The sequence below is a fragment of the Aeromonas rivuli genome, assembly GCF_000820045.1.
GTDB classification, from domain to species: Bacteria; Pseudomonadota; Gammaproteobacteria; order Enterobacterales; family Aeromonadaceae; genus Aeromonas; species Aeromonas rivuli.
The window spans coordinates 1-83475 of the sequence record NZ_CDBJ01000007.1 but is presented as its reverse complement, the minus strand read 5'-3'; the positions used below and the strand labels follow the sequence as shown (position 1 = coordinate 83475).

At 61.0% G+C, this 83475-nt stretch carries 70 protein-coding genes and 1 tRNA gene; 35 read left to right on the top strand and 36 right to left on the bottom strand.

Going from position 1 to position 83475, the window contains the following annotated elements:
• Positions 1–190: 190 nt before the first annotated feature.
• From nagC to nagB, 3 genes are read right to left on the bottom strand one after another with little or no spacing between them, the layout of a single operon-like run.
• Positions 191–1405: a DNA-binding transcriptional regulator NagC gene (nagC, locus tag BN1130_RS01080; RefSeq protein WP_042039727.1), complete on the bottom strand. Its 1215-nt coding sequence runs from the start codon at positions 1403–1405 to the stop codon at positions 191–193.
• A 4-nt stretch (positions 1406–1409) separates the two neighbouring features.
• Complete coding sequence (gene nagA, locus BN1130_RS01075; RefSeq protein ID WP_042039726.1) at positions 1410–2555, bottom strand: N-acetylglucosamine-6-phosphate deacetylase; 1146 nt, start codon at positions 2553–2555, stop codon at positions 1410–1412.
• Between the two features lie 10 nt (positions 2556–2565).
• The gene (gene nagB, locus BN1130_RS01070) at positions 2566–3366 is read right to left on the bottom strand and encodes a glucosamine-6-phosphate deaminase (RefSeq protein WP_042039725.1); all 801 of its coding nucleotides are present in this window, start codon (positions 3364–3366) and stop codon (positions 2566–2568) included.
• Positions 3367–3658: 292 nt separating this feature from the next.
• On the opposite strand from nagB, the gene nagE reads away from it, so the two are divergent.
• Entirely contained in the window at positions 3659–5113 is a 1455-nt protein-coding gene (gene nagE / locus BN1130_RS01065) for an N-acetylglucosamine-specific PTS transporter subunit IIBC (protein ID WP_042039724.1), read from the top strand.
• Positions 5114–5254: 141 nt separating this feature from the next.
• Positions 5255–7918 (top strand): beta-N-acetylhexosaminidase, encoded by a 2664-nt coding sequence (locus BN1130_RS01060; protein ID WP_042039723.1) that lies wholly within the window; start codon positions 5255–5257, stop codon positions 7916–7918.
• Between the two features lie 248 nt (positions 7919–8166).
• Here the strand turns inward: BN1130_RS01060 and BN1130_RS01055 are convergent, their stop codons facing one another.
• Genes BN1130_RS01055 through BN1130_RS01035 form a run of 5 tightly spaced genes read right to left on the bottom strand, consistent with a single transcriptional unit; the run spans position 8167 to position 14268 of the window.
• Complete coding sequence (locus tag BN1130_RS01055; protein ID WP_042039722.1) at positions 8167–8733, bottom strand: nucleotidyltransferase family protein; 567 nt, start codon at positions 8731–8733, stop codon at positions 8167–8169.
• Complete coding sequence (locus BN1130_RS01050; protein WP_042039720.1) at positions 8723–9706, bottom strand: XdhC family protein; 984 nt, start codon at positions 9704–9706, stop codon at positions 8723–8725. The genes BN1130_RS01055 and BN1130_RS01050 overlap by 11 nt, the downstream gene beginning before the upstream one ends.
• A complete protein-coding gene (locus tag BN1130_RS01045) occupies positions 9699–10913 on the bottom strand; it encodes a cytochrome c (RefSeq protein ID WP_042039717.1) in 1215 nt (404 codons plus the stop codon). The genes BN1130_RS01050 and BN1130_RS01045 overlap by 8 nt, the downstream gene beginning before the upstream one ends.
• A complete protein-coding gene (locus BN1130_RS01040; protein WP_042039715.1) occupies positions 10910–11440 on the bottom strand; it encodes a (2Fe-2S)-binding protein in 531 nt (176 codons plus the stop codon). Before BN1130_RS01040 ends, BN1130_RS01045 begins: the two co-directional genes overlap by 4 nt.
• Positions 11437–14268: a xanthine dehydrogenase family protein molybdopterin-binding subunit gene (locus BN1130_RS01035; RefSeq protein WP_042039714.1), complete on the bottom strand. Its 2832-nt coding sequence runs from the start codon at positions 14266–14268 to the stop codon at positions 11437–11439. Before BN1130_RS01035 ends, BN1130_RS01040 begins: the two co-directional genes overlap by 4 nt.
• A 510-nt stretch (positions 14269–14778) precedes the next feature.
• Between BN1130_RS01035 and glnS the strand changes: the two genes are divergently transcribed.
• Positions 14779–16440, top strand: coding sequence for a glutamine--tRNA ligase (glnS, locus tag BN1130_RS01030; protein WP_042039713.1), 1662 nt, complete (start codon positions 14779–14781; stop codon positions 16438–16440).
• Positions 16441–16557: 117 nt separating this feature from the next.
• On the opposite strand, the gene fur is transcribed toward glnS, so the two are convergent.
• On the bottom strand, positions 16558–16986 hold the full coding sequence (gene fur / locus BN1130_RS01025; protein WP_005894855.1) for a ferric iron uptake transcriptional regulator: 429 nt from the start codon (positions 16984–16986) through the stop codon (positions 16558–16560).
• A gap of 241 nt (positions 16987–17227) precedes the next feature.
• Here fur and BN1130_RS01020 point away from each other — a divergent pair, with 241 nt between their 5' ends.
• On the top strand, positions 17228–17716 hold the full coding sequence (locus BN1130_RS01020) for a DUF4442 domain-containing protein (protein WP_042039712.1): 489 nt from the start codon (positions 17228–17230) through the stop codon (positions 17714–17716).
• A 72-nt stretch (positions 17717–17788) separates the two neighbouring features.
• Here BN1130_RS01020 and fldA read toward each other — a convergent pair whose 3' ends face one another.
• The 4 genes from fldA to BN1130_RS01000 are packed head-to-tail and all read right to left on the bottom strand — an operon-like array spanning position 17789 to position 19739.
• Positions 17789–18313, bottom strand: coding sequence for a flavodoxin FldA (fldA, locus tag BN1130_RS01015; protein WP_005894859.1), 525 nt, complete (start codon positions 18311–18313; stop codon positions 17789–17791).
• Positions 18314–18352: 39 nt separating this feature from the next.
• Positions 18353–18649, bottom strand: a complete 297-nt coding sequence (gene ybfE / locus BN1130_RS01010; RefSeq protein ID WP_005894861.1) for a LexA regulated protein — start codon at positions 18647–18649, stop codon at positions 18353–18355.
• A 17-nt stretch (positions 18650–18666) separates the two neighbouring features.
• Positions 18667–18888 carry a DUF2788 domain-containing protein gene (locus BN1130_RS01005; RefSeq protein ID WP_005894863.1) on the bottom strand — a complete coding sequence of 74 codons (222 nt, stop codon included), beginning with the start codon at positions 18886–18888 and terminating at the stop codon, positions 18667–18669.
• Between the two features lie 56 nt (positions 18889–18944).
• A complete protein-coding gene (locus BN1130_RS01000) occupies positions 18945–19739 on the bottom strand; it encodes an alpha/beta fold hydrolase (protein ID WP_198135206.1) in 795 nt (264 codons plus the stop codon).
• A 223-nt stretch (positions 19740–19962) separates the two neighbouring features.
• Here BN1130_RS01000 and seqA point away from each other — a divergent pair, with 223 nt between their 5' ends.
• Positions 19963–20496 carry a replication initiation negative regulator SeqA gene (gene seqA / locus BN1130_RS00995; protein WP_042039711.1) on the top strand — a complete coding sequence of 178 codons (534 nt, stop codon included), beginning with the start codon at positions 19963–19965 and terminating at the stop codon, positions 20494–20496.
• A 103-nt stretch (positions 20497–20599) separates the two neighbouring features.
• Positions 20600–22249, top strand: coding sequence for a phosphoglucomutase (alpha-D-glucose-1,6-bisphosphate-dependent) (gene pgm, locus BN1130_RS00990; protein ID WP_042039709.1), 1650 nt, complete (start codon positions 20600–20602; stop codon positions 22247–22249).
• Positions 22250–22329: 80 nt separating this feature from the next.
• On the opposite strand, the gene BN1130_RS00985 is transcribed toward pgm, so the two are convergent.
• Positions 22330–23214 carry a DMT family transporter gene (locus BN1130_RS00985; protein WP_042039708.1) on the bottom strand — a complete coding sequence of 295 codons (885 nt, stop codon included), beginning with the start codon at positions 23212–23214 and terminating at the stop codon, positions 22330–22332.
• A 96-nt stretch (positions 23215–23310) separates the two neighbouring features.
• Here BN1130_RS00985 and BN1130_RS00980 point away from each other — a divergent pair, with 96 nt between their 5' ends.
• Complete coding sequence (locus tag BN1130_RS00980) at positions 23311–23793, top strand: MarR family winged helix-turn-helix transcriptional regulator (RefSeq protein WP_042039707.1); 483 nt, start codon at positions 23311–23313, stop codon at positions 23791–23793.
• Positions 23794–23851: 58 nt separating this feature from the next.
• Here BN1130_RS00980 and mltB read toward each other — a convergent pair whose 3' ends face one another.
• The 10 genes from mltB to BN1130_RS00930 all read right to left on the bottom strand — a co-directional run bounded on the left by mltB (position 23852) and on the right by BN1130_RS00930 (position 33507).
• A complete protein-coding gene (gene mltB / locus BN1130_RS00975) occupies positions 23852–24931 on the bottom strand; it encodes a lytic murein transglycosylase B (protein WP_042039706.1) in 1080 nt (359 codons plus the stop codon).
• A 93-nt stretch (positions 24932–25024) separates the two neighbouring features.
• Positions 25025–25630 carry a CDP-alcohol phosphatidyltransferase family protein gene (locus BN1130_RS00970; RefSeq protein WP_042039705.1) on the bottom strand — a complete coding sequence of 202 codons (606 nt, stop codon included), beginning with the start codon at positions 25628–25630 and terminating at the stop codon, positions 25025–25027.
• Entirely contained in the window at positions 25623–26303 is a 681-nt protein-coding gene (locus tag BN1130_RS00965) for an ATP-binding cassette domain-containing protein (protein WP_042039704.1), read from the bottom strand. The genes BN1130_RS00970 and BN1130_RS00965 overlap by 8 nt, the downstream gene beginning before the upstream one ends.
• The gene (locus tag BN1130_RS00960; RefSeq protein WP_042039703.1) at positions 26300–27925 is read right to left on the bottom strand and encodes an ABC transporter permease; all 1626 of its coding nucleotides are present in this window, start codon (positions 27923–27925) and stop codon (positions 26300–26302) included. The genes BN1130_RS00965 and BN1130_RS00960 overlap by 4 nt, the downstream gene beginning before the upstream one ends.
• 1 nt (position 27926) lies before the next feature.
• Positions 27927–29087 (bottom strand): ABC transporter substrate-binding protein, encoded by a 1161-nt coding sequence (locus BN1130_RS00955; protein WP_232301904.1) that lies wholly within the window; start codon positions 29085–29087, stop codon positions 27927–27929.
• Positions 29087–31315: a dihydrolipoyl dehydrogenase family protein gene (locus BN1130_RS00950; RefSeq protein ID WP_084218092.1), complete on the bottom strand. Its 2229-nt coding sequence runs from the start codon at positions 31313–31315 to the stop codon at positions 29087–29089. Before BN1130_RS00950 ends, BN1130_RS00955 begins: the two co-directional genes overlap by 1 nt.
• Positions 31312–31908, bottom strand: a complete 597-nt coding sequence (locus BN1130_RS00945; RefSeq protein WP_042039701.1) for a carboxymuconolactone decarboxylase family protein — start codon at positions 31906–31908, stop codon at positions 31312–31314. Before BN1130_RS00945 ends, BN1130_RS00950 begins: the two co-directional genes overlap by 4 nt.
• Before the next feature lie 47 nt (positions 31909–31955).
• Entirely contained in the window at positions 31956–32630 is a 675-nt protein-coding gene (locus BN1130_RS00940; RefSeq protein ID WP_157013835.1) for a DUF1499 domain-containing protein, read from the bottom strand.
• 137 nt (positions 32631–32767) lie between these two features.
• Positions 32768–33046 carry a peptidylprolyl isomerase gene (locus BN1130_RS00935; protein ID WP_005907794.1) on the bottom strand — a complete coding sequence of 93 codons (279 nt, stop codon included), beginning with the start codon at positions 33044–33046 and terminating at the stop codon, positions 32768–32770.
• Positions 33047–33120: 74 nt separating this feature from the next.
• Positions 33121–33507 (bottom strand): hypothetical protein, encoded by a 387-nt coding sequence (locus BN1130_RS00930; protein WP_042039698.1) that lies wholly within the window; start codon positions 33505–33507, stop codon positions 33121–33123.
• Positions 33508–34034: 527 nt separating this feature from the next.
• On the opposite strand from BN1130_RS00930, the gene tamA reads away from it, so the two are divergent.
• The 3 genes from tamA to BN1130_RS00915 all read left to right on the top strand — a co-directional run bounded on the left by tamA (position 34035) and on the right by BN1130_RS00915 (position 40350).
• Positions 34035–35807: an autotransporter assembly complex protein TamA gene (tamA, locus tag BN1130_RS00925; RefSeq protein ID WP_042039696.1), complete on the top strand. Its 1773-nt coding sequence runs from the start codon at positions 34035–34037 to the stop codon at positions 35805–35807.
• A complete protein-coding gene (tamB, locus tag BN1130_RS00920) occupies positions 35804–39568 on the top strand; it encodes an autotransporter assembly complex protein TamB (RefSeq protein ID WP_042039695.1) in 3765 nt (1254 codons plus the stop codon). The genes tamA and tamB overlap by 4 nt, the downstream gene beginning before the upstream one ends.
• A gap of 269 nt (positions 39569–39837) precedes the next feature.
• The gene (locus BN1130_RS00915; protein WP_042039694.1) at positions 39838–40350 is read left to right on the top strand and encodes a VC2046/SO_2500 family protein; all 513 of its coding nucleotides are present in this window, start codon (positions 39838–39840) and stop codon (positions 40348–40350) included.
• 122 nt (positions 40351–40472) lie between these two features.
• On the opposite strand, the gene hpf is transcribed toward BN1130_RS00915, so the two are convergent.
• The gene (hpf, locus tag BN1130_RS00910) at positions 40473–40823 is read right to left on the bottom strand and encodes a ribosome hibernation-promoting factor, HPF/YfiA family (RefSeq protein WP_042039693.1); all 351 of its coding nucleotides are present in this window, start codon (positions 40821–40823) and stop codon (positions 40473–40475) included.
• Between the two features lie 351 nt (positions 40824–41174).
• Here hpf and BN1130_RS00905 point away from each other — a divergent pair, with 351 nt between their 5' ends.
• The 5 genes from BN1130_RS00905 (at position 41175) to yciA (ending at position 48584) form a co-directional block, all read left to right on the top strand.
• On the top strand, positions 41175–43685 hold the full coding sequence (locus BN1130_RS00905; protein ID WP_042039691.1) for a putative bifunctional diguanylate cyclase/phosphodiesterase: 2511 nt from the start codon (positions 41175–41177) through the stop codon (positions 43683–43685).
• 74 nt (positions 43686–43759) lie between these two features.
• A complete protein-coding gene (locus BN1130_RS00900; protein ID WP_042039689.1) occupies positions 43760–45655 on the top strand; it encodes a transglycosylase SLT domain-containing protein in 1896 nt (631 codons plus the stop codon).
• A gap of 169 nt (positions 45656–45824) precedes the next feature.
• On the top strand, positions 45825–46832 hold the full coding sequence (locus BN1130_RS00895) for a LacI family DNA-binding transcriptional regulator (protein WP_042039688.1): 1008 nt from the start codon (positions 45825–45827) through the stop codon (positions 46830–46832).
• Between the two features lie 305 nt (positions 46833–47137).
• On the top strand, positions 47138–47989 hold the full coding sequence (locus BN1130_RS00890) for an NAD-dependent epimerase/dehydratase family protein (protein ID WP_084218091.1): 852 nt from the start codon (positions 47138–47140) through the stop codon (positions 47987–47989).
• Between the two features lie 181 nt (positions 47990–48170).
• On the top strand, positions 48171–48584 hold the full coding sequence (gene yciA, locus BN1130_RS00885; RefSeq protein ID WP_042039684.1) for an acyl-CoA thioester hydrolase YciA: 414 nt from the start codon (positions 48171–48173) through the stop codon (positions 48582–48584).
• 7 nt (positions 48585–48591) lie between these two features.
• Here yciA and BN1130_RS23090 read toward each other — a convergent pair whose 3' ends face one another.
• Entirely contained in the window at positions 48592–48816 is a 225-nt protein-coding gene (locus BN1130_RS23090; RefSeq protein ID WP_005893866.1) for a hypothetical protein, read from the bottom strand.
• A 108-nt stretch (positions 48817–48924) separates the two neighbouring features.
• Between BN1130_RS23090 and BN1130_RS00875 the strand changes: the two genes are divergently transcribed.
• Positions 48925–49770 carry an endonuclease/exonuclease/phosphatase family protein gene (locus BN1130_RS00875; protein WP_042039681.1) on the top strand — a complete coding sequence of 282 codons (846 nt, stop codon included), beginning with the start codon at positions 48925–48927 and terminating at the stop codon, positions 49768–49770.
• A gap of 188 nt (positions 49771–49958) precedes the next feature.
• Here the strand turns inward: BN1130_RS00875 and BN1130_RS00870 are convergent, their stop codons facing one another.
• Positions 49959–51518 (bottom strand): lytic transglycosylase, encoded by a 1560-nt coding sequence (locus tag BN1130_RS00870; RefSeq protein ID WP_042039680.1) that lies wholly within the window; start codon positions 51516–51518, stop codon positions 49959–49961.
• 71 nt (positions 51519–51589) lie between these two features.
• Positions 51590–52354, bottom strand: coding sequence for a hydroxyacylglutathione hydrolase (gene gloB, locus BN1130_RS00865; RefSeq protein ID WP_042039679.1), 765 nt, complete (start codon positions 52352–52354; stop codon positions 51590–51592).
• Positions 52355–52443: 89 nt separating this feature from the next.
• Here gloB and BN1130_RS00860 point away from each other — a divergent pair, with 89 nt between their 5' ends.
• Complete coding sequence (locus BN1130_RS00860; protein WP_042039676.1) at positions 52444–53166, top strand: class I SAM-dependent methyltransferase; 723 nt, start codon at positions 52444–52446, stop codon at positions 53164–53166.
• Between the two features lie 25 nt (positions 53167–53191).
• On the opposite strand, the gene rnhA is transcribed toward BN1130_RS00860, so the two are convergent.
• A complete protein-coding gene (gene rnhA, locus BN1130_RS00855; protein WP_042039675.1) occupies positions 53192–53656 on the bottom strand; it encodes a ribonuclease HI in 465 nt (154 codons plus the stop codon).
• A gap of 52 nt (positions 53657–53708) precedes the next feature.
• On the opposite strand from rnhA, the gene dnaQ reads away from it, so the two are divergent.
• The gene (gene dnaQ / locus BN1130_RS00850; RefSeq protein WP_042039674.1) at positions 53709–54440 is read left to right on the top strand and encodes a DNA polymerase III subunit epsilon; all 732 of its coding nucleotides are present in this window, start codon (positions 53709–53711) and stop codon (positions 54438–54440) included.
• A complete protein-coding gene (locus BN1130_RS00845; RefSeq protein WP_084218090.1) occupies positions 54437–55741 on the top strand; it encodes a TIGR03503 family protein in 1305 nt (434 codons plus the stop codon). Before dnaQ ends, BN1130_RS00845 begins: the two co-directional genes overlap by 4 nt.
• 111 nt (positions 55742–55852) lie before the next feature.
• On the opposite strand, the gene BN1130_RS00840 is transcribed toward BN1130_RS00845, so the two are convergent.
• Both BN1130_RS00840 and fadE read right to left on the bottom strand, forming a co-directional pair.
• Entirely contained in the window at positions 55853–57370 is a 1518-nt protein-coding gene (locus BN1130_RS00840) for an HD domain-containing phosphohydrolase (protein WP_042039673.1), read from the bottom strand.
• Between the two features lie 226 nt (positions 57371–57596).
• Entirely contained in the window at positions 57597–60053 is a 2457-nt protein-coding gene (gene fadE, locus BN1130_RS00835; protein WP_042039672.1) for an acyl-CoA dehydrogenase FadE, read from the bottom strand.
• A 235-nt stretch (positions 60054–60288) separates the two neighbouring features.
• On the opposite strand from fadE, the gene lpcA reads away from it, so the two are divergent.
• On the top strand, positions 60289–60867 hold the full coding sequence (gene lpcA, locus BN1130_RS00830) for a D-sedoheptulose 7-phosphate isomerase (protein WP_042039670.1): 579 nt from the start codon (positions 60289–60291) through the stop codon (positions 60865–60867).
• A 62-nt stretch (positions 60868–60929) separates the two neighbouring features.
• Positions 60930–61721: a class II glutamine amidotransferase gene (locus BN1130_RS00825; protein ID WP_042039744.1), complete on the top strand. Its 792-nt coding sequence runs from the start codon at positions 60930–60932 to the stop codon at positions 61719–61721.
• 112 nt (positions 61722–61833) lie between these two features.
• Here the strand turns inward: BN1130_RS00825 and purN are convergent, their stop codons facing one another.
• Positions 61834–62472: a phosphoribosylglycinamide formyltransferase gene (gene purN, locus BN1130_RS00820; RefSeq protein ID WP_042039669.1), complete on the bottom strand. Its 639-nt coding sequence runs from the start codon at positions 62470–62472 to the stop codon at positions 61834–61836.
• On the bottom strand, positions 62469–63506 hold the full coding sequence (gene purM, locus BN1130_RS00815; RefSeq protein ID WP_084218089.1) for a phosphoribosylformylglycinamidine cyclo-ligase: 1038 nt from the start codon (positions 63504–63506) through the stop codon (positions 62469–62471). The genes purN and purM overlap by 4 nt, the downstream gene beginning before the upstream one ends.
• 178 nt (positions 63507–63684) lie before the next feature.
• On the opposite strand from purM, the gene upp reads away from it, so the two are divergent.
• From upp to hda, 3 genes are all read left to right on the top strand, one after another.
• Entirely contained in the window at positions 63685–64311 is a 627-nt protein-coding gene (gene upp, locus BN1130_RS00810; RefSeq protein WP_005893847.1) for a uracil phosphoribosyltransferase, read from the top strand.
• Between the two features lie 232 nt (positions 64312–64543).
• Entirely contained in the window at positions 64544–65557 is a 1014-nt protein-coding gene (locus BN1130_RS00805; RefSeq protein WP_042039665.1) for a DUF2066 domain-containing protein, read from the top strand.
• Between the two features lie 92 nt (positions 65558–65649).
• On the top strand, positions 65650–66351 hold the full coding sequence (gene hda, locus BN1130_RS00800) for a DnaA inactivator Hda (protein ID WP_042039664.1): 702 nt from the start codon (positions 65650–65652) through the stop codon (positions 66349–66351).
• A 104-nt stretch (positions 66352–66455) separates the two neighbouring features.
• On the opposite strand, the gene aceA is transcribed toward hda, so the two are convergent.
• The 3 genes from aceA to BN1130_RS00785 form a co-directional block, all read right to left on the bottom strand.
• Positions 66456–67769, bottom strand: coding sequence for an isocitrate lyase (aceA, locus tag BN1130_RS00795; RefSeq protein ID WP_042039663.1), 1314 nt, complete (start codon positions 67767–67769; stop codon positions 66456–66458).
• Positions 67770–67841: 72 nt separating this feature from the next.
• On the bottom strand, positions 67842–69449 hold the full coding sequence (gene aceB, locus BN1130_RS00790) for a malate synthase A (protein WP_042039662.1): 1608 nt from the start codon (positions 69447–69449) through the stop codon (positions 67842–67844).
• A 1099-nt stretch (positions 69450–70548) separates the two neighbouring features.
• Positions 70549–70625 (bottom strand) — tRNA-Pro (locus BN1130_RS00785).
• A 208-nt stretch (positions 70626–70833) separates the two neighbouring features.
• Here BN1130_RS00785 and tadA point away from each other — a divergent pair.
• The 11 genes from tadA to BN1130_RS00725 all read left to right on the top strand — a co-directional run bounded on the left by tadA (position 70834) and on the right by BN1130_RS00725 (position 83377).
• Positions 70834–71334: a tRNA adenosine(34) deaminase TadA gene (gene tadA, locus BN1130_RS00780; RefSeq protein WP_042039743.1), complete on the top strand. Its 501-nt coding sequence runs from the start codon at positions 70834–70836 to the stop codon at positions 71332–71334.
• Between the two features lie 254 nt (positions 71335–71588).
• Positions 71589–73826 (top strand): ABC transporter permease subunit, encoded by a 2238-nt coding sequence (locus tag BN1130_RS00775; RefSeq protein WP_042039661.1) that lies wholly within the window; start codon positions 71589–71591, stop codon positions 73824–73826.
• Between the two features lie 14 nt (positions 73827–73840).
• Positions 73841–75490 carry a phosphate ABC transporter permease PstA gene (gene pstA, locus BN1130_RS00770; RefSeq protein ID WP_042039660.1) on the top strand — a complete coding sequence of 550 codons (1650 nt, stop codon included), beginning with the start codon at positions 73841–73843 and terminating at the stop codon, positions 75488–75490.
• 361 nt (positions 75491–75851) lie between these two features.
• Entirely contained in the window at positions 75852–76670 is an 819-nt protein-coding gene (gene pstB / locus BN1130_RS00765) for a phosphate ABC transporter ATP-binding protein PstB (protein ID WP_042039658.1), read from the top strand.
• A gap of 68 nt (positions 76671–76738) precedes the next feature.
• On the top strand, positions 76739–77449 hold the full coding sequence (phoU, locus tag BN1130_RS00760; protein WP_042039656.1) for a phosphate signaling complex protein PhoU: 711 nt from the start codon (positions 76739–76741) through the stop codon (positions 77447–77449).
• Positions 77450–77560: 111 nt separating this feature from the next.
• The gene (locus tag BN1130_RS00755) at positions 77561–78292 is read left to right on the top strand and encodes an AraC family transcriptional regulator (RefSeq protein WP_052448154.1); all 732 of its coding nucleotides are present in this window, start codon (positions 77561–77563) and stop codon (positions 78290–78292) included.
• A 117-nt stretch (positions 78293–78409) separates the two neighbouring features.
• Complete coding sequence (locus BN1130_RS00750; protein ID WP_042039742.1) at positions 78410–78748, top strand: tRNA-binding protein; 339 nt, start codon at positions 78410–78412, stop codon at positions 78746–78748.
• Positions 78749–78874: 126 nt separating this feature from the next.
• Entirely contained in the window at positions 78875–80194 is a 1320-nt protein-coding gene (paeA, locus tag BN1130_RS00745; protein ID WP_042039654.1) for a polyamine export protein PaeA, read from the top strand.
• Positions 80191–80733, top strand: coding sequence for a hypothetical protein (locus BN1130_RS00740; RefSeq protein WP_042039653.1), 543 nt, complete (start codon positions 80191–80193; stop codon positions 80731–80733). The genes paeA and BN1130_RS00740 overlap by 4 nt, the downstream gene beginning before the upstream one ends.
• 327 nt (positions 80734–81060) lie before the next feature.
• Complete coding sequence (locus BN1130_RS00730; protein ID WP_042039651.1) at positions 81061–81963, top strand: homocysteine S-methyltransferase family protein; 903 nt, start codon at positions 81061–81063, stop codon at positions 81961–81963.
• Positions 81964–81973: 10 nt separating this feature from the next.
• Positions 81974–83377: a basic amino acid/polyamine antiporter gene (locus BN1130_RS00725; RefSeq protein WP_042039650.1), complete on the top strand. Its 1404-nt coding sequence runs from the start codon at positions 81974–81976 to the stop codon at positions 83375–83377.
• Positions 83378–83475: the final 98 nt, after the last annotated feature.

The following is an 83475-nucleotide window of genomic DNA, read 5'->3' as shown; positions in this document are numbered from 1 at the left end:
TATTCTCAGCTGTTCCCCCATGCAGTGCTGGGCATCATGAACGTCAAGACCCGCGCCTATGATAATGCTCTGGACTTGTTCAAGTCCTGCCGGGCAGGATAGCGGCGAAGGGGAGTGACAACGCACAAATGACAACGGCAGCCATTGGCTGCCGTTGTGGTATCTGACCTGCCGCCTCAGCGGCGCGCCGTCACTTCTGTTCCATGATGATCTGCAGCAGATCCCCTTCCAGCAGACCGCGCTTGACCAGGGCGAAGCCGCCGATGGTGGGCTGGTTCTGGAAGCGGGCTTTCACGATGGGCAGGCCACGGTGGAAGCTTGGCAGGGACTGATGCTCGACGCAGCGACGGATGGCCGGGAACAGGATCTCCTCGGCTTCGGTGATCTCGCCTGCGATCAGCACCTTCTGCGGGTTGAACAGGTTGACCGTGATGGCCACGGCCCGGCCCAGATGCTCGCCCACATTCTCAATCACGCTGCGCGCCAGTTCATCGCCAGCCAGGGCAGCCTTGCAGACCTCATGGATGCTGATGTACTTGTCCTGCAGGCTGCTCTGGTGGCCGCGGCTGATCAGCTCCTTGACCTTGTCGACGATGGCCTCGTTGGAGGCGATGGTCTCCAGGCAACCGAAGTTGCCGCAGTGGCAGCGCTTGCCGAGGGGCTCGACCTGAATGTGGCCTATCTCGCCGACGTTGCGGTTCTGGCCGAGGAACACCTTGCCCTTGGTGATGATGCCCGACCCCGCACCCTGGTGAACACTGACCAGGATGGAGTCCATGCAGTCGCGGGACTCGCCGAAGAAGTGTTCGGCCAGTGCCAGGGAGCGCGTGTCGTTGCCGACGTAGCAGGGCAGGTTGAAGTGGTTCTCCAGCAACTTGGCCAGGGCCAGGTTGCGGATCTGGTATTTGGGGGTATAGATGACCATACCCGATTCCGGATTGACCAGACCCGGCATGGTGAGCGCGATGCTGATGAGATTGCGGCTGCGCTCCTGATTGGCGTCGATGAAGGCGCCAATTTCGCGCAGCAGCATGTCGACCACGGGTTGCTGGTCTATCTCGGTCACTTCGGTGATGTGCTGGTCGAGCTCCTTGCCATCGAGATCATAGAGACTCAGTTGCAGGTAGCCTCGACCCAACTTGGCGGACACAAACTGGAACCGATTCTTGATGGTGGTGAGGGAGATGGCACGCCGCCCGCCGGTTGAGGCTTGCGGTGAGGTCTCCTTGATCAGACCATGCTCGATCAGTTGCCGGGTTATTTTGGTCACGCTGGCCGGGGCCAGGTGACTCAACTCGGCAATCTTGACCCGGGAGATGGGGCCTTGCAGGTCGATGAGCCGATACACGGCTGCACAATTGACCTGCTTGATAAGGTCTACGTTTGCTATTTGTCCGCCAGTCATGATGTCACTGTTGTGTGTAGTGTCCGTTAACCACGGTCCCGAGGACCTTGAAGGCCTGATCGAAGACGGTGAGGTTGGCTATCTTGCCGACCTGGATACTACCGAGACGTGAGTCCCATCCAATGGCGCGTGCAGGGTATAGGGTGGCCATTCTCAGCGCTTCGGCGAGGGGTAACCCCACCTGTTTGACCAGATTTTCCACCCCTTCAATCATGGTGAGGGCAGAGCCGCCGAGTGTACCATTCTCATCGACGCACTGACCATCACGGAAATAGACGGTGGCGCCACAAAAATCAAATTTCTCAAAGCCTTCCGGCGCACCGGCCGGGGCGGTTGCATCGGTGACCAGCACCAGTCGCTCCCCCAGCACCTTGTGGGCGAGACGCACGTTGGCCCAGTGCACATGATGGCCATCGACGATGACACCCGTGTAGACATCATCCCTGTCGTAGATGGCACCGACTACACCTGGCTCGCGGCCGTTCACGGTCGGGGTCATGGCGTTATAGAGGTGAGTGGCAAAGCGCATGCCGCTCTCAAAACCGGCCATGGCCTGTTCGTAACTGGCCGCGGTGTGACCCGCTGAGACCAGAATGCCAGCCTCGACCAGGCGACGAATGTGCTCAGGGCTGTTGCGCTCCGGGGCCAGGGTAATCTTGGCGATGGCATCCGCGTTGGCGCAGAAGAAGTCGATCATCTCGTCCGCGGGCTGGCGGATCTGATCCGCCGGGTGTATGCCCTTGCGCTTGAGGTTGGTATAGGGCCCTTCCAGATGGACGCCCAGCACCTCATTGGCGCGCGCCTGCATGTAACTGCGGGTGACCGCGACCGCCTGTTTCATGTCCGCATCCGGACTGGTGATCAGGGTCGGCAGGTAGCTGGTGGTGCCGGATTTGAGGTTGGCCGCCTGCATGGTGGCCAGGGTCTCGGCGGTGATATCGGTGTTGAACATGACACCGCCGCAGCCATTGAGCTGCAAGTCGATAAAGCCGGCACTCAGGTTGGCGCCGTCCAGATCGTGGCGAGCCACGTCCGCAGGCAGCGCCGCCAGGGGCTTGATGGCGACAATCTGGTTGCCATCGATGATCACCCCATGGCCGGTCAGCACTTCGCTGCCGGTGTAGAGGGTGCAGTTGGTCAATGCGTACATGGCGTTACCCTCACAGACGACCGATGTTGTCCGCTTCCAGCTGCTGGAAATAGCGGACAGTCTTGACTTTCAACTCCATGGTGGAGGGCTCGTCGCACACCATCATGCCCTTGGGATGCAGTTGCAGGGTGGAGATGGTCCACATGTGGTTGACGCAACCTTCGACGGCCGCTTGCAGGGCCAGGGCCTTGCCGTGACCTATCACCAGGATCAGGATCTCCTCGGCATCCATCAGGGTACCCACGCCCACGGTCAGGGCCAGTTTGGGCACCTGCTCCATGTCGCCACCGAAGAAGCGGGAGTTGGCGATGCGGGTATCTTCGGTCAGGGTCTTGACCCGGGTGCGGGACGCCAGAGAAGAAGCCGGTTCGTTGAAGGCGATGTGACCATCGTTGCCGACCCCCCCCATGAACAGATGAATGCGGCCGTAGGACTTGATTTTGTCTTCGTAGCGTTTGCACTCGGCCACCAGATCCGCGGCATTGCCATTGAGGATGTTGATGTTTTCCGGGCGAATGTTGACGTGACTGAAGAAGTTGTTGTGCATGAAGCTGTGGTAGGACTCGGGATGCTCCTCGGCCAGGCCAACGTACTCGTCCATGTTGAAGGTCACCACGTGCTCGAAGCTGACCTCACCCGCTTTATGCAACTCAATCAGACGCTTGTAGGTATTGAGCGGCGTGCCGCCCGTGGGCAGACCCAGTACGAAGGGGCGCTCGGCGGTCGGCTGGAAAGCGTTGATGCGATCGACAATGTAACGGGCAGACCACAGACCGACTTGGCTGGCTGACTTGAGTGGGATCAGACGCATTTCGAGTACCTCTAGTTTGTTGTCACCGGCATGGGCACGATGGTAAGACGTAATGGCAAATCTTAGTTGTTTCATAGCGTAAATAAAGATTGGAAACTAAGCCACATCTATCCGCTAACTTTATGTCGTTTGGGTGATAATGATCACGATTATGGCTTTATTAATTTGCGAAGCGAAATAAAAGACCTAGACTGCCAATCAAGCCTTGATGGCTTATGCGTTGAACGTAATAAGCACTTAATTTATAGAAAAACATTAACTCATAGAAAAACACTTACTAAGGAGAGGAGCCGTGAACATTCTCGGTTATTTACAGAAGATCGGCCGTGCCCTGATGGTGCCGGTAGCGGTATTGCCTGCCGCAGCGATCCTGATGGGCATAGGTTACTGGATTGACCCGAATGGTTGGGGTGGCGGCAGCCCTCTGGCCGCGTTCCTGATCAAGGCCGGTGCCGCCATCATCGACAGCATGCCGATCCTGTTTGCGGTTGGTGTCGCTTACGGTATGTCCAAGGATAAAGATGGTTCCGCCGCCCTGGCCGGCCTGGTCGGTTTCCTGGTGGTCACCACCTTGCTGAGCCCGGGCGCTGTTGCCCAGCTGCAAGGTATCCCGCTCGAGCAGGTTCCTGCTGCCTTTGGCAAGATCAGCAACCAGTTCATCGGTATCCTGACCGGTGTCATCGCGGCTGAGCTGTACAACCGCTTCAGCAGCGTCGAGCTGCACAAGGCGCTGGCCTTCTTCTCCGGCCGTCGCCTGGTTCCCATCATCACCTCCGTGGTCATGATGGCGGTCTCCTTCGTGCTGATGGCTGTCTGGCCTGTCATCTACGGTGGTCTGGTTCACTTCGGCGAGTCCATCGTCGGCATGGGCTCTACCGGTGCCGGTATCTACGCCTTCTTCAACCGTCTGCTGATCCCGATCGGTCTGCACCACGCCCTGAACTCCGTATTCTGGTTCGACGTGGCTGGCATCAACGACATCCCGAACTTCCTGGGCGGTCAGAGCTCCATCGATGCCGGTAAAGCGGTTGCCGGTGTGACTGGTATGTACCAGGCTGGCTTCTTCCCCATCATGATGTTCGGTCTGCCGGGCGCCGCCCTGGCCATCTACCACACCGCCAAGAAAGAGAACAAAGAGAAGGTCGCCTCCATCATGATCGCAGCCGCCTTCGCTGCCTTCTTCACCGGTGTGACCGAGCCCCTCGAATTCTCCTTCATGTTCGTGGCCCCCGTGCTCTACGTGATCCACGCCGTACTGACTGGTATCTCCGTGTTCATCGCGGCCAGCATGCACTGGATTGCCGGTTTCGGTTTCAGTGCCGGTCTGGTGGACATGGTGCTCTCCAGCCGTAACCCGCTGGCCGTCAACTGGTACATGTTGCTGCTGCAAGGTCTGGTGTTCTTCGGCATCTACTACAGCGTGTTCCGTCTGGTCATCGTCAAGCTGAACTTGAAGACCCCGGGCCGTGAAGACGACGAAGCCATCCCGGCCAGAGCCGAGATAACTGACCGTACCGAGCTGGCCAAGCAGTATCTGGAAGTGCTGGGTGGTCATGACAACCTGGTCACTATCGATGCCTGCATCACCCGTCTGCGCCTGACCCTGAAAGACCGCAGCATCGTCGATGAGCGTCAGCTCAAGGCCCTCGGCGCCGCCGGTGTGGTCAAGCTGGGTGAACAGAACCTGCAAGTGATTCTGGGCCCCTTGGCCGAGATCATTGCCGGTGAGATGAAGTCCCTGCGTTAAGTGTTACCCGGACGGGCGCCTCCTCCTGCCCGTCCGCTCAAGCCTAAGTCCATTGTTGACATAAATAGGGCCCCGCCTATGGGGCCCACCATAAAAAAAGCCAAGCAATTCCAATCTTTACTTCAACCAAGAGCAGCAGTTATGACACTCAAAATCTCTCTCTTAGCCCTCGCTATGTCTGGCGTTTTTGCCGCGCCTGCCATGGCCGTCGATGCCGCCAACCAGGCCCTGGTCGATTCCCTCGCCAGCAACCTCGTCGTCAAGTACGAAGTCGTCACCAATGATGGTGCCGGAGCCGGTCTGGATTGCCAGGCGCTAGGTTCTGAATGGGCCAGCTGTGGCGTGGCCAAACTGCACCTGACCAATCAGGGCGCAGACGTTAATTCCAAGGATTGGGAGATCTACGTCTCCTCCATCCGTCGCATTCAACGGGTCGACAACGATCAGTTTGCCATCGAGCATCTGACCGGCGACCTCTATCGCCTGACCCCCACCGACAAGTTCCAGGGTTTTGCCAAGGATGTCACTGTCGAAGTGCCTTTGGTGGTGGAGTATTGGGTACTGTTCGAATCTGACATCATGCCGAGCTGGTATGTCTCCGCCGAGGGTGCCGAACCCAAGGTGATCGCCAGCATGAGCAACATCGATGATGCCACCAGCTATGAGAAGCCGATGCCGGCCGATGGCTGGAAGCGCACCAAGGATGACAACAACGTTCTGATGAATGCGCAGACCCGTTATGAGGCCAACCGCACCAGCACGCTGCTCTCTGCACAGCAGATCGATAACCAGATACTGCCGACCCCGGCAAAACAGCTCATCAAGGTGGGTCCGCAGGTGGATCTCGCCAGCATCAAGCTCGATACCCTGGACCTGCCGACCGATCGCGCTGATGCCATCAAGGCGCAACTGACCAAGCTGGGTGTCACCCTCTCCGACACCGGCTATCCCGTGACCATCAAGCTCGGCAGCAAGGTCAAACAGGCCGAAGGCTATCAGCTCGACATCGGCAAGGATGGCGCCATCATCCGTGGTCACGACGTCAATGGCGCCTTCTGGGGAGCCCAGTCCCTCATCTCCCTGATAGGGGTCGATGACAAGCGGGTCAGCCAGATGAGCGTCGAGGATGCACCGCGCTTCGAATACCGCGGCATGCAGACCGACGTGGCCCGCCACTTCAGAACCCCGCAGACCCTGCACAAGCTGATCGATCAGATGTCGGCCACCAAGCTCAACGTGCTGCATCTGGGATTGACCAACGATGAGGGCTGGCGCCTCGAGATCCCCGGTTTGCCGGAGCTGACCGAGGTCGGTGCCGAGCGTTGCCACGACTTGTCCGAAACCAAGTGTCTGCTGCCGCAGCTGGGCTCGGGTCCGGCTGCGGACAACCAGGGTTCCGGCTTCTACAGCAAGGCGGATTACATCGAGCTGGTGCGCTACGCCAAGGCGCGCGGCGTGACCGTGGTGCCGGAGATCAACATGCCGGCCCATGCCCGTGCCGCCGTGGTATCCATGGAAGCGCGCTACCAGCGGCTGATGGCCGAGGGTAAAGAAACCGAAGCGAACCAGTATCGCCTGACCGATCCGGCCGATAGCTCCAACATCACCTCGGTGCAGTTCTACGACAAGATGTCCTTCATCAACCCCTGCCAGCCAGGTGCCGCCACCTTCGTCGCCAAGGTGATGGATGAAGTGGCCCAGATGCACCAGGCCGCCGGCCAGCCGCTGACCGCCTGGCACTATGGCGGTGACGAGGCGAAAAACATCATGCTGGGCGGGGGTTATCAGGATCCGGCCACCACCAAGCCCGCCGATCTGGTGGCCTGGAAGGGCAATACCGACTGGAGCAAGCAGGACAAGCCGTTTGGCAAGTCCCCCCTGTGCCAGAAGATGATCGCCGACGGCAAGATTGCCGATGTGCAGGAGCTGCCTGTCTATTTCGCCAAGGAAGTGAGCGAGATGGTCAAGGGCCACGGCTTCTCCACCCTGCAGGCGTGGGAAGATGGTCTGAAGTACGCGAACAGCGCCAAGGATTTCGCCACCGAGAAGACCCGGGTCAACTTCTGGGAAACCCTCTACTGGGGCGGCTTCAACGAGGCGATGAAGTGGGCGCACAAGGGCTATGAGGTGGTGCTCTCCAACCCGGACTACCTCTACTTCGACTTCCCGAACGAGGTACACCCGGCCGAGCGCGGCTACTACTGGGCGACCCGCTTCAACGACACCCGCAAGGTGTTCGCCTTCGCCCCGGAAAACTTGCCGCAGAACGCCGAGACCTCGGTCGACCGGGATGGCAATGCCTTCGTCGCCAAGGGCGATCAGGATGCGGTCAAGTTCAAGGGCATGTCCGGCCAGCTGTGGAGCGAGACGGTCCGCACCGATGCCCAGTATGAGTACATGGTCTATCCGCGCATCTTCTCGGTGGCCGAGCGTGCCTGGCACAAAGGTGGTTTCGAGCTGCCCTACGTGAAGGGCCGCGAGTTCTCCGGCGAGACCCAGTTCGTCAACAAGGCGACCCTGGCCAAGGAGTGGAACCGCTTTGCCAACCTGCTGGGCCAGCGCCAGTTGCCGAAACTGGATCTCCAGGGCGTCGAATATCGTCTCTCTGTGCCGGGCGCCAGGGTCGTTGACGGCGTGCTCAATGCGAACGTGGACTTGCCGGGTCTGCCCATCCAGTACAGCCTGGATGGCAAGCACTGGAACGCCTATGACGCGGCGGCCAAGCCGACCGTGACTGGCAAGGTCTGGCTGCGCACCACCAGTTTCGATGGCAAGCGCACTGGCCGCGTCACCGAACTGAACTGATGGTTGCTGACCGTTGACACCGGGTGGGTCGCAAGACCCACCTTTCCCAAGGTCGATCTGCCATCGGCTTTGGGAAAGGTTGACTGTGCGTGTGAACCTTTGTTGTGTGTGAGTCTGTTTTGATTTTTCATCTTGAAACCCCGCCTGGTGCGGGGTCTTTTTTTATCTGTCGTGCAGGGGGCGCCGGACGGAGTCTGGCGGGGATGGAGTGAAAGGTGCGGGAAATGTTGCCCCAGAGGATTGGCCGGTCAGAGCGGGTCGTCTGGCCAGTCGATATCCTGCACACAGCCGGGATCGTTGAGTGTCAGACAGATCAGCCGGTCGATGTGGCGATCCAGCACCTGCTTGGCGCCTCGATCGCCAGAGAGGCGGGCCAGTTCGGCCAGCAGATCGGCGGGGAAGCTGACGGGGTGGCCCTGCTCCCCCAGGTAAACGGGGCGAACCAGCGAGCAGCCATCCTGGGCGACCTGCAAGGCCTGGAGGCTAGCGGGGGAGAGGTGTGGCATGTCGGCCAGTACCACCAGCAGGCTGTGGATGGGCCCATCCTGGCTGAGCAGGGTACGGACACCATGGGCCAGGCTGTCCCCCAGGCCGCCGTCGATCGGTACCTGGGTCAACGCTGCCCCGGAGTCCGCCAGCAGGCGGCGCAGCACCTCGTCTTCGCGGCGCAGCACCACCAGTACGCGATCATGGCTGGGGAGCAGGGTCGCCAGGGTGCGCAGGATCAGCGGAGGCGAACCCGCCAGACGTTTGTCACTGCCGTAGCGACGGGAGAAACCGGCGGCCAGCAGCAGGGCGACTCGTTCAGGTTGCATCTTGCCTGAGCCTCATGCGGATGCCATGGCGGACGGCGATCACCTCGGCCAGGGTGGCAATGGCGATTTCGATCGGGGACTTGCTGCCGATGGGCAGTCCGATGGGGGCATGGATCCGCGCCAGCTGCGCCTGGCTGCTATCCCCTATCCGTTGCAATCGCTCCAGTCGGCGCTCGCTGGTGCGTACCGAGCCCATGGCGCCCAGGTAGAAGGCGTCGGATTCGAGCCCCGCCATCAACCCGGCGTCATCGATGCGGGGGTCGTGGGCCAGGGCGAGCACGGCGCTCTGGGCTGTGGCGTGACGCTCGACGAAACGTTCGGGATCGCACCACTGCACCGCTATGCCCCCCTGCTCGGGTCCCCAGTGCCAGTCGGATCGGTAAGCTTCGCGGGTATCGCAGAGCAAGACCTCGAAGCCGGCGGCCTGTCCGAGCCTGGCCACCTGCTCGCTCACCTGACTGATCCCCAGCAGCAGCAGGCGCCAGCGCTGGGCATAGGCGAGGCGGACTACCCCTGGCTCGTCCCCGCAAAGGCGTTCGCCGCTCAGGTAGGTCCTCTCCCTTTGCGCAATGCGAACCTCTCGCACGAAGGAGGTGGCGCCTTGCTGCAAGGCCAGCCACCTATTCAAGTCTTGGGTGGCCTCATCCCCTGGCATCAGGTGCTCGACCAATAGCTGGATACTGCCTCCGCAAGGCAACTCGAACTGGCTGCCATCCGGGGTCAGGTGGGAGCCATAGTCGAGCAGGCTCAGGGGGGCGTCATGTTCTCCTCTGGCCAGCTTCTCGACGAAGGCATCCTCGATGCAGCCACCGGAGATGGAGCCGCTGCGACAGAGACCATCGGTGGCAAACAGTGCCCCCCTGGGACGAGGGGCCGAGCCATAGGTGGCCACTATGCTGCACAGCCAGACGCTTTTGCCCTGGGCCAGCCACGTCAAGCTCTGGCGCAGTACTTCGACGTGATGGTCACTCATGATGCTCGGCCAGCTCCTGCTTAAGCGTCCTGACCTCGTCGGCACTCACTTTGACGGATTGACTAGACCAGGTCTGGCGCAGGAAGTTGGTCAGATCCGCCAGATCCTGATCACTCATCTCATTGATGTACCCGGGCATGGGGGCAAAGCGCTCGGTCTGGCTGTAGCTCTGGGCAGGGATCCCATGGAGCAGTATGGCCAGGGTATTGACTGGACTCGGCTGATCCAGGGTTCCATTGCTGGAGAGGGCCGGAGTCACGTTCGGCTTGCCCTGACCGTCTTGGCCATGACAGCCGGTGCAGTAGTTGCGATAGAGGGCATAACCGGGATGCCGGGTATCCAGGGTAGCCGGTTTGGGCTCAGGGGATGAGAGGGGCGTGTCGCTGTCGAGCAGGTAGCTGGTCACCGCATGCATGTCTTCCTCTGTTAGATAGGCAAAGCTCTTCTCCACCACCGGATACATGCCTGCGAAGACGCCCCCTTTGATCGAGTAGCCTTTTTGCAGCAGCTTGCTCAGGGAGTCCTGGGTCCAGCCTTGACGCCTGAGCTCGGTGGCGGTGATGTTGGGGGCCATCACCCCTTCGATCCTGGCCCCTTGCAGATAGTGGGATGAATCCATTGCCATGAAGAAGTTGCGTGGCGTATGGCACTCGCCGCAATGCCCCAGGCCATCTACCAGATAGCGACCCCTATTCCAATTGGCGCTTTTTGTTGCGTCGGGGGCGAAGGCGGTGTCGTCATGAGCCACCAGATTCCAGCCCAATAGCCCGGTGCGCACATTGAAGGGGAAGCCGACCTCGTTGTCACGGTTCGGGGTGGCGGCTGGCTTGGTCTGCATGAAGTAGGCATAGAGTGCCTTCATGTCTGCATCCGTGACCAGGTGATAGGAGGTGTAAGGCATGGCGGGGTAGAGACGCCCTGTTGGCGCCTTGCCGTTGTGCATCACCTCATAGAAGTCTTGATAGCTGTAGTTGCCGATACCCTGTTTCTTGTCAGCGCTGATGTTGGTGGAGTAGATGACGCCAAAGGGGGTTTTAAAGGCCAGGCCACCCGCGTAGGTCTGACCGCTTTCGGTGGTGTGGCAGGCGGCACAGTCGCCGACCTTGGCCAGATAACGCCCTTGCTCAACCAAGGGATCCTGGGCCTTGGCGCCAGTGACGACCCCGATGCCTAGCAGCAGTGCTAATGCCAGTCTGGAGAGGTTCATAATTTGACCACTCCCTCTTTGATGAGCATGGCCTTGACCCCCTCGTAGTATTTCTTGTAACCGGTGCAGCGGCAGACGTGATCGTTCAGTGCCGCCGAGATAGTCTGCTCCAGATCGGCCACCCCCACCGGCTGTTTGCGCAGCCGTTCCAGCAGCACAGTGGTCTCGTTGACGAAACCCGAGGTGCACCAGCCGCACTGGAAGGAGAAGTGATCCAGGAAGGTTTGCTGCACCGGACTCAGTGCGATGATCTTGCCCATGCTGTTGCGCATTGCATGTCCTTCCACGGTGCGAACTCGCTTGCCGTTGAAGCGGCCCACCCCGTTGATACAGGTGCGCACGCTCTCGCTGCTGCCATCCTCCTTGTCGACGACTATGGTGCAGGCATGACAGACGCCGACGCCGCAGCCGAATTTGGTGCCGGTCAGGTTCACATACTCGTGCAGGAAGTCGATCATCATGGTGTTGTCATCCACCTCGAGCGGGCCGACGAGACGGTCATTGATGGTCATGGTTACTGTGGTCATTGGATGGCCTTCTGAATGTCGGTTGCTGTGACGGGAAGATGGTAAAAGCGGGTGCCGGTCGCCTGATAGATGGCTTCGACCAGGGCGGCGACCACGGGGATCATCACCACTTCGCCTATGCCCTTGGTGGCATCGGTCGGCGAGAGGGGCTCCAGCAGGGTGTGGGTCAGGTTCCAGACTGGCAGCTGGTGCGCCAGGGGGACCTGATAGCGGTTCAGGTTCCAGGTGCCGTTGCCCGGCCCGTCCTGCCCGGCGGGCAGGTACTCATACAGCGCATGACCGACCCCCATGGCCAGGCCGCCCTGGATCTGGCCTTCCACCAGTTCGGGGACTATGACCCGACCGGCGTCCAGCCAGCTGTGGGCGGACAGGATATGTACCTTGCCCGAGCCTTTCTCCAGTGCTATCTCCACCAGGGTGGCGCAGGGGGCGTAGTAGGTCACCATGGCGTTGTTCAGGCTGGTGCTGGGATAGTGGGCCTGGGTGCGATCGAGCAGCTGGTAGCCGTTGGCGTCGGCCTGCGCCCGCTTCTCGCTGCTGGCCCCGTCGCCGTAGCGCAGCGCCAGCGCATCGATGGGCAGACGTTGGCTCTGTCCCTCTATGGTGAAGTCGCACTCGGCCCAGGCCCAGCGGTTGAAACTGTGCACCATGGCGCCGGTAATCAGACCATTTGCGTGAGCGTGGGCCGCCAGCAGGGCGAGCGGCAGCGGCGGCATGCCACGGGTGGTCAGCCCCGCAGCTGTCCAGCTCGCCTCGCTGGCGGGCCCCAGATCCAGGTTCGCCTGGCCGACGAAGTACTGCTTGCGCCAGATGGCGGTTGCCGCCGGCCAGAGCGTCTGCTCGAACAGGATGCGGGCCGCCGCGACGGTGGCGTGGCTCTGGAAGTAGGAGGAGATGGAGGCGGAAGAGGCCTGCGGAATGGCCAGGGTCCAGCGCGGGTTCTTCTGCATCTCGTCCTGGCGTTCCTGGGAGATGGTGTAGGGGTTGTCGGTCTCTTCCAGCTTGAAGCTCTCCCAGAGCGCGATTTCGGCGAGCGCTATGGTGTCGGCCGGTTGGCCCAGGTAGCGACTGACGATCTCGGCCTGGGAGGTCTGGATCCCGGTACCCATCTCCATGCCACTGATCTTGAGCAGGATCTCTCCCTTGCTGGTCAGCTCGACACAGGCGGAGGGGGCCACGGCGCCGGTGCCATAGTCCTTGGTGGTGATGCTGAAACCCGTGCCGTGCAGGCGATCCGGATGCTGGGCCTCATAAGCCTGCTTTCTGGCCAGGCGCTGGGCCCAGATCTCGTGCTGTTCGGCCATCGCCAGGATCTCGGGGTAACGGTTGTTGCCCTCGGGAATGGCCCCCTGGGTATTGGGCTGACCGGGCTTGATAAGGTTGCGGCGGCGCAGCGCCAGCGGATCCATGTTCAGCAGTGCGGCGGCCTCGTTGACCATCATCTCCATGGCCGCCATGGACTGCAAGGATCCATAGCCTCGCATGGAGCCGCAATCCGGGTTCTCGGAGGGCAGGGCGACCGCGGTGATGTCATTCTTGGGCAGGTAGTAGACCCCCTGGATGGCGCTGGCACCTACGCTGGTCACCGAACCGGTGAAGTTCAGTCGGCCGCCGCCGTCCACTGTCATGGCGCTGATCAGTGCACGGAACTGGCCGCTCTGTTTGTCGAGCACCAGCTTGTTGTGCATGTTGAACGGATGACGCTTGAGGCCGCCCTGGAACTGCTCGAAACGATCGTTGGCCAGGCGCACCGGGCCGTCGGCATAGAGGGTGGCGAGCAGGCCGTAGAAGGGGAATATGGTGTGATCCTTGGCCCCGAAACCACCGCCGATGAAGGGGGAGTGCACCACCAGCTTGTCGACCTTGCCGGCCAGCGGCCCCTTGGCCAGCATCTCGGCGGCTTCGTAATAGAAGTCGTGGGGGGACTGGGTGCTCACTACCAGGTGCATGGTGCGCGCCTTGGCGTCGAACCAGCCGTTGAAGTTTTCCGGCTCCATCATCATGGGCTCGATGAACTGGGTCTGATAGGTGCGATCCAGTACCAGGGCGTCCTCGGCCTCCAGCTCCTTGTGGACCAGCTCGGCCTGATGCATCCCCTGCTCACCGGCGTTGCCATCGGCTCTGGCCGTCGGCCATACCGGTTGGTGGCTGGCGATAGCCGGGAAGAAGAGGCCATTCTGCAAGGCACTGTACTGATCTGACATGCCGAGCTTGCCCTCGATCCGGATGATGCGCCAGCAGGCCCAGGGATCGCGGGAGGCGGCGACCAGCGGCGTCACCTCGCCGTAGCGCACCACCTTGTCGTTGAATTGCAGAGTGTGCTTGGCTCTGTTGAAGGTGGCGAAATCCGGGAAGAACAGCATGGCGGCCGCATGGCCCAGGTAGTCCGGGGTAGTGCCCTCGCTCACCATCATGTTGATGCCGTAGAAGGCGGGCAGCTCGATGCCATCGCGCAGCAGATCGGCGGCGGTGATCACCCGGCTGGGCTGGGCATTGGCGGGCAGCATGGAGAGATCCAGCCCCAGATAGAGGCGATCCGCCTTGTCGACCCGGATCAGCAGCGCATGTTGCTGCTGGGACGGCCAGCCAGCCAGATCCTGGGCGCGATAGTCCCGGCTGTAGATCTTCTGGCCGGTGACCTTGGCCAGGCCATCGCTGCGAAACTTGACCTTGCCACCCTGCTTCCACTGGCCGAGCAAGGCGGGATCGAAGATCTCGTCTTCCATGCCGGACAGGGAGAGGTTGGCGAGGAGGGGGGCGCTGTAGACGGCGATGCCGGCTATGACGCACTGCTTGATGAAATCACGTCTTGATACGGAGTAGGACATGGCTCAGCTACCTGTTTGAGGATGAGGCGAGTGGCTCGGGGGAAAGGGAGGGGACAGGTGTTGTCGACCATCTTCCCTGATGTCGCAGCAAAATGACAAAGTTGTAAATAGGATACTAGGATGATGCCGTTTGGAAAATGCCTGGTTTCTGTTGGTTCCAACTCTGTTCAGCTTCACGGTGTGATTTGCTAAATGTTACAAGCTTGTTTCAAAACATTGAAGTGTGATCTCGCCGCAATATCAAGCAGCCATGTGTATGTGCTCACAGGACACCTTTATGCCCAGGTACATCCCACGCTTATCCGTGGGGAAGTCGCTTGCCCGAGAGCCGATGGCGGCGGAATAAAGGAAGTCTGTGGCCGGGAAGCGACCCCGCGTCGAGGCAAATGACGTCAGCCAGGGCGCGGCGGCAAATTCCTGTTGAGCCTCATGGATGAATAGTGGATCATTGTCGGTTTCTAAGCGGGGGCGCGCGGTTGCCCCATGAGCTGAGACATTCGAGGTGAATTCATGAGCGAGGCGAGCAGCCCAACCAACTTTATCCGTCAGATCATCGATGAAGATCTGGCCAGTGGTAAGCACAAGAGTGTGCATACCCGTTTCCCGCCGGAGCCGAACGGTTATCTCCATATCGGCCACGCCAAGTCCATCTGCCTGAACTTCGGCATCGCCAAGGATTACCAGGGCCAATGCAACCTGCGCTTCGATGACACCAACCCGGTCAAGGAAGACATAGAGTACGTCGAATCCATCAAGCAGGACGTGCAGTGGCTCGGCTTCGAGTGGAGCGGCGAGATCTGTTACTCCTCCGACTATTTCGACAAGCTGCACGGCTATGCCATCGAGCTCATCGAGAAGGGGCTGGCCTATGTGGACGAGCTCTCCCCCGAGCAGATGCGCGAGTATCGCGGCACCCTGACCGAGGCGGGCAAGAACAGCCCGTTCCGCGATCGCAGCGTGGAAGATAACCTGGCGCTGTTTGCCAAGATGAAGAACGGTGAGTTCGCAGAGGGCTCTGCCTGCCTGCGCGCCAAGATCGACATGGCATCCCCCTTCATGGTGATGCGCGATCCCGTCATCTACCGCATCAAGTTTGCCCACCACCACCAGACCGGTGACAAGTGGTGCATCTATCCGATGTACGACTTCACCCACTGCATCTCGGACGCCCTGGAGGGGATCACCCACTCCCTGTGCACCCTGGAGTTCCAGGACAACCGCCGCCTGTATGACTGGGTGCTGGACAACATCAGCATCGACTGCCACCCCCGTCAGTACGAGTTCTCCCGCCTGAACCTCGAATACACCGTCATGTCCAAGCGCAAGCTGAACCTGCTGGTGACCGAGGGGCACGTCAGCGGTTGGGACGATCCGCGCATGCTGACCGTCTCCGGGCTGCGCCGCCGTGGTTACACCCCGGCCTCCATCCGCGAGTTCTGCAAGCGCATCGGCGTGACCAAGCAGGACAACATCGTCGAGATGAGCATGCTGGAAGCCTGCATTCGCGATGATCTCAACGAGAACGCTCCCCGTGCCATGGCGGTGCTGCACCCGGTGAAGGTGGTCATCGAGAACCTGGCCGCCGACGAGGTGCTGACCGCACCGGCTCACCCGAACAAGCCGGAGATGGGCACGCGTGAACTGCCCTTCAGCCGCGAGATCTTCATCGACGAGGCGGACTTCAAAGAGGAGGCGAACAAGCAGTTCAAGCGTCTGGTGCTGGGCAAGGAAGTACGCTTGCGCAATGCCTACGTCATCAAGGCCGAGCGGGTCGAGAAGGATGCAGAGGGCAAGGTCACTTGCATCTACTGCTCCTATGACCCCGAGACCCTGGGCAAGGATCCGGCCGATGGCCGCAAGGTGAAGGGGGTGATCCACTGGGTCAGCGCCACTCACTCCCTGCCGGCGGAGATCCGCCTGTACGATCGTCTGTTCAAGATGCCGAACCCCGCAGCCGAAGACGACTTCGAAGGGGCGCTCAACCCGGATTCCCTGATGATCATCAAGGGTGCCCGGGTCGAGGCTTCCCTCAAGGACGCCAAGCCGGAGTTTGCCTACCAGTTCGAGCGTGAAGGGTATTTCTGCGCCGACAACAAGCTCTCCAGCCCGGAGCAGCTGGTGTTCAACCGCACCGTGGCCCTGCGCGACGTCTGGGGCAAAGCCGAGGCCTGATCGCTACGGTCTGACAAGAAGAGGGCAGGGGAGACCCTGCCACTCTGGTCCGGATTGCGGACACAAAAAAAGCCAGCGTGATGCTGGCTTTTTCATGGCTGCTCGCGGCCGACGGCGTTATTCGTCGTGCTTGCAGTCGCCGTTCGCGCAGTGACCATACAGATAGAGGCTGTGGTTGGTCAGGCGGATGTTGTGGTGTTTGGCGATGTCGCGCTGACGCTGCTCGATCACCTCGTCGGAGAACTCGATCACCTTGCCACAATCGAGGCAGACCAGGTGGTCGTGGTGTTCCTGGGTCGACAGCTCAAACACGGACTTGCCGCCTTCGAAGTGGTGACGGGTCACGATACCGGCATCATCAAACTGGTTCAGAACGCGATAGACGGTCGCCAGACCAATCTCTTCACCATGATCGATCAGTCGTTTATAGAGGTCTTCGGCACTGGTGTGCTGGCATTCCGGCTGCTGCAGGATCTCGAGGATCTTGACACGCGGCAGTGTGATCTTGAGCCCGGCCTTTTTTAACGCTTGATTATTGTCTGGCATATTCACTTATTCGCATTCTCGAAGGTGGGGTTATTCTGAGTGACTGGCGCGGGAATGGCAACCTTCAACTCAGGTCAGATGTCATTATAGGTCTTGTGGTCACCAGAAATAAACCCAGTGATTAAAGGGGTTTAGCCGAGATGTTCTCGCAAGACACCCGCATTAGATTATTTTCGCCCCCTTGTCTGGTGGCCGATTGTTGTTAAGATGTAACACCTGTTTGTCTGGTCGGATGAGATCCATGGATTGGCTTTTTGACAATGCGGCCTGGGTGCGCCGCGCCCTCAATGCCTGGCCTCCTTTCTGGGGGGCTGGCATCAAGATAGAGCTGCTCAGCGATGATTTTCGCACTTGCCGGGTCAGCCTCAAGTCGCGGTGGTGGAACAAGAACGCCAATCGCACCCAGTTTGGCGGCAGCATGTTCGCCATGACGGATCCCATCTATCCCCTGATGCTGATGGGTTACTTCAAGAATCACTACTATGTGTGGGACAAGGCGGGCAGCATCAACTACATCAAGCCAGGCAAGGGCAAGCTGGTGGCCGAGTTCAACCTGACCGAAGCCAAGTTGGCTTCGATCCAGGCTGCGACCAATCAGGGGGACAAACACTTCCCCGAGTTTGATGTATTGGTAAAAGATCAGAAGGGGGAGCTGGTCGCCGAGGTCAAGCGCACGCTCTATGTGCGCCAGCGCAAGGAGCGTAGGGGGGATGGCGTGAGTGGCGGGTGACAACCCAGGTCAATGCCCTGCAACATCCCATAAAAAAACGGCCTCGAGGGCCGTTTTTTTATCAGAAATGACTCACTCGAGTTCGGCGAGGCACATCTCTTCATGGATCTGCTTGCTCCAGCCCTTGACGCGCTCTGCGGTCAGTTCTGGTTGGCGATCCTCATCGATTCCCAAGCCGACGAAGTGCTTGTCATCGACCAGGGCCTTGGAGGCCTCGAAGTCGTAGCCCGCAGTCGGCCAGTGGCCAATAATAATGGCGCCCTTGGCCTCGACGATGTCACGCAGGGTGCCCATAGCATCGAGGAAGTACTCGGAATAGTCTTCCTGGTCACCGCACCCGAAGATGGCGACCAGTTTATCGGTGAAGTCGATCTCTTCGAGTTCCGGGAAGAAGTCATCCCAGTCGGCTTGGGCTTCGCCGTAGTACCAAGTCGGGATACCGAACATCAGCAGGCTGAAGCTGTCGATGTCGGCCTTGCTGCTCTTGGCGATGTCACGGACTTCAATCAGTTGTTTGCCCAGTTCTTTCTGGATCATCTTGGCGACAGCTTCGGTATTACCGGTATCGCTGCCGAAAAACAGACCTACACTTGCCATAGTGTTTAGTTACCCGTATTTGGTGTTGATGCTTAACGGTCAGATCAGCTGACCCGCCACGAGAGCAGAGTCGATCTGTTGCTTCAGGATAGATTGGATCAGCTCGGCGCGGCTGACGTTCTGTTGCAGCGCAAGTTGGTTCAGGCGCTCCAGCATTTCGGCTTCTACCTTTAACTCTACCCGCTTCAGTCCATTCTCCCGATCGCGCTTGAGCTGATTGCGCTTGTTGATCTTGAGCTGGGTCTCGCGGGGGAGTGGATTGGTTTTCGGCCTGCCGGGGCGCTTCTCATTTGCGAACAGATCCAATGTTGTTCGATCAGTTTGCTGTTTGGCCATACTTCATCTATGAGCAGTTAGCCGAGACCCGAGCCTTCCCAGCTCAGTTCGATCAGCCCCTTGGCGACAAAACCCGCGCAACCTAAAAACAGTACCAGCCAGACAATGAAGCGACCGAAACGGGGCACATTGCCGCGTTTGAGTACGTCCTGGATAGCCAGGCCAATCAATAGAAAGACAGCCACGAAGAATAGTTTCAGGCCCAGACTCTCGATCAGTTCAATGTGTTGGCTCAGCATGGATTGCGCACACTCCTTATGACGGGCCGCACTATATCACAAAGGATTTGAAACTGTTAACCGCCTATCGACAGGAAATCCACAACCAACTTGTTGAACAAAACCGGCTTCTCGGCGTGTAACCAGTGGCCTGTTCCGGCGATGATGCGTGCCTTGGCCGCGGGGAATTGGGTCATCACCGTCTCGGTATAGGCGGGCAGCATATAGTCCGACTCACCGCCCTTGATAAACAGGGTCGGCCCCTCGAAACGGCTCAGACTATCTGGCCAGCCCATGATGTTGGCGTAGTTGTGCTCAAGGGCCCGCACATTGAAGCGCCAACCCCAACCAGATTCCCCCTTGGCGAAGGATTTGAGCAGGAATTGCCGTACTCCCGGGATCTCGATGTGTTGCGCCAGCAGCGCCTCGGCATCGCTGCGGCTCTGGGGCGGAGTGGCCAGGGTGGCATTGAGCCCGGCAAACACATTTTGATGGCGGGCATGGGGATAGGCGACCGGTGCCATGTCCGCCACTATCAGCCGCTCGACCCGTGTGGGCGCCAGTTTGGCCAGCTGCATGGCGACTTTGCCTCCCATGGAGTGACCAATCAGGCTCGCCTTCTCGATGTGCAGACTATCGAGCAGCGCCAGCAGATCGGCCGCCATCAGGGGATAGCTCATCTCATCCGAGTGAAAGGAGGCGCCGTGGTTGCGCAAATCGAGGCTGATGACGCGATACTGGTCCGTCAGCGCACGGGCCAGCAGGCCCAGGTTATCCAGGCTGCCAAAGAGGCCATGGATCAATACCACGGCCGGGCCCTGACCTTGATCCTTGTAATTAAGCAGCGGCAGGGTTGATGAAGGGGCTGACAATGATGGTTCTCCTGTGCGGTCAATCCGGGATCCTGGCGTCTGGTTCAGGTTTCTCGCTCCTGTGGGCCAGAAATGCGCCATGGGTGGCCTGGATCACTATCTGATGCGCTATTATGCCGTATTCTCGAGGAGATTCATGCACATCTGACGGGCCGCTTGGGCCGCCGGGTCTGGCTATGTATAATCGCACCATCCCACTTTCTGTGAGCCCAGCGCCAACCCTATGAAAACCATCGAACTTGATGACGATCTCTACTTCTATATTGCCAGTCAGACCCGTCACATTGGCGAGAGTGCTTCCGATATATTGCGCCGCCTGCTGGAGCAGTCCGCTCACGCCAAGCTGAACGCGGCGCCGCGCCAGGCTGAGCCGTTGACGCCGGCGACCGTGCAGACCATGGCCCCTGTCACTCAGGACAAGTCTGGGATACAGGCCTTGCTGGCGTCGGGGGCCCTGCAGCAGGAGGAGAAATCCATCAACCGTTTCATGCTGCTGTTGGGGGCGCTCTATCGGGATGATCCGGCGAAATTTACCCAGGCAACCGAGATAAAAGGGCGCAAGCGCGTCTATTTCTCCCAGGATCCCGAGGCCCTGCGCGCCAGTGGCAGCACCACCAAGCCCAAGCCGGTACCGGATACCCCTTTCTGGGTGATCACCAATACCAACACCAGTCGCAAGCAGAATATGGTTGCCCAGCTGATGGCCAGCATGGGCTATGACGAAGCCCTGATTGCCGAGGCATGCGGCACCGTATGATCCTGAGCCTCGGCTCAAAGGGTTCTTGTTTTTGAATGTGCGGGGCCTTCGCAAGGGCCTGTTTCGTTAAGCAGCAAATGCGTATAGCAGCAAGGATAACGCCATGGCACAGCATCCTCATGCCGGTCAACCGGCCCGTTTAAGCGACCTGACCAACATTCCCCGTCTGGTCAGCGCTTACTACCTCAACAAGCCGGACATGAGCCGTCCCGAACAGCGGGTGGCCTTCGGTACCTCCGGCCACCGCGGCAGCGCCCTGCACAATGCCTTCACCGAATCCCACATCCTGGCGGTGACCCAGGCGCTGGTGGAATACCGCCAGCAGGCCGGCATCACGGGGCCGCTGTTTGTCGGCATGGATACCCATGCCCTGTCCGAATCGGCCTTTGCCAGTGCGGTCGAGGTGTTGGCGGGCAACGGCGTCGAGACCCGCATCGAGGCGGATCTGGGTTTTACGCCGACCCCGGTCATCTCCCACGCCATCTTGCATCACAACGCTGGCAAGCCTGCGGCCCTGGCGGACGGCGTGGTGATCACCCCCTCCCATAATCCGCCGGAAGACGGTGGCTTCAAGTACAACCCTCCCCACGGCGGCCCCGCCGAAGGGGAGATCACCAAGTGGGTGGAAGACAGAGCCAACGCCATTCTGGAAGCCGGTTTGGTCGGGGTGAAACGCATGCCCTTTGCCGATGCCCTCAACAGCCCGCTGGTGGTGCGTCATGACTACGTCACTCCCTATGTGGACGACCTTGGCAACGTGCTGGATCTGGATGCCATCAAGCGGGCTGGCATCAAGATAGGGGTCGATCCCCTTGGCGGCTCCGGCGTGGCTTATTGGGACGTGATCGCCAAGCGCTATGATCTGGACATCGAAGTGGTCAACTACAAGGTGGACCCCACCTTCTCCTTCATGACCCTGGATAAAGACGGCAAGATCCGCATGGACTGCTCCAGCCCGTTCGCCATGGCGGGGCTGATTGCCCTCAAAGACAAGTTCGACATCGCCCTTGGCAACGATCCCGACTACGACAGGCACGGCATCGTCACCCCCGCCGGGCTGATGAACCCGAACCACTACCTGGCGGTTGCCATCCAATATCTGTTCACCCACAGAACCGGCTGGCCCAAGGCGGCAGCGGTCGGCAAGACCCTGGTATCTTCTTCGATGATTGACCGGGTCGCCGGCGAGATTGGCCGGACTCTGAAAGAGGTGCCAGTCGGCTTCAAGTGGTTCGTGGATGGCCTCTACAGCGGCGAGTTTGGCTTTGGCGGCGAAGAGAGCGCCGGCGCCTCCTTCCTGCGCAAGGATGGCAGCGTCTGGACCACTGACAAGGATGGCTTCATCCTGGCGCTGTTGGCAGCTGAAATTCTGGCCGTGACCGGCAAGGATCCTCAGGCCCACTACGACGCCCTGGAAGCGAAATTCGGCCGCTCCAGCTACCGCCGTATCGATGCGCCAGCCAACAGCGCGCAAAAAACGGTGCTCGCCAAGCTGGATCCCGCCCTGGTGGAGGCTTCCATGCTGGCGGGTGATCCCATCATCGCCAAGTTGACCCGGGCACCGGGCAACGATGCCGCCATCGGTGGCCTCAAGGTGACCACAGAGCACGGCTGGTTCGCGGCGCGCCCCTCGGGCACCGAATCCATCTACAAGATCTACATGGAGAGCTTCAAAGGAGAGGCGCACCTGGATCTGATCCAGCAAGAGGCCCAGCAGATTGTCTCCGCGGCCCTGGCCAAGGCTGGTGTCTGAGTCAGTGCGCTAGCGTTGCAAGCAATCGAAAAAGAGGAGCCATTGTGGCTCCTCTTTTTTTATGGCTGATGGCCAGGGCCTCATCGCGGCTCGGTTCTGGTTACTCCCTCTGCGACGGAGGGCCGACGGCGCTTAAACGGATTGCTCAGGGGCAGTTTCATCAGCAGCAGGGAGAGCAGTATCACCCCAATGCCCAGCCACTGAAGCCCACCCAGGGTCTCGCCCACCATCAGCACCCCGAGGGAGACCGCCACCATGGGATTGGTGAGGGCCAGCATACCCATCACCTCGGGGCCGTGGCGCTTGAGCCCCCACAGCCAGGCCCAGTAGGCCAGTGCGGTGTTGAACAGGATCAACCAGACCAGCCCTGGCGCACTGGATGGCTGCGGCATCGGCATGGGGCCTGCCAGAGTCCATGCCAGCGGGATCAGCATCAGCCCCCCGAGCAGCAGTTGCCAGGCGGTCAGCGCCAGCAGATCGCTCACCGGCCAGCGCTGCATCCAGCGGCTCGACTGGCCGATGAGCAGGGTGGCCAAGAGGGCGCAACCTACTCCTATGGGATCCAGCCTGGCGGAAGGGTTGAGCAGCAGCAACACCCCAGCGAGACCCATCAGTCCGAGCAGCAACCACTTCAAGGTCGGGCGTTGACCATCTTGCAACCAGGCCAGCCCCATCAGGATCAGCGGCAGGGTCGCCCCCAGGGTGCCCGCCACCGCCCCCGGCAGGCGGAAGGCCGCCACGAACAGCAAGGCGAAGAAGGCGGTGATGTTGCAAAACGCCAGCAGGAACTGCTTGCCCCAGGGCAGTGGTGGCCAGCGGGGATGGAGCAACAGCAGCAGGATGCCAGCGGGCAATGCTCGCCATACCGCAACCCAGTAAGGGGAGTAGTCGGTCAGGGAGAGGGTGACCACGGCATAGGTGCTGCCCCACAGCAGGGGGGCGAGCAGGGCAATCAGGATGGGCATGACATATCTCTTCGATAAGTATCTTTAAGTGAAGATACATTAGTGGTGATTTGTTTTATTATCAAGTATCTCGATATAAAGATAAGTGGCAGCGCTATGGCAGAGGATCATGTAGACCAGTTGTTGGCTCAATGGGCACGGCAGCGCCCCGATCTCGATTGCAGCCCCATGGGAGTGCTGGGTCGGGTGGCGCGCATGGCGGCCATCGCCGGACGGGAGGTGAGCGACGAGCTCAAGGAGTGCGGCCTGCTCGGCAGCGATTTCGACATATTGGCGACCCTGCGCCGGGCCGGCGAGTCGCTCACCCCGACCGCGCTCTATCAGTCTGCCATGTTGAGCTCGGGGGCCATGACGGCCAGACTCGACAAGCTGGAGCAGCGCGGGCTCATCGAGCGTCAGGCGGCGCCTGATGATCGGCGCAGCCTGCTGGTCAACCTGACCGAAGCGGGTCTGGCGCTGGTTGATCAGGCGGTCGAACGCCATGTGGCCAACGAGCGGCGCCTGCTCGCCCCCCTCAATCAGGAGGAGCAGGCCCAGCTTGCGGCCCTGCTCAAACGCTGGTTGCTGGAAAACGAGTGATGACACACAGATAAAAAAGGCCCCTTTCGGGGCCTTTTTTTTGCATTTTGAGTCGGACTCAGTAGCCGCGGGCGGCCTTGACCGCCAGACCCAGTTGCCAGACCGCCATGGCGTAGTGGGTGCTGTGGTTGTAGCGGGTGATGGCGTAGAAGTTCGGCAGACCGTACCAGTACTGGTAGCTGTTACCGACATCCAGTCGCAGCAGGCTGGCCTTGCTGTGAGCGCCGAGTGGCGCTATGGGGGAGAGGCCGGCCCGGCGCAGGGTGTCCAGGCTATAGCTCGTCTGGAAGCCGGTTTCGAACCCGGGCGCCTGGCCCTGGGCTCTGACTGCCACCTGATCGCCCTTGCGCCAGCCGTGGGCCTGGAAGTAGTGGGCCACGCTGCCGATGGCATCCACCGGATCCCAGAGGTTGGTGTGGCCGTTGCCGTCAAAGTCCACCGCATAGCCGTGGAAACTCGACGGCATGAATTGACCATACCCCATGGCGCCAGCGTAGGAGCCGGTCGGCTCGCTCGGATTGATGCCTTCGTTGCGGGCCATGATCAGGAACTGCTCCAGCTCGCCGCGGAAGAAGGTGGCGCGGCGGGGATAGTCAAAGGCCAGGGTGGCCAGGGCATCCAGGATCGGGGTCTTGCCCATCACCCGGCCCCAGCGGGTCTCGACCCCTATGATGCCGACGATGATCTCGGGGGGCACGCCGTACTGGGCAGAGGCACGATTGAGCTCGGTCTCGTAGTCGCGCCAGAAGTTGACACCATTTTGCACATTGTCCTGGGTGATGAACTTGGCGCGGTAGCGATTCCAGGCACCGTTGGGACCGCTTGGACCCGTTGCTACCGGGGCCTGGCGATCCATCAGGTTGATGATCCACTGCTCGCGAGAGGCCTGGGAGAGGGTGTTGTGCAGCTCGGCGCGATCGAAGCCGTGCTTGCTGACCATCATGGCAATGAAGCTATTGACCGCGGGGTTGTTGGCAAAGTCCCCCGCCAGTACCCCGGATGATGGTTGCTTGGGGGGCGGCGTGAGCAGGAAGCTGCTGTTTGTCTGTACCTTGGGCACGGCGACAGGCTCGTTGGCAGCGCTGCTGCAGCCGATGAGCAGGGGAAAGAGAACGGCGAGGGGTATGAAACGATGCATAAGGCTTCCAACAGCACAGAAAACAGGATGTCGCCATGGTAGTGGATCCATGGCGATGCGCAAGCGTCCCATCATAGGGGCAGAAGCCAGGGTTCAGGATTTGAGGCTGTGGTAGCCACTCCAGATCCGGGTCGCCACCGTAATGAGGCAGAGGGTGGCAAAGCAGTAGGCCAGGAGAGCAAACCAGTGAGGGAACAGGCACATGAGCACGAACAGGGCGATGGTCTCGCTCCCCTCGGTCAGGCCTCCCAGGTAGTAGAGCGACTTGTGATGGTAAACGGGATTTTCGATGCCGCGTTTGCCCGCCATGATGGCAAAGGCCAGAAAGCTGGAGCCGGTGCCCATGAAGGCGAACAGCAGGGTGGCGGCGGGCAGGGCATTGGCCGGGGTCGCCAGGGCAAACCCCAGCACCACGGCGGCATAGAAAATAAAGTCGAGGGTGATGTCGAGAAAGCCCCCGCAGTCGGTGATGCCGCATATCCGGGCGATGGCACCATCGAGCCCGTCCATGATGCGATTGAGCAAGATGCAGACGAGGGCCAGTTCGAACTGGCCGACGGCGAGCAGGGGCAGGCTCAGCATGCCGATGAGAAAGCCGGTGATGCTGACCTGGTTGGCGCTGATGCCCAGGCGGGCCAGGGGGCGGGCGAGCAGGCTGAGCGGACGGCGGATCAGCACGATGGCGTGGCGGTCAAACAAGGGATCTTTCCTCTGGCAGATGGGGGGCTGGTTGCCTCATTGAGGCCAGATCCAGGATGGCGGCGGGGGCATCTTCCTCATCGTGGCTGACCAGAATGGCCGGCATGGCGCGGTTGGCTATCTCCTCGAATACCAGGGCGCGAAACGCGGCCCGTAGCGGCTTGTCGAGGCGTGCGAAAGGCTCATCCAGCAAGATGGCATCCGGCTCGGCGAGCAGGGTGCGCAGCAGGCTGACCCGGGCCTTCTGGCCGCCGGAGAGGGCACCAGTGTGACGGTCGGCCAGCTCTGCCAACCCGACCCGGGCCAGCGCCTGCTGGGCTTGCTCACGCCGCGCCCCCCCTGCTATCTCGGCGGGCATGCCAAACATCAGGTTCTCCACGACGCTCAGGTGCGCAAACAGCAGATCGTCCTGGAACAACATGCCGATGCGGCGTCGATAGGCGGGCAGCGCGCTGAGGAGGCGATCCCCGAGCCATATCTCCCCGGCAAGCTGCAGGGGGCCTCCCCGGGGCAACACCCCGGCCAGGCCAGCCAGCAGTGAACTCTTGCCGCAGCCGCTTGGCCCCATCAGGGTCAATACCTCCCCGGGGGCTACGCGGCGCCCGGGCAGTTGCAGCAGCGTCTGCTGGCCCAGGGTCAGAGTCAGGGGGCCCAGGTGCAGGGGTTGAGTCATGGGGTGGTCTCCATCGGGTTGGACCTGCGCGGCAGACGCAGCGCCAGGGCGTAGATCAGCAGCGGCAATGTCAATTGCAACAAACCATAGAGGCTGGCGAGGCGGCGGTTGAGGCCAGAGCCGATGGCCACGGCGTCGGTGGTGATGGTGGTGATGCGCCCGGCGCCAAACAGCAGGGTCGGCAGATATTGCGCCAGGCTGACGGCGGCGCCCACGGCGCAGGCAAAGGCCAGGGGGCGCAGTAACAGCGGGCCCTTGACCCGCAACCAGACTTGCCAGGGGTTGGCCCCCAGGGTGGCGGCCGCCTGGGCCAGACGATCGTCAAATTGACGGTAGGGCCCATACAGACAGAGATAGAGATAGGGATAGACAAACAGCAGCTGACTCCAGAATACCAGGGCGCTGCCGACCGGCAGACCGAGCCAGTCGGCGCCAAGGCGGGCACCCAGCAACAGGCTGGCCTGGGGCAGCAGCAGCGGCAGGCAGACCAGCCAGAGTGGCCAGGGCCTGCGCCCGCGCTGGGCCTCCAGGGCAAACACCACCAGGATGAGGGCCACGATGGCGGTCGACAAGGCAAGCCAGGCGCTGTGAGCCAGGGGCTGGGCGATATCACCGATCGCCTGTTGCCAATGGTGCCCGCTCCACTGGCTGGGCCAGGGGGCGGGGAAGGACCAGCGGCGGGTGAATGACCAGAGGAGCAGGGCGGCCAGCACCAGCAGGTTGAGTGTCAGCAGCAGGGCGGTCAGGGTGGCGCCCAGGGCCGGGGCAAGCCGGGCAGCGGCGCGTTGGCGCTGGCCATTGAGCATCCAGCCCTTGCCCCCGTGCAGATGCAACCCCTCGAGGGCGCGCAAGGCGCCGAGCAGCAGCAGGTTGAGGCCAAACAGCAGCAAGGCGCCATTGTTGGCCAGGGCGCGCCAGCCCAGATCGGCGTCCTGATACCAGCGCCAGAGTCGCACCGCCAGGGGCGCCGGTTGAGTGGGGCCGAGCAGCAATCCAAGATCGACCACTGCCAGACCATAGGCTGCCACCGCATAGAGCGGCAGACGCAGACTGGGCCAGAGGCTTGGCAGGATCAAGCGCCACCAGATCTGGGCCGGGCGAAACCCCAGGCTCTGCCCCAGCCACTGTTGGCGGGCAAGCAGACGAGGCTCCAGGGCACCGAGCGCCATCAGCAGCAGGAAGGGGGTCTCTTTCAGAACCAGCATGGCGATGAGACCCAGACCCCAGGGATCATGCAGTGTCTGCCAGTCCGGTGGCAGGCTCAGCCCGGTGAGTCCGGGGGAGACCAGTCGCAACAACCAGCCAGACGGGGCGATAAGAAAACCAAAGCCGATGGCAAAGGCCACATGGGGCATGGCCAGCAGGGGGGCGAGCAGGCGGCGCAGCAGGGCGAAGCTGCGATTTTCACTGTGGGCCAGCAAGAGGGCGACCAGCAGCAGGCTGAGCAGGCTGGAGGCTGAGGCTATCCAGAGGCTGAGCCAGACGGACTCCCCCAGACCAGGCTGGGCCCAGAGCCGCAGCCAGGGTTCGGGATCCCTGGCTTGAACAAGCAGGACAAGCAGACCCGCGATCAGAGGGAGCCAGAGCAGGGCCGCCGTCAGCGGCAGGATCAGGTGTCGCATCTCAGTGCCCGTAGCGCTCGGTCCAGGCACTCTCCAGCATCAGCTGCCAGCTCGGATGGGGTTCGGCCACCGCCTTGAAGCGCAAGGCGGGCACGGCATTGGCGGGCAGGGCATCCTGGCGCAGCACGCTGGGGTCACCCCAGATGGCGGGGTCGGCCTTGCGCGCCTGGGCGGCGGGGCTGAGCAGGAAGTTGGCCACCACCTTGGCCCCGGCCCGGGCCTTGGCGTTGAAGGGAATGGCCAGGAAGTGGCTGTTGGTCAGAGCCCCCTTCGCCATGGCGACCGCCCTGACAGCGGGAGGCAGGGTGCCCGTCTCCACCGAGCTCAGAGCCTCCTGGGGATTGAAGCTGATGGCCATGGCCAGCTCGCCATCATCGAGCAGCTGTTTGGTCTCGGCGGCGCTGGCCGGGAAGGCCTTCCCCTGACGCCACAGGTTGGGATGCAGGGCATCGAGGAAGTGCCAGAGCGGCGCCGCAATGGGGGCGAATTCTCCTTCGGTCGCCGGGCGATAGAGGGGCGCCGGATCGGGCGCCAGCTCCAGCAACATCTGTTTGAGGAAGCTGGCGCCGTGGAACTGGGGCGGCTTGGGGTAGCTGAACCGGCCCGGATTGGCCTTGGCCCAGGCAAGCAGCGACGCGGCCGAGCGCGGCGGTTCAGGCACCTGGTCGGTGTCGACCATGAGGTTGAGCTGGCCCAGCCCCCAGGGCACTTCCAACCCTTCGACGGGCACAGTAAAGTCTTCATCGACCGGCAAACTGGCGTCGACCAGCGCCATATTCGGCAGCTCCTGACTGAAGGGGGCGCCGAGCAGGCCGTTGTCTTTCAGGGCCTTGAAGTTCTCGCCATTGACCCAGAGCAGGTCGATAGGGCCGCCTTGGGTCTTGCCTGCCTGCTTGCCCGCGAGCAGCTGACTGACGCTGGGCGCGATGTCATCGACTTTCACCTGCACCAGGGTGAGCCGGTAGTCGCGCTCCAGCTCCTTGGCCGCCCAGGCGAGGTAGCTGTTGATCTCCGGGCTGCCGCCCCAGGCATTGAAGTAGACGGTCTGTCCACGGGCCTCGGCCAGGGTCTGTTGCCAGTCGGGCTCGGCAGAGGCCTGGGCCTGCCACCCCCAGTTCAGGGCCAACGCGGCCAGGGCGTAACGCAGCGTGCCAGAGGTCATCATGGCTCCTTGTGGTGAGTGGAGGGTTGGGCCGGATCCCGCAGGGGAGCCGGGCCTGTCTGCAACGGATGTTGCCTGGCATCGAGTTTGCCACGGCGGCGCCAGTGGTGGTAGCGGGCCAGCCAGGGCAGCAGCGCCTCGGGTTTGTGGGCCTGCTTCCACTGGCCAGCCACATACTTGTTGCCCTCCATCAGGGTGGGATAGGCGTGTATGGTGCCGAGCACCTTGCCAAGGCCCAGCTTGTGTCTCATGGCCAGGGTGAATTCGGCGATGCGTTCGCCTGCGTGGGGGCCGACGATGGTGGCGCCGAGGATCTTGTCTTTGCCAGGGACGGTCAGCACCTCGATGAAGCCCTGGGTCTCGCCATCGGCGATGGCCCTGTCCAGCTCCTTGAGCTCGAAGCGGCTGCTTTCAAAGGCAATTCCCTGCTCTTGCGCCTCCTTGCGGTTGAGGCCGACCCGGGCCACCTCCGGGCTGGTGTAGGTGGCAGCCGGGATGACGCGATAGTCCGCCTTGAAGCGCTTGAACTGGCCAAAGAGGGCGTTGACAGCGGCGTACCAGGCTTGATGCGCGGCGAAATGGGTGAACTGGTAGGGGCCGGCCACATCGCCCACCGCCGAGATGCTGGGGTAGTTGGTGGCGAGGAACGCGTCCACGGCTATGGTGCCGCGCGGGGTCAGCTCGACCCCCAGCTCCTCCAGGCCAAAGCCGGTGACATTGGCCACCCGGCCCAGGGCCAGCAGCAGTTGATCTCCCTCAACCTCCAGGTGCTGATCCCCCCGGCGCAGGTGCAGGCGGATCTGGCCCTGGGCCAGGGACTCGACCCGTTCGGCGCGCCAGCCAATCAAGAGTTCGACCCCATCCTCCTTCATCTGGGCTTGCAACAGCTCGGCCACCTCGCGCTCTTCCCGGGGCAGGAGTTGATCTGCCAGCTCGATCAGAGAGACCTTGATGCCGAGTTGGGCAAAACTCTGGGCCAGCTCGCAGCCGATGGGCCCCCCGCCGAGCACCAGCAGGTGACGGGGGGGCTCGCGCAGCTGCCAGAGGTTGTCCGAGGTGAGATAGTTGACCTCAGTCAGCCCCGGGATAGGCGGTACCAGGGGCCTGGCGCCGGTGGCGATGACGATGTGGCGGCTGGAGAGGCGCTGGCCATTGACTTCCAGCTCCCAGGGAGAGAGGAGGCGTGCCTCGCCCTGGATACACTCGACCCCCAATGCCTCATAGCGTGCCACCGAATCATGGGGTTCCACCTCGCGTACCACCTGGGCGACCCTGGTCATCACGGCCTCGAAGTCGGCGCGGGCGGTTTGCGGGGCGAAGCCAAGCTCGGCGGCCCGGCGCTGCTCAACGGCGAAGCGGGCGCTGCGGATCAGCGCCTTGGAGGGCACACAGCCAGTATTGAGGCAGTCGCCGCCCATCTTGTGCTTCTCGATGAGGGCCACCCGGGCCTTGACGGCGGCGGCAATGTAGCTGGTGACCAGGCCGCCGGCCCCGGCCCCTATCACCAGCAGGTTGTAATCGAAGTGGGCTGGTCGCGGGAAGCGGGCGAGGCGGCGGCGCAGGGCGAGCTGGTGCTGACCGGCCCTCGCCAGCCAGGGCAGCAGGCCAAGCAGGCAGAGCGCCGTGATGAGACCGGGGGAGAGGACATTGCCGGTACTGGTGAGCTGGGCCAGCTGGCTGCCCGCCAGCACATAGACGAAGGTGCCGGGCAACATGCCGAGCTGGCTGACCCAGTAGAAGGTGCGCAGCGGCAGGGCGGTCAGCCCCATCAACAAGTTGATGAGGAAGAAGGGAAAGACGGGGATGAGGCGCAGACTGAGCAGATAGAAGGGGCCATCCTTGGTGATGCCCCCATCGATGGCCGCCAACTTGTCCCCGAAGCGGGCACTCACCCAGTCGCGCAGCAGGAAGCGGGCGCTGAGAAAGGCCAGGCTGGCGCCCAGGGTGCTGGCGAAGGAGACGAGCAGCAGCCCCCAACCGATCCCGAAGATGGCGCTGCCCAGCAGGGTCAGCAGGCTGGCCCCCGGCAGGGAGAGGGCGGTGCTGAGCACGTAGACGATGAAGAAGAGGGCGCTGGCCTGCCAAAAGTGAGTGTCCACCCAGGCTGCAAGCGCCGCCTGGCGGGCTTGCAGGGCGTCCAGGGTCAGATATTGGCCCAGCCCCAGGGCGAAGAAGGTACCGATCAGCAGCGCGATCAGCAGCAGCAATCCCCGTTTGCTTCCTCTCATGATGGTTTCTCCTCTTGAGACTGGGGCTCCTGCTGCTCCTCGGCATCAGGTTGCACCGGTAACTGGCAAAAACCCTGGGCCGGGATGTCCAGGGCGGCATTGAACTTGGCAGACATGTTCTGAAAGGCGACCAGGCCGGTCAACTCGACCAGGGCATCATCGTCAAACCAGGGACGCAGTGCCTCAAACTGGGCCTCGCTCACCCCGTCCAGACCTGTCATGGCCTCGGCATAGTCGAGCACGGCGCGCTCCCGTTCATCAAACAGGGAACTGGTGCGCCACTGGGCCAAGGCTTCGACCTTGGCGCTGGATCCGGCGCGCTTGACCAGGGTCATGGCATTGATATCGACGCAGAATCGGCACCAGTTGAGCTGGGAGACCCGCACCGTCACCAATGATCGCAATACGGGATCGATGGGAGAGTGCTTGCGGTTGATCACCCCATACAGGGTGGCGACGGCGGCAAACAGGCGCGGCGAGCGCCCCCAGCACTTGCCCGGGATCAGCACCTGACCGTAGTTGCGTTGCTGCAACCAGAAGAAGGGCTTGATGAACCAGGCATAGTCCCGATCCGCTTTTAGCTTGATGCGCATGTGATTCCTCTACTGCTCTGTGCTTGCTCGATGGGGCCGAATGCTGGTCAGGGCTCAGATGTCGTGCCCTGGGCCTTGGCCAGACGTCCGTGCAGGCGGGTCAGAAAATCCTGGATGCGGGCACGATTTGCGCCCAGATCGGAGCGCCCCTGGCGGGATGCCGAGCGCATATCGATGCGCAGCTCCTTGGGCCCCTCGAACAGACGCAGGGCCACATCGTCACGAAAACCGAACCAGGGGCTGACTACCACGGCCTCCAGACCCTGCCCACTGACACTGTGCTGCCAGCCTAGCTCCGTCATCAGGTCGCGGGCCTCGGCCAGCACCTGGGGGCGGTTGGCCCTGGTATAGAGAGGAGCGGGGTTATCCGGGAAAAATTTCAACGGAGCGGGATTAATGGGCAAATCTGCCGCGCTACGGGTTTGGCTAGCCCAACGCAATGTTGGGGGATCCAGAGGGTCAGTGCTGACGTCATTGATCGGGTGGGCTTGCAACGCCTTGACCAAAAACCAGGCCGGTAGCACTAGCGGCAGGGCACCGAGCAGCGCCACGGCGCGGCGCGGATGCCAGGGCAGGCGCAGCAACAGCCAGAGGGAGCAGAGGGCTCCGACCAGGCAGATGGCAAAGCCGGTCCACCAGGGCCAGATCGCAACACGGCTGCCCAAGGCGCCGCACAGGGGCAACAACCAGGCGAGCAGAGGCAGAACAGGCATGGGCAGCATGGCAGCACCTTTGGGGAAATGGCCAAAGGATAAACCTAATGGACTGATAAGGTTAATTTATTTAAGCGGAGTGGCTCAAAAGAGCGAGGCTGTGGATCTTGGCATGGGCCGCGCTGAATGGGCGGCCCATCGGGCTATCAGTTGCGATACAGCACCTTGATCAGGTGAAAGCCGAACTTGGTGCGAATGGGGCCCAGTACCTTGAGCAGTTCACCTTTGAACACGGCGTCGTCGAAGGCCTTGACCATGTCACCCTTGCTGAACTCACCGAGATCGCCACTGCGTTTGCCGGAGGGGCAGGTGGAGAAGCGTTTTGCCATCTGGCCAAAATCGGCGCCCTTGTCGATTTTACTCTTTATCTCGAGACACTCTTTCTCCGTCTTGACCAGGATGTGTTGGGCGCAGGCCTTGTTCATGGGTTCTCCTCTTCGCGTGCATGGGCTGACGGATCCGGCCCTCGTCATGAGACAGGCCGGATCGGGGGGCAAGATTAGCGCAATTGTTGCCTCTCGTCAGCCCGGATAGCAGGCTTGTGGTGGCGAGCCTGCCAGAGCAGCTCCAGACCGAGCAAGCCATAGAGACCCCAGAGTGCGATGGGCTCCAGCCATTCACCGCCGAGATTGAGGCTGGCAAGGGCGCAGGCCAGCAGCAGCGCCGCCATGAGAGGGAGGCGCCAGTGAGGGGCCAAGGGGGCCAGCAGGGCCGAGCCGAGCAAGATGGCGAGGCCAAAGGGCAGATTCAAGGCGGTGAAGGCGAGCGCCTGCTGACCGTTTATGCCGCACAACAGCGCCAGCAGAGCGCTGCTGCAGGCGAGAAAGGTGATGAATTCGAGCCGCTCGGCAATGTGGTCGGCCAGTTGTTCGCTGCGTGTTGCCATGGGAGTGCTCCTCTGAATGATGAACCCAGTGTGGATCAGGGGGGGCGCACAGGGGAGCGAGATAAATCGATTAAGGTGAGCGAAGGAGTAGGGTATTGTACTTAACATCATGATACTCAATGAATAAGTGGCGTTGTCCGTGACATTTCCCGAGGCCGGGTTCTGATGGGGTGGGCCACGGGTTTGCTTGCTCAGCGGGAGTGAGGGAGAGGATCCCGACTTCTCTGCCGACAATATTTGTCGCGCCATCCGCCGTGCTCATCCCGTGCGAGCCATTCGGGGTGCGGCTGCATTGACCACTATTTAGCCTGATGGGGCGCCAATTCCACCCCCTTGGATTAACTTATAGCCAACTGGTTAAATTTTATGACAAATCCAGGTTGCTGATGGGTCTGAAACCGCCATGGGACTATGGTAGGATGCCAGTCATTGAATGCAAGCCGCTTCGCCCTGGGCGGGAGCCGCCACCCTTACCACGATGTGACCTGCATCGTTCGCTTGAGCATGAGACTTGGGGAAGTTGACGTTTGACAGGATGCTATCTGCCCATACCTGCGGGTAAATCGCAGCCGCGCCACCGGGTGCGTGCCTGGCTCTGGCTGACGTTCTGCCTCAGTTGCCTGGCGTCTCCCGTCATGGCCGCCAAGCTGACCTATGAGGTCAAGGGTATCAAGGGCGCCAACAAAGAGAACGTCGAGGCCTATCTCAATGCCTTGCCCGTCTTCCAGGAGCGGCAATACCGCCCTGCCCGCGCCAAGATCATTGAGGGCACCGAGCAGGCCCTGCAGGTGTTCGGCTATTACCAGCCCAAGGTCAAATTGAGCCGGGACAAGAAAAAGCCCTCCAGAGTGATCGTCGACGTCAAGGCGGGGGATCCGGTGCTGATTTCCCGGCTGGATGTGCTGCTCGAGGGGGATGCGGGCAGCGACGAGATCTATAGCGAGCTGCTCGACAAGCTGCCCCTCAAGGAGGGGGAACCGCTCAATCACGGCAAGTACGAATCCATCAAGGCCGATCTTGGCAGCCTGGGGCTGGCGCGGGGTTACTTCAATGCCCGCATCAGCAAGAGCCAGGTGAAGGTATACCCGGAGAAGGGCACCGCCGAGATCTACATAGTGTTTCGTTCAGGTACTCGCTATCACTTTGGCGAGGTGCGCTATACCGCGACCCCGGAGGCGCTGCGCCTCATCAAGCCGCTGGTCAGCATCAAACGCGGCGATCCCTATCTCGCCATCAAGATGGCGGAGACCTCCCAGGACATCTCTTCGACCAAGCTATTCAAGCAGGTCGATCTCAAACCCCTCATCAGCGAGGCCCAGGGAGATCAGGTGCCTATCCAGGTCACCCTGGCACCGCGCACCCAGCACGAGATAGAAACGGGTATCGGCTATGCGACCGACGTGGGCCCCCGGGTGAGTGCCACCTGGGAGAAACCCTGGATAAACCGTTATGGTCACCGCCTCAATGCCACCGCCAATGTGTCGGCGCCTCAGGCTGATCTCAGTTTCGACTACCAGATCCCCATCATTGGCAAGAATCCGCTGCAGGATTACTACTCGCTGCAGGCCGGTTATCGCTACACCAACAACAATGACACCCGCTCCGACTTGACCACAGTCGGTGTCCATCGCTGGAAACGGCGACCGGATGCCTGGGACAGGGACGTCTTCGTGCGGCTGGAAAACGAACGTTATGAGCAGGGCTCGGATGCGGGTAACAGCCTGCTGCTGATCCCCGGCGTCGCCTGGTCCAGGCTGCGGCTGCGTGGCGGCCTGGTGCCGGATTGGGGCGACAGACAGCAATTGACCCTGGAATTTTCCGACCCTACCTGGGGCTCGGATATTCGCTTCATGCGCGCCTGGGGTCGCACCAAATGGCTGCGCACCTTAGGGGACAACAACCGTTTTCTGCTGCGAGCGGAGCAGGGAGCCATCATCGGTGATGACTTCTCTCTGGTGCCGCCCTCCCTGCGCTTCTTTACCGGTGGCGATCAGACGGTACGGGGTTATGGCTATGAGGACATAGGGCCAAGGGATGCGGATGGTCAACTCCTGGGTGGCCGCTACACCACGGCACTCAGCGCCGAATACAACTACAGATTCAGCGAGAAGTGGCTGGGGGCCCTGTTTGTGGATGGCGGCACCGCCACCGATGACTATCAGGAGCCCTGGAAGATAGGCACCGGAGTCGGGGTGCGCTGGGTCACGCCAATCGGTCAGGTCAGGCTGGATCTGGCGGTTGGCATCTCGGAGGAGGATAAACCCCTGCGCCTGCACTTCGCCCTGGGGCCTGAATTATGATCTGGCTAAAACGCATTTTCCTCTGGCTGATGGGCCTTGTCTTCCTGCTGCTGATTGGCATCAGCCTGCTCTGTTTTACTCACCAGGGTAATAAATGGCTCTGGGAGCAGGCCAAGTCGGCCCTGCCCGCCCTCAAGGGGGAGCTGGTGGCCGGTCAGCTTGGCTATGGCTGGACCCTGGAAGGGGTCGGCTGGCAGGATGAGCTGGTGGATGCCAGGGTCGAGCGCGCCGTGCTCGACTGGGATCTGGGCAAGTTGCTGCAAGGCCAGCTCTGGATCCGATCCCTGAGCCTGACCCATCCGGTGGTCAAGGTGGCCGAGTCGGCGCCGAGCGAAGCGACCCCCAGCGAACCCTTCGTCTGGCGCCCTCTGCCGATCCGCATCCAGATTGATGCCCTCAAGCTCAGCGATCTGGATGTCGATGTTCCCGGTCTGGCGCTGGTGCTCAAGTCTCTCGACATCGGCGCCAAGCTGGACAGGCATGGCCTGACGGTCCGTGGCCCCGTGCTCGATGGATTGACGGTCAAGCTGGCGGAGGCCGCGCCCGCTGCGGCGGCTGAGCCCAAAGAGAGCAAAGGGTCCAAACATGAGCCCGTCGCCAAGGCTGCGAAATCGACGACCCTGGTGGCGAGTTCTGAGCAGGGCGCCATCGCCATCGAACTGCCCAAGATCGACCTGCCTTTCCCGCTGCGCCTCGAGGGGGTCATGCTGACCCGACTCAGCTACCAGCAAGGGGATCTCAAGGAGGGCATCGACAAGCTGCTGCTCTCGGTCCGGGGGGAGGGGGATCGCATCGATATCGATCAGCTGTTCCTGCGCCACGCCATGGCCGACCTGGATCTCAAGGGTCACATCAGTCTGCTGGATGATTATCCCCTCGACCTGACCCTGACCGCCAAGGCGCGCAAGGCCCTGCTCGATAATCAGCTCAAGGGCGAACAGGCGACCCTGACCCTGGGGGGCTCGGTCGGCAAGCTGGCCCTGGCCCTGGATGCCAAGGGACCGGTGGCGGCCAACCTCAAGGGGTCACTGGCAGCCCTGGATCCCGATCTGCCCTTCGATCTGAAACTGAGCTGGCCCGGTCTCAACTGGCCGCTGCACAAGCCGGCAGAAGATGAGCCCAGTTATCAGTTGAAGAAAGGGAGCCTGACCGCCAAGGGGGCACTGTCGGGCTACCAGTTCGCCTTGAATACCTCGGGGCAGGGCACGGATGTGCCCCCCTTCAAGCTGGCCCTCAAGGGCAAGGGCGATCTGGGTCAGCTCAGCAACATCGACCTGCTGCTCAATGCCCTGCAAGGAGAGCTGAAGCTCGATGGCAAGCTGGCCTGGCAAAAGGGCGTGCAGTGGCAGGGGGTCACCAGCTTCAAGGGGATAGATCCCGCCGAGCTGGTGCCCGAGATCAAGGGCACCCTGGCTGGCCGGGTCGAGAGTGAGTTTCAGCTAAGCGACGCCGGTCATTGGCAGCTCAAGGTGCCGGCCCTCAAGGTCGACGGCAAGCTCAACAAATATCCCCTCGCCATCACCGGCCAGCTCAGCGGTGATGATGCCATGAATTGGCAGATCCCCGCCTTCGCGCTGCAAACTGGCCCCAACAAGCTGCAGGCCAAGGGCAAGCTCACCGAAAAGCTGTGGCAGCTCGATGCCCAGTTGGCCGCCCCGGATCTCTCCGGGCTCTATCCCGGTTTGCGTGGCGACTTGAGCGGTACCCTGGCGCTGGGCGGTAATCAGCAGGCGCCGCGGGTCAATGCGGCCCTGAGCTCGACCCGTCTCTTCTACGCCGGTACTGACCTCAAGGGCATAGTGCTCAAGGGCAATGGTGTGATCGGGGAGGTGCCCGCCGGCAAGCTGGCCTTGACGGTGGCCAATCTGACCCAGGGCAGCACAGTCCTCAAACAGATCAAGTTGGATGCCGATGGCGATCTTGGCCGTCACCAGTTGTCTCTGGACATGAAAGGAGATCCCCTGGCCGCCAATCTGCGTCTCAATGGCGGCGTGCAGCAGAGTCATTGGCGCGGGGCGTTGACGGAGCTCAGCATCAAGACCCCGATGAAGCGCTGGAAACTCAAGGCGCCCTGGAATCTGGACGTCGATCTCGACAAGCAGCGGTTGGCGATGAGCGATCTCTGCCTCGGCTCCCAGCAGTCGAGCCTGTGTGTCAAAGGAAGCCAGATCTCGGCGGCTCAGGGGGAGCTGGCCTTTGCCCTGAACGAGTTCGACCTGAAACGGTTGCGCCCCTGGCTGCCGGATAACTTCCAGTGGCAGGCGGTGTTGTCGGCCGATGGTCGCGCCAGCTGGAAGGGGGGGCAGCCCAGGGTGCATGCCACCTTGCGCACCACCCCGGGCACCTTCATCGCCGATGAGCTCAAGACCAGCTACCAGCAACTCGCCATCGGTTTCGATCTCGAACCTCAACAGGCGAATTTGCGCCTCGATTTCGTCTCGGGTGACATTGGCAGCATAGACACAGACCTCATCATCAAGGATCCGAGCGGACGTGGTCTTCTGTCCGGTCAGCTCAAGTTCACCGGCCTGAAACTCAGTCCGTTTGCCCCTCTGCTCCCAGAGGTGCGCTCCCTGCAAGGGGTGATCAGTGCCGACACTCGCTTCGATGGCACCCTGAAGGCACCGCTGCTGTTTGGCCAGCTCAATCTGGTCGAGGGCGAGGTGCAGACCCACACCGACATGGTGACCCTCAAGCAGCTCAAGACCCGCCTCAAGATTGAGGGCAACCGGGCCGAGCTTGATGGCAGCATGCTGGTCGGCAAGGGCCCCCTCGCTCTGGGGGGCTGGCTGAGCTGGGCCAAGACGCCCATCGAAGGCAGCCTGACCATACAGGGCAAGGATCTGGAGGCGCAATATCCGGGCATGGGCCGGGTGCGGGTCTCGCCGGATCTCGCTATTTCCCTTGGGGGCAAGACCGAAATAACCGGCAAGATAGTGATCCCCTGGGCGCGGATCCTGGTCAAGAACTTGCCGGAGAGTGCGGTGGCGCGCTCCGACGATGTCACCATTATCTATGACGAGCTGGCACCGCCGGTGGAGCAGACCGCACTGCCCCTGGAGATGAAGGTGGCCGTGGTACTGGGGGATGACATTCGCCTCGAGGCCATGGGGCTCAAGACCAAGGTAAGCGGCGGGATCAACCTCAATCAGGAGCCGGAGAAGCCCCTGTCCGGCACCGGTCAGCTTGAGCTGAAAGATGGTCGCTTCAAGGCCTATGGCCAGAACCTGATCATCAAGGAGGGACGCATCATCTTCTCCGGTCCCCTGGACAAACCCTATCTCAACATCGAGACCTATCGGGATCCAGATACCATAGAGGACAACGTGACGGTCGGGGTCAGGGTGACGGGGCCGGCGGCCAAGCCGAAGATAGCCGTCTATTCGGAACCGCAGATGGCGCAGTCCGAACAGCTCTCCTACCTGTTGCGCGGCAAGGGCCTGCAGACAGGGGGTGAGGATGGCGGCTTCAATGGCCTCTTGGTGGCGGGGGCGGTCGGCCAGGTCGGCGGCGTGGTGTCCGATATTGGCGAGTCCCTTGGCATGAGCGATGTCTCCCTGGATACCGAGGGTAGCGGGGATGATACCCAGGTCACGCTCTCTGCCTATCTGTTGCCCGGTCTGCAGTTCCAGTACGGGGTAGGGGTATTTAGCCCCATCGCCGAGTTCAAGCTGCGCTACGAAGTGCTGCCGCGACTCTATCTGCAGGCCATGAGCGGGGTGGCCCAGGCGGTGGATATCTTCTACCGCTTTACCCTCTGACGCAGTGGCAATGAACAAGAGGGGAGCTCAGACTCCCCTCTTGTTGTTCAGGGCGCCCCATCTGGCATCGATTGATTTCAGGCAGGCTCTGTTGAGGGGGAGTGTAGCAGGGGCGACATCGCCGAGAGCCGGGTGTTTTGCTGCGATTGACACCCTGAATCCTCGCCGATGGCCTGGCGTGCTAGCGCCGCCGCGGAACATGAGCACGACCCCTAAACCTTGACCCGGCGCGGCCGATAACAGGGTACCTTTCATATCGCAGAGTCATCATGCTACCCAACACCCTCCGCGAACGTCTGCTGGTCGATGAAGGACAGCTCGGCCAGCGTCTCAATCAGGATCTGCTGCGCGGCGATCGCGCCGATTTTCGCCTGCACCTGGCCCTGCTCACCGAGGCGGTGGAGGAGCAACCCTGGTTCGATGAGGCGATATCCGCCCCTGAGGCGAAGATTGACTGGCGCGAGCGGTTTGGACTGGCTCCTGCGACCCCCTTGCAGGCCGATGAGACAGCGGACAGTGCCCATCTGACCGAGCGGTTGCAGCAGGGGGGCAGCATGGTGGATGCCAGGCTCTGGCTGGCGCTCAATCCTCCCCCTCTGGTGGGGCGGCAGCCGGTGCTGGACGAAGGGGTGTTTGACAACCTGAGCGCCCTGGGCCGGGCACGGGTAGAGGCTCGCTGGCAGTTGGCCAACAAGGGGCGCGAGAGTGCTCCCCTGGTTATGTTGCCGCTGCTGGACAGCTTGGCTCAAGGGGTGGATGCGAGCCTGCACTGGCGCAGTTGAGGGATTGGGGGTGGCTGGCAGGGTACGCAACATCGTCGGATCCGCAGGCAGCCTTGGCAGATATGACCATAGAAAAAGGCGGCTAGGCCGCCTTTTTCTCTCCAACTGATGATTTTGTCACATTAAGCATCGACTTCCGCGTCGGCTTCTTCCGGCTGGGCTTGCTCCTTGAGAGGAGACTGGCCACGGCGCGCCAGGGGTTTCTCGGTATAACGGTTGAGCTGACGCTCCAGCTTCTGTCCCAGGTCGTTGATGGCAGCGTAGAGATCCTCGTGTTCTGCCTGGGCAAAGAGTTTGCCGTTGGGAATACCGGCGGTGGCTTCAATGTTGAACATCAGTCGTTCCTTGGAGACGATCACATGGGGTGTGATAAGCGGCACCTGAAGACGCTCGAGCTTGTTGAAGCGAGATTCAATACGCTCGCGAATTGCCGGGGTGATCTCGATGATTTTACTGGTGATTTCAATTTTCATATTGGCCCCCTTCGGGTCGTCTTGCTTGTGTCTTCACCTTCAGAATACCCATGGAGGAGGGAGATAATGTGATCCAGATCACATTATCTGTTCTTTGTTATTCATCAAATTGTAAATTGTGATCTTTTCGGCTTCTGGACCAAAAAGCACTTGAGCTGCATGAAATGGGCAGGCAGTATGGGGAAATTGGATCCTATCTGTCCCTTCCCGGCAGCACAGTCTGTCGACTTTTAATCAGGTTTCACCCGCACTGCCCCCACCCATTTTTTCTTTCCCCACTATATTCGGGAAGGCGAGGGCGATCTCGGTATCCTGCGCATTCTGGGACAGAGACAATAGTTGGAGTCGTACATGAAGCAGCAGGCCACTCAGATGATGTGGTTTTATGATCCGGCCCAGAGCCAATGGCGAGTCTCGGATCATGCCTCTAACCAGCTTTGGCAAGGGGAGGGGTCTCACCCCTGGAGCGATGACCTGGATCCTGCCGACGAGGTCGGCTTTGCCCAATTCCTTTCCCGCCTGCAGCAAGGGGACAAGCCTGGCCAGTTTATTGGCCACCTGCAGGGGGAGGATGGCCAGGCCCATCATTACCTCTGGTGCGGCCAGTATCTCCCCGATCAGGCGCTCTGTTGTGGCTGGATCAGTCCGATAGAGGTCAACGATCGCTCCTTGCTGTCAGCCCAGGCCAGCCACGAGCGTGCTGTGCTGCGGGTGCAAGATCCCTTGCTGGCCCAATTGGCTCAGGCGCTTTCCGCCAAGACGGGGCTGGAGTTCTTCAGCACCCTGGTCGATGAACTGGCGCTTATCCTCAATGCCGATGCTGTCTGGTTGGCCGAGCGAGGGGATGCGGCGTCGCTGCGGGTCCTGGCCAGCCATGGCGTGGAACCGGATCACTACCGGCTGGAGGGCATGCCCTGTCAGACCCTGTATGAAGGAGGCCAGGCCCGGACTCTGATGCTGGAGGCCCCAGTACAGGATCAAACCTGGCTTGCCCCGGGCCAGACCTATCATGGGCATCCCCTGCGCGATCGCCATGGTCAGGTGCTTGGCCACCTGGCACTGCTTTTTTCCGGCTCGGTGGCGCTGCCTGACTTGGCCAGTGCACTCACCATCTTCTCGGTGCGCATGGTGGCCGAGCTGGAACGGTTGCAGAGTGAGGCTCAGTTACGGCTCTCTGCCGTGGCATTCGAGACCCATGAAGGCATCATCATCACGGATCCCGATTACAAGGTGCTGCGGGTGAACCATGCCTTCAGCCAGATCACCGGCTTTGACAGCCAGGCGGTGCTTGGCAAGCGGCTGAGCTGCGATCTCTGGCCCAGTGAAGGGGGCCTGGGGTATGAGCTCGACCATCTGAGCCGCTGGCAGGGGGAGACGATGCGCCGCCACGCCCGTGGTTATGGTTACCCCCAGTGGGAAATCGTGACCCCGGTGCAGGATGACAAGGGGCGGATCAGTCACTTTGTCATCTGCTTCGAGGATATTTCGGAGCGCAAGGCTGCCGAACGCCGCATTCAGGATCTCGCCTATTACGACGAGCTGACCGGTCTGCCAAACCGGCGCCAGCTCCATGAAACCCTGGAACAGACTTTCGTGGCGGCGAGCCGGGATCATCTGGTCGGTGCCCTGCTGTTTATCGATCTCGATCACTTCAAGACCATCAATGACTCCCTCGGCCATGCCACAGGTGACTGGCTGCTCAAGGAGGTGGCCACTCGCCTCAAGCGCTTGGTGCGCCAGGGGGATTGTCTGGCTCGTCTGGGCGGCGACGAGTTCGTGCTGCTGTTGCCCTCTCTCTCCAGCAGCCCGCCCCAGGCGGAGATGCAGGCCGATCTCATTGCCGAGCGATTGATTGGCGAGATAGCGGCGCCCTATCGTCAGGGGGCACAGGTGCTGCACATTGGTGCCAGCGTGGGGATCACCCTGTTTCCGGGACGTGAGCAGGGGGTGGACGATCTGCTCAAGCAGGCGGACACCGCCATGTATCAGGCCAAATCCGCGGGCCGCAAGACCCGTCGCTTCTTCGATGCCGCCATGCAGCATCAAGCGGACAGGCGGCTGCTCATTCACAACGAATTGCGCAGTGCCCTGAGCGGGGGCGAGCTGATGTTGCATTATCAGCCCCAGCACCTGGTGGAAGGCGGTGATCTTATCGGGGTCGAGGCACTGATCCGCTGGCAGCCGCCGGGGCGCGCGCTGGTCTCCCCCGCCGAATTTATTCCCATCGCCGAGGAGACGGATCTTATCGTCGACATTGGCAACTGGGTGCTGCATGAGGCGTGCAGCCAGTATGTGAGCTGGGAGGAGAACGGGATCCATATTCCCCAGTTGTCGGTCAATGTCAGCGCCAAGCAGTTTCATGCCCAGGATTTTGTCGAATGTATCTATGACGTACTGGCGCAGACCGGCATGGATCCGGCCTGCCTGAACCTGGAGATCACCGAGTCTGTGGTCCTGGGCCATGCGGAGGACACCATCAGCAAGATGACCGAGCTCAAGCAGCTCGGTATCAGCTTTGCCATCGATGACTTTGGCGCCGGTTACTCCTCCCTGAGCTACCTCAAGCGCTTGCCTGCCGACGAGCTGAAGATAGACAGATCCTTTATCCAGGATATTCCCCGGGATGGCGACAACATGGCCATCGTCGAGGCGGTGATCGCCATGGCGCGTCACATGGGGTTCAACGTGACGGCAGAAGGGGTGGAGTCGCGCCAGCAGCTGGAATTTCTGCGGGCCCAGGGCTGCCATTTCTATCAGGGATACCTGGCTTCCAAGCCGCTGCCCGTGCCTTATCTGGAACGCTACGTCAAACGGATGGGGGGCAAGTTGGAGGCGAGAAATTCCGTCGCAGCAAAGCTGTAGCCCGGGCCGTTTACGGGTAGAATGGGGAGACAGAACAGGGCGCCATTGGGCGCCCGATTTTAGGGAGAAGTCGAGTGAAAGCCGTCTGGGGAATCATCTTATCCGCCCTCCTGGTGCCGGGGGCCATGGCGCAGACCATGGATCAGTTGCGCTATCGCCAGGCCTATGATGCGGTGCGCGCCAACGACATGGCTCGCTTCCAGACGCTCAGAAGCCAGCTCAACCATTACCCGCTGCTGCCTTATCTGGACTATTACCGGCTCGCGTTTCGTCCGGGCGGCGCCGAATATGGCGAGGTCACCCGCTTCATCAAGGAGCATGCCGATACCCCTCAGTCCAATCGTCTGGAACGCAGCTATCTCATTCATCTGGCTCAAAGCAACCAGTGGTCCCAGTTCCTGCGGCTCTATCCCGACGTCCCCAACTCCACCGAGCTGCGCTGCATGCACTATGAGGCGCGCTACCATACCGGCCATCGCGAGGAGGGGCTGCGCGAGGCGGGCAAGCTCTGGCTGAGCGGCGAGTCGCGCCCGGATGCGTGCGACTCTCTGTTTAGCCTCTGGCAAGGTGCCGGGTTACGTACCCAGGAGGCTGTCTGGTCGCGGATGATGCTCGCCTTCGAAGGGGGCAACAGCAACCTGGTGAATCATTTGACCAATCAGCTTGGCGCCGGGCTCAAGGGCAGTGGCACCCTGATGGCCAGCTTGCTGAGTCAGCCGGCCAAGGTGATGAATCCCGTCTATTTCAGTCAGGAGCGGCACTCGCGCCAGCTGCTGCTGCAGGGGTTGGTGCGTTATGCCAACAGCGAGCCGGATCGGGTGCTGGGGGCATTGGCCAGCTATCGCAGTCGTTTCGCGTTCAGCGCCCAGGAGCTCAAACCGGTTGAATACGCCATTGCCCGGCGTTACCTGTTGGATAGATCCCCGGCTCAGCGAGCCTGGGTCGATAGCCAGGTGCGGGCGCAACCCGAGTTGGTGGAGCTGCGGGCACGGCTTGCGATTTGGGAGGAGGATTGGCGCGGGCTCGAAGGCTGGATAAAACAGCTGCCACAGGCGCGGCAGAAAGAGGATCGTTGGCGCTATTGGCAGGCTCGCGCCCTGGAAGTGCAGGGTCAGCAGAAGCCAGCCAAGGCGCTCTATATTGAGACCGCCGGCCTGCGCGGCTTCTATGGCTTTATGGCCGCTCAGCGCAGCGGCGTGCCTTATCGCCTCAAGAATGAGCCGCAGGTCAGGGCCCCGGACTGGCGCAGTGCCGCCGGACGCTGGCCCTTCCTGGCCCGGGTCAAGGAGCTGCTCGCCATGAACGAAATCGCCGCGGCTCGCTCGGAGTGGATCCACAACATGGATCGCAACTCGGTGGCCCAGCGCATCGAATTTGGCCATGTCGCCCTCAATCAGGGTTGGCATGAGCTGGCAATCCTCGCCAGCATTCGCGCCGAGGCCTGGGATGCCCTGGACTTGCGCTTCCCGCTGCCGCTGCAACGCACCTTCTCCCAGATGGCCCGTGAGCGGGTCATGGATACCAGCCTGCTCTATGCCATCTCCCGTCAGGAGAGTGCCCTCTATCCGCTGGCGCAGTCACCGGTGGGCGCGCGGGGGCTGATGCAGCTGATGCCGGCCACCGCCAAGGAGACCGCCGGCAAGCTGGGAGTCCCTTACCGGGATCCTCAACAGCTGTTTGATCCCATGATGAACATTCGCCTCGGCAGTGCCTACCTCAAGCGACTGCTGGATGTGTATGACGGCAATCGTATTCTGGCTGCCGCCGCTTACAACGCGGGGCCGGGCCGGGTGAAACGCTGGCGTGATGCCCACACCGACAAGCCGATGGATGTCTGGGTCGAGAGCATCCCCTATCAGGAGACCCGCAACTATGTGCAGAATGTGCTGTCGTTCGACCTCATCTATCGGCACAGGCTCAAGCAACCCCTGCGTTTCATGTCCGAACGAGAACTACGCCACCAATACTGAGGCGGTGCAGCGTGGCCCCGGCTCCCTCTCCAGGGTGGATGGGGTATCATGGGGCAAGGTTTTGTTACAAAAAGAAACCTGTCAGGTGATCGGGCGCCGCGTTCAGGATTGAACGAGTCGCTATAATGGCGAGCCAAGCGCGGCGAACCCCTAATGAAAGGAATTGAGAGTGGCAACGATTAAAGACGTTTCCCGCATGGCCAATGTCTCCATCTCGACGGTGTCCCGTGTCATCAACAGCACGGCCCAGGTCGCCCCGGAGAAGAAGGTGGCGGTGCTGGCGGCCATGAAGGAGCTGAATTTTCGTCCCAACAGCTTTGCCCAGGCGCTGGTCAGTAAACGTTCCAACTGCGTCGGCGTGCTGGTGGGGGATCTGTGTGGTGGCCCCTTCTTTGCCCAGATGATGCGCGGCATCGAAACCGTGGTCGATCGCGCCGACAAGTTCACCATTGTGATGTCAGGCAACCATGATGAGGTGCGTGAGCGCCATGCCATACAGGCCCTGCTGCAACGCCAGTGTGATGCCCTGATCCTGCACAGCAAGGCGCTGCCGGACGACGAGTTGAGCGAGCTGGCGGCAGGCTCTACCCCTGTGGTCTTCATCAACCGTCAGGTGCCGGGGGCGGAGGATCGCTGTGTCTGGCTGGATAATCAGGCGGGTATCACCACGGCTTGTCAGCATCTGCTCGATGCGGGGCATCGCCAGATAGCCTTTGTCACCTCGGATGACGAGGAGTTCGTCGACGGTCAGCAGCGTATGGCCGGTTATACCCACGCCCTGCAACGGGCCGGAATAGCCGTCAATCCCGCTCTGATAGGCCGCGCCTTTGCCGACGAGAACGGCGGTTATGTTGCCATGACGGCACTGCTGGCGCGCGGCGTGCCGTTCAGCGCCGTGCTGGGCTTCAATGATGCCATGGTGGCGGGTGCCATCTCCTGCCTGCTGGAGCGGGGTTACAAGATCCCGCAACAGGTCTCAGTGGTGGGGTTCGACGATATTCCCTACGCCCGTTACATCTATCCCAAGCTCACCACGGTGCGCTACCCCATCGAAGCCATGGGTGGGCGGGCCGCCGAGTTGGCGCTGCGTCTGCTGGATCATAAACCGGCGGAGGGGCTGACCCTCAAGTTCGAGGCTGAACTGGTCGCACGGGAGTCCGTCACCGAGATGGCATGAGAAGATGGCCCCAAGTGGGCCATTTTTAAGCCGGAAACTGAAAGCGTTTTCAGAAATCCCTTTCAACTGTGATCTGCTTCATAGCTTTTTGGCCGGGAGAACACTAGCATGAGCCCCACGAATTAGGAGCTCAGGCTCCCGATTTTCCCGCTGTGGGAGATGACTGGTGATCCAGCTATTTCCTTCGTTACTTTCGACGGTCATCATGGATGGCCGTTTTTTTTTTGGTTTTTTGCCCGACAGGGTCGCCGAGCCTGGCCGTCCCCTCCACAGTCATCACGGTTTTATCAACAGCAGAGGTGAGCATGCAAGACGCCGTCTTACGACAAGCACCACAAGAGCGCGCAGCAGACGCGGTTGCCAGCGTAGGGATAGTGGGGGCTGGCTGGCTGGGGCTTCCCCTGGCTCACGCGCTGAGCGATGAGGGATGGGCGGTGACGGTGACGGTGACCCGTCAGGAGAAGGTCAGAGTGCTGCGGGCCGAGGGCCTCAATGCCTGCCAGTTGCATCTCTCGGCGCAGATGGGCTCTGTCTGGCCCCTGGTCGTCGACAACCTGGTCGTCTGTGTGCCGCCAGGCAAGACGGATGACTACCCTGGCGCCATCACGCAGCTGTGCACCATGGCCCGGGCCGCTGGGGTGCGCAATCTCCTGTTCGTCAGTGCCACCTCGGTGTGGGGGCCCGGGCAGGGCGAAGAGGAGCAGGCCGCGCCTCACACCGAGCGGGGGTTGCGCATGCTGGCGGCTGAGCGCGCCGTGCTGGCTGCCGGTTTCGATCGCGCCATAGTGGTGCGCCCGGCTGGCCTCTATGGCCCAGGCCGTCACCCCGGACGATTCTTGGCGGGCAAGAGTGTCAGCGGCGGTGCTCAGGCGGTCAATCTGGTCCATCAGCAGGATCTGGTTGCCGCGTGCTGCCTGCTGCTCGAACAAGGCGAGTCAGGTGCCTGCTACACCCTGAGCGCCCCCGGTCACCCCAGTCGCCAGGAGTTTTACCGCGCCGCCGCCGTGCGTATTGGCCTGGTGGCCCCTGATTTCATTGAACCGGCTGGCGATTTTTCACCTGTGACAGGAGCGCGGATCTGCCGCGAGCTCGGTTTTGAGTATCGGGTAGCGGATCCTCTGGCCTGGTTGGCGAGCGAGGCGGGCGCGCGACTGTGAGGCGGCGTGCAGAGTGGCAGACTGGATGGTGACTGAGCAGGCATGAGCCCGGGTCATTGGCATGGCGGCGAGGGGAGGCTTGCCAGGCGGCCGGGCGCTGGCACACCCTGGCCCGGCATAGCATTTGCCAAGGGAGGAGCCTGTCCCTATCATGCCGCCATCCCAATCATAGAGAGTAGTAATGATGGTCGACACGAATACAGCTACCCCGGCCCGTGAGCCCGAAGGGGATCTGCTGCTGCGCACCCTGGCGATGCCGGCAGACACCAATCCCAATGGCGACATCTTCGGTGGCTGGATCATGTCCCAGATGGATATAGGGGGCGGTATCATGGCCAAGGAGCTGGCAAAGGGGCGGATCTGTACCGTCTCGGTAGAAGGCATGACCTTCCACAGCCCGGTCAAAGTGGGGGATGTGGTCTGCTGTTATGGCACTTGCCTGCAGGTGGGACGGAGCTCGATGCGCCTGAAATTGGAAGTCTGGGTCAAGCCGGTGCTGCGGGCGAACGATGCCCAGCGCTACTGCGTGACCGAGGGGGTCTTCACCTACGTGGCCATAGACGATCAGGGTAAACCGCGCTCGGTACCGCTGTAAGCGGGATTCAGATAAGCCGGGCGTTGATGATGGATATTTCCTGCTCAAACCCGGTTTTTTGCCGTATCATGCTCTCCAGCATCTCCTCAGACCCCACGCACTGGTTCGTATCGAACACACAGAGATCGCATTGGGGGTCGCGCCTGATCTGGTATCGGGTGGATAACTCAACCTGATGGCAATTGCCCTGCTGATCGTAAAAGGTCACACGGTATTGTTGCTGTCTGGGCATGGGGATCCTCCACAGTGGCTTGACGTTGGGCGCGAATGTTCAGCCTAGTCGGCTTGGATGATATTTTGTTGAACGAGCACGCAAAGATAGCCAGGTGGTTGTTAGCCAATGAAAAATAGTTATCGCATTCTGGGTACCTCCCTGCTGACCCTGGGGCTGGTCGGCTGCTTCGAGGTGCCGTCCAGAGATCATCTGGTCACGGCACAAGGCATAGTGCCCAACCTCAGTTGTCATCAACCGCCCCTGGTGGCCCTGGCTGCTGAGGCATTGCCGCGGGAGTTCGGCATCACCGTCTGGAATCTGTACAAGGGACAGCGCAAGAACTGGCGCGAGGGCATGACTGCGTTTGCCCAGGATCAGGATCTGCTGCTGCTGCAGGAGTCGGCGACCAAGCCCGACATGCTGGCCTGGCTGCAGGCGGGTCGTTTCCAGTGGCAACAGCTGCAAGCTTTCACCCAAGGTGGCGTCTCCTTCGGCGTCATGACAGTGGCCAAGACGCACCAGGCGTTCGTCTGCGGCGTTCGCTCCCCCGAGCCACTGCTGCGCATCCCCAAGTCGGGTCTGGTGAGCCTGTACCCTTTACAGGGCGATCCTGATGGTGTGTTGGTGGTGAACCTCCATGCGGTCAACTTCGAACTTGGCATGGCCACCTTCCGCGAGCAGCTCAACGATTTGACCGCCCTGATCCACCGTCACCAGGGGCCGGTGATCCTGGGAGGGGATTTCAACACCTGGAGTGAAAAGCGGGAGTATTGGCTTGATAAGCTGGTGGAGGAGCTGGGACTGCAAGAAGCGATCCCTTCGCCGGACCTGCGTCGCCGTGCCTTTGGCCGCCCGCTGGATCATCTCTACTACCGGAGTCTGGATCTGGTCGAGGTGAAGAGCCCGGCGACAGATGCCTCCGATCACAATCCGATCATGGCCCGTTTCGCGGCTCAGGCCGTGACGCCTTAAGCCTCAGGCTTGGCACGATCAAAAACCACCTGCGGGTGGTTTTTTACTGCCTGATCAACCAGGACAGCGGATTGCCTGACAAGGCGAGGTGGCGCGCCAGAGGACGGCAATCGGTGTCGAAGCCGTCAGCCAGCCAACGGCAGATATAAAAAAACCACCCGAAGGTGGTTTTTTTTGGCTATGGGCTGTCAGCTGTTGTTGTCGACAAACAGGGTCAGCTCCTGACCTGGCTTGAGATAACCACTCTTGTCGAGCTGGTTCCAACGCATCACGTCCACGACGGCGACCTGGAAGCGGGCGGCAATGGCGGAGAGCGAATCACCGCGACGCACCTGATAGACCATGGATTTATCACCGCCCTTGGCACCCTTGGGCCAGATCACCAACCGCATACCGGGTTTGAGCGCGGACTTGGCGTTGAGGCCATTCCATTTCGCCAGGTCGTTATGGGTCACCCCATGGGCACGGCTGATGTTCCAGAGGGTATCGCCGGAGCGCACCTTGTACTGCAGCTTGTTGCCAGCGGTGTTGGCGGCGAGCCGGGTTGGCTTGCTGGCCGCGGCCTTTTGCACCGTGGCGGTGGCCACGGGTTTGCCGTCGGTCGGAATATAGAGGGTCTGTCCACGACGCAGGCTATTGCCGCGCAGGTTATTGGCCATCTTGAGCTGATTGACGCTCACTCCGTTTTGCATGGCGATCCGGGACAGCGTGTCACCGGAGGTGACCTGATAGGAGCGCGTAGGTACCCGCTCACGCTGCGGCAAGTCTGCCAGGGCCAGCTCCAGGCTGTCGGCATACTCCACCGGCACCAGCAGGCGGTAGGAGCCCCTGGGAGAGGTGGTCCAGCGGGTCAGGGCCGGGTTGACCTCTTTCAGATCCGCCGGACGAACTCCTGCGAGCTGAGCGACCACGTGCAAATCGATCTGACCTTCGGTTTTGACCACCCGCAGCTTGGGCTCGTTGGCGAGCATGGGCAGAGTGATGTTGTACTTGTCGGGATTGCTGATCACATCCGCCATGGCCAGGACCTTGGGCACATACATGCGGGTCTCGCGCGGCAGATCCAAGGACCAGAAGTCGGTGGGGCGACCCCGTTTCTGGTTGCGCAATATGGCGTTGCGCACCCGGCCTTCTCCGGCGTTATAGGCGGCGATGGTTTGCAGCCAGTCACCGTCGAAGAAGCGATTCAGGTATTCAAAGTAGTCAAGGGCGGCATTGGTCGAGGCGATCACATCGCGGCGCCCGTCATACCAGTTGTCATGACGCAGGCCGAAGTTACGGCCTGTCTGGGGCACGAACTGCCACAGGCCGACGGCATTGCTGCTCGAGCGGGCATGGGGATCGAACATGCTCTCTATCATGGGGATGGTCACCAGCTCCATTGGCAGCCCGCGCCGTTCGATCTCCTCAACGATAAGGTAGAGGTAGGGTTCAGCACGACTGGCAATGGTGGCCATGTGATTGTCACTGCGCAGGATAGCCGCACGTTGTTGACCAATGCGCTGGTTATCCTGGAAATCCAACTGCATGTCATCGCTGATACGGGCCCAAAGGTTATCCGTATCTTGCACCTCGTCTAGCTGATCGTCGCTAAAGAAGGATCCTGATGCATGTTTCTTATGCAGTTTTTTGCTGACTTGTGGGGACTTGATCGGCTCATTTGCCGTTAGCGCCCGGTCATCCTGATGATTCAGGTTTTGGCATCCGCTGAGTAACAGCGTCGCCAATAAGGCCGTTCGTAACTTCATCTCACGCAGGTCATCTTGGTAGAAAATCAGCGCGCATCATAAGCGGCAAACCTGGCCTGATCAAGGTTTGTTCAAAAAGTGTCCTTCCAGCGTCTGAGCACGGCAAAGGTATCTACTGGATTTTCCAAGTATTTCATCCCCTGTTTCTCAGCAGAAAATTTTACGCCCGGCTCATTACAGCGCAGAAAAACGTTGAATTCCCGCTCGTCACCCAAGCGGGTGGGCAGACTCGGGAGGCCCTGCTGGCGCAGCTTGCTGATCTGACCGATGCGCTTTTGCAGTGCCAGATTGTCGGGCTCGACGGCGAGGCAAAAACGCAGATTGGAGAGGGTATATTCATGGGCACAATAGACCTGAGTGTCATCTGGCAGCGCGGCCAGCCGCATCAGTGAATCATGCATCTGATCAGGGGTGCCTTCGAACATGCGGCCGCACCCGGCAGAGAAGAGGGCATCGCCGCAAAACAGCATGCCGTTGCCATGGTAGGCGATGTGGCCAAGGGTATGACCGGGGACATGCATGACGGTGAGACTGAGATCGTGCCAGCCAATCGTGTCCCCCTCATCGAGCCACTGGCCGTGCTGATCGGGAAGCGGGTTCAGCTTGGGGCCATACAGCCGGGCCTTGGGGTAGCGTTTGAGCAGCGCATCGACCCCGCCGACATGGTCGTGGTGATGATGGGTGAGCAGTATGGCATCGAGCTCAAGGCCGAGACTGTCGAGCCGGTCCTGGACCGGAGCCGCGTCGCCCGGATCGACAACCAGGCAATGATTCTCGTGTCTGATCAACCAGATATAGTTGTCATTAAAAGCGGGTATCGTGATGACTGGATACATGGCGTTGGCCTCTTTATGTTCTCTTAATGAAGGGGATCTTATATAACTGGATGGCGTGTTAACCCATGTTCCCGAGGTTGAATCCTATTATGCAGCTGGCCCGCACCGAACAACAGCTCGAGATCCCGACCAGCTGGGCCGAGATCCCGCTGGGGGATTGGGTCGCCGCAGAGATCCAGGAGCGGCTCGACAGCTGGTGCCCGCAACTCTTTGGTTATCACCTGCTCAAAGTTGGCAGCCTGAGTGCCGAGCTATCCTGTGGCCATTCCAGCATTCGTCATCAGATTGGCATGGCCGGGCAGGGGCGCTTGCTCGATTGCCGAGGGGATCCCCTGGCATTGCCAGTCAGGGGAGGCAGCGTGGATGCCTGTCTGCTGGCCCACGTGCTCGATTTCAGCGTGGATCCCCATCAGGTGCTGCGTGAGGCCGAACGGGTACTGACCGATGATGGTTGGCTCATCCTGAGCGGCTACAACCCTCTGAGCCTGGCCGGCCTTGGCCATCTGCTGCCTGGGTTGAGTCGCCGACTGCCCTGGTCGGCGCGCATGTTCAGTCCGGCCAGAGTCACCGACTGGTTGCAGTTGTTGGGATTCGAGGTGATGTTCGATGACAGATTCGGCTACGCCATGATGGGGCCGCGCAGTCGTATCGGCTGGTGGCGCGAGAGCCTGGGCCGTGACTATCTGCGCCCCTTCGCCTCTGTCTATGTGATAGCGGCGCGCAAGCGGCGCTATCCGTTGATCCCGGTGCGTCGCCCCTGGCAATTGGCCAAGCAGGTGACGGCGCCGGGCATGGCACGTCAGGGCTGGTAGCTGGTCGCGTCAATCACCGGGGATATCAGGGCTGGTAGCCGACATCGTCGGCCAGCTCTTTGCCACTGGCGGCATCCCGGGCCAGCTCATCACAGCGTTCATTCTCGGGGTGCCCCGAGTGACCCTTGACCCAGAGCCATTCGATCTGATGGCGGGCGGCTTCTGCATCGAGTTGCTTCCACAAGTCCACATTCTTGACCGGCTGACGGCCAGCGGTCATCCAGCCTTTCTTCTTCCAGCCGATGATCCACTGGGTGATGCCCTGGCGCACGTACTGGCTGTCGGTGGTGAGCCGCACCTGGCAGGGTTCGCTCAAGGTGCGCAGGCCGACGATGGCGGCCATCAGTTCCATGCGGTTGTTGGTGGTCAGGCGATAGCCCCCAGCCAACTCCTTGCGATGCTGACCGAAGACCATGACTGCGCCGTAGCCGCCCGGGCCCGGATTGCCGAGGCAGGAACCATCCGTATATAAATCAATCTGTTTTAACATGAGCCTTGGGGTAAACTAGCGAGTAAAACCGAAGTTTGACATAGATTGGAACATGAACACAGCCCAAGCCAACCGCCAAATTATTCTGGATACTGAAACCACAGGCATGAACTTTAGTGGGGGTCCGCACTATCTGGGCCACCGCATCATAGAGATCGGCTGCGTGGAGGTGATCAATCGTCGCCTGACCGGTAACCACTATCATGTCTACCTCAAGCCGGATCGGCTGGTGGATCCCGAGGCTATCCGGGTACACGGCATCACAGATGCGTTCCTGGTCGACAAGCCCCCCTTCAGCAAGGTAGCGAATGAGTTCATTGACTTCATTCGCGGCGCTGAACTGATCGCCCACAATGCCCCCTTTGACGTGGGCTTCATGGATTATGAGTTCAGCAAGCTGGGCCTCTCCCTCAAGACCACCGATATCTGTACCGTCACCGATACCCTGGCGATGGCGCGGGATCTCTTTCCGGGCAAGCGCAACAACCTGGATACCCTGTGCGATCGTTACGGCATAGACAACTCCCACCGTACCTTGCACGGCGCCTTGCTCGATGCGGAGATACTGGCAGACGTCTATCTGTTGATGACAGGTGGCCAGACCAAACTCAATCTGGCCGCCGAGGGGGGGGATGATGCCAACAAGGACACCGGCATACGCCGTCTGGATGCCACCAGATCGCCACTCAAGGTGATCCGCGCCAGTGCTGAGGCGCAGGCCGACCATGAAAGCAGGCTGGATCTGGTCCAGAAGAAGGGAGGTAGTTGCCTGTGGCGTCAATGAAATCTGGGGTCGTGCAAGGAAGTGGCCGCAGCCAGCAGAGGCAATCATGGCTCTGGCTGCTGGGCAGTTTGCTGCTTGGCACACTGCCCAGCATGGCACAGGCCAATGAGGTGTTCGGTCCCTCCGATGTGCCGCTGCTCGACAACAGATTTCGCATCGATTACGGGATAAAAGAGGTCTCCTTTATCATCAAGCGCCAGCCGGGCAGCCCCTCGGTGATCCTGGTGCGCCCCGATGGCAGCAAGCTGTATGCAGGCCGGGTGCAGGCTCCCGAGGTGGGTTGGCTGGCCCTGGGGGATCAGGATGTGATCACCATACGTCATCCGATGGCGGGCCCCTGGCAGGCGATAGGGGCCATCGATCCCAGCAACCGAGTTCGGTTGCTCAGCGATGTGACCCTGGATATGCAGCCCTTGCCCCAGCGTCTCTATCAGGGGGAGTACCTCAAGCTGGGGGCTCGCCTGCTCATCGATGGCAACACCCCGGATCGCAGCTACTATCTGACCGACTTGGGGATGACCGCCCGCCTGCAAGCCTTCAACACCCCGGAACAGCAGGGGGAGCCGGTGTTTGAGAAGGCGCTCGGCCATTATCTGGACGATGGCAAGGGGCTCGATGAGGTGCCAGTCGATGGCATCCTGACCGCCGAGGTGCTGCTCGATGCACCGGCTGGCAAGTATCGCGCCCTGATCAGCACTGGCAATCAGGTGTTCGTGCGGGCCCGTGGGCAGGAGGTGCTGCTCTACCCGTTACCGGTGAATTATCAGCTGCGCAGCAGCGGGGATCAGCAAGGGCCCGAGCTGGTGCTGCAGATAGATGGGGATGAGCTGGACCCGGCCACGGTCGCCATCAAGGGGGAGACCACCAGCAATACCGGTGCCCACACCGGTTTCAGTGCCCAGAGCAGCACGGGGGATCTCAAGGTGGATCTCGCCAAGTTGACCCAGGTGGGCAAGTATCGCGTCAGCGCCGAGCTGTTTGCCACCAGCCGCAGTGGCCGGGAGCTGCGTATCGCCCTGCCGGACAAGTCGTTTGACATCTATCCGGCGCTAGCGCCCGTGGCGCCGGCTCCGCTCGCCAGTGAGGCGGTGCCCGCACCCGCGCCTGGGTTTGAGGAGGAGCAGGGCACGCCCTGGTGGCTATGGCTGACGATCGGTCTGGGTGTGCTGGCGCTGCTGGGGGCAGGGGTGGGCTTCATGCTGTGGCAGAAACGGCGCGCCTTCCAGCGGGCCATGGCGGCCCAGCAGGCGGCCGAGGCCGAGCCGGGCCCGGTACTGGATCTCAATCTGCCCGGGCAGTGAGGCCTTGAGGCAAAAAACCGAACGAGCCACATAGCACGAGGCCGCCGTCCCCAGGGACGGCGGCCTCGTTGTTTAGACCCTCTGCTCAGCCACGCTAAGCTGAGTCGCCGCTTAGCTCTCGCCGATAAATTTATCGCGATAGGCGGCGCGAATGGCGAGAAAGTCATCGAGATTGCTCATCATCAGATCGACCAGCTGGGGATCGAAATGCTGACCCCGCTCCTCATTGATGAGAGCGATCACCTGCTCCAGTGGCCAGGCCTGCTTGTAGCAGCGATCCGACCCCAGGGCATCGAATACATCCGCCAGGGCAACGATGCGCCCGACCAGGGGGATGGCTTCCCCCGTCAGCCCTTGGGGGTAACCGCTGCCATTCCACTTCTCGTGGTGGTTACCGGCTATGGTGGCGCCAATCTGGAACAGAGCCAGCTTGCTGCCGCACAGCATGTCATGCCCGAGCTGGGCATGGGTCTTCATGATCTCCCACTCCTCCGGGGTGAGCTTGCCCGGCTTGTGCAAAATGGCATCCGGGATGCCGACCTTACCGATGTCATGGAGGGGGGAGGCGCGCTTGATAAGTTCGCTCTGCTGCTCATCCATGCCGAGCAGTTGGCAGAACAGCTCGGTATAGAGAGCCACCCGCTTGACGTGCAGACCGGACTCTTTGGAGCGTGACTCAACCAGCTCGCCGATGCGGTAGATGATTTCGCGCTCGTTGTCGGCAATCAGCTCGTTGAGCCGGATGTTCTCCAGCGCCACTATGATGTTTTCGGTGAACAGGCTGAGCAGGCTGGTGTCCATCTGACTCAAGGGGCGATGGGTTTCGATGTGAAACAGCAGATGATGGCTGCGGTTCTGGCAGTAGAGCACCATCTCGTGGCCGTGGTAGACGTTGGCCGAACGAGCCATGGCCTCGCGAAAGATGGTGGGCGCATCGTGCAAGCGCATGGGCTCTTTGTCGGACAGGAGCGGTACCAGCATCTGATCTTTCAGCTCATAGGTCGCTTGTCTGACGTTGTAGATCTGCGACTCTTCCAGGCTGAGCAGGGTACAGAGTTGGGTCTGGGCACCTTCGACGAATTGGCGCAGAGCCAACTTGTCGAAGATGCCCTTGGAAGCCTGGATGACCTTCTCCAGCCCATGGCGGTGATTCTCCAGGGCACAGATATCACGATAGGAACGCAAACTGGCGCGCAGCAGGGTACGCAACTTCTGGGAGGTGAGTTCCGTCTTGTCCTTGTAGTCGTTGATGTCGTAGTTGTTGACCACGTCATCTTCCGGAGCCTGGCCGGGTTGACCGGTGCGAAGCACGATGCGTACCAGCTTGTTGTGGCACTCCTCGCGGGTGAAACGTACCACCTCCAGACCGGCATCGTCGGTCTCCATCACCACATCCAGCAGCAAGAGCGCCACGTCGGGATGTGCGAGGAGCAGCACCTTGGCCTCGGTGGCTGAATAGGCATCGAGAAAGGTCAGGGGTCTGCCATCGAATTCAAATTTGTTCAGGGTGAGTTTGGTGATGCGATGAACTTCCGGTTCATCATCCACTATCATCACCTTCCAGCCTTCCTGCTGCTTATCCTGAGGAGGCACGACCTCGTCATCGATAATCAGGATATTATCATCCATATCGGGATCCTGTGTTTCACCTTCGCTTACCTTAACTGCTTCGCCGAGGTTAGCAAACTCATTGAAATATAAATAGCGAACTGGATCGGCTTCAGATTGTCGGGGGAGAGGATATGGCAGGAAATACCCCATGTTCTTTGCCATGCCCCCCCCCTTTGGCAGGGAGATGGCGGAGGGGAAGATAAAAAACGCCTCCCGGTGGGAGGCGTGTGTTGCAAGCGGGAGTTCAGGCTGCCCTGTGGTAGGCGGATGCCTCGAACAGGGCCTTGTTGGCCACCAGATCGATGGGGTCGAAGTCATCGACGTTGATGGTACGCAGCCGGCTTATTTCGGCGCGGCGCAGCAGCTCGGCTTCAGCCGCATTCAGGGTACCAGCGGCCAGACCCGCTTCGGCTACCTTGTCCAGCTGGGTGAAGGGGCGACGGACGCCATCGGCCTTGCACACCTTGTCAAACAGCGGCTCGGCAGCCAGCACCTCGTCCAGCGCCTGTTCCAGCAGGCCGAAGGGGTTACCCTCCTCGCGAGTGAGATACTGACCTTCGGCCAGGCGACTGCGGGTTGCACTCGGCGTCTGCAGCAGACGGGCAACCTGACTATCCAATTTGTCGCTCGGGCGCTTCAGATCACGGCCCAGCGGCAGCACTATGATGCGCAGAGCCAAGCCAATCCAGCGATTCGGGAAGTTGCGCAGCAACTCATCGATCGCCTCTTGCGCCTTGAACAGGGCATCTTGCAGTGACCAGTGCAGCAGCGGCAGATCCGCCTGCTGACGGCCTTCGTCCTGGAAGCGCTTGAGGGCGCTCGAGGCCAGATAGAGCTGACTCAACACATCGCCGAGGCGGGCGGAGACCCGCTCCTTGCGTTTGAGCTCGCCGCCCAGGGTCGCCATCGCCATGTCCGACAGGAAAGCCAGGTTGGCAGAGAGCCGGGTCAGCTGCTGATAGTAGCCCTTGGTCTGATCCCTGTAGGGGGCGCCGGCGATACGGGCGCCGGTGATCCCCAGGCTGAAGCTGCGCACCAGGTTGCTGATGGCGAAACCGACGTGGCTGAACATCGCCTTGTCGAAATCTTTGAGCGCCTGCTCCTTGTCCGGGTGGCTGGCGGCCAGCATCTCGGGCAACACATAGGGGTGGCAGCGAATGGCGCCCTGACCATAGATGATCATGCTGCGGGTCAGGATATTGGCCCCTTCGACCGTGACGGCGATGGGAGCACCCTGGTAGCCACGGGCCAGGTAGTTGTTAGGCCCCATGCAGATCGCCTTGCCGCCGTGGATGTCCATGGCATCGATGACGCACTTCTGGGCGCGGTCGGTGAGGTGATACTTGACGATGGCGGAGATGACCGAGGGTTTTTCCCCCAGATCGATGCCGGTCACCGTCATCTTGGCGGCGGCGCCCATGATGTAGGCGTTACCGCCCAGGCGTGCCAGCGGCTCTTCGATGCCTTCCATCTTGCCGATGGGCAGCTTGAACTGGCGGCGGATGCGGCTGTAGGCGCCGCTCGCCAGGGCCAGCATCTTGACGCCCCCTGTGCTGTTGGAGGGCAGGGTGATGCCACGGCCGACCGACAGACATTCGACCAGCATGCGCCAGCCCTGACCGGCCATGGCCGGGCCGCCGATGATGAAGTCGAGCGGTACGAACACCTCTTCGCCGCGGGTCGGACCGTTCTGGAACGGCACGTTGAGGGGGAAGTGACGGCGGCCAATCTCGACGCCCTTGATGTCGGTGGGGATCAGGGCGCAGGTGATGCCAAGCTCCTCCTCCTCACCCAGCAGGTGATCCGGGTCGCGCAGCTTGAACGCCAGCCCCAGCACGGTGGCGATGGGGGCGAGGGTGATGTAGCGCTTGTTCCAGGTCAGGCGCATGCCGAGCACCTCTTCTCCTTCCCATTCACCCTTGCAGACAACGCCGAAGTCGGGGATGGAGCCCGCATCCGAGCCCGCTTCCGGGCTGGTCAGGGCGAAGCAGGGGATCTCCTTGCCGATGGCCAGACGGGGCAGGTAGTGGTCTTTCTGCTCTTCGGTGCCGTAGTGTTGCAGCAGCTCCCCCGGGCCCAGCGAGTTGGGCACGCCGACGGTGGAGGCGAGCACGGCGCTGGCGCCGCACAGTTTCTGCAACACGCAGGATTGGGCATAGGCGGAGAACTCCAGGCCACCGTATTTTTTCTTGATGATCATGGCGAAGAACTTGTGGTCCTTCAGGTATTGCCACACCTCGGGGGAGAGATCCGCGCGCTCGTGGGTCACTTCCCAGTCATTGACCATGCGGCACACCTCTTCGACCGGGCCGTCCATGAAGGCCTGCTCGGCGGCAGAGAGGGTACTGACCGGGATGGCGTGCAGCTTCTTCCAGTCCGGGTTGCCGGCAAAGAGATCCGCTTCCCACCAGGTGGTGCCCGCGTCGATGGCCTCTTTCTCGGTACGGGACATCTCCGGCATGATGGACTTGTAGAGCTTGAACAGCGGCTTGGTCAGCTGGTTGCGGCGAAACTCCACCAGGTTGAGCGGGATGGCGATCAGGGCGAACAGGGCCCAGGCCAGCAGAGGCACATGACCCACCAGGGTGCCCAGCACCAGGGCGGCCAAGGTGACCAGGGTAGAGATAAACAGGGACACCCGGCGATAAGCCAGGGCGCCGATAACCAGGATCACCCCGAGCAGAGTGAGGGTCGTCGTCATTGCTTGCTCCTTGCGTGATAGGATGCCAAATTGGCTCAACTCATCCAGAGGTCTGACCTGTTGGATATGGCCCTGTTGTAATTCATACGCAGAAACTTATCAAGTTGTTTACAAGCCTGTTACCGGCGTAATGTGAGCGCCCTAACGCAATTTGACGCAGCCAGTGCCCGCCCGGGGGCGACTCCTTCTCCGGCTTGTGCGAGAATGGCCGCGACGACATTTTGGAAGAGATATCATGTACCAAGACTTGATCCGCAATGAACTGACCGAAGCGGCTGGCGTGCTGCAGGCATTCCTGGCCGATGAGCAGAATCTGAACAACATCGAGGCCGCTGCCAAGTTGCTGGCCGACTCCTTCAAGCAAGAGGGCAAGGTGCTCTCCTGTGGCAACGGTGGCTCCCACTGTGATGCCATGCACTTTGCCGAAGAGTTGACCGGCCGTTATCGCGAGAACCGTCCCGGTTATGCCGGTATCGCCATCTCGGATCCCAGCCATCTCTCCTGCGTCTCCAACGATTTTGGCTACGACTATGTCTTCTCCCGTTATGTGGAGGCGGTTGGCCGTCGCGGCGACGTGCTGCTCGGCATCTCCACCAGCGGCAACTCAGGCAACATCCTCAAGGCCATCGAAGCCGCTCATGCCAAGGGCATGAAGGTGATCGCCCTGACCGGCAAGGATGGCGGCAAGATGGCAGGCCTGGCCGATGTCGAGATCCGGGTTCCCCATTTCGGTTATGCCGACCGCATTCAGGAGATACACATCAAGGTGATCCATATCCTGATCCAGCTGGTCGAAAAAGAGATGGCCGAGTAAGGCCGCGGTCGATATGCACGAACCGCTGTGCCTCAGTTTGTGCGGGCAGGGGGAGAATGATCATGTGTGAACTGCTCGGCATGAGTGCCAATGTACCGACCGATATCTGCTTCAGTTTTACCGGACTGATGCTGCGCGGCGGCAAGACGGGCCCCCACAAGGATGGCTGGGGCATCACCTTCTATGAAGGAAAGGGGTGCCGCACCTTCAAGGATCCCGAGCCCAGTGCCGAATCCCCCATCGCCAGGCTGGTGCAGGCGCTGCCCATCAAGAGCCGCGCCGTGGTGAGTCACATCCGTCAGGCGAACCGGGGTTGCGTCTCGCTGGAGAATACCCACCCCTTCACCCGTGAGCTGTGGGGCCGTAACTGGACCTTCGCCCACAACGGCCAGTTGACCGGTTACAAGAAGCTGGCGACAGGGCGGCACAGGCCCATCGGCGATACCGACAGCGAGCATGCTTTCTGCTGGTTGCTGAGTCGGCTCGAGCAGAAATATCCCCGTCGTCCCGCCAACTTCCCGGCCATGTTCCGCCATCTGGCGAGCCTGTGCGACGAGCTGCGCGCCCTGGGGGTATTCAACATGCTGCTCTCCGATGGCGAGTACGTGATGACCTATTGCAGCAACAACCTGCACTGGCTCACCCGCCGGGCGCCCTTTGGCGAGGCCCGTCTGCTCGATGAGGACGTGGCCATCGATTTTCAGAGTGAGACCACCCCCAACGACGTGGTGACCCTGATAGCGACCCGGCCGCTGACCGGCAATGAATCCTGGCAGCAGATGACGGCGGGGGAGCATTGCCTGTTTCGACTCGGCGAGCTGGTGTCACGCCAGGGCGGCAAGGGGGCTGCCTGAATCAGGCCGCTATTGACGACCGACTGGTCAGAGGGATCGCAGGATAAAGAAGAGGGAGGCCCATGGGCCTCCCTCTTTACGTTTCTGCTACTGGTCGGTGCCGGACCCAGACTCAGTCGTTGGCATAACCGGCCTGGCCAAGAGGCTGGCCATCGAGGTGGGCTCCGCTGGCATCACAGCGCAATCTGCCCTGACAGAACCACTGAACCACCAGGGGGTAGAGGCTGTGTTCCTGCACCTGCACCCGGGCCGCCACATCGCTCGCCTCATCTTCCGGGAAGATGGGGACCCGCGCCTGCAGCACCACGGGGCCGCCATCGAGCTCCTCGGTGACGAAGTGGACGCTGGCGCCATGTTCCTTGTCACCGGCCTCGATGGCGCGTTGGTGGGTGTGCAGTCCCTGATACTTGGGCAGCAGGGAGGGGTGGATGTTGAGCATGCGTCCCTGATAGTGACGCACCAGGTCCCCGGTGAGGATCCGCATAAAGCCGGCCAGCACGATGAGGTCCGGCTGGTGGCTGTCGATGCGGGCCATCAGGGCGGCATCGTAAGCCTCGCGGCTCTCGAAGCCCTGATGGGCGAGCACCTCGGCGGCAACCCCCGCTTGCTGGGCCCGCACCAGACCATAGGCATCGGCCTTGTTGCTGATGACCGCCACGACCTGGCCGTCAATCCGCCCCTGGTCGCAGCCATCCAGTATGGCCTGCAGGTTGCTGCCGCTGCCGGAGATAAGCACGAGGATACGGGTCATTTGATGATGACCTGCTCCTCGCCATCGGCGGCCTTGGCGATATGACCAATGTGCCAGGCGTTCTCACCCTCTGCCTTGAGCAGCGCCAGCGCCTTGTCCAGCTCGCTGGCGGGCAGGGCGACTATCATGCCGACGCCGCAGTTGAAGGTGCGATACATCTCGAAGCGGGTGACGTTACCCGCTTGCTGCAGCCAGCTGAACACCGCCGGCCACTGCCAGCTCTGCTCGTTGATCACCGCCTGGGTATTGGCGGGCAACACGCGGGGGATGTTCTCCCAGAAGCCGCCGCCGGTGATGTGGGACAGGGCGTGGATCTCGCACTCTTTGATGAGCTTGAGTACGGGTTTGACATAGATGCGGGTCGGTTCCAGCAGGGCATTGGCCAGGGTGGTCTCACCCAGTGGCTGCTGCACATCGGCGCCGGACACTTCCAGGATCTTGCGGATGAGGGAGAAGCCATTGGAGTGGGGGCCGCTGGCGGCCAGGGCGATCAGGGCATCACCCTCACCGACCTTGCTGCCGTCGATGATCTCGCTCTTCTCGACCACACCGACACAGAAGCCGGCGATGTCGTAATCATCCCCCTCATACATGCCAGGCATCTCGGCGGTTTCGCCGCCGACCAGGGAGCAGCCGGACTGCTCGCAGCCCAGGCCAATGCCGGTCACCACGCTGGCGGCGGTGTCCACGTTCAGCTTGCCCGTCGCATAGTAGTCGAGGAAGAACAGCGGCTCGGCGCCTTGCACTATCAGGTCATTGACGCACATGGCCACCAGATCGATGCCAACGGTATCGTGTTTCTTCAGATCGATGGCCAGACGCAGCTTGGTCCCCACACCATCGGTACCGGAGACCAACACTGGCTCCTTGTAGCCCGCCGGGATTTGACACAGGGCCCCAAAGCCGCCAAGACCACCAAGGACTTCAGGACGACGAGTGCGCTTCGATACGCCCTTGATACGTTCAACCAGTGCGTTGCCGGCATCGATATCAACGCCAGCATCCTTGTAGCTCAGTGAGGTTTTGTCAGTCACGCGAGTAGTCCCCGTCATGTATAGAAGTGGAGGGTAAAATTCGGGGCACATTCTACCAGCCAGGGCCGAAAACCAGAAAGGAAATCGTTTGCGCGTTTTTCCCCGGAAAAGCTCTACAGCCAAGGGTTTTTATTGTATGATTCCGCGATTTTTCTTGCGGCAGTTAGAGGAGATAATAATGAAGGTCATCGAAGCCAAACACCCCCTGGTCAAGCACAAGATTGGCCTGATGCGCGAAGGCGACATCAGCACCAAACGCTTTCGTGAACTGGCCAAAGAGGTTGGCAGCCTGCTGACTTACGAAGCCACCTCTGACTTCGAAACTGAGAAGGTCACCATCAATGGCTGGAACGGCCCGGTAGAAGTTGACCAGATCAAGGGCAAGAAGGTGACGGTCGTGCCTATCCTGCGCGCCGGTCTTGGCATGATGGATGGCGTGCTCGAGCACATGCCGAGTGCCCGGGTCAGCGTGGTGGGCATCTACCGCGATGAAGAGACCCTGCAGCCGGTTCCCTATTTCGAGAAGATCGTCAGCAACATCGAAGAGCGTCTGGCCCTGGTCATCGACCCCATGCTGGCCACCGGCGGCTCCATGATCGCCACCATAGACCTGCTCAAGAAGAAGGGCTGCCACTCCATCAAGGTGCTGGTGCTGGTTGCCGCCCCGGAAGGACTCAAGGCCCTGGAAGCCGCGCATCCTGATGTGGAAGTCTACTGCGCCGCCATCGATGACGGCCTGAACGAGAAGGGCTACATAGTCCCGGGTCTGGGCGATGCTGGCGACAAGATCTTCGGCACCAAGTAAGCCCGATTAGTCAGCTCAAGAGACGCCTGACAGATATCGGGGCGCAGATAACCCTCACAAAAGCCGACCCCAGGGTCGGCTTTGTCATGTCTGGCTGTTTGCTCATTCGGGCAAGGGGTACCGGGCATCGACCCCTTGTGAGTTGTGGCGTCGGCAGCGAACCCGGCTTGCTGGCGGATAGGGCTTGCCGCTACCATATCACCACATCCTGTTCGCCAGAGAGCTGTTTCCCATGCATAAATGTCTGTTCGCCCTCTGTGGCGCCCTGTTTGCCTGCACCCTGTCAGCCGCTCAGGTCAACGATCTCTACCAAGGCATGGCGCCAACCAGCGGCGACATGACGGCGGCCCAGGGCCAGGCGCTGTCTCAGGTGCTGGTCAAGGTGAGCGGCAAGCGCGATATTCTGGCGCAGCCTGAGGTGGTCAAGGCGCTGGCTGCCCCCAAGGAGTTTGTGCAGCAGTACGGCTATCAGGATGAGGGCCAGGTGCAGATGCTCAAGGCGCAGTTCGTGGCCGCCAAGGTCAATGCCCTGATCGCGGCCAGCAAATATGCGCTGCTTGGCCCCGCCCGTCCGCAGCTTGCGTTCTGGTTGGTTCAGGACGACGGGGAGCGCCGTATCATTTCGGATCAGTCCGGTGATGGCTGGTCTCCTGTGCTGCGCAGCCAGGCCCAGGCCCTGGGGCTGCCGGTCAGCATCCCTCTGATGGATTTGGATGACAGCATGGCGGTCAGTGCCACCGATGTCTGGGGTCGTTTCGCCGGCCCCATCCTCAAGGCCAGCCAGCGCTACGGTGCCGAGATGGTGGTGTTGGGCCAATTAGTGGCCAAAGGGGAAGAGTGGACCCTGGATTGGGCCCTCTATGGCCCCAAGTCAGGGGCAACCGAGCAGCTGACCAAGGGGGAGGTGCAAGGTAGCCAACAGGAGATCGCCACCGGTTTGGCCGATGCCCTGGCCGGTTGGCTGGTGGAGAACTATGGCGCCCGTCTTGGCGGTGCCAGCTCGAGCCAAGCCTTGCAGATTGAAGGGGTGCAGGGCATCGATGACATGATCAGCCTGCAAAAACTGCTGCAGGGCATGGCGAGTGTCACCCAGGTCACCATAGGCCAGCTCAATGGCGACAAGGTCAACTTCTCTCTCACCTTGCAGGGGGACAGAGCCGAACTCATTCGCGGCCTGGAGCTCGAACCCAGGTTGCAGCGTCTACCCGATGAGGGCAATCTGCGTTACCAATGGTCGCAGCCTTAGTGCCTGCCGCCGCCGGGCTCCGGTCCGGCGGTTCTCTATCTGGCCGAGCGATGTTACACTAGCGCACAAATGTCACAGTCAAAGCCCACCGAGTGAAGCAACCGGCCCAACTGTCTTTAGCCGTACAACTTCCGGATGATGAAACCTTCGTCAGTTTCTATCCCGGCAACAACGCCCATCTGATCACGGCTCTGAAGAATGCCGCCATCGGTCAGGGCGCACCTTTCCTCTATTTCTGGGGTGCCAAGGGCTCAGGCCGCTCCCATCTGCTGCATGCCACCTGCGCCGAGGTCAACGCCCGCGACGCCGCCGCCGCCTATCTCTCCCTCGATCAGTTTGAAAAGCTGGATCCCAGCATGCTCGATGCCATGGAGAGTCTGCCCCTGGTCTGCCTCGACAGTCTGGAGGCCATTGCTGGCAACAGCCTCTGGGAGCGGGCCCTGTTCGATTTTTACAATCGCTGGCAGGAGAAGGGAGAGGGAACGCTCGTTGTGACCGGTTGCAGTGCGCCGCGCAAACTGGGGCTGCAGCTACCGGATCTGGCCTCACGCCTCGACTGGGGGGTCTCCTTCCAATTGCAGGAGCTCGATGATGAGGGCAAGCTCAGTGCCCTGCAACTGAGGGCCGAGCTGCGTGGTTTCAAGTTGCCCATCGATGTGGGCCGCTTCCTGCTCAATCGCCTCTCCCGTGACATGCGCACTCTGCTCAGCACCCTCAATCAACTCGATAACGCCTCCTTCAGCGCCAAGCGCAAGCTCACCATTCCCTTTGTGAAAGAGATCCTCGCGCTCTGATCCTGTCGGGCACCGGCGACATCAAGCCGGGCGTGCGAGGCGAGCGAAACAGAAACCCCGGCACCAGGCCGGGGTTTTTTATCAGTGCGACTCACGTACTCAGATCAATGGAACTGATCTTCTTCGGTGGAACCGGTCAGTGCCGTGACCGAGGATTGACCGCCCTGGATGACGGTGGTGACCTTGTCAAAATACCCGGTACCCACCTCCTGCTGGTGTGCCACGAAGGTGTAACCACGGCTTGCCGCGGCAAACTCCGGCTCCTGCACCATCTCGACGTAGTGCTTCATCCCCTCACCACGGGCGTACTGGTAGGCCAGTTCGTACATGTGGAACCACATGTTATGAATGCCGGCGAGGGTGATGAACTGGTACTTGTAGCCCATGTCGGACAGCTCCTGCTGGAAGCGGGCGATGGTGGCATCGTCCAGGTTCTTCTTCCAGTTGAAGCTCGGCGAGCAGTTGTAGGCCAGTATGGTGTCCGGGTACTGCGCCTTGATGGCCTCGGCGAACTGACGTGCCTCGTCCAAGTCCGGCCTGGCGGTTTCGCACCACACCATGTCGGCGTAAGGGGCATAGGCCAGGCCGCGGGAGATGGCCTGCTCGATACCCGCTTGCACCTTGTAGAAGCCTTCGGCGGTACGCTCACCGGTCAGGAAGCCGGCATCGTAGGGATCGGCATCCGTGGTCAGCAAGTCGGCCGCGTTGGCGTCGGTGCGGGCGATCACCAAGGTGGTGGTGCCGCACACATCTGCCGCAAGGCGAGCAGCAACCAGCTTTTGCACCGCTTCCTGGGTCGGGACCAGCACCTTGCCGCCCATGTGGCCGCACTTTTTCACCGAGGCGAGCTGATCTTCGAAGTGCACGCCGGCGGCGCCCGCTTCAATCATGCCCTTCATCAGCTCAAACGCGTTCAGCACCCCACCGAAACCGGCTTCGGCATCGGCCACGATCGGCAGGAAGTAGTCGATGAAACCGGCATCCTGCGGGCCAACTTTATTGGCCCACTGGATCTGATCGGCGCGGGCGAAGGAGTTGTTGATGCGCTCCACCACGGACGGGACAGAGTTGGCCGGGTAGAGGGACTGGTCCGGGTACATGGTGGAGGACAAGTTGTTGTCCGCCGCTACCTGCCAGCCTGAGAGGTAGATCGCCTCGATACCGGCCTTGGCCTGCTGCACCGCCTGGCCGCCGGTCAGGGCGCCAAGGCAGTTGACGTAGCCCTTCCTGGCGCTACCGTGGATCAGCTCCCACAGCTTGTCGGCGCCGCGCTGGGCCAGGGTATGGGCGGGGACCAGGCTGCCACGCAGGTTCACCACGTCTTCGGCGCTGTAGCCGCGTTTGATCCCTTTCCAGCGGGGGTTTTCTGCCCAGTCTTTCTCGATAGCCTGGATCTGTTGCTCACGGGTCAGTGCCATATCAGTTCCCTCTTTCATTGATTTCACGTGTCCATTGTTTTGTTATTGGCGAGCCCCGCCCGGGGCCCGGATTCAGAGCCGCTCGTAACCGGGCAGCGTCAGAAAATCGATCAGGGTGTCGGCACAGGTGATCTGCTCCATCAGCTCGCTCGCTTCGGCAAAGCGGCCGGCCTGCCAGCGGGCATCGCCCACTTCGTGTTTGACCACCTGCTGCTCCTCGACCAGCATCTGGCGGAACAGCGCCTTGGTCACCACCTGGCCGTTCGACAGGCTCTTGCCGTGGCGGATCCACTGCCAGATGGAGGTGCGGGAGATCTCGGCGGTGGCCGCGTCTTCCATCAGACCGTAGATGGGCACGCAGCCGTTGCCGCCTATCCAGGCTTCCAGATATTGCAGGGCGATGCGGATATTGGTGCGCATGCCCGCCTCGGTGCGCTCCCCCTCGCAGGGAGCCAGCAGCTCGGCGGCGGTGATGGGGGCATCTTGCTCGCGCAGTACGCCTATCTGATTCTTGGCGCCGGCCGGGATGGCGGCGTTGAACACCGCCATGGCGGTATCGGCGAGGCCGGGGTGGGCCACCCAGGTGCCGTCGTGACCATTGCTCGCTTCCCGTTTTTTATCTGCTTTGACTTTCGCGAATACCTGCTCATTGACGGCAGGGTCCTTGGCCGGGATGAAGGCGGCCATGCCGCCCATGGCGAGGGCGCCGCGTTGGTGGCAAGTCTTGATCAGCAGCCGTGAATAGGCGCTCAGGAACGGCTTGTCCATGGTGACCACCTGGCGGTCGGGCAGCACCCGATCCGGATGGTTCTTCAGGGTCTTGATGTAGCTGAAGATGTAGTCCCAGCGGCCGCAGTTCAGCGCCACTATGTGATCCTTCATCTGATAGAGCAGCTCGTCCATCTCGAACACCGCCGGCAGGGTTTCGATAAGCACGGTGGCCTTGATGGTGCCGCGGGGCAGGCCGAACTTGTCTTCGGTCCAGGCGAACACCTCGCTCCACCAGCGTCCTTCCAGATGGCTCTGCAGCTTGGGCAGGTAGAAGTAGGGACCCGAGCCCTTGGCCAGCAACGCCTTGTGGTTGTGCAGGAAATAGAGCGCGAAGTCGAACAGGCCACCGGGGATGGGGGCGCCATCGAAGGTGACGTGTTTTTCCGGCAGGTGCAGGCCGCGCACCCGGCAGATCAGTACCGCCGGATCGGCCTTGAGGCTATATGACTTACCTTCCGGGCTCTGGTAGGAGACGGTGCCATTGACCGCATCGCGCAGGTTGATCTGACCCTCGATCACCTTATTCCAGGACGGTGCCAGTGAGTCTTCGAAGTCGGCCATGAACACCTTGACGTTGGCGTTGAGGGCGTTGATCACCATCTTGCGCTCGACCGGGCCGGTGATCTCCACCCGCCTGTCCTGCAAGTCGGCGGGGATGCCGCGCACCGTCCAGTTGCCCTCGCGGATATGGGCGGTTTCGGGCAGGAAGTCCGGCAGCTCGCCACCGTCGATACGGGCCTGACGGGCGATGCGCTGCTTGAGCAACTCTTTGCGCTGGGGAGCGAAATGTTCCACCAGTTCGGACACCAGCGCCACCGCTTCCGGTGTCAGTATTTGTGAATACTCGGGTTGCATGGGGCCTTTAATGCGAAGGCGATCACTGCAAAGGGCCTGGGCCGGTGCCGACATGGGGGTCACTCCTGTGAAAATTACATTTTGAACTAAATAACTACGACTAAAGTCGATCCCTGTTCACTGTTACCCTTGGTCATGCCAGGTAACATGATTGTTAAGGTGCTGAAAATAATGAGTGTCGTCAACCTCTATTTTAAAACACCTGTTTTCATATCATATATAAGTATATGTTTTATATTGATTTGATTGGATTGAGTAAAAGCTCCATCCAGATGGAAATACTCTTGTTGGGCAGAGTCACCTCGACGGTCTCTCTGGGGAAGGTGGTACACAGCATTATGTTGCTTATTACGTAATTTAATTACAGATGCAAGGGGAGATCCCGACCTCACTCCAGGCCTGGAATAATGGCGTGTATGAGTGCGCTTTATTGAGCCCATAGGCAGCAGGGCCCTTGTCGGGAAAGGGAAAAGTCGATTTGTTTAAAACTGGGCTCCCTTGGGGAGCAGGGGGTGGCGATCCGGGGGGCTGGGTATCAGATTGAAGCGCAATAACGTAGGTTTGTATCTAATGCCAGCGAGGGCGCTCTCGACCCAGGCACAACGGCATCAGTACAATATGCTAACTTATTTGTTTTTTGTGAAATATAAGACTTTTTTATCTCGGGCGGCTCATTCTGTTGCTGAGGGCGGGGTAAAAGGCCCCATGGCCATGAATAAGGGTCAGTACTCTTCGTCCGGTTCGGCAAGATCGATGATGTCGAGCCGAACAACCTGTTCGTCATCGGGTTCTTGGGAGGGGATATGGGACTGAAGCTGGGTGGTCATGTCTGCTTGCCTCTGGGTAGATTGCAAGCCGGTGGGTCGGATCCTTACCCTGTGAGTGTGCATTCCTAGCGAGTGCCGGCACAAAGGCGCACATCCTAGCGGCTTTATGAAAAAGGCTCAAGCGGTTCTGTATATAAATCACCCCGACTCTGAGAGGACTATTCATTAAGGGGTGGAAGGCGCATTGCTATGAGGGGTTATAGGGGGGCTGTGTGTCTGAGGATGGCGGGCCGTGAGCCGACGAAGAGGTGAGATGGGTAGCCAGGGGGCAGATGGCAGCCAAAAAAAAAGCCCAGTCGTTAGACTGGGCTATTTTCGGGGAATGATGGTCGGCGTGAGAGGATTCGAACCTCCGACCCCTGACACCCCATGACAGTGCGCTACCTGGCTGCGCTACACGCCGACTGCGTCAGCTTGGCTGACGGATGGGAAGTCTAATGAGATGGTCTTTGCGGCGCAAGTCCTTTTTTATCAGGGAGATGCCGATTGCTTCTTTATTGTGCAGACGAGATGTTTCTTGGGCTCTTCGGGAGGATTTGGCATAATCGCCCCCCGATTTTAATCGCCTGTTTACCCGTGTCACCGCCAAGGGGGAGAGTTTGGAAACCGAGATGTCCGCGCAGGATGAAATCTGGATGAGGCACGCCATGGCCCTGGCCGCCAGAGCCGAGGGGATGGGCGAGATCCCGGTCGGCGCTGTGCTGGTGCTGGGGGATCAGATAGTAGGGGAGGGGTGGAATAACGCCATCACAGGTCATGACGCCTGCGCCCACGCCGAGATCATGGCGATCCGCGCCGCCGGAGCGCATCTGCAAAACTACCGTCTGCTCGACACCACCCTTTATGTGACCCTGGAGCCTTGCTGCATGTGCGCAGGTGCCCTCATTCACAGCCGGGTCAAACGGGTGGTCTATGGCGCGACGGATCCTAAAACGGGGGCGGCGGGTTCTGTGTTCAACATATTGCAGGATGAACGTCACAACCACCGGATAGCGCTGCAGGCAGGGGTGCTGGCCGAGGCATGCTCCGCCCAGCTCTCTGCTTTCTTCAAGCGACGCCGCGCCGAGCAGAAGGCGGCCAAGGCGCAACAGCCAAGCCACTTGGCGCCCTGAGGCGAGAGCGGTCCCGCATCCATTCCAGGATGCTGTCATGGCCCGCTCCACTGAGCCGGCCATGGCGCGCGGGCTTGCCGCCGTTTCCCTTGGCCATGTGCGGGACTGGTTCCCATTTCGCCTCGCTATTCAACACCTTGGCAGAAGGCATCCCCTCGAATATCGGCCTCGCACAAACTCCCTCCCTCATGTAACAAAACTGTCATGCAACCGCCATATAATGCCGCCAAGCCTAGCTCACATTGAGGTTTTGCATGTCATCGGAATCGATTCACCTGATCATGGCGGGCAGCAGAAAGCGCCGGATCAAGGACAAACTAGCCAAGTATGGCGTCACCGCAGGGGGAACCCTGGTGTTGGTGGCGCTCTTGCTCATCTTCTTCTATCTGCTCTATGTGGTGAAACCCATCTTCGACGGTGCCTCCATGGCTCCGCTCTCCAGTTTCTCCTTGCCGGTCAAGGACAAGACGGCCCTGATCGGGGTCGAGGAGCAAAACGAGATAGGGTATCGCTTCAGTGACAAGGGGGAGGTCAATTTCTTCGCACTGCAAGATAATGCTCGCTTCAAGGCTGGCGAGGCCATCGGCCAGGCTCAGGTGCCAGGGGAGATAAGCGCGGTCGCGATCCCGACCCCGGGCAGATCCTACCTGACCTATGGCTTCCAGGATGGCAAGGCGCTGGTGGTGGAGCCTAAATTCAAGGTGAGCTATCCCAAGGATGTGCGACTGATTGAACCCGTGCTGGGTTACCCCTTCGGCGAAGAGCCGATCGTGGTGGATCCTCAGGGCAAGCCCCTCAGTCAGCTGGTGTTTGAGGCAGGCAAAGACAAGATGGTGGCGGCGGCATTGACCCAGGATGGCCGCGGCGTCATGGCGGTGATGAGCGGCGAGGAGAACTTCATCTCCGGTGAGGTGGAGTGGACCAACAAGAGCTACCCCATTCCGGCCCTGCCCCGCCAGGTCGATCAGATGCTGTTGACCCCTAATCTGCGCATCTTGCTGGTGCGTTCTGGCAACCGTCTCTCCGTTTATGACATCCAGAGCCTCGACGACATCCAGCTGCGCGATGTGCTCGACATCAATGCGCCCAATGCCAATGTCACCCAGCTGGCACTGCTGGCCGGGGCCTCTTCCATCCTGGTGGGCAATGATAACGGCGTTATCTCCCAGTGGTTTGAAGTCGCCAAGAACGGCAAGCGCGAGTTTACCTATATCCGCGATTTCAAGAGCGATGGCCCCGTGGCGCAGCTCGCGCCGGAACAGTTCCGCAAAGGCTTCGTCTCGGCGAGCCAGGATGGCACCATCAACTTCTTCCATGCCACCGGTGAGTCCAAGCTGCTGGGCGAGAAGATAGACGGCGGCGGCTTCAACGGGGTGGCCATCTCTCCGCGTCACAACTTGCTGCTGCTGCAACAGGGCAACGAGATCAAGAGCTACTCGGTGAAGAACGAGCATCCCGAGGTGACCTGGTCCGCGCTCTGGCAGGAGGTGTGGTACGAAGGTTATCCCGAGCCCATGTATGTCTGGCAGTCTACCTCCGCCAGCAATGACTTCGAGCCCAAGCTGAGCCTGATCCCCATCTCGTTCGGGACCCTCAAGGCGGCCTTCTACGCCATGCTGTTCGCCGTGCCGATTGGGGTGGCCGGTGCCATCTACACCGCTTACTTCATGTCGGCCGGGATGCGTAAATTCGTCAAACCGACGGTGGAGATCATGGAGGCGCTGCCGACCGTGATCCTGGGCTTCCTGGCCGGTCTCTGGCTCGCCCCCATCGTCGAGGATTATCTGCCCGGCATCTTCATGATGCTGGTGATGCTGCCCTTAGGCATGCTGCTCACGGCCCTGGCCTGGCATGGCTTGCCGGGCAAGCTCAAGCAGCTGGTGCCCGATGGTTCACAAGCCATACTGCTCATCCCAGTGGTGCTCTTCATCGGCTGGCTGGCCCTGCACCTGAGCCCCATGGTGGAACACACCTTCTTTGGCGGCGACACCCGCAGCTGGCTCACCAACGAGATGGGCATCAAGTTTGACCAGCGCAACTCGCTGGTGGTAGGCATCGCCATGGGCTTTGCGGTGATCCCGACCATCTTCTCCATCGCCGAAGACGCGGTCTTCTCGGTGCCCAAGCACCTCACCCAAGGTTCGCTCGCCCTGGGGGCGACCCCCTGGCAGACCCTGAGCCGGGTGGTGATCCTGACTGCGAGTCCGGGCATCTTCTCGGCGGTGATGATGGGCCTTGGCCGCGCGGTGGGCGAGACCATGATAGTGCTGATGGCCACGGGCAATACCCCCATCATGGACTTCTCCATGTTCCAGGGGCTGCGTACCCTGGCGGCCAACATCGCGGTAGAGATGCCGGAGTCCGAGGTGGGCAGCTCCCACTACCGGGTACTCTTCCTCGCCGCCTTCGTGCTGTTTGTGTTCACCTTTCTCGTCAACACCCTGGCTGAATTCGTTCGCCAGCGTCTGCGTGAAAAATACAGTTCCCTGTAGTGAAGGAATCGACAATGGGTAAGTGGTTTAAATCAGGGGCCCCCTGGATCTGGATGACGGGCGGCGCTGTCAGTCTGAGTCTGGTCGCCGTGCTGGGTCTGTTGTTGCTCATCGGTTGGCGTGGTCTCACCTACTTCTGGCCGCACCCCATCTATGAGTGGCAGGTACAGGACGCCAACGGCGCCAAGAGCACCCTCATCGGCGAGATCAATGACAGGGAGCTGGTACCGGTCGAGCAGTTGCGGGCTTCCGGTCTGGCCTTGGCGGGGGAGGAGCGCAAAGACTTGACCCGCTATCTGGTCAAGACAGGCAACCGTGAATTCGTGGGACTGGATTTTCGCTGGGTGCTGGAGACCGACATCCTGTCTCGCAGCCAACCCAAGGAGCTGGCGGTACTCGAGCGCAGCACCAATGGCAACTTCTATGGCTACCTGAGTTCGGCGCGGGAGGATGGCAAGCTCATCACCACTGACTTGCACACCGTGCTCGCGCGGATGCTGGCACGCAGCAATCGCCTCTCCGAAGAGGCCAATGCCCTGCAAAAAGGCGACATAGGCAGCATCAACTATGAGCTCGAAAAATTGCGTCTCAAGGAGCGCAAGGCCGAGCTGGACGGGGAGCTGACCGATAGCCTCAAGGCTGACTTGGCCAAGCGGCGCGCGACCCTCAACGCCGATTACCTGGTGCTTGAGAAGCAGCTATTCGAGCTGCGCCGCCAGGCCGATCGCGATGCCATCAAGGTGCGCGACATGCGTGGGGTCGAGGTCGAGATGCCCATGTCCAAGGTCTTGGACATCACCTGGCCCAATGATATGAGCCTGTTGGGCAAGGTGGGGCACTGGTTCCATCAGATAGGCAAGTTTGTCAGCGGCGAACCCCGCGAGGCAAATACCGAAGGGGGTGTCTTCCCGGCCATCTTCGGCACCGTCTTCATGGTGATACTGATGGCCATCATAGTGACCCCGCTCGGCGTCGTGGCGGCCGTTTACCTGCATGAATATGCGGGCAAGAATGGCCTGACCAAGCTTATCCGGATTGCGGTCATCAACCTGGCGGGTGTTCCTTCCATCGTCTATGGCGTATTTGGTCTGGGTTTCTTCGTCTACACCCTTGGGGGGTCGCTGGATCAGCTGTTCTATCCGGAGGCGCTGCCGAGTCCGACCTTTGGCTCCCCCGGGGTCATCTGGTCGGCGCTGACCCTGGCCATCCTGACCCTGCCGGTGGTGATCGTCTCCACCGAAGAGGGGCTGGCGCGGATCCCGAGCACGGTACGTCAGGGCTCCCTTGCCCTGGGGGCGACCCAGGCCGAGACCCTGTGGCGTATCGTGTTGCCCATGGCGAGTCCGGCCATCATGACCGGTCTTATCCTGGCCATTGCTCGTGCGGCGGGTGAGGTGGCTCCGCTGATGCTGGTCGGTGTGGTCAAGCTGGCACCGACCCTGCCGGTGGATGGCAACTTCCCCTACCTGCATGTGGAGCGCAAGTTCATGCACCTGGGCTTCCACATCTATGACGTGGGCTTCCAGAGTCCGAACGTGGAAGCGGCCAGGCCGCTGGTCTATGCGACCTCGTTCCTGCTGGTGACCGTCATCGTCGGGCTCAATCTGACGGCTATCGGTATTCGTAACCACTTGCGCGAGAAATTCCGCTCTTTGGAACATTGATGCGGCTGTCCGGACTGATGTTGAGACAAGGGATGAACAGCATGAACCTGACCGATATCACCGGCATTCGTAACCACTTGCGCGAGAAATTCCGCTCTTTGGAACATTGATGCGGCTGTCCGGACTGATGTTGAGACAAGGGATGAACAGCATGAACCTGACCGACATCACCGGCATTCGTAACCACTTGCGTGCAAAATTCCGGTCGCTGGAGCATTAATCTGGCGTTCCGAACCGAGACAGGGGTAACCGATGGGCGGCTTGACAGCGAGCCGCCATCCTCGCTACCCACGCATTCCGGCCGCTGACCCATCAGGTTTCAGCCGTCCAGACAAGAATTTGAGACTTTTGAGGTAAACAGATGATCAACGTGACGCCGACTTCGACCCTGCACAAGGCCCTGGATCTGGGCAAGCTGACCCCGGAGCAGACTGCCCTTGAGGTCAAGGACCTCAATCTGTACTACGGCAGCAAGCAGGCGCTGTTCAATGTGAATATGAAGATCCCCAAGGGGCAGGTGACGGCCTTTATCGGCCCGTCCGGCTGCGGCAAGTCAACCCTGCTGCGCTGTATCAACCGGATGAACGATCTGGTGGAGATCTGCCGCATCGAGGGCGAGATCCAGTTGCACGGTCACAACATCTATGACAAGAACGTAGATGTGTCGGCCCTGCGCCGCCGGGTCGGCATGGTGTTCCAGCGTCCCAATCCGTTCCCCAAGTCCATCTATGAGAACGTGGTCTATGGCCTGCGCCTGCAAGGCATCAGTGACAGGCGCCAGCTCGATGAAGCCGCCGAGCGTTCCCTGCGCGGTGCGGCGCTCTGGGAGGAGGTGAAGGATCGGCTGCATGACAACGCCTTCGGTCTGTCCGGTGGTCAGCAGCAGCGTCTGGTGATCGCCCGTGCCATCGCCATCGAGCCGGAAGTGCTGCTGCTCGATGAACCCACCTCGGCGCTCGATCCCATCTCGACCCTGACCATCGAGGAGCTGATCAACGAGCTCAAGACCCAGTTCACCGTGGTCATCGTCACCCACAACATGCAACAGGCGGCGCGGGTCTCGGATCAGACCGCCTTCATGTACATGGGCGAGCTGATTGAGTACGCGGACACCAATACCATCTTCACCACCCCGACCAAGAAGAAGACCGAAGATTATATCACCGGCCGTTATGGCTAAGCGCGAGGGACAAGGATGAGGGCCCATGGCCATCCTGGGATATAATCGGACCGACAAGGATTATTTGTATGGACAATATGAATCTCAATAAACATATCTCCGGCCAGTTCAATGCCGAACTGGAGGGCATCCGCAATCAGGTGCTGGTGATGGGTGGGCTGGTCGAGCAGCAGCTCATCGATGCCATCGCGGCCATCCATGGTCAGGACCTGGAGGCGGCGCGCAAGATCGTCATCAACGACCACAAGGTCAACGCCATGGAAGTGGCCATCGACGAGGAGTGCACCCGCATCATCGCCAAGCGACAGCCTGCGGCTTCTGACTTGCGTCTGGTGATGGCCATCATCAAGACCATCTCCGAGCTCGAGCGCATTGGTGACGTGGCGGACAAGATAGCCCGCATGCTGACCAACAACGCCAACAAGCCGCAACCGCCGCTGGTATCCCTCGAGAACATGGGCCGCCGTACCATCAAGATGCTGCACGATGTGCTCGATGCCTTTGCTCGCATGGATCTGGACGCGGCCATCACCGTCTACAAGGAAGATGACAAGGTAGACCGGGAGTACGAGTCCATCATCCGCGAGCTGATGACTTACATGATGGAAGATCCGCGCACCATACCTCAGGTGTTGAACGTGCTCTGGGCGGCGCGTGCCATCGAGCGGGTCGGCGATCGTTGCCAGCATATCTGCGAATACATCATCTATTTCGTCAAGGGCAAAGACGTGCGTCACACCAAGGTGGACGAGATCAACGAGCTGCTCGGCAAATCCTGATGGCTTGAGCCACCAGCTAGATCGCAACGACGGGGCCCAAGCCCCGTCTTTGCGTCTGGGCACGGCGCTGTTAGCATGAGCTCTTCCCTTGGCCTTGATGGAGCCTGCCGGATGGAATCGTTAAGCCTGCGCCGCTACAGCGCGCAGACCACCAGTCACCGCCATGACCATGCCCAGCTGGTATTGCCCCTCGATGGCCCCCTCGAGATTGAGGTGGCGGGAGCGGCCCGGCGACTCCAGCCAGGCTGGGTGTGCGTGATTGCTCCCGGGGAGCGTCACGATTTTTCCGCCGATCCCGCCCTGCCTTTCCTCACCCAGGATGCCCACTGGCTGCCGCCGGCCCTGCTTGAATGCCCTTTCCTGCCCTTGAATGGGGATCAGCGGCGTTACCTTGCCTTTATGCGCCCCCTGCTCGAGCGTGGCCAGGCCCCCCTTGGCATGGGTGAACTCTGGCTGCGCTTGCTGGGGCAGGGGCGGGGGATAAGTCCGCGTCTCAACCGGGTGCTGGTTCACATGGATGCTCATCTGGATCAGCCTCTGCCGACCGCGGAGCTGGCTGCCAAGGCCTGTCTGGGCATCAGCCGCTTCAATCAGTTATTCGCCAGCGAGATGGGCACCAGTCCGGCCCTCTACTTGCAGCGCCGCCGCCTCGAGCGAGCGCAAGATCTGCTGCGGTTCACCGACCTTGCCATCGGTGAGGTGGCGGCCCGCGTCGGATACCAGAGCCAGGCGGCATTCAGTCAACGTTTTATCAAGGTGCTTGGGCAGACCCCTTCCGCATGGCGCAGGCTCCATGGCGCCCCAGGCTTGCCAAGCGAGAGCGGGGAACAACCCGGAGCATGAGCCGTTACCTGTGAAAGTGATGGTTCACGACAACAGTTCGGCGTTTGGCAACAGCAGTCTGTCCCGGCTCATGGCATGCTTGCCTGACATAAATGGCCAAGAGGCAGGATGAACAAGATGGAAGAGATAAGCTGGGATGACTTTGCCAAGGTGGCATTGATGGTGGGCACTGTGGTGCGGGTTGAGCCCTTTCCCGAGGCGCGCCGTCCCGCCTACAAGGTCTGGGTCGATTTTGGTCCAGAGGTGGGTGAGCGCAAGAGCAGTGCCCAGATCACGGATCTCTATCGCCCCGATGAGCTGGTCGGACGCCAGATAGTCGGGGTGGTCAACTTTGCGAGCAAACAGATCGGGCCCTTTCGCTCCGAGTTCCTGCTCACCGGCTTTTATCAGGCGGATGGCGCCGTGGTGATGGCCGTGCCGGAGCGAGCGGTGCCCAACGGGGCCCGTTTGGGCTAACTATCACACTCATCGGCAGAAATCTGGTAAAATGGGACACCGATGTGGCGGCTGTCATGCCACATCCGGCCCCAGAGGGGCCCAGTTAGCGTCTTGTGCCAAGACGGGTGTTGAAATAGGTTAACCATGAGTTTTGCCGATAGTTTATTTTTACTCTTGCTGCTGATTGCCGGTAGCGTGTTTTTCTCCCTTTCTGAAATTTCCCTCGCCGCCTCCCGCAAGATCAAGCTGCAGGTGATGGCCGATGAGGGGAACCGCCAGGCCGCCAAGGTACTGGCCCTGCAGGCCCAGCCGGGCAACTTCTTTACCGTGGTGCAAATTGGCCTCAATACCGTCGCCATCCTCGGCGGTATCCTGGGCGAGTCGGCCCTGAACCCTGCCATCAAGACGCTGATCGCCGGCCTCTATCAGGGACCCTGGCTTGGCCAGATAAGCTCGGCCGCTTCCTTCGTGTTCGTCACCAGCATGTTTATCCTGCTGGCGGATCTGATGCCCAAGCGTCTGGCCATGACCATGCCCGAGCGGATCGCCGTGGTGGTGGTGAGGCCCATGATGTTGTTCGTGGTGCTATGGATGCCCCTGGTCTGGTTCTTCAACGGCCTGGCCAACCTGCTGTTTCGTCTGCTGCGCGTCTCCATGGTGCGCAACGACGAGATCACCTCGGATGACATCTATGCGGTCATGGATGCGGGCGCCGCCGCCGGTGTGCTGCAGCGCGAAGAGCACCAACTGATCGAGAACGTGTTCGAGCTGCAATCCCTTGGGGTGACCTCGGCCATGACGGCCCGGGAGAGCCTCATCTACTTCACCCTGCAAGAGAGTGAAGAGAGCATCAAGGCCAAGATCGCTGAACACCCCCACAACAAGTTTCTGGTGTGCGATCACAACCTCGACAGCATCAAGGGCTTCGTCGATGCCAAGGAGCTGCTGATCCGCGTCATCAGTGGCCAGAGCATCGATCTTATCGGCGGCAATCTGGTGCAGAACGTCATCATCATTCCCGATACCCTCAACCTCTACGAGGCGATGGAGTACTTCAAGAATCACAGGGGCGATTTCGCGGTGGTGATGAACGAGTACGCCCTGGTGGTCGGCATCGTCACCATGAACGATCTGATGAGTACCGTCATGGGGGAGTGGGCTACCCACGTGGTGGAGGAGCAGATAGTCCAGCGGGATGACAACTCCTGGCTGGTGGATGGGGTTACCCCCATCACGGACGTGATGCGCTGGTTCGACATCGAAGCCTTCCCCGAGATGCAGAACTACGAAACCATCGCCGGTTTCATCATGTTCATGCTGCGCAAGATCCCCAAGCGTACCGACTCGGTCAAGTACGCGGGTTACAAGTTTGAAGTGGTGGACATAGACAGCTACAAGATCGATCAGCTGCTGGTCACCCGGATAGAGGCCACCCCGACCGAGAAGGTCACTCTGGAGTCATGATGATGCGTGCTGTTTTGCGGCCCCTGGCCGTTCTCTCACTGGTGGCCCTGCTTGGCGCCTGTACGTCCCCCGCGCCCAAGCCGGCGGTGATTGCCCCCAAACCGGTTCAGGCGAGCCAGCCGGTGGTGGTGGCCGCGCCGGACCCGGATGCGGTGGTACAGAGTGACGCCGCCTCGCCGACCCCTGTCTTCGACGAGCAGTATCATGGCCCGGATCAGGGCTCCCTGGAATCGGTCACTGCGCTGTTCGCCCGTGGCTACCTGGAGTCGGCCCTGCGTGAAACCATGCTGGCGGCGGTGCAGACCGATTATCCGCTGCTCGGCATGCGCGATGTGCGCATGAGCGATCCCGTGAGCAAGTTCCTCGGCTCAGCCAAGGCCAGTGGGCTCGCGAATGACTATCTGCGCGCCGGAGTCGAGCGCCGTCTGGGCCATCCCTTGAGCGCCGGCCAGTGGCAGCAGATTTGGCAGGGGCTGCCCAAGCAGGGGCGGGTGTCCGACTGGTCCTTGCAACTCAAGCGGGTGTTGGCGGGGCGCTAAGCCGCCATGGTTGTCGGCGAGAGCCACTTCGCCAGCATCCATCTCAAGAGGCCACCCCAGGGTGGCCTCTTGCCGTTCAGGCCGCGGGTGTCAGTGATGTTTGGGTCTGTCATGGCGCCCTCCCTATTTTCCAGACTCGACCCCTCATCCATCACCATTGCCTCGATACTGCTCTGTGCTGTTCGGTCGTTCGCAGATCCCGATTGCGTCCTCTTTTGCTTTCCGTCATGATGCTTCGGCATTCTAGCCATCTAGATGTTTTGATGGCTTAACTGTTGATTCACACAATAATCACCCGCCATGACGGGGAGACGCAGAGAGACAGAGATGGAAAATAACGATGTGGTGGTACTCGATGGTGGCATGGGTCGTGAACTGGCCAGGCGAGGGGCACCCTTCCGCCAACCGGAATGGTCGGCGCTGGCCCTGATGGAGGCGCCCGAGACGGTGCGTGATGTGCATCGAGCCTATGTGGCGAGCGGGGCCAGGGTGATCACCACCAACAGCTATGCCCTGGTGCCGTTTCACATCGGGGACGAGGGGTTCGCGGCCCATGGGCAGGCGCTGGCCGCACTGGCGGGCCAGCTGGCCCGGCGTGTGGCCGATGAGGCGGATGCCGGGGTGCGAGTGGCAGGCTCGCTGCCACCGCTGTTTGGCTCTTATCGCCCTGACCTGTTCGAGCCGGCGCGGGTGCACGAACTGGCCGGGCCTTTGATCTGCGGGCTGGCTCCCCATGTGGATATCTGGCTGGCCGAAACCATGAGCCTGATCGCCGAGCCCCTGGCGCTCAAGGCCTTGCTGCCCGAGGATGGCAAGCCCTTCTGGGTCTCCTTCACCCTGGAAGATGAGACGCCAGGGAGTGAGCCGACCCTGCGCTCCGGGGAGCGGGTGGCCGATGCCGTCACTGCGCTGGCCGCAGCCGGTGCGGAGGCCATCTTGTTCAACTGCTGTCAGCCCGAGGTGATCGAGGCGGCACTGCGGGTCGCGGCAGACAGGTTGCAGGCTAAGGGCCTGACCCATATCCGACTGGGGGCGTATGCCAACGCCTTCCCACCCCAGCCGAAAGAGGCAACCGCCAACGATGGACTGGATGAGATCCGCGCCGACCTGGGGCCGCAGGATTACCTCGGCTGGGCAGAGCGTTGGCGCGAACAGGGGGCGACCCTCATCGGGGGTTGCTGTGGCATAGGTCCTGAACATATTCAGGCCCTGACCAGCCGCCTGCGCTGAGGAGCCCATGATGAAAGAGAACCGGATAGGACTCTGGTCCCTCACCGCCCTGGTGTTCAGCTCCATGGTGGGGGCGGGCATCTTCAGTCTGCCCCAGAACATGGCCGAGGTAGCCGGTGCCCGCGCCGTGTTGATAGGCTGGGCCATCACCGGAGTGGGGATCCTGGCGCTGGCCACCTGCTTCTTGTACTTGTCACGGCTGAGGCCGGATCTGGATGGGGGCATTTACAGCTATGCCAGAGCCGGTTTTGGGGATCTGGTGGGCTTCTTCTCCGCCTGGGGTTACTGGCTATGCGCCACCATCGGCGTGGTGGGTTACCTGGTGATCGCCTTCGCGGCCCTTGGCAGCGTCGTCGATACCCCCGAACGGGTCTGGTTCGGTGAGGGCAATACCCTGTGGGCCTTCCTTGGCGAGTCCTGCATCCTCTGGGCCGTTCACCTGCTGGTGGCCCGTGGCGTGCAGCAAGCCGCCCTGTTCAACCTAGTGGCGACCCTGGCCAAGAGCCTGCCGCTGCTGCTGTTCGTGCTGTTTGCCTGCTACTACTTTGACCCGCTGACCTTCGCTCAGGATCCGGCGGGCAGCACCTTGGCGGTGCCGGTCTCCGAGCAGGTGCGCAACACCATGCTCATCACCCTCTGGGTCTTTACCGGTATCGAAGGGGCGGCCGTGCTGTCGGCCCGGGCGAGAAACAAGCGGGACGTGGGCACGGCCACCGTGCTGGGCGTGGTGCTGGCACTGCTGCTCTATGTGCTCATCTCCGTGCTCTCCCTCGGTATCTTGAGCCGCCCCGAGCTGGCGGCCCTGCCCAATCCCTCCATGGCGGGACTGATGGCAAACATGACGGGATCCTGGGGCAAAGCGCTGCTCAGCCTGGGGCTCATCGTCTCGGTGCTCGCCTCCTACGTGAGCTGGACCCTGTTCTCGACCGAGGTGCCGTTCAGCGCCGCTCGCCATGGGGCCTTCCCGGCCATCTTTCGCCGTCAGAATAAGAGGGGGACGCCCATCGCCTCCCTCTGGCTCACCAGTGTGACGGTACAGGGCTGCCTGCTGCTGGTCTGGCTACTTGGCAAGGGGTACACCAGCCTGCTGCTCATCTCCACCTCCATGATACTGGTGCCCTACCTGTTGATTGGCCTCTTCCTGCTCAAGCTCTGCCTGAGGGGAGAGGGCAGGTTGCAGATGATCGCCGTGGCGGTGTTGGCGAGTGGTTATGGCCTCTGGCTGCTCTATGCCGCCGGGGTGGAATACCTGCTGCTCTCGCTGTTGCTCTATGGCCCCGGCCTGCTGCTGTTTCTATACAGTCGGCGCCAGCTTGATGGCGATCAGCGACTCAGTGGCCGGGAACGCTGGCTGGCCGGGATCACCCTGCTCGCCCTGCTGCCGGCCCTCTGGTCGTTCACGCATCCGCTCTGATGGGCAAGGGGCGCCCCCCATGTTCATGACATCGTCTGTGAAAAAGGGGAGCCATAGTGGCTCCCCTCATTGTTTATCCTGTCCCGTCCTGAATATGG

Bases quoted from the DNA above. Each gene is read 5' to 3' on its own strand.
- nagC (WP_042039727.1), bottom strand. From the start codon at position 1,405: ATGACTGGCGGACAAATAGCAAACGTAGACCTTATCAAGCAGGTCAAT.
- nagA (WP_042039726.1), bottom strand. From the start codon at position 2,555: ATGTACGCATTGACCAACTGCACCCTCTACACCGGCAGCGAAGTGCTG.
- nagB (WP_042039725.1), bottom strand. From the start codon at position 3,366: ATGCGTCTGATCCCACTCAAGTCAGCCAGCCAAGTCGGTCTGTGGTCT.
- BN1130_RS01060 (WP_042039723.1), top strand. From the start codon at position 5,255: ATGACACTCAAAATCTCTCTCTTAGCCCTCGCTATGTCTGGCGTTTTT.
- BN1130_RS01055 (WP_042039722.1), bottom strand. From the start codon at position 8,733: ATGCAACCTGAACGAGTCGCCCTGCTGCTGGCCGCCGGTTTCTCCCGT.
- BN1130_RS01050 (WP_042039720.1), bottom strand. From the start codon at position 9,706: ATGAGTGACCATCACGTCGAAGTACTGCGCCAGAGCTTGACGTGGCTG.
- BN1130_RS01045 (WP_042039717.1), bottom strand. From the start codon at position 10,913: ATGAACCTCTCCAGACTGGCATTAGCACTGCTGCTAGGCATCGGGGTC.
- BN1130_RS01040 (WP_042039715.1), bottom strand. From the start codon at position 11,440: ATGACCACAGTAACCATGACCATCAATGACCGTCTCGTCGGCCCGCTC.
- BN1130_RS01035 (WP_042039714.1), bottom strand. From the start codon at position 14,268: ATGTCCTACTCCGTATCAAGACGTGATTTCATCAAGCAGTGCGTCATA.
- glnS (WP_042039713.1), top strand. From the start codon at position 14,779: ATGAGCGAGGCGAGCAGCCCAACCAACTTTATCCGTCAGATCATCGAT.
- fur (WP_005894855.1), bottom strand. From the start codon at position 16,986: ATGCCAGACAATAATCAAGCGTTAAAAAAGGCCGGGCTCAAGATCACA.
- BN1130_RS01020 (WP_042039712.1), top strand. From the start codon at position 17,228: ATGGATTGGCTTTTTGACAATGCGGCCTGGGTGCGCCGCGCCCTCAAT.
- fldA (WP_005894859.1), bottom strand. From the start codon at position 18,313: ATGGCAAGTGTAGGTCTGTTTTTCGGCAGCGATACCGGTAATACCGAA.
- ybfE (WP_005894861.1), bottom strand. From the start codon at position 18,649: ATGGCCAAACAGCAAACTGATCGAACAACATTGGATCTGTTCGCAAAT.
- BN1130_RS01005 (WP_005894863.1), bottom strand. From the start codon at position 18,888: ATGCTGAGCCAACACATTGAACTGATCGAGAGTCTGGGCCTGAAACTA.
- seqA (WP_042039711.1), top strand. From the start codon at position 19,963: ATGAAAACCATCGAACTTGATGACGATCTCTACTTCTATATTGCCAGT.
- pgm (WP_042039709.1), top strand. From the start codon at position 20,600: ATGGCACAGCATCCTCATGCCGGTCAACCGGCCCGTTTAAGCGACCTG.
- BN1130_RS00985 (WP_042039708.1), bottom strand. From the start codon at position 23,214: ATGCCCATCCTGATTGCCCTGCTCGCCCCCCTGCTGTGGGGCAGCACC.
- BN1130_RS00980 (WP_042039707.1), top strand. From the start codon at position 23,311: ATGGCAGAGGATCATGTAGACCAGTTGTTGGCTCAATGGGCACGGCAG.
- mltB (WP_042039706.1), bottom strand. From the start codon at position 24,931: ATGCATCGTTTCATACCCCTCGCCGTTCTCTTTCCCCTGCTCATCGGC.
- BN1130_RS00965 (WP_042039704.1), bottom strand. From the start codon at position 26,303: ATGACTCAACCCCTGCACCTGGGCCCCCTGACTCTGACCCTGGGCCAG.
- BN1130_RS00960 (WP_042039703.1), bottom strand. From the start codon at position 27,925: ATGCGACACCTGATCCTGCCGCTGACGGCGGCCCTGCTCTGGCTCCCT.
- BN1130_RS00955 (WP_232301904.1), bottom strand. From the start codon at position 29,087: ATGACCTCTGGCACGCTGCGTTACGCCCTGGCCGCGTTGGCCCTGAAC.
- BN1130_RS00950 (WP_084218092.1), bottom strand. From the start codon at position 31,315: ATGAGAGGAAGCAAACGGGGATTGCTGCTGCTGATCGCGCTGCTGATC.
- BN1130_RS00945 (WP_042039701.1), bottom strand. From the start codon at position 31,908: ATGCGCATCAAGCTAAAAGCGGATCGGGACTATGCCTGGTTCATCAAG.
- BN1130_RS00940 (WP_157013835.1), bottom strand. From the start codon at position 32,630: ATGCTGCCCATGCCTGTTCTGCCTCTGCTCGCCTGGTTGTTGCCCCTG.
- BN1130_RS00935 (WP_005907794.1), bottom strand. From the start codon at position 33,046: ATGAACAAGGCCTGCGCCCAACACATCCTGGTCAAGACGGAGAAAGAG.
- BN1130_RS00930 (WP_042039698.1), bottom strand. From the start codon at position 33,507: ATGGCAACACGCAGCGAACAACTGGCCGACCACATTGCCGAGCGGCTC.
- tamB (WP_042039695.1), top strand. From the start codon at position 35,804: ATGATCTGGCTAAAACGCATTTTCCTCTGGCTGATGGGCCTTGTCTTC.
- BN1130_RS00915 (WP_042039694.1), top strand. From the start codon at position 39,838: ATGCTACCCAACACCCTCCGCGAACGTCTGCTGGTCGATGAAGGACAG.
- hpf (WP_042039693.1), bottom strand. From the start codon at position 40,823: ATGAAAATTGAAATCACCAGTAAAATCATCGAGATCACCCCGGCAATT.
- BN1130_RS00905 (WP_042039691.1), top strand. From the start codon at position 41,175: ATGAAGCAGCAGGCCACTCAGATGATGTGGTTTTATGATCCGGCCCAG.
- BN1130_RS00890 (WP_084218091.1), top strand. From the start codon at position 47,138: ATGCAAGACGCCGTCTTACGACAAGCACCACAAGAGCGCGCAGCAGAC.
- yciA (WP_042039684.1), top strand. From the start codon at position 48,171: ATGATGGTCGACACGAATACAGCTACCCCGGCCCGTGAGCCCGAAGGG.
- BN1130_RS23090 (WP_005893866.1), bottom strand. From the start codon at position 48,816: ATGCCCAGACAGCAACAATACCGTGTGACCTTTTACGATCAGCAGGGC.
- BN1130_RS00875 (WP_042039681.1), top strand. From the start codon at position 48,925: ATGAAAAATAGTTATCGCATTCTGGGTACCTCCCTGCTGACCCTGGGG.
- BN1130_RS00870 (WP_042039680.1), bottom strand. From the start codon at position 51,518: ATGAAGTTACGAACGGCCTTATTGGCGACGCTGTTACTCAGCGGATGC.
- gloB (WP_042039679.1), bottom strand. From the start codon at position 52,354: ATGTATCCAGTCATCACGATACCCGCTTTTAATGACAACTATATCTGG.
- BN1130_RS00860 (WP_042039676.1), top strand. From the start codon at position 52,444: ATGCAGCTGGCCCGCACCGAACAACAGCTCGAGATCCCGACCAGCTGG.
- rnhA (WP_042039675.1), bottom strand. From the start codon at position 53,656: ATGTTAAAACAGATTGATTTATATACGGATGGTTCCTGCCTCGGCAAT.
- dnaQ (WP_042039674.1), top strand. From the start codon at position 53,709: ATGAACACAGCCCAAGCCAACCGCCAAATTATTCTGGATACTGAAACC.
- BN1130_RS00845 (WP_084218090.1), top strand. From the start codon at position 54,437: ATGAAATCTGGGGTCGTGCAAGGAAGTGGCCGCAGCCAGCAGAGGCAA.
- BN1130_RS00840 (WP_042039673.1), bottom strand. From the start codon at position 57,370: ATGGATGATAATATCCTGATTATCGATGACGAGGTCGTGCCTCCTCAG.
- fadE (WP_042039672.1), bottom strand. From the start codon at position 60,053: ATGACGACGACCCTCACTCTGCTCGGGGTGATCCTGGTTATCGGCGCC.
- lpcA (WP_042039670.1), top strand. From the start codon at position 60,289: ATGTACCAAGACTTGATCCGCAATGAACTGACCGAAGCGGCTGGCGTG.
- BN1130_RS00825 (WP_042039744.1), top strand. From the start codon at position 60,930: ATGTGTGAACTGCTCGGCATGAGTGCCAATGTACCGACCGATATCTGC.
- purN (WP_042039669.1), bottom strand. From the start codon at position 62,472: ATGACCCGTATCCTCGTGCTTATCTCCGGCAGCGGCAGCAACCTGCAG.
- upp (WP_005893847.1), top strand. From the start codon at position 63,685: ATGAAGGTCATCGAAGCCAAACACCCCCTGGTCAAGCACAAGATTGGC.
- BN1130_RS00805 (WP_042039665.1), top strand. From the start codon at position 64,544: ATGCATAAATGTCTGTTCGCCCTCTGTGGCGCCCTGTTTGCCTGCACC.
- aceA (WP_042039663.1), bottom strand. From the start codon at position 67,769: ATGGCACTGACCCGTGAGCAACAGATCCAGGCTATCGAGAAAGACTGG.
- aceB (WP_042039662.1), bottom strand. From the start codon at position 69,449: ATGTCGGCACCGGCCCAGGCCCTTTGCAGTGATCGCCTTCGCATTAAA.
- tadA (WP_042039743.1), top strand. From the start codon at position 70,834: ATGTCCGCGCAGGATGAAATCTGGATGAGGCACGCCATGGCCCTGGCC.
- BN1130_RS00775 (WP_042039661.1), top strand. From the start codon at position 71,589: ATGTCATCGGAATCGATTCACCTGATCATGGCGGGCAGCAGAAAGCGC.
- pstA (WP_042039660.1), top strand. From the start codon at position 73,841: ATGGGTAAGTGGTTTAAATCAGGGGCCCCCTGGATCTGGATGACGGGC.
- pstB (WP_042039658.1), top strand. From the start codon at position 75,852: ATGATCAACGTGACGCCGACTTCGACCCTGCACAAGGCCCTGGATCTG.
- phoU (WP_042039656.1), top strand. From the start codon at position 76,739: ATGGACAATATGAATCTCAATAAACATATCTCCGGCCAGTTCAATGCC.
- BN1130_RS00755 (WP_052448154.1), top strand. From the start codon at position 77,561: ATGGAATCGTTAAGCCTGCGCCGCTACAGCGCGCAGACCACCAGTCAC.
- BN1130_RS00750 (WP_042039742.1), top strand. From the start codon at position 78,410: ATGGAAGAGATAAGCTGGGATGACTTTGCCAAGGTGGCATTGATGGTG.
- paeA (WP_042039654.1), top strand. From the start codon at position 78,875: ATGAGTTTTGCCGATAGTTTATTTTTACTCTTGCTGCTGATTGCCGGT.
- BN1130_RS00740 (WP_042039653.1), top strand. From the start codon at position 80,191: ATGATGATGCGTGCTGTTTTGCGGCCCCTGGCCGTTCTCTCACTGGTG.
- BN1130_RS00730 (WP_042039651.1), top strand. From the start codon at position 81,061: ATGGAAAATAACGATGTGGTGGTACTCGATGGTGGCATGGGTCGTGAA.
- BN1130_RS00725 (WP_042039650.1), top strand. From the start codon at position 81,974: ATGAAAGAGAACCGGATAGGACTCTGGTCCCTCACCGCCCTGGTGTTC.